This is a genomic window from Spartobacteria bacterium UBA695, assembly GCA_002298145.1.
GTDB lineage: Bacteria > Verrucomicrobiota > Verrucomicrobiia > Chthoniobacterales > Chthoniobacteraceae > UBA695.
Genome location: DBMP01000029.1, coordinates 1 through 111525, shown reverse-complemented (window position 1 = coordinate 111525; position 111525 = coordinate 1). Strand labels below are relative to the sequence as shown.

Here is a 111525-nt window from a genome sequence, read left to right as displayed (position 1 = left end):
CGAGTTAACGGCCGAACGGTAGGCGCTGGAACCCGCGATGCGAATCACAACATCAGCTTGAGCGCTGGAGGCAACCACCGCGAGGGCGAGAGCCCCGGTGGCGAGGATACGTTGAAGTTTCATAATTGGATTGGGATTTTGAACTTGGACTGGTTGAGGTGGAAATTAAGCGCTGCGGCGACGGCGGAACATGCGAAGCATGGCCAAACCGCCAATGCCGATCATGGCGTAAGTTGAGGGTTCGGGAACGGCGGCCAAAGACGTGTAGGTCAGGACGCCGCTATCGCTAAGGGTAAACGTGCCGGCTTCCGTGGCGGTGCCGTCAGTGCTATATTGCCAGAGGGCTAAGACGCTGGTGTCGGCGGAATTCAAAGATTTGGTGATAGTGTAATTTAACGAATCTCCCAAATTGCTTTTAGCTTGGTTGTACCAGCTATATTGGTCGGCTTTTGCGTATTCCACCGCGCCGACGATGTTTGCAGAAGCCCCGTCATTGGTCGTAGCCGTTCCGTTTTGATATTCGGCAATGACATTAGCGAGGCTGTTTTTAGCACCCGAAATGGCTTGATCGTTAGTGGAAAGTGAGCCAGCTGTTAACGTGGTCGATGCCGTGGCCCACAAGTTACTGAGGGTCGCCGAGGCAACGCCCCACGACACCTTAGTGCTGTCATCCCAGCCTGAACCCACAATGGCGGTCAGATCGCTTGTGCTGAGCGTCCAGGTTTTGGTTTGGCCGCTGCTCAGGCTGATCAGGTTGCTGATGCTGCCGAGGTTGAGGTTGTAGGTGTAGGCGAGGGTGGCGGTGCTGCTGGTAATACCAAATAGGACATCACCGGTGCTGAATGTATTGCTTGCGTTGGCAGAGCCAATGCCGACGATGGCCATGATGGCCATGACAAGGATTTGTTTGATTTTCATGTGTTCGAATATTCGGAGTTGATTTGTTTTTCCTTCGGATAACCAAAACGCGACAAATTCCATCGGTTCGCGTGCTTCGGTTTCGTGGCGGAGGCTAGGGGGCTGGTTCATCATCGACAATATTTTAATAGTTACAGTTATGTGAAACTAGGTAAGACATGTCTCTATGTTACATATGTGTTACGAAGTGTTGAGATTGGGTGATTTTTTGGGCGGAAATGGCACTTTCATCGGTGTATGATTGACCTGGGATGGCGGGCGTTGATTATTGCACCGCCATGCCCGAAAAAATTGTCGTTGCTGAAGATGAACCCGATATGCTTTCGCTTATCGCGTCGACTCTTTCGCGCGAAGGGTACAGTGTTATCAAGGTTTCAGACGGTTCCGCGGTGCTTGATGTGATGGATCAGATGCCGCAGTTGATCGTGCTTGATTTGATGATGCCCAGGATGTCGGGGCTGGATGTCTGCCGCGCGCTGAAGGCCAATTCTCAGACGGCCAATATCCCCATTGTGATGCTAACGGCGAAATCGGCGGAGGTGGATCGGATTGTGGGGTTTGAGCTGGGAGCCGATGACTATATTAGCAAACCCTTTAGCCCCAGAGAGTTGGTGCTAAGGGTAAAAGGGATTTTGCGGCGGACGGCGTATTCGGGGGCGGAGAAGAATTTCCTATCGGTAAATGGAGTGGTCTTGGATCGGAGCCGGTTTGAAGTGACCGTGAATAGTAACCCGGTGCACTTGACTGCGACGGAGTTCAAATTGCTGCGCGTATTGCTGGAACGCCGGGGCGTTGTGCAATCGCGCGCCACGTTATTGAACGATGTGTGGGGCTATGAATATGCGATTGATACCAGAACGGTGGATACGCATATCCGGCGGGTGCGCGAGAAACTTGGCGTGGCCGGGGAGTGTATCGAAACGGTGCGCAGTTTCGGTTATCGGATTCCCAAATAGCAGAACAACAGATAAGTGCCGTTGCTGCGCATTGAAATGAACGGGTTGCTAGGAAGGCGGTGGTGTAGGGCGTACGAGGCGACCGCCACGTTTTGCCGGAGATGGGCTTCCCTGCGGTTTCAGGCTTGGGTTGGGCGGAATGACGCCGGGAGGTAGATTTGTTTTTGCGTTCCCTTGCGGGGGCTGGGCGCCTTCGGTGGGAGGCTGCGTGGCGGGCGAGCGGAGATTAGCTTCGTCGAAGGTTATAGTGGCGAATTCGTTGCCGCTTTTGAGGGTAGCCCGGGTCTTTCCCATGGCTTCCGACCAGGCGACGCTGACGAGCGATATGCCGTTGTAAGAGATTCCTGTGCGGAGGGCGAATGACTGGCTCTGGTCACGCGATCCGATGGATATATATTCGCCGCTCTTCAGACGCACGGCACCGGTCAGATAGAGGTTTTTGGCAAAGCCGGAGTTGGGCGCGGTGGTCTGTGCTGCGGGACCCTCTGAAGAAAGCGCGAAGGGTGAACGGTCCAGCATGGATTGGTACCGGGTGAGGGAAAAGCCCGCGGGCCGGGCGTCCTCGGCAAAGATTGCCGCCGGGAAGATGAGAAGCAGGAGAAGAGAGGTTTTAGGGCGCATACCATTTGGAAATTTTCAGTTGGCAGGTCATTTGTTTGGAATTGGCCGTGTCGACTTGGAGGGTCGCGGAGTCAATGACGATGAAGTTTTCTGGGGTTTGGAGGGAATGCAGGAATTTGACTAGCCCGGACCAGGAACTTTTTGCCGTAAGCTGTACGGAAACGGAGCGGCTGGCTTGTCCGTTTTCAACAGTGCCTAGTTCGGGATTTTCCAGACGAATCTGAAGATCCTTGGCGCTGTTTTTGATTTGATCGAGGAGCTGGACTCCAGCTTGTTCGGGGTTGGCTAATTTGGGTTGGGCGGCGGCCAGCCAAGCCTCGCGGGCGGCGTAGGCGGTTTCGTCTTTGACGATGGTTTGCAGCGAACGAAGCTCGGTCCGCTTGGCGGTTAGGTTTGCTTGGATTTGCATGTACTGGCGGGTGATCCAGCCGACAAGTGCCCAGTTGACCAGCAGAAAGAGCACTGCGGCAAGAGCGTAAATGAGGCGGCGTTCGCGGATGGTGAGGCGGTTCATCGTTTTCCAAAAATTCGGAATTGGGCGTGTTCGTTGGGTTGCAGAATGGGGGGAGCGGCTTCGAACCGGAAGTCGGCGAGCTCGGGGCTGGCTTTGAGTTTTTCGGAAAATGCGATGGCTTTTTGGGCGTCCGGCGCTTCGCCTTCCACGACCATTTGATCGCGAGCCAAGTCGAAACGAGTGATACGGGTTTCGGGGGAGGGGAGCGACTGGTAGGTCTGGAAGAGCAATTCGACTAGGTACTGTTGCGGATCGACCGCTGGGGCGAGGGCTTTCCAGCGGGTTTGCCGCTCGATTAGCGCATCGACGCGGGGTTGCAGGGAAGCGGCTTGCTTGCACAGCGTTTCCAGTTGGCTGTTTTCCCATGCCACGCCTAGCAGACTGATGAGCAACACCGTCGCATAGATTGCTCCCGCCCAGGCGATCCGCTGGCGTTGTTTTTTGCGGCTTTTCCGGGCCGCTTGCTTCTTCCTCCATTGGGGCGGAGTGATATCGAATGCATCGTCGGCTGGGAAGAAATGCTTCGGGATCGCGAGCACGGGGGCTTGGAGGATCGCCGTCAGCGCTTCATCCAATCTCCCGGCATCGGAGAGCACGCTGGAAAAATGAATGGGCAGCCCGGCGGCTTCTGCTCTCAAAAGCGTGCGAGGCAGTTCATCGGGGAGGTTCGCGTCCGGCCCCAGATTTTCCACGTACGAGAGTCGGCTGCTTTCAAAGATGGCAAAGACGGAGTCGGTTTCTTCCCGCCAAATACCACAGGCGACGACACCCGCCGGGGCGAGAGCGGCGATGTGGATTCCCCGGAACGTCAGGCGACGGGGAAAGCCTTCGTTTAGGAGCGGGGAGCAGAAGGCTTCGATATTCGCTACATGGATGGCGCAGGCCATGACGGTGGATTCCGAATCGGTTTGCGAAATTATTTGCAGCGCGGTCGCGGTTTCCTCGCTAGGGTAGGGGAGGAGTTTTTCAAATTGTAACTGCATCATGGCGTCCAATTCCGCGGGATCGGTGGCTGGGAAAGTGAAGCGTTCGAAAATCCCGTACCGGGCTGGGAGCGCCACCGTTGTAGCCATTGGAGTACCCACAGTTGCTTGCCGCGCGGCATCGATCGCGTCGGCGAATGTCGGCCATTCCCGAGGCTCTTCGCCGGAGTCCGGGCGAATCACCGTCCAGCAGCACGCGGCTGGTGATATGAGCAAAGAGGATTCAGTCAGTTTTCGATCCATAGCAAAATTTGTGTGTTTCCGTTGGCCTCTTTGTTGACGACGGCCTCGGTGGTTCTTATAACGGCGGCGGATTGACCCACGCTTTGAATTCGGGTCACGGGATCGCGGAATTTCAGAAAGGCTGAGAGCGAGTCGACTTCCGTTTGGCTCATCCCAAGGCAATCGAGGGCATCCGGCAGATCCTTAAAAGGATGGTCATCTTTGTTATCGGAGCCCTTAAGCCGCCCCTCTCGCATTTTAACAAACCGGGCTGCCCGTTGCTCACCGATCCCGGGAACCAATGCCAGAAACCGGGCCGGAACGCTTTCAAGATCCAACGGCCCGGAACTGTAGAGCGTCAGCTCATCCTGCCAGCCTTGTTTTGAAACCAGCGGCCCGCTTCCCGCGATCTGCGCGAGTTCGTCCAAACTTTGCAGCGGCCGGTGGGGAATGGGGTAATCAGGCGACTCCGCCATGCCGCGAATTCGTCTTCCCTCGCGGCGCGGGCCGACCCAGTCGAGCAGGCAATCCACGAGCGTTTTGCGTTCCTGAATATTCAGCCCTTTGAGCGCGAAATATTTGGATAAATAGTCAATTTTTTGAGGGTCCTCGCCTGCCAGCCAATAGTTCAGGTTGATCCGGCCTCCCTCGCTTTCCATGGTGACGCGGTAGGATTGTCCGCGGCCAAAGTGTCCGTGCAAGAACGGGTTTTTTGCGCCGATGCCGGGATGCCGCGCCACGGCGATCCCCGAGTGGGCCAGCGCCCGGGCTTCCAGAGCGCGGTTGGCTTCATTGGCGGCTTCGATTTCCCGGTCAATGCGCATCCCCCAAGCCATCACCACTGCGGAGAGCAAGATCAGAGCCCAGAGCGACAGCATAAGCGTGGAGCCGCCTTTAGTTGCCAGGGAGGTCGGCCGCTTCACGCGCTACCTCCTTTGGGTTGGGCTTTGGTGGGAATCGGCAGGACCCATTCGAAAGCTTCCTCTCCGCGCCATAGGCGGACTCTAATTAGCGAGGGGCGGGCATGGGTGTCGGTCCATTTTTCCATCCAGTCTTTGCGGGACACATCGAAGTAGCGCACCTCGAACCCCTTTACCTGGCGGAACAACGGCAACCAAACGGCATCTCGTTGACGCAGAAGATCCTGCCGCCGCATCCCCAGTTCGTATTCGCCGCCGTCGAGCTGTTTGGTGGTTAGCGTCACCGTCCATTCACCGCTTGCGTTCCGCGTTAAGAGCGCGCTTCCGGCATAAGCGATCCATTGCAACTCATCGCTCGAAACTCCGCCGAAGCGGTGGGCCTCGCCCGTGATCGCCCCGGCCCGCGAGGAAGGTAGATGGAGCATCTGGGCGGATAAATAGTCTGCGAAGGCGGTGACTAGTGCATGATCCTGATCCGCGCGGGCAGACGCCTTGACAGCGGCGATGGTTGAGGCTACGAAACCGTAAATACCAATGCCGATCAGGGCCAGGATGGCGACCGCCAGCATGACTTCCAGCAACGTAAATGCCCCCGCTCTATTATCGCGGATAGACATAAAAAGTGAGCGCTTTGGTTTGCGTTCCGGACCACTCCACCCATGCCGCTTCCAATTGGACTTGTGAAATGCCGGTCAGTTCTTTTCCCGTTTCGTCCTTCATCGGAAGCGGAATGCATTTTTGCCGGAGCGTCATTCCTTCGAACGGTCCGGAGAGCTTTTCCGTGCTTTCCTTATCGCAATTCACCGCGCCCGCCTCGATTTCGGCGGCCCGGTTGGCGAGCGCCACGCGAGCCCGCTCGTCCCAAGCCCTGGCGGCTTCCGTGCCGATGCATTGCTGCACACAGCGCGTCAAGGCCAGCATGCCCAGCGCAAATACCGCCACGCCGATCATCGTTTCCAGCAATAGAAAACCAGCCCGCCGCCTCAGACTAGTCATAGTTAACCTCCGCGCGCGCCGTAAACGGATTGTATAACGCCGTCCACTTTGCGTTGGTCATTTTGTAATGAAGTTCTGCCGGTTCGCAGGCCCCGTTGGGCCAGAAGGTCCAGATAGCGTCCGGTGTTTTTCCCCTTAGCAATGCTGCGGGTAGCCGGAGGGTGACCTCTCCGGCTGTATGCTGGTCCCATTGGCGTATCCCGTTTGCTTCAGCCCGGCTGGCTGGTTCCTCCGGGCGAAGGCGAATTAATTGATCCCGCCCCCAGACGATAACGTAACTGCGGCCTTCCTCATGGCTGCGGCTTCGCGCCTCCTGCACCATGGCATCGAAACTTTCGAATGCAGCTTGCGCGGGCGGCTTTGACAGCGCCGCAGTAATGCTGGGCACGGAGACCGCGATTACGGCGAGCGCAACCAGCAGAGCCAGCATAACTTCTAACAGCGTGAAGCCGATAAATGAACACGGAATGGAACGCGACATACGAGTGAGCCCGAAAGCTACAACTTGCACTCTACGTAAAGAATCGGCGGCGTAGGATGACGGAAATGTTACAATCTTATTACATTATCTTAAAGCCGTTGCCTTGCGGATGGGTCACTCCTAAATAGTCCCGTGCAGTTTATCCGTATCCATTTGATTTTAGTCGTCTTTGCCGTTGCGGCGTGGGCTCAGGAACCGCGCTCCACTCCGGTCCCCATTCCGTCGCGCGTGGTGCGCCATGCGGGGGCCGACACAGAGGAAAGGAAACCGCTGCCTCAGGCCGCGCCCGCGCCCGCCGTGGCTGTTGACGCGTCATCGGAGGACACCATCCCCTTCATCGACTTTCCCAATACGGACATCCAGCAGGTTCTTGAATTTTACGAAACGCTCACGGGAAAAAAGATGCTCTACGATACCACCTTGCAGGGCAAGGTGCGCGTTAGGGTTACCAAACCAGTCGCAAAGGATGAAGCCATCCGAATCTTGGAAACAGCGTTTGCCTTGAACAACATCGTCCTGATCCCCGGGCCCGATGATATCATCAAAGTCATCGGTTCGAATAAAAACGTCCGGCAATTCGATATCCCCATCTATTCGGAAATTGATCAACTTCCCAAAAGCAATCAGATCGTCTCGTTCCTGTTTACCTTGGACTATGCCGATCCTCGGGACGTCAAAGCCGCGCTCGATCAAGTTGTCGCGGCCACCCCATCGATTACCAACATCGTGCCGCTGCAGAAGTCGCAGGCCGTCCTGGTGACCGAGAACGCCAGCATGATCCGCAACATCGCGCCGATTGTCGCAAAGCTCGATTGCAAACCCGCCGATGTGGTTAGCGCGTTCATTTCATTGGAGCGTGCGGACGCCAAGGAGGTCGTGGAAAAGCTGACGAAAATGTTTGAAAAAACGTCGACCAGTCAAGGCTCAACACAGGCGGGCGGCCAGGAGAAAACGCAGAACACGGCCCCCGCTGACGAAGGTGGAATGATCGTGCTTTCCGAGGAGTCGATCATCGCCGGGAAGATCCGGATTCAGGCCGATTTGCGGACCAACCGTGTGCACGTCATCACGCGTCCAGCCAATATGGCGTTCCTGCGTTCGGTGATCGCCGACCTCGACTGCGGCATTCCCCAGGGGGAACCGGTCACGCGGCCCCTGCGGTTCGTGCTGGCGGGGGACGTCCTGGACATCGTTGCCGGAGCCGTGGCGGAGCCCGGCGTCGAGGTTAAGAAACTGGAGACTAGCGAACGCTCCAGCAGTTCGGCGGCCAGCCCCGTCAACAATAGCACGGGCAATCTCTCCAACAATACGTCCTCCGGCTCCAGTAGCCGCGGTAGCTCCCGTTCTGCGACGATCACCTCGGGTTCGTTTGGTGCCAACAACGCCACACTCCAGGCGGACACCGCGCCCGAGGGCCGGGTCATCCGAAATAACAAGATCATTGCCGACAACCGGACGAATGCGATCATCGTCGTGGGCAACGACGAAGTGAAAAGGAAGGTTTTCGATCTGCTGGATAAAATTGATGTCCGCGCGCCACAGGTTTTGCTAACTGCGGTGATCGGCGAATTGACGCTGGATGACGACGATGAATTCGGCGTCGACTATCTCTTTAATAAAGGCAACCTCAGCAAGGCCATCGGCAGCGGCACGCTCCCGTGGAACGTCTCCAGCGCGGGGGTTAACGGTGCAAGCCTGAAAAGCATCATTTCCGCCGCCAGCCTACCGACCATGGGGGGCGGAGTCTCCGGGCTCATCGGCGTAAGCAATTCGCTGGACATCTTTGTCTCCGCGCTCCAGTCGACCGGCCGCTACCGGATCACCTCGCGCCCGATGATCTTTACCAGCAACAATCGTCCCGCCGTCATCAGTTCGGGGGAATCCATTCCCGTGCCGAGTTCCACCACCAGCGGCTACACCAGTGGCACGAGCCTTGTGAGCACCTCCAGCGTGGACTACATCGACGTGGCGTTGCAGTTATCCGTGTTGCCGCTGATCAATTCTGATGGAGAAGTAACCCTTCAGATTACCCAGGATGATAATAACACCAACGGCACCACCACCATCAGCGGCAATGCCATCCCCAACGTGACCACCCGCCGCATCAATACGACCGTCTCGGTGGCCAACGAAGCCACCATTGTCCTGGGCGGCCTGGTGTCGGAAAAAAAAGAGGTCAGCCGGTCGGGGGTGCCGGGGTTAAGCCGAATACCGGTTGTGGGGTCGCTTTTCAGCTACAAGAAGAACACCAAAACGCGGACGGAGCTAATCGTGCTGATCCGCCCGACGGTGACTCGCGGTGCGCTCCAGGCGGTCAAGGCCGGAGAGCGTGCGTCGGCCAAAACGCACTTTCCGCCGGACCTCGACGCCAGCCTCGATCCGCCCGCCGGGAAGCGCAAAGTGGATTTGCTTGATACGACGCCGTTGGGGCTGCCGGAGAAATAAACAGCATGCCGCCGCTTTCTTTGCTCGAGGTGATTCACGACGCCGGGGTGACCGATCCCGGAGCGGCGGAAGCGCTGTCGGCTTTGCGCGCGAATGGCGCCAGCACCTGGACTCATGAAGTTCTCAATACCGGAAAAGTCGACGAAACACGCCTGGCCGAAGCGCTGGGAAAAGCCTTCGACGCGCCCGTTGCGGTGCTGAACCCGGACCGGTTCGACCGTTCGGCGCTTAATGCGCTGCCCAGCCGGTTCGTGTTCAAGCACCACATCCTGCCGCTGGCCGAAACGGACGGCACCGTCAAACTGGCCACCTGCGATCTCTTTAATACAGCGGCTCGGCAACTGGCCGTGCAACTGACCGGCGGGAAAAAAATCGAATGGACGCTCGTGGCCCGCAGCCAGCTGCTGCGCACCATCAAGAGCGCGTATGGCGTGGGAGCGGAAACCTTCGAAGAGCTGCTTCAGAACTCGCGGGCGCTCGACGTGGCCGATCAAGACGGAGCCGCCACGGACCTGAATGCCGATGGGCCCGAGGCGTCGGTGGTCAAGTTCGTCAACCAGATCGTGCGCGAGGCGCTCTTCGAACGGGCCACGGACATCCACGTGGAGCCGCTTGAAAACGACCTGCGCATTCGCTACCGCATCGACGGCATGCTCCACGAAGTGGCCGTGCCACCGCAGTTGCGCCTGCTGCAAAGCGCGATCATTTCCCGCCTGAAAGTGATGGCCCGCATGGACATTGCCGAAAAGCGCCTGCCGCAGGATGGCCGGATCAATCTCGCGCACGCCGGAACCGCCATCGACGTGCGTGTTTCCACGATCCCGACCGTCACCGGCGAGAGCATTTCGTTGCGGCTCCTTAACCGCGACGAAACGCGAGCCTTCGGCTTCGAGCGGCTCGACCTCAGCGCCCATCAGGCGGGGCTCGTGCGGCGGCTCCTCAAGGAACCCAACGGGATCATTTTGGTCACGGGACCCACGGGGTCCGGTAAATCAACAACGCTTTACTCATTCCTATCCAGTATTAACTCCGTCGAACGCCGAATCATTACCATCGAGGAGCCCGTTGAGTACCGGCTCCCCGGCGTTTCGCAAATCGACGTGAAGCCGGAGATCGGCCTGACCTTCGCCAACGGCCTCCGGGCCATTCTGCGGCAGGACCCAAACGTCGTCATGGTCGGCGAAATCCGCGATGTGGAGACGGCCGAGATCGCCATTCGCGCGGCCATGACGGGGCACTTGGTTTTCTCCACACTGCATACCAACGACGCCGTGGGCGGCATTACGCGCCTGCTCGACATGGAGGTGGAGCCGTTTCTGGTGGCCTCGGTGGTGCGGGCGTTTGTGGCGCAGCGGCTCGTGCGCACGGTCTGCCCGGACTGTGCCGAACCGGCCACCTATCCCGCCGAGTATTTGCGCGAAATCGGGTTTCCCGTTGCAGCGGGGCAGACGTTCCGGCGCGGGTGCGGCTGCGAGAGTTGCCGCCAGACGGGCTACCGGGGCCGGACGGCAATCTACGAATTTTGCACCGTGGGCCAGGGCCTGCGCAGCCTTATTATCCAGAAAGCACCCGGCTCCGAACTCAAGGCCCGGGCTGCCCGCGACGGCATGGAAACCTTGCGCAATGACGGCTGGCGACGGGTCCTGGCGGGCCAGACTACCATCGAGGAAGTCGTGCGCGTGACGCAGTCCGACGAAAGCGCCGAGTAGCCATGGCCGCCTTTACCTACACCGCCCGCAAGCTCGATGGCTCCCGTGTTACCGGCACGATCGAGGCCCGGGATCGCGGCGCTGCCATTGTGCGGATCGAGCAGGAAACGGGTGTGCCGATCCAGGTCGCGGAAACGAAAACGGCTGCGGCGGCTGGTGCGGCATTGGACGGCCGGGCCCCGGCGGGCCATGCCGCATTGCGCCTTCCGTTGCCACAGCTCTTTCTATTCACCGAGCAGCTCGCGCACTTGCTTTCAGCCGAGATGACGCTCGACACCGCGCTCGGGATTCTGGAGCAGCGGCTCGAAGCGGCCAGGCTCAAGGTGCTCGTGGGCGCGCTGCACCAGGGGCTCGTCGACGGACGCAGCCTCTCGCAGACGATGCGCGATTTTCCCCGCGTCTTTTCGCCGCTCTACGTCAACATGGTGGCGGCGGGCGAATCCTCCGGGGCGTTGCCGCAAATCCTCCGGCGGCTGGTCTCGCACCTCGCCAATGTGAAATTGCTCCGCGAGCGCGTTCAGCAGGCGCTCCTCTACCCGGCGATGCTGGCGCTGGCAGGCGTGGCGCTCATCATCGTCTTTATGACGTTCATGGTGCCGCAGCTCACCAAGTTCCTCTCCACCACGGGTCAGGCGCTGCCGCCCGCCACCCAGGCGCTGATTGCTGGCAATCATTTTCTGACCCACTACGGGTGGGTGGTTCTTTTGCTCGGCGTCGTGGCGGTGTTCGCTTGCAAAGCCCTCACCCGCGCCCCGGCTTCCCGCCGCGCCTGGCACCGGTTTTTGTGGAATTTCCCCGCCGTGGGCCGCATCCCGCGTTACCGCTTTTACGCCCAGTTCGCCCGCACCCTGGCGACCCTTGGCGAAAACGGCGTGACGCTCCTCAAATCGCTCGAACTCCTCGAAGGCATCTCCGGCAACCTCTGGGTGCAGGCCCGCCTTGAGCAAACCCGCCACGCCGTCATGGACGGCAAGGCCCTTTCTCAATCCCTGCGCGAGGAGGACCTCTTTCCGCCGCTCTTCCTCGACATGATGGCCGTGGGCGAACAGACCGGGCGCTTTTCCGAGACCATGGCGATGATCGCCGACGTCCACGAGCGCGAACTCGACAAACAGGTCCAGTTCGTTTCCACGCTGGTTCCGCTGGTGGTCATCGTGCTCATCGCCGTCGTCGTCGGCCTTATTGTTTTCGCCATTCTTTCCGCCGTCTTTGGCCTCACCTCCGGGCTTCAGGGGCGGCTTCACTAGTTTCTATGAAAATACCGAATAACACCCTGCGTGGCGGCTTCACGCTGCTGGAAATGATCCTCGTGGTATCCATCATCGCGCTCCTCTTGGGCGTGGCGATCAACAAAATGGGCGGTGCGTTTGACTTCGGCAAGGAAGTCCGGGTGAAGGCCGATCTCCAGGCCCTCACCACCGCGCTCAAGATGTACAACGCCCAGAACGGCTTCTACCCGACGACCGAACAGGGGCTCAAGGCCCTCATCGCCGCGCCCACCACCGATCCGCGCCCGCGCCAGTGGCACGCCGCCTTCGACGACGGTAAGCTGCCGCGCGACCCGTGGGACAACGAGTACGGCTACGCCTTCCCCGGCAAGCATAATTCCAAGAGCTTTGACCTCTTCTCCGCCGGACCCGATCGCCAGCCCAATACCCCCGATGATCTTGGCAATTGGGATGCGGCGCCGGACCAAAAATAGCATACAGGGTACCTCTGGAAACCGGGGGCAGGGTCATCCATTTTGCTATCGTGCGGCGTCAGCGAAGCGCCGCATCGTCGTTTTGATGTTCCACGGCGTGCCGGAAGATACCCACCCCTAGGTGCATCCCGATCCGAAGCATTTCGAGGAGTACATGGACTACCAGGCGAGGGAAAAGTACACCGTCATCGCCATGCGGGACTTCGCCCATTACGTCAAATAATCTATCATTCTGGGGTTTACAGGCCGCGGGAAAAGGAAAATTCTACCCGGATGTTCCCCAGAAACGCCTGCTCGCATACCTGCCGTGGCCTTCTGAAGAAAAACAAGTTTCTTCAAAACCAGAACGCCCGGCTCAAGCAGCAGCTTACGCACTTGGACGACGAGTTGCGCCAGCAGCTAGAGGCCGTGCGCAATGAAAAGGAGTGGCTGGCCTCTTTAGTCAACAGCATCAGCGACGAAATCTGGTTCGTCGACGCCGCGAAGAAAGTCGTCCTGGCCAACCCCGCGGCGCTGTGTGGCCTGGGCGTCAAGGTCCGCGAATTCGCCGATATCGAGCAATTCGTCAAGAAACTAGAGGTCTACAACCGGGACGGCAGCCCCCGTCTTCCGCACGAGGCTCCCGTGCTTCGGGCGCTGAACGGCGAGCATATCGAGAATGACGAGGAGTGGCTCCGCGTGGCTCCCTCCGCAGAGCTCAAGTTGCGCCAACTCAGCGCCTCGCCCGTCAAAGACCGGGGCGGCGAGATCATCGGAGCGGTATGCGTCATCCGAGACATCACCGGCCAACGCGTTTTGGAGGAGGGCAAGCGCGCCATCATGGACCTGCTGAGCCTGATCAACTCCAGCGCGTCGAAAGAGGAGTTGCTCGCAAAAGCCGTCCGGTTTTTCCGGGACTGGTTCGGGTGCGAGGCCGTCACCCTCCGGCTAGAGGGAACGCCGCCGACGGTCATGGCGTACCCGGAGTCGGGAGCGAAGCCACGGGGCCTGAAAACCTCCGCCAAGATCCCCTTGCAGGACGGCAACCGCACCCTGGGGTGCCTGGAGCTCAAATCCCGCCTCCGCAATCCCTATGGCGCGGACCAGATCGACCTGCTGGAATACCTGGGCACCAAGCTCTCCACGGCCCTTTCCAGCCTGCGGGCCGAAGAGGAGCTCAAGCGCTCCTATGGCGAAATGGAAAAAATCGTTCAAGAGCGCACCCGCGAACTGGTCGCCATCAACGGAGCGCTGAAACGCGCCAACCGGGGGCTGTCGGCATTGAGGAAATGCGACGATCTCCTCGTGCATTGCAGCAGTGAACCGGAATTACTCCAGGGTGTCTGCAAAATCATACAAGGGGTCAACGGGGCGAAAATGGCCTGGGTAGGCTACAAGGGGGAGGACGGGACGGTAATTCCCGCCGCCAGCGCCGGAGACGATGGGATCTTCATGACCGGGGTGCGAATCGCCTGGGAGGATACCGCCCGGGGGCGAGGCCCCAGCGGTACGGCGATCCGGGCGCAAACCGTCGTCGTATGCAACGATATTGAAAACGACTCCCGCCTGAAACCGTGGCGCAAGGAACTGCTCCGGCACGGCTTCCGGGCGATGATTGCGCTGCCGCTGATCTGCGAAGAGGGGTGCCTCGGCGCGCTTAGCATCTGCTCAGCGGAACCGCATGCGTTTGGCGCCGAGTGCATCGAAATGCTCAAGCTGCTGGCGAGCGACCTCACCTACGGCATCGTGACCCTGCGGGCCCGGGCGGAGCGCGAACAGCTCCAACGCGAGCTCCTTATCATCAGCGAACGGGAAAAGCAGATGATCTCCCAGGAGCTTCACGACGGCTTGTGCCAGAGCCTGGCGGGCACGGCGATGCTTCAGAGCCTGTTGCACAAGCGCCTTGCCGCCATGGACGATCGCCGGGAGGAGGCGCAATCCGCCCGCCAGATCGCGAAAATGCTAGGGAACAACGTCGACGAAGCGCGCAACCTGGCCCACGGCCTGCACCCCGTCGGGCCGGAACCGATGGGGCTCATCGATGCGCTTCAGCAACTGGCCCGGACGGTCGGCAACCTCTTTCACATCCGGTGCGTATTTCTCTGCCCCAAGCCGATCTTGATCCACGACGAAACCGCCTCCACGCATCTCTTCCGCATCGTTCAGGAAGCCATCAACAACGCGAGGAAACACGGCGCGGCCGCTTCCGTTATCATCCGGTTCCACTCCACGCACGCGGGGGTTCTCCTTTCCATTCGGGACAACGGGTGCGGCCTTCCCGAGGTCATCCCCCAGAGCGGCCTCGGGATGCGGATCATGAAGCACCGGGCCCGGGAGATCGGAGCCCGGCTGGTGATTCGCCGCGCTGGGAAGCGAGGCACCGAGGTCCGCTGCCTGCTGCCGCGCAACGGCCTGGCGACCATCGAGGCGGGGACTACTCCTGCGAGGCCGTCTCCGGAAGCGCCTTCGAAGCCTTGACGCCCAGCTCGCGGAGCTGCTCCACCTGCCGGATGAGGTTGCCCTTCCCCGAGCCGAGCTGCCCCTTGGCTTCCGAGAAGGCCCGGCTTGTTTTCTGGAACCCCTCCTCGACGGCCTCCATGGTCTGGTAGAACGTCACGAACTTGTCGTAGAGCCTGCCGCCGCGTTCGGCGATCTCCTCGGCATTGCGGTTCTGCCGGTCCTGCTGCCAGAGGGAGCGCACCAGCTTGAGGGTGGTCAGCAGCGTGGAGGGAGTAATCAAGATGATATTGCGCTCAAACGCATACTGGTAGAGCCCCTCGTCCTGGTTGAGCGCCAGCGAAAGTGCGCCGTCCACGGGCAGAAACAGCAGGACAAACTCCGGCGTCAGCCAGCCCTGGCCGGTCTCGTACTTCTTGCCGGAAAGCCCGCAGATGTGCGCTCGCAGCGAGTCGAGGTGCGCCTTGGCGCTCCGCTGCCGCTCCGGCGGCTCCTCAGCGTTGCTGTAGTCCGTGTAGTCCTTAAGCGAGACTTTCGAATCGACAATGAGGACGCCCTGTTGCCGGGGGTAATAAATAATTGTATCGGGCTGAATGCGCTGACCGTCCTCGTTGCGGTTGGCCGCCTGGCGTTCGTATTCCACGCCCTCGGTCAGGCCGGAATGGGCCAGCACCGTATCGAGGATCATTTCGCCCCAGTTGCCCGCGGTCTTGTTGTTGCCCCGCAGCGCCCGGGCGAGATTGGCGGCCTCTTGCGTGAGCTGATTGTTGAGCAGCCGCAGGTGGTCGAGCTCCTGGAAAAGGCGGCCCCGCGCATCGGCATCGCTGGCCGTGCCCTCCTCGATACGTTTCCGGAACGCCTCGATGTTCTCCTTGAGCGGCTGGAGAATGCCCCCCAGGTTCTCCTTGTTGGCATCGGTGAAGCGCCGCGAGACGGTTTGCAGCACCTCGTTGGCGAGGTTCTGGAACTCGGTCTTCATGCGCTGATTGAGCGTCTCCAATTGCGCGCGCTCCCCGGTCAATTGCTCTTGCAGCCCAGCCCTGCGCGTCTGTTCTGCCGCCAGCTCCGCCTGGAGCCGCCCCAGCTCGCCCCCCTGGTCGCGAGCGGTCGCCTCCAGCCGGTCGCGCGCCGTCAGCACCTCTTCGAGCCGGGCCTGTAGCGCCGCGGCATTCTGCTTCAGCGCATCGAGTTCCCCGGGAGCGCATCCCCGCCGCGCCTGGAAGCGGAAATGCTGAATGAGCCAGGCGCAGAGCGCACCCACAGCCAGCCCGATCCCAAGAAACGCGGCCTCGTTCATCATTTCAAACGCAGGTAAGCCGCGTAGGTCGTGGCCACGCGGTCCTTCAGGGCCCGGCCTGCCAGCGTCTTGATTTGCTTCCAGAGGCCCGGGTATTGGAAGTCCGGCGGGTGAATGCCGATCCGCAGCAGCGGCGTCGAGTGGAGCCGTCGGAAAAGGTAGGCATTCCAGAGCAGGCTCATCCCGCGCCGCCACGCGCTACGCGAGCTCCAGACCAGGGACTGCGAATGATGCTGTGTGCCCGTGGTGTAGTCGAAAAGCCCGCTGATGCGCGTCGTGTAGCAGACCCCAAGGCGTTGCAGCGCGCGGTCGGCCCCCTCGCTCAGGAGCCACGCCGGGGCAACGAACCCCTTCGTGCTAAGGCCGAGCTTGCGGAATTCCTGCCGGGCCTGGCTGACAATGCGCAGCGCGTCGGCTCCGGCGATGTCGTAGAACTCCCCTTCGCCTGCTGTATAGTACTGAGTGGCCACCTTTTGCCGGAACGTCTCGCCTGGCCGTTGGTCGCGGCGGTGGTGGTAGCCGTGCACGACGATTTCGTGCCCCGCCCGGGCCTGCGCCTGCAACCAGAGGCAGAAGTCCGGGTGATCCAGGAAGTGCCCTTTGCAGTGATGATTGGGCACCACCAGGAGCGCCAGCCGGTGCACGCCGATTTCCGCCAGCTCGGCCATGATCTTTGTCGTGACCTCCTGGGTCATTGGCGAAACGTCGTGGATCGAAACCACGAGACTGCGTGAAAAACCAGCATGTGCGCGGTGAGTGGCCTCGGTGGAGTTGGCCACGGCAGAGGAGGGGACCTCGGCGGCAGGGCTCGGTTTCGGCTCCGTCACCGGGGCGATCTTGGGCTGGGGCTTGGCGGAGGGGACGGCACCCGGGGGCAACTGCGGCTCCTGCGGCGCGACCTTTACCTCGGGTTTTACCTCGGGTTTTGGCGGGGCCTGAACCGCTTTCGGCTGGGAGGGCGGCGGTTCCGGGGTAGGCGGCGGTTCCTGGCGCGCCTCCGGGGCCGGATTTACGGAAGGGGGCGCGGCGGGTCCGGCTTGCGGTTCCGCCTGGGCGGTGGGGAAATTGGAGGCGGCGTAGCTAAAGAGATCGGCCTCCGGGGTTTGCTGCTGCTGCGGGCGGCGCTTCATGATTTTCGACGTTGCCGGAGGATGAGGGCGACTCCGGCCAGGCTGATGACGGCGCAGGCTTGCGAGAAGCGTTCGCCGTGGCGGGTATAGAAGGTTTGAGGTGCGGTTTCAGAGGGAACTTGCAAGATATCGCTTAAGACCCCTTCCGCAAACGGATTTCCATCCGGGCGGAAGGCATTGACCACGCGGCCGAGCGGGTTGACGATCGCCGTCACGCCCGTATTTGCCGCGCGAACGAGCGGTCTGCGGTTCTCCACCGCGCGAAAAACGGCATTGGCCAAGTGCTGCTCGGAGCCCTTGCTGCGCAAAAACCAGCCGTCATTGGTCACATTGATGAGCAACTGCGCCCCCCGTTTCACAAAATGCCGCGTGAGATCCCCCAGCGTATCCTCGAAACAAATGAGCGCCCCGGCGCGAATCCGCGGGTTTTCCAGCGTGAGCAGCGTGTACTCCCGCCCCGGCGTGAAATCCCCCGGCACCAAGTCGCCGATGATCCATTCAAAGGGTGGAAACGCCTTCCGGAACGGAATATACTCCCCGAAGGGTACCAAGTGGATCTTCCGGTAAAACTGCAGGCGCTCCCCCTTGCCGGTAAAGAGCGCCGCCACGTTATAGTCATGCTGCTCGGTATCGAAATCGAGCGTGCCGAGGAGGAAATTGACCCCCTCGTGCCGGGCAAAACCGCGCACGAACTCCACCTGCTCCTCGCTCTCGAACATCGGGCCGGGCGTCGCCGCCTCGGGCCACAGGATCAGCTGCGGGCGGGTCGCCAGGGCCATCTCCGTCAGCTTCGCATAGCGCTCCCGGATCATCAGGGCAAATGCGCGGTCGAACTTCTCCTCCTGCGGGATATTCGCCTGCACCGCCGCCACGCGCAGCGGCGTCGTATCCCCCGAGGCGGGCGTGAACACCACGCGAACCCCGTAGGCGAACGCCGCTGCGATCAGCGCCATCGCCGTGCTGAAATCCCAGTGAGGCCGCAGCCGCCGCGCCTGCGTTTCCGCGACAAAGCGCCGGACCGTGATCACCGCGATCAAGTTCGTAAAGGCCACCAGGAAAGAAAGCCCGCCCACGCCCGTGAACTCCGCGATCTGGATCAGCGCCAAGTTCCCGTGCAGCGCTACCCCCAGGCCATTCCAGCCGAAACTCAAATTCCCCACTCCCCGCAGCCACTCCAGAGCCGTCCAGGCCGCCGCCCCGAGCGCCGCCGCCCGGAGATTCGCCCCCGAACGGGAAAAATCCCCCGCCAAACCGCGTGCCAGCCCCAGCACCGCCCCCCACGCCGCCACGAAAAGCGCCAGGTAAAACGGGAGCAAGAACCAGCCCAGCCCCGTCACCGTCGTCAGCCACGAGAAGACCCCCCAGAAAAACGTCAGCCCCGTCACATAGCCCAGCCCCGCAGCCCGGCGCAGATTTTGTTCCCCTCCGCCAAACCAAACGGCGGCAATCAACGGCGTCAGCCCCACCCAGCAGAGCCACGCCTGGTCAAAGCGGGGATAACAGAGCGTTAGAAGCAATCCGCTGGCGGCGGCGGCCACCCAAGGCCATATCCGGGCAAATTTCAAATTCACGGCAGTCAAAAAAAGCAGGCGTTTACTGACGGCGGGCCCGTTTCGGCGGACCCTTTTTCTCCGGTTCCAGCGCCTCCTTGAGCGCCCGGGAATAGCCGCTATTGACCGAAAAACTCACCTTGTCCAGGTCCTCCACCATATCAAGATCAGGCGTTGACGACACATACCCCAAAGCGATCATGGTTTTCAGCGTCTCAGTCAACTCCACTTCCCCCATGGCCCCCACCCGGCTTTTCAGCTCTTTGCCGGATATCGGGACCCCCGAGAGCCCCAGCGCCCGGATGATCGTAATTTCCCCGCCTTCGAGATTGATTTTACTCATGACAAAATGTAGTCCCGCATTTTATGCGCCAAACGGGCCCATCTGCAAGGTGGGTTTGGAGAAACTGTCCGTCGTTTTACAAATGTTGCTTTGCCGTTGATTCTCCAAAAGGTTCCCCCTATTACTAAATCCCATGGAAGATCAACCCAGCAAGCTTTGGAACGTAGCGCTCGTCTTTTCTCTTCTGGCCTTGGCGGTAGCTTGTTACCTCAAGATGGACCCAGTAAGGAGCTTCGTCGACGAGAAATGCCCGTGGATTAAAGACCAACTCGCCACCCATGGAATCCAGCTTCCTGGCATCGCGAGCGCCCAGACCGCGCTCGTGGCAGCCTCTGAAAAGCAGATTTCTTCCGCCAACGTCGCGCCCGTTTCCGCCCCCGCCTCCGCCCCGGCCACCAGTGCCGCCGCCGCTGCTGCCGTGCCAAAAACGGCTTCCGCCGCCGTCAAAGTGCCCCAGGCTCCAGTGGACCTGGCTCGGCTCGCCTCCGACCCATCCCTTTGGCCCAAGAAAATCCGCCTGAAAAAAGACGTCACCTTTCCCGCCGTCATGAACAAGCAGAAAGTCGGCGAACTCCACGTCCCTGCGGGCACCGAAGTCATGCTCGTCCAGATCCGCGCGGACAACAAACTCGGCGTCGCCTACACCCCCAGCGGTTCCATGGAAAACGCCGGAGGCGCCGTTATCGCCCCGGACGACACCGACCTCATCGAGCGCGCCAACGGCGGTCGATAGAAAGAGCGCGACAGGCAAGACGGGGAGACCCGCAGACAAGGAGATCGTGCGGTCACGCCGTCTCCGTGTCTTTCCCTACGCCCGGGCTACCTCCACGCGGGCGCGGGAGGCGATCGAATCCGCCACCGCCTGCGTCACCGCCATATACGCCAGCCCATCTTCAAAATTGGGATGAGGGCGGGGAGCAAGCGGGTTTTTCACCGCGGCAATAAAATCCTTCTCCACCGTCCAGCGGCGTTCCATCTCCGGAGGAAGCTCCACCGTCTGAGCCGCCCGGTCGCCCACCCGCCCGGCAGTAATCGAATCCGCGCTGAAATCGTACCGCAGCGTGCCGCAGTCCCCGTACACCTCCAGGTGGTCCGAAGGGGCGAACGCCGCCACCCCGCTGAACTCCAGCACCCCCTCCGCACCATTGGCGAACTCCGCCAGCACCGTCACCATGTCCGGCACCTTCACCTCATAGTGCTCCCGGACGGGGTGAATCGTCTTGGCATGCGCCGTCACCGCGCGGATCGGTCCCAGCCACCGCTGAAGCACCTCCACGTAAATCCCGAGCGTCAGCACATTGAGCCCGCTTAATTCCGCCCGCTGCCGCCAGTGGGCGGGTGCCTTGGCATCCAGGTAAATCGGGGCAAAACTCTGGAGCCGGACGAGATGCGGCTTCCCGATAAACCCGTCCGCGAGCAGCTTGCGCATAATCAAATCACCTCGGATCCCCTGCGGAGGCGGGCAAAGCATCGTCACCAGCTGAGGGCGCTTCTTGGCCGCAGCGAGCATCTCCCGGGCCTCCTCCAAATCCATCGACATCCGAGCCTGACAAAAAACGTGCCGCCGGGCCTCCAGCGCCGAAATAGAGACCGGCGCATGCATATAAGGCGGCGTGCCGATCCAAACAATATCCAGCTCCTTAAGGGCCACCAGCTCCGCCCAGTTTTTCACCGGCGTCGCATGGGGAAGGTGAGCCTTGCAGAAGCGCTCCGAACTGGCGTAAGTCGAATTAGACACCGCAACAATTTCCACGTCTGGCATCGCCGCGAGGGCTGGCAAATGGCGTTGTTGAACGATGCCCCCCGCGCCGACAATACCAATGCGAAGTTTGGATTGCATGGGCTGCATTGTGTCGAAAGAAACGCCTCCGGGTCAAAGCGTTAATTCGAAATGGCTCGGGATCAGGGAAAAGCACCAAAGGCGAGCGGGGAAGTTTTTTGGTGGTTCCGGCTTGCCAACACCGCCGATAGGCCGTAGAAAAACACCTCCAGCCCCGTGGAGCCAGCCCCTGGCGTCCTGGACCTGGGAAAAGCACTCGTAGCTCAATTGGATAGAGCGTTGGCCTCCGAAGCCAAAGGTTGTGGGTTCGACCCCCGCCGGGTGCACCACTCTAAACTCTCTTGGAAGTGGTGAGGCGTGTATCAGCCAGAAGTCTCCCTCTACGATCAGCGTGCGCTTGTGAAGGAGCGCCGCCAACGGAGAAATGCGGGAATAGCAAAACCCGCAAATGTGCCAATAATGCAAGGCCAGAGGAGATATAAGCCGACGAGTAGTTCGACACTGAAGTTGTTCCCCTTTGAACACGCTGGAACAAGAAGAGGATTCGATGCTAAGAAAAAAAGGAATAAAACGTTGTCAGCGAGCGGCGAACCATGCACGAGGTTTGCGACAAACTCGGCGATAAAAGGCGCGGCGAAATCGAAGGCGGCTACGGCGATAGCCCACGCACTCGAAAAACGGGCGGGTTTACCAGGGGAAACATGGACGCTTTTGTTCATAAGACAAAAGGCGCGATCAATTAGTGGTTAATGAACGACCTTTTTCGCTAAAATAACGTCGACCGGAGCCATTCTTTGACGATTTCCCATTTGTCGTCAAGCGGGGGATTGCACGGACTTCCGCGGTGGTCCTTCCGTCGACCAAAATGTAGGAAATAGAATCCGGTAGGAATTACCTGATCTTATAACGGGTTGATCCTCCTACATTTAGCGTCAAAATAATTTTACACTTGGAAAGGATGCGTGATTCAGTCTTTATTGCGAAGCCGCCCGGGAGTGATTCCCAACCGACGGAACCAATGGCAACAATGGCTATCATGGGCAATCTCCGCCACCCCGCCGTTGATACATTGTGGGCCCCAAGGCATTCCACAGCCCCGGGGTTCAAGGTTGGGGGACCGGCCCCCTCCGGGTGCACCGCCATTCAGGACCATTCGTTCTGAGAATCATCCACCAAAGTCCACACACCATGAAAAGAACCTCGAAAATCCTCGCCGCCGCCCTGGTGGCGCTCACCGGAATATTCCTGTCGCCCGCGCGGTCTGCCGATCCGGCGGATCCCGCCGCGTCCACAGCCGCCATCAAGGTCGCCGCCGCCGCGGATCTCCAGTATGCGCTGGAGGACCTGGTCAAAGAATACAACACCAAGAACCCCACCGCCACGGTGGCAGTTACCTACGGTTCCTCCGGTAAATTCTTCGCACAGCTCCAGAACGGGGCTCCGTTTGACATCTTCCTATCGGCCGACATCGAGTATCCTCAGAAGCTCGAAGCCGCTGGCCTCACAATCGACAAAATCTTCCCCTACGCCGTGGGCCGCGTCGTCCTCTGGGCTCCCAAGACCACCCCGGTGGACGTGCAAAAGCTCGGCATCAAGTCGCTCCTGGAGCCCGCGGTGAAGAAGATCGCCATTGCCAACCCGGAGCACGCCCCCTACGGCCGCGCCTCGGTGGCCGCCCTCAAGTCCCTCGGCATTTACGACCAGGTACAGAGCAAATTTGTCTACGGCGAAAACATTGCCCAGACGGCCCAGTTCGCCCAGAGCGGAGCTGCTGACGTCGGCTTCGTGGCGCTTGCGCTCGCGGTATCACCCAAGATGAGCAACGTCGGGAGCTACTGGGAAGTGCCCTTCGACGCCTACCCCCGGATGGACCAGGCCGGAGTGATCCTCAAGGCCTCCGGGCACCTCGAAGCCGCCCGCGCATTCCGCGATTTCCTCTTTAGCCCGCACGGCATCGAAGTGCTCAAAAAATTCGGCTTCTCGCTGCCGGAGAAATAAAGAATAGTCCTCCGCATGGACTGGCAAGCCATCAGTCTCAGTTTACGCCTCTCGACGATGACCACGGGGATCCTGATCCTCATTGGGCTTCCGCTCGCCTGGTGGCTTGCGTCCACGCGCTGGCGCGTCAAATTCCTCGTGGAGGCCGTTATTGCCCTGCCGTTGGTGCTGCCTCCCACCGTTCTCGGCTTCTACATCCTGGTAGCCATCGGCACCCGGTCGCCGCTGGGGCAGGCCTATGAGGCGATCACCGGCTCGCGGCTGCCGTTCTCCTTCCAGGGGCTCCTGCTCGCCTCGGTACTCTATAGTATGCCCTTTGCCGTCCAGCCCTTCGCCGCCGCGCTTTCCACCGTGGATCGCCGCCTCATGGAGGCCTCCTACTGCCTGGGCGTCGGCAGGCTGGCCACCTTTTTCCGCGTCACGCTGCCCATGGCCTGGCCGGGCATCCTCAGCGGCATCGTCCTGAGCTTCGCCCATACCGTCGGCGAATTTGGCGTCGTCCTCATGATCGGCGGCAACCTCCGTGGCATCACCCGCACCATCTCGGTCTCCATTTACGACCAAGTCGAGGCGCTCGACTACGCCGCCGCCACCAAGACCTCGCTCTTAATGCTCATCTTTTCCTTCATCGTCCTGGCGATCACCTACGCCCTGCAACGCAAACCAGTCCAGGTATGGATGACGCGTTAGCCCTCGGCTTTACCAAAGCCTTCCCCGGCGGTCCGGAGATCAGCGCCGATTTGGAGATCGACACCCGGTCGCCCCGCGTCACCGTCCTTTTCGGCCCCTCCGGCACCGGCAAAACCACCCTCCTGCGCATCATCGCGGGCCTGGAGAGCCCCACCACCGGCTTCGTCCGGTACCGGCAGGAAACCTGGGCCGATATCGCCCGGGGCATCCACATCAGCCCGCAGCAGCGCCGGGTCGGCTTCCTGTTTCAGGATTACGCCCTCTTCCCGCACCTGAGCGTCGAGCGGAATATCGCCTACGGCCTTCACTCATCACCCCGTGCCGAAGCGGCGCGCTGCGTCCAGGGCCTGCTGGAGCGCTTTCAGTTACAAGGTCTGGCCAAACGCTACCCCGCCCAGCTCTCCGGCGGCCAGAAACAGCGCGTGGCCCTCGCCCGTACCCTCGCCCTGGAGCCCCGCGTGCTCCTGCTCGACGAGCCCCTTTCCGCCCTCGACGGCCCCACGCGCGAAGCCGTGCGCGGCGACCTCAGCGGCTGGCTTCACACCCTGGGCATCCCCATCCTGATCGTCACCCACGACCGCACCGAAGCCCTCGCCCTGGGCGACGACATGGCCGTCATGGACGAAGGGCGCATCTTGCAGCACGGCCCCGTGGACGAAATCTTCCGCCAGCCCGCCAACCAGAGCGTCGCACAGGTCGTCGGCGTCGAAACCGTCGTCGCGGGCCACTTGCTGGAGGTCGCCGATGGCATGGCCAAGGTCGTCGTGGGGCAGACCCTCTTAAGCGCCTCCTCCGATAGCCTTCCCCGCGATCAATCGGCCGTCTTCGTCTGCATTCGCGCCGAGGACGTCATCCTCGTCAAAGGCGACGAATTTGCACAAGCCAGCCCCCGCAACCGCATGCCCTCCGTCGTCAAGGCCCTCATCCGCGAAGGCCCCATGTTCCGGATTCACCTCGATTGCGGCTTCCCGCTCTCTGCGCTCCTCACCCGGCAGGCCTGCGACGAACTGGAACTCAAACCCGGGGACTCCATCATCGCCATGGTGAAAGCCCCGAACGTCCACCTCGTCCCCAGAGACGTCCGGCGTTCCGCCAAAGCCGACTCCACCGAAACGTTGGAATAGCTCTGTGCTCTGTTGGCGGGGGGCTTTTTTGCCGTTTTGGCCGCGGATAAATGACAATGTCCCCAATGCGTGACACGGCGGCCCCGAGCTGGAAATAAGGCCATTGCCGAGGCATTTTTGTTCTTACAAAATCAGAGTAAAAACAGCTTGAGCTTTGCAGTTTTTAGAAGCAGATTGCCGCCGTTATGAAAATCAGCGCTCGCAACATCCTGAAGGGCACCGTCAAGTCCATTACTGACGGCGCGATCAACTCGGAAATCGTCATCGACGTGAACGGAACGGAAATCGCCTCGCAGATCTCCAAAGCTTCTGTCGATCATCTCGGCCTCAAGGTGGGCAAGCCCGCCTACGCCGTGATCAAGATCGACAACGTGCTCATCGGCGTGGACTAAGCCGATCACGGAGGTCATTCCGTGTGAAATAAGCTCCCCCGGCTGGCCATGCTTGGCTGAAGGGAACTTCTCTCAAGTCTTGCCTGGGGGCAAAGAAAGTGGCCCCGGGCAATCGGACGGAATCCGGTCCCTGCTTGATCACCTATCGCAGGGCCGGATCGTTCCCTGGCCGGAGGCACCTCGCCTGAACCCGGCCCGCAGCCCCGCGGTTGCGAACCTTTTTTTGGGAAAACCACCCCCCTCCGGCGGCCTACATAAAGGTCATACGCCGGTTTTTCTAGGTCCCGAGGCGTCCTACATTTCGGTAGGACTCAGCCATTCCAGCGCCTACCATTCAGTAGGTATCCCCACCTTTTCGTTCGGGGAACTTTCGCGTCTTCCGATTTCACTACAAGAAATCGTAATTCATAACTCGCTTGTTTCCAAAATGTTGCAAGCAATACGAACTTTTATTTTCAAACGCGTCCCTCCGGTTGGCACGCGGATTGCGTAAGGGGCGTCCAACAACAAATTTGCTCCGGTCACGATAACAGCCGGAGCCCCTATCCAAAACATAACCAGGAGAAAACAAAAAATGCGCAAAGTAGCTATTTATGGAAAAGGTGGTATCGGAAAGTCGACCACCACACAGAACACCGTGGCGGGCCTCGTCGAAGCGGGCCGCAAAGTCATGGTGGTCGGATGCGATCCGAAAGCCGACTCCACTCGTCTGCTCCTGGGCGGCCTCGCTCAGAAGAGCGTGCTCGATACCCTGCGTTCCGAGGGTGAGGACGTCGAACTCGAAGACATCCGCAAGCCCGGCTTCTGTGGGTCCATCTGCGTGGAATCCGGCGGCCCGGAACCCGGAGTTGGCTGCGCTGGCCGCGGTATCATCACCTCCATCAACCTGCTCGAACAGCTCGGCGCCTATGCCGACAGCGAAGCGCTCGACTACGTGTTCTATGACGTTCTGGGCGACGTCGTTTGCGGCGGGTTCGCCATGCCGATCCGCGAAGGCAAAGCCGAGGAAATCTACATCGTTTGTTCCGGCGAAATGATGGCCATGTATGCCGCCAACAACATCAGCAAAGGCATTCTGAAATTCGCCCAGAGCGGCGTCGTCCGTTTGGGCGGCCTCATCTGCAACAGCCGCAAGGTCGACAACGAAGCCGAAATGGTCGAAGCCTTCGCCAAGAAGCTCGGCACGCAAATGATCCACTTCGTGCCCCGCGACAACATGGTGCAACGCGCCGAAATCAACCGCAAGACGGTCATCGAATACGATCCGACCTGCAACCAAGCCAACGAATACCGCACCCTGGCCAAAGCCATCGAAGGCAACACCAACCTCGTCATCCCGACACCGCTCTCCACCGACGAGCTCGAGAAGACCCTCATGGACTACGGTCTCATGGAATAAGGCGGCCAGACTCGCACCACACGGAACCACCAACAACACTTCCACATGGCACCAGAAAATACACCACCTCCTGTGACGGAATTTGACGCCGCCGAGGCCAAGGCCACCATCGACGAGATGATGAAGGCCTACCCGTCCAAGACGGCCAAAAAACGCGCGAAACAAGCGCTCGTTAACGATCCCGAGACCATTCCCGAGATCGGCGCCAACACCCGGACCATCCCGGGCATCCTGACCCAGCGCGGATGTACCTACGCGGGCTGCCGCGGCGTGGTCATCGGCCCCATCAGCGACATCCTCCACATCACCCACGGCCCCATCGGCTGCGGTTACTACTCCTGGCTCACCCGGCGTAACCAGGTCCGCCCGTACAAAGACACCGATACCAACTACATCCAATACTGCATGTCCACGGACATGATGGAGGAGCAGATCATTTTCGGCGGAGAAAAGAAACTTGCCGCGGCCATCCGGGAGGCCTACGAAATCTTCCACCCGAAGGCCATCTCGATCTACTCGACCTGCCCCGTGGGCCTCATCGGTGACGATGTCCACTCCGTCGCCCGTGCAGCCAAGGAGGAGCTCGGCATCAACGTCTTCGCCTTTAGCTGCGAAGGCTACAAAGGCGTCAGCCAATCCGCCGGCCACCACATCGCCAACAACGGCGTCTTCAAGCACATGATCGGCAAGCTCGACGAAGCCGACCAGGGCGAGTTCCGCATCAACCTGCTGGGCGAATACAACATCGGCGGCGACGCCTGGGTTATTGACGAACTGCTGCGCAAGTGCGGCATCACCGTCACGGCCACGCTCTCCGGCGACGTTAAGTACGACCAAGTGTGCAAAGCCCACACGGTTGACCTCAACACCGTCATGTGCCATCGCTCGATCAACTACATGGCCGAGATGATGGAGACCAAGTTCGGCATCCCGTGGATCAAGGTCAACTTCATCGGCGCGGAAGGCACAGCCAAGAGCCTCCGCAAGATCGCCGCCTTCTTCCAAAGCAAGAAGCTCACCGATCGCGTCGAGGAAGTCATCGCCCAGGAAATGGGTGAGCTCAAGCCGGTGCTCGAAGCCGTCAAGGCCCGCGTCAAAGGCAAAACGGCAGCGCTCTTCGTGGGCGGCTCTCGCGCTCACTCCTACCAGCACCTCTTTGCCGACATGGGCATGGAGACCATCGCCGCCGGTTACGAGTTCGCCCACCGCGACGACTACGAAGGCCGCAGCGTCATCCCCACCATCAAGGTCGACGCCGACACCCGGAACATTGAAGAAATCACCGTCGAACAGGACCCCGTCCGCTTCAAGGCGCGCAAGACGCCCGAGCAGCTCAAGGCCCTCGAAGACGGCGGGTTCACCTTCAAAGATTACACCGGCATGATGAGCGAGATGAAGAAGAACACCCTCGTCATCGACGACATCAGCCATCACGAAATCGAGAAGCTCATCGAACTGCGTCACCCCGACATCATCTGCTCGGGCATCAAAGACAAGTTCATCATCGAAAAGATGGGCGTACCCTGCAAGCAACTCCACAGCTACGACTACGGTGGGCCCTACACCGGATTCAAAGGCGCGGCGAACTTCTACCTGGAAATCGACCGCATGCTGCAAACCAATGTGTGGAAATACGCCGTTCCCGCATGGATGAAAGACAAAGCCACCGACGCGGCCTAACCTAACCTAGAAATCTACCTATGCTTAACGGAACAACAGCCGAAATCAAACCGCGCGAGGCGCTGCGCATCAACCCGGCCAAGACCTGTCAGCCCGTCGGGGCCATGTATGCCTCCCTCGGCATCCACGGGTGCATGCCTCACAGCCACGGCTCGCAAGGGTGCTGCGCCTACCACCGTAGCGCGCTGACCCGTCACCTTAAAGAGCCCGTCATCTCCACGACCAGCTCGTTTACGGAAGGCTCCTCAGTATTCGGCGGCTCGGCCAACCTCAATCAGGCCCTGCAAAACATCTTCACCATTTACAACCCCGACATCGTGGCCGTCCACACCACGTGCCTCTCGGAAGTCATCGGTGACGATATTCCCTCCATCGTGAAGAACGCGAGGGAAGCAGGTAAAGTCCCCGAAGGGAAATACGTGATCCACGCGAACACCCCGAGCTTCGTCGGTTCGCACATCACCGGCTTTGCCAACATGACCAAGGCCATGGTCACCTACCTCGCCGAGAAAACCGGTGAGGCCAAGGATCAGGTCAACGTCATCCCGGGCTTCGTCGATCCCACCGACATGCGCGAGATCAAGCGCCTCGCGGGCGAGCTCAAGGCGAACATCGTCCTCTTCCCGGACACCTCCGACGTGCTCGACACGCCGCAGACCGGAGTCTACGAAATGTATCCCAAGGGCGGCACCACCATCGAGCAGCTCAAGAGCACCGGTGACTCCATTGCCACCATCGCCCTGGGCCACTTCGCCTCCCGTCCGGCGGCGGAAAGCCTCGAAGAGAAATTCGGCGTGCCCGCCTCGGTTGGCGAACTGCCCATCGGCGTCACCGCCACGGATGACTTCATCGACGCCCTGCGCAACTACGCCCGGGTCGAAGTCCCCGCCTCCATCGTGCAAGAGCGCGGCCGCCTGCTGGACCTCATCAGCGACATGGGCCAGTACCTCTACGGCAAGCGCGTGGCCATCGCGGGCGATCCCGACCACGTCATCTCGCTTGTCCGGTTCCTGCTTGAGCTGAATATGAAGCCCGTCTTCGTCATCAGCGGCAGCATGGGCAACCACTTCGAAAACCGCGTTAAAGAGCTCCTCAAAGACGCAGTGCCCGAAGCCAAGGTCAAGCAAAACGCCGACCTCTTCGAGCTCCATCAATGGATCAAGAACGAACCGGTCGACCTGCTCATCGGCAACACGCATGCCAAATTCATGGCGCGCGCCGAGAACGACCTGCCCTTCGTCCGGTTCGGCTGGCCGATCACCGACCGCATGGCCCACCGCGTATTCCCCACCGTGGGCTACCGCGGCGCCTCGCGCTTGATCAACGACATCATCAACGCATTCCTGGACAAGAAAGACCGCGAATGCCCCGAAGAAACCTTTGAGTTAGTACAGTAAGTAACTGGTTGCTGTTATCGGGAAACAAGGGAGGCCGTCCGGGCGTTGTGCCGGGCGGCCTCCCAGTTTTTTATAGGCACGAAGCCTCATTCCGGCAGCTCGCGTGGGGGTGGGGGAAAAACAACAATTGCCCTTTAGGTGGCTACAAAATTGTAGCTTATTTTCCAGACCGGCCTACTCATTCGTAGCCAGTTCCCCGCTCATACCGGACCTGTTTTTGGGGTGCCCGGATTTTTTTTGGACAAGCGCCTCTGTAAATCGCGATAGCGGCCTCTTTCGGCGTATGAATTTGCGAACTTGGCACACGGATTGCAATAGGGTGCTGACGTTATGAAACCCGTGCCGCCAAGCCAACCTGAGATCGGCATCCTGCCTGTCCGCGAGGCCTCCATTGTGGAGGTCGGCAAAGCGGAAGGCGGCATTGCCTGTAATAAACACAGCGCCGCCGGATCGGTTAGTCAACGGGCGTGCGTCTTTTGCGGATCGCGTGTGGTCCTTTACCCGATCGCCGATGCACTACACCTCGTTCATGGCCCGATCGGCTGCGCGGCTTACACGTGGGACATCCGGGGCGCTCTCTCCAGCGGCCCGCAAATCCATCGCAATAGCTTCTCCACGGATTTGCAGGAGCTCGACGTCATCTACGGAGGGGAAAAGAAACTTTACCACGCGCTCGTTGAGCTGATCGAAATGTACAAGCCCAACGCCGCGTTTGTCTACTCGACCTGCATCGTCGGAGTCATCGGCGACGACGTCAACGCCGTCTGCAAGCGCGTTGCGGCGGAGAAGGGGATCCCCGTTCTCCCGGTCAACTCCGAAGGCTTCAAGGGCACCAAGAAAGACGGCTACCGCGCCGCCTGCGAGGCCGTCTACAAGCTCGTGGGCACCGGCTCCACCGACGACATCCCGCCGCACAGCATCAACATCCTGGGCGACTTCAACCTCGCCGGGGAAACATGGATTATTAAAGAATACTACAAGCGCATCGGCGTCAACGTCGTGAGCTGTATTACCGGAGACGCGCGCGTGGAGGACATTCGCCACGCCCATGGTGCTCACTTGAACCTCGTGCAATGCTCCGGCTCCATGGCGCACCTGGCGAAAATGATGGAGCGGGATTACCAGATCCCCATCAAGCGCGTCTCCTACTTCGGCATTGAGGATATGTCGGCGGCCCTCTACGAAACCGCGAAATTTTTCAGCGACGACCCGACCATCATGGAACGCGCCCAAGAGCTGGTGCGCGAAGAAGTCGCCACCATCTACCCGCAGCTTCGCGCCTACCGCGAAAAGCTGCAAGGCAAGAAAGCCGCCATCTACGTCGGCGGCGCCTTTAAAGCCTTCTCGCTCGTCCGGGCGCTCAAGATGCTCGGCATGACCACCGCCGTTGTTGGCTCGCAGACCGGCGGCCCCGAGGACTACAAGCAGCTCCAGGAAATGTGCGACCCGGGCACCATCATCGTGGATGACACCAACCCGCTGGAACTCGCCAAGTTCTGCCTGGAGAAAGACGTCGATCTCTTAATCGGCGGCGTCAAAGAACGCCCCATCGCCTACAAAATGGGCATCGGCTTCTGCGACCACAACCACGAGCGCAAAGAACCGCTCGCAGGGTTCATCGGCATGGCCAATTTCGCCCGCGAAGTTTATTCCTCGGTAGCGAGCCCGGTCTGGCAATTTGCCCCGCGCCGTGCCGCCAAACTGAAAGCAGCAGCAGCTCAACTGAACGGAGGCAAGGCATGAAAGTCATCAGCGCCAAAGATCTCGAACTCGACGAGCCGCAGTTCAAACACTGCACCGGCACCCGCAACGCCTGCAAACTCTGCACACCGCTCGGAGCCTGCCTCGCCTTCCGGGGCGTCGAGGGGGCCATTCCCTTCCTGCACGGCTCGCAAGGTTGCAGCACGTATATCCGGCGGTACTTGATCAGCCACTTCCGCGAACCCATCGACATCGCCTCGTCCAACTTTTCCGAGGACTCGGCCGTGTTCGGCGGCGCGTCGAATTTTAAAGCCGGGGTCGCCAACGTCGTCCGGCAGTACAAACCGAAGATGGTCGCCGTGGCCACCACCTGCCTGAGCGAAACCATCGGCGAAGACATGACCCGCCTCTTTCACGACTACATGAAAGAGGAGTGGTTCGAGGGCCACCCGCACATGGTCAAAGTCTCCACGCCGAGCTACAGCGGCACCCATATCGACGGCTTCCACGCCGCCGTGCGCGCGCTTGTCGCCACGCTCGCCGTCCCTGGAGACCGTACCCGGCGCGTCAACCTCTTCTCCGGCATGGTCTCCGCCGCCGACCTGCGCTACCTCAAGGAAGTCCTCGAAGACCACAAAGTCCCCTACACGCTCCTGCCCGACTACTCCGAGTCCATGGACGGCGAGACATGGAGCGAATACGAAAAACTCCAGAGCGGCGGCACCCCGATCGCCGACATCATGGCCTCCGGCTGCGCGCAGACCTCCATCGAATTTGGCCGCACCCTTTCCGAATACCCGAGCGCGGGCAAATTCCTTTCCGAACGCTTCAACGTCCCCAACCGCCAGCTCGGCTTGCCCATCGGCATCCGCGAAACCGACGCCTTCTTCGAAGCCCTTGCTGAAGTCTCGGGCGAGCCCACGCCCGTCAAACACACCCGGGAGCGCGGCCGCCTGGTCGACTCCCTCATCGACGGCCACAAGTACGTCTTTGAAAAGCGCGCCATCGTTTACGGCGAGGAAGACCTCGTTGTCGGCATCGCGTCCTTCCTGTCAGAAATTGGCGTCGTGCCGGTGCTCTGCGCCTCGGGCGGAAAGAGCGGCCGCCTCAAGCGCAGCCTGCACGACGCCATCCCGACTCTCGACGATCGCACCCACATCCACGACGGCATCGACTTCGCGCAGATCGGCGAAATGGCCGACACCCTCCGGGCCGACTTCATCATCGGCAGCAGCAAAGGCTACCAGCTCTCGCGCAAACTGGACGTGCCCCTCATCCGCATCGGCTTCCCCATCCACGACCGCATCGGCGGCCACCGCGTCCTCCACCTCGGCTACCGCGGCGCGCAATCCCTTTACGACACCATCGTAAACGCCCTCATGGACGTTAAACAAACCAATTCACCCATCGGCTACAGCTACCTATGAGCGACATCGACTTTTCCAGCCATCCGTGTTTCAACAAAGAGGCCCATCACAAATACGGGCGCATCCATCTGCCCATCGCCCCACGCTGTAATATTCAGTGCAACTTCTGCAATCGGAAATTCGATTGCATGAACGAGAGCCGCCCGGGCGTCACCAGCAGCGTCCTCAAGCCGAGCCAGGCCGTGGAATACCTCGCCGAAGTCGTCGCCAAGCGGCCCGAGATCAAAGTCGTGGGCATCGCGGGCCCCGGCGATCCCTTCGCCAACCCCGTCGAAACCATGGAAACGCTTCGCCTGGTCCACGAGCGCTTCCCGGACTTAATGCTCTGCCTCGCCAGCAACGGCCTGGGCATTGGGCCCTACATTGACGAAATCGCCGAGCTCAACGTTAGCCACGTTACCATCACCATCACCGCCGTCGATCCCAAGATCGGCGCGAAAATCTACGCATGGATTCGCGACGGCCGCTCGCCCGTGCGCGGCGAAGAAGCCGCCCGCATCCTGATCGAGCGCCAGCTCGACGCCGTGCGCCGCCTCAAGGAAAAAGGCGTCGTCGTCAAAATCAACTCCATCATCGTCCCCGGCATCAACGACGAGCACATCCCCGAGATCGCCAAAGTCGTCGGCCCCATGGGCGTCGACATCATGAACTGCATGCCGCTCGTCCCGGTCGCCGGAGCCTTCTTCGAGGAACTCCCCGCGCCCGATTCGCTCATGACTGCCCGCGTGCGCCTGCAATGCGGCCAGCACGTTGAGCAAATGGTCCACTGCGCCCGCTGCCGCGCCGACGCCGTCGGCTTGATCGACGAAAAGATGACCGAGGACCAAATGACCACGCTCAACCGCTTCGCCCACAGCTCCATCAGCGCGGGCAAAGAGCGGCCCTACGTCGCCGTCGCCTCGCGCGAAGGGGCGCTCGTCAACATGCACCTGGGCGAGGCCGCCAGCATCCTCATTTTCAAAAAAGACGACGAGACCGCCTCGGGCTTCAAGTTCGTCGAGATCCGCAAAACCCCGGCTCCCGGCGGTGCCTCCGCTCGCTGGACCGACTTGGCCGACCTGTTGGCCGACTGCCGTGCCTTCCTCGTCAATGCCGCCGGGCCCAGCCCCAAGGCCGCGCTGGAAGAGCGGGGCATCGAGATCATCGAAATGGAAGGCCTCATCGAAGAGGGGCTCACCGCCGTCTTTGCCAGCCAGCCCATCCCCGCCTCGCTCAAGCGCCGCTTCACCAGCTGCGGCTCGGGCGGCTGCCGCGGCACCGGCACCGGCTGCGCGTAACAGACTTCCAGCCTTTAGAAAGGACCACCATGAATTCCAAATCCAAATCCGAAAAACCGAACTTGCCCAAAGCCAAAGTTCGCCCCGCGTGCATTGGCCGGGGCTGGGCGCCGATTTTCAAACCTACCACCAATCCACCACATCATGATTAAACCCACCCACCATATCTTCGTCTGCGGAAGCTTCCGGCCCACCGGAGCCCAGGGCGTATGCCATAAAAAAGAATCCTCCGCGCTCCTCCAATACTTTGAGCAGGAAGCGGCCGACCGCGGCCTCGACGGCGTCATGGTCTCCAGCACCGGCTGTATGAAACTGTGCGATCACGGTCCCGTAGTCGTCATCTACCCGCAGGGCACCTGGTACGGCAAAGTCGATGAAGACGCCGCCGACGCCATCCTCGACGCCATCGAAAACGACACCGTGGCCGAGGAATTCCTGATTCCGAGCTGATCCAAAAATTTCCTGAGTTGAGTTAAACTACCGAGTAATACCATGCTGCGGAGAGACAGGGGCATAGGGGGAACAGAGGGGAAGGGGGTAAGGGAGCCAACTACGATGCCTCCGTTCAGGCATCCAGCAACTCCAGCCGCTATCTCCTCTTCTATGCCTCTCTCTCTCCGCGGCATGGGGAACCGCTCTCCACTTCTTTTCCCGCTATGATAGACTTCACTTCACGCCCGGTTTGGTTGATCGACACGACCCTTCGCGACGGCGAGCAAGCCGCCGGAGTCTCGTTCTCCCGCGAGGAAAAAATCGGCATCGCCCAGGCGCTTGTCGACCTCGGGGTGGGGGAACTGGAGCTTGGCATCCCCGCCATGGGCCAGTCGGAGATCGATGACATCAACGCCGTCGCCTCGCTCGGCTTCCCGTGCTTTCTTGAAACCTGGTGCCGCGCCTCCGCCGCCGACCTCGATGCCGCCGCCCGCTGCCGCGTCGACGGCGTGCACATTTCCTGGCCCGTATCCGACATCCACCTGCGCGCCTGGAAGCGTGATAAAGAGTGGGTCTTCTCCACCCTGCGCGACCTCGTGGGCGACGCCGTTTGCCGCTTCGGCTACGTCTCCGTCGGAGCCCAGGATGCCAGCCGCGCCGATGCCACTTTTCTTGCCGAATTCGCCGCCGCCGCGCTCGAAGCCGGGGCCTCCCGCCTGCGCTTGGCCGATACCGTCGGCATCCTTACGCCCGGCCAGACCGCCGATATGATCGCCGCCCTGCGCGCCTCGGTTCCCGGCCTGCCGCTCGAATTCCACGGCCACAACGACCTCGGCATGGCCGTGGGTAATACCATTTCCGCCATCGAAGCCGGTGCCCGCTGCGCCAGCGTTACCGTCAACGGCCTGGGCGAACGGGCTGGCAACGCCGCGCTGGAAGAGGTCGTCATGGCCCTGCGCGTCGGCCTCCACAAAGACGCCTGCATCAAGACGCGCGGCCTCTCCGCCATCTCCCGCTGCGTTGCCGACGCCTCGGGCCGCTGGCTGCCTTCCGACAAGCCCGTAACCGGCGAAGCCGCCTTTCTGCACGAATCCGGCATCCACTGCGCCGGGCTCATGCGCGACCGCTCCACCTACGAAGCCTTTTCCAGCCGCGAAGTGGGCCGCAAAACGCCCTCCTTCCTCCTCGGCCGCCACTCCGGCGGCGCCGCGCTGGCCCAGGCCTGCGAAGAAGCCGGGGTGCACCTCGACGCCGCGCAATCCGAGCAGCTCCTCGAACGCATCCGCGCCGAGGCCCGCGGGCGCAAGGGCGCGATCTCAAAGACCCGCTTCCTCGCGCTTCTGCGAGAGTTCAAGGCAAAGAAAGGCTGATCGCCGTGCCTATATTATTCCCCGTTGCCGGACATCCGGGAGAGGAAAAGCTTCGAACACTGCTCCATCTCCTCGCGGTCCACGTCGAAAATTTCGGACACCAAATGCGGTGCGCCCTTTTCGTCGCGAACAATGTAGAGGATCTTGGCATTGCCTTTTCCGGATTGGTCGTCATACCCGGAAAGCGAGGCAACTTCAAAACCCTCGATCAGCAAGTAACGGAGCCTGCCAAGCATTTTCATAACGACACCACCATCGGCGAAAGCCGGATAAAATCAACCTCCAAATTTCACCATGGGCTTTGACATCTACCGCATCAAGTCAGTTGAAGGAAACCGTTTCGCGCTCGGGAGAGTCGGCCCGCTGCCGCTGGGTGGGCCCGGTGGCCTCTTCGCCCAGCACCTGCCCGCCCTCGCCGCCGATGACGAGAACTGGACCCTCTCGCCCGCCACCCTGCTGGAATGGGCTGGTTTTGCCGACCCGGAAGCGTTTGCCATTTTCTTTGACCTGACGGCAAAAGCCTCCGACCAGGTCAACCTCCTGGAGCTCGTGGCCATCAACGGCCGCACCGTCTCGCTCCTCACCGACGTCGTCTTCCATTTCAAAGTCGCCGTCGCCAGCCGCAACGGCAAAGGCGTCGAGCAAAAAGAGGGCGAACTCTACATCCCCAACTGGCGCGAAAGCCCCGAGCGTTTCGAGCACCTCCGGATCACCGGGGGGACCCGGGGGGGCACCTGGGCGTGGGGCGAACCGCCCAATTCCGCCTCAGCCACCGTACTATAGCATTCGCTTATCGTCACGGATCCGGCCATTCGGCACGGTATCTGCTAAAAGATCGGGCGGGGAAAGCGCAAAACGGCCTCTTTATAGAGAGAGGGGCCGTTTTGGGGTTGCCCCATGTTGAAAAAAAATGAGCATATCCGCCGATTCTCGTGTACAGATTTCGCCAGAAAGACCCGTTGACTGCCGGAGCCATTTTTCGCCGTCCATGACCAATTCCCAAACTACTGACGATTGTCCCGAAACCAGCTGTGGCTTGGTGCATTCCTCGCTAGCCTCGGCTGACGCGGGCGCGTGCCGTGTCATTCGGGACCTCACCCTTTTGTTTGAAATATCGCAGACCCTCGAAGGGAGCCTCGATATCCGGCGCGTGCTGCGCCATGCGCTAAAGCAGATGGTCCACGCGCTGGGTCTTCGCCGGGGCGCTGTTACCATCGTCAACCGGGCCACGCAGGAGCTCGCGGTCGAGGAAGTCGGCGACAACGGTTCGACCGACGGCGGCGTCCTGGGCGGGCCCCGCGTCAAGGAACTGCTGCAATGGGTCATCGACAGCGGCAAACCGCTCACCATCGCCAACGTCGCCGCCGACGAGCATTTCGAGGCCGAGGAAGGGCCGCGCACCTTTCCCGCCATATCGTTTTTGTGCGTCCCGGTCCGCTCCGGTCAGCGCATCATCGGCACGCTAAGCGTCGAGCGCGCCAGCTCCCTGGGCGAGAATTTCGACCGCGACCTGCGGATGCTCTCCATCGTCGCCTCAGTCATCGCCCAGGCCGTCAGCCTCCGCCAACAGGCCGAGGAGCGCGTGGCCGAGCTGCGCGACGAGAACGACCGCCTCCAGGAGCAGATCCGCAACCACTTCAAGCCGGGCAACATGGTGGGCAGCTCCAGCTCGATGCAGAGCGTATACAATCATATCGAGCACGTAGCCAACTCCAAAACGACCGTCCTCATCCGGGGCGAAAGCGGCGTCGGCAAGGAACTCGTCGCCCACGCGCTGCACAACGGCAGCCCGCGCCATGGCAAAGCCTTCGTAAAGGTCAACTGCGCGGCCCTGCCGGAGTCGATCGTCGAGAGCGAGCTTTTCGGCCACGAAAAAGGGGCCTTCACCGGGGCCATCGCCATGCGCAAAGGGCGCTTTGAACTGGCCGACGGCGGCACGCTGTTCCTGGACGAAATCGGCGACCTCACGCCGTCCACTCAGGTCAAGCTCCTGCGCGTGCTCCAGGAACATGAATTCGAACGCGTTGGCAGCCAGACCACCCTCAAGTGCGACGTCCGCGTCATCGCCGCCACCAGCCGCGACCTTGAAAAGCTGATGGAGGAGAACCTCTTCCGCTCGGATCTCTACTACCGCCTCAACGTCTTCCCGATCTACGTCCCGCCGCTGCGCGACCGCAAGTCAGACATGCTGCAACTGGCCGACTACTTCGTCGAAAAATACAGCGCCGAGAACGAAAAAAAGATCCAACGCATCTCCACCGCCGCCATCGACCTGATGATGCAATATCACTGGCCGGGCAACGTGCGCGAACTGCAAAACTGCATCGAGCGGGCCGTCCTGCTGTGCCAAGGCGACGCCATCCAGGCCCATCACCTGCCGCCCACGCTGCAAGCCGCGAGCCCGTCGGAGAAACCGGCCAATGGAACGCTGGAAACAGCGGTAGCCGCGCTCGAACACGAAATGATCGTCGCCGCGCTCAAGGAAACCCACGGCAACATGGCCGGGGCCGCCCGGCAGCTCGGCGTCAGCGAGCGGATCATGGGCCTGCGGGTCAAGCGCTACGGCGTCGAGATGGATCGGTTTAAATCCTGACGCCGGGAGGAGTTCCCAATCTCCGATTGGGAACGTCCTCTGTCCGCGAATCTCCGATTCGCAGCGGTGAGGGGACTCTGAAGATTCGTGACGAGACCCCCGCCTCTAGGCGTCCGTTATGGCTCTCCCCTAATACCGCCACTTGCCCGCCGAGGCGTCGGAAAGCACCGGCACCTCATTGGTCATATACTGCGTGCGGCCCACCGCGCCCCACATCCGCTGGCCCGTCCGGCGGCGGAACTTCTGGCTCATGCTTTCGCCCGTGTGGCAGCCCCAGCTCTTCACGTAAGCCTTCGACTCGAACGCCTGCGGAGCGATCTGCCAGAGCTCGTCCTCGTGAATCCAGACCTTCGAGGCGCTGTCGATCTGGTTGGAGTAATCGAACATCCAGCATGCCTTATTCGAGTGGCCGAAGTACTCGAAATCGGCAACCTTGACCCGGTCGCGCGGCTGTCCGGCATTGAGATAATTAAGCACCTCCTCCGCCGAGCGGAACCAGCGCAGCCGAACCCCAAGCGCCTTCGCGCGCGTGCTAATGTCGCCCAGGTAATCCTTGCCGTCCTGCTTGCCGCGGGTCACATAGGAGGGCTGGTAGACGAACCACACAATGTCCTTCGGGCTCGCCCCTTCCGCCTCAAGCTGCGAAATGCGCACCTCGGCGGCCCGGATGAAATTCTGCCACCAGAGGTCGTGCGGCGGATTCTTCCACTTTTCCCAGATCATCAGCGAGGGGCCTCCGCTTAAGATCACGTATTCCCGGGCGGCCGAGGGCCCCTCCGGGGAGCTGGCCAGCAGAGCCGAAGCGCCCAGGAACGATGCGAAAAAGAGTGCGATAAGGGATTTCATAGGGTGCGCCTTTTGCGCCTATTTGCGGTTAAAAACTCGGAAGCGATTCGTTTCGGATGAGGTCATCCGGCGTCTGTCGCGTGCGGATCGTGGCCACTTTATCGCCCTTGACCAGGAGTTCCGGCAGCAGCGGACGCGAGTTATAGTTGCTCGACATCGTAGCCCCGTAGGCCCCCGTGCTCATCAGCGCGATCAAGTCGCCCTGCTCCAGCGGCGGAAGTTCGCGCTCCTCGGCAAAGAAATCGCCGCTCTCGCAGACCGGCCCCACCACATCGACCTTCTCCAGCGCCCCGGCGCGTTGCGTCACCGGCACGATCTCGTGGAAACTCTGGTAAAGCGCCGGGCGAATGAGATCGTTCATGCCCGCGTCAACGATCACAAACTTCTTAATGTCCCCCGCCTTCACATACTGCACGCGCGCGAGGAGCACCCCCGCGTTGCCGACCATGAAGCGGCCCGGCTCGACGAGGATTTTCAGCCCCAGCGCCTTGAGCTTCGGCACCACCGCCTCCGCATAGCCCTCCAGCGTCAGCGGCTTTTCATCCTTCGCCCACCAATCCGTCGTCCCCGAGGCGAGCGACGGGTCGTAGACGATCCCCATGCCGCCGCCGATGGAAAAGTATTCAATGCCGTAGAGCGTCTTGAGCTTGCAGACCAGCGGCTGCATCTTCTCCACCGCCTCGGCGAACGGGCCCGCCTCGGTAATCTGCGAGCCGATGTGCATCTGCACGCCGCGAATCTTCAGGTTCGGCAGCTTGGCCGCGTTGGCGTAGACCGCGAACACCCGCTCAAAGGCGATGCCGAACTTGTTCTCGCTCTTGCCGGTCGAAATATACTTGTGCGTGTGGGCGTCCACATCCGGGTTCACGCGCACCGCAATGGGGGCCTTCACCCCGAGCTGCCCGGCGATCGCGTTAATCCGCTCCAGCTCCGCCTCGCTCTCCACATTGAAGGCGAAAATGCCGCGCTCCAGGGCATCGCGAATCTCCGCCTCCGTCTTGCCGACCCCCGCGAACGTACACTTGGCCGCGTCGCCCCCAGCCTTCACCACGCGAAAGAGCTCCCCGCCCGAGACAATGTCAAACCCGGCGTTTTCCCCCGCCAGCAGGCTCAGGATGCCGATATTGGAGTTGGCCTTCACTGCGTAGCAGATCATGTGAGGCACCTCCGCGAGCACCTCATCAAGGCGGCGATAGTGGCTCAGGATCGTCGATGCGGAATAGACATAGGCGGGCGTGCCGGTCTCGGCGGCGAGCCGGGCCAGGTCCACGTCTTCACAGAAAAGGGTTCCGTTGCGGTACTCGAAAAAGTGCATGGTGGCGCCCAATGTAGAGGCACCGCGGCCTCGGAGGCAACCCCGCATTCCGGCAAAAATACCCCGCTAGCCAAGGGCCACTAGGCGGGGAAAAAAAGGGCCCATCGGCAGGGGCACCCGATTTTGGCCAACATTTTACGCGGATTGGGGAGGGTGGAATTGTATTGACTGACAGTCAGTCATATTGGAATTTAGGCGCATGTATCCGGGCTCTCCTTGTGAACGTGAGGAAGGCGGGCGTATTCTCCCTCTCATTCGATTCGGAGGATGCATTCAAAAAACTGCAAACCCCCTTGTGAAAGTTTTCACAAAGAGCTTGCCTTTCCATGGACCGGCTGTTTGGATTCGCGCCTTCCGCGACCGTTTATTCTGAGATGAACCCTATTTTGACATACCTTCGAGCCGCCCAACGCATTGGGAAGACAGGCCTCCTGGCGCTCTGTGCCCTGCTGTTCATGACCGGCGCAGCCTGGGCCGAAACGCCCGCCGCGGAGCACGCCACCGAGCACCACGAGGAAGCCCTCCCGCAGGGCGCCCCGCTCCTGGTCGATACCGTCATCCATAACGTGCCGCTCATCCACGACCTGCCGATCAAGGTCAACAACTCCATGGTCATCACCTGGGTCGTGATGCTCGCGCTAATCATCTCCGCGCAGGTGGCCATGCGCAAAGTCAAAGACGTGCCGGACGGCGCGCAGAACTTCTGGGAATGGGTCGTCGAGAGCCTCTACAGCTTTCTCGAAGGCATCATCGGCAAGCAGCTCGTCAAGAAGACCTTCTGGTTTTTTGCCACCGTCTTCATCTTCATCCTCGCCCTCAACTGGTTCAGCCTGATTCCCGGCGTCGGCACCATCGGGTGGGGGATTCCCGATCCGTACTCCGGCGTCGTGACGCACATCACCCGGCCCATTCTGCGCGGCCCCAACGCCGACCTGAACATGACCATGGCCATGGCGTTGACGTTCTTCTTCTTCTGGATCGTCTGGGCGCTCCAGGCCAACGGCCCCGGCGGCTTCATCATGCACCTCTTCGGGCCCAAGGGCGATACCAAGGGCTTCATGAAAGTCCTCATGGTCATCGTCTTCATCTGCGTCGGCTTCCTGGAAATCGTCTCCATCCTCTTCCGGCCGATTTCGCTCAGCTTCCGTCTCTACGGCAACATCTTCGCCGGTGAAAACACGCTCGAAACCATGGCCACCCTCGGCGGACCCTGGTTCGGCTGGCTGCTCCCGCTGCCGTTCTACTTCCTGGAAATCCTCGTCGGCCTCGTCCAGGCCATGGTCTTTATGCTTTTGACGGCCGTCTTCACGCTCCTCATCATGCCCGAGGAGGGGCACGGCCACCACTAAACCCTTTATCCCCTTTCGCACGCCGGACCGTGGGCAACCTGCGGAGGCGGGCGAGACAACCCAAAACCAAACAACACTATGCTCCCTATCCTTGCAGAACTGACCGGCAACCTTCACGTGGGTCTCGCGGCCCTCGGCGCGGCGCTTGGCGTCGGCTTCATCGGCATGAAGGCCTCTGAAGCAGTCGGGCGCAACCCCGGCGCGGCCACGCCCATCCTGGTTCAGGCCATCCTGAGCACGGCCTTCGCCGAAGGCATCGTTTTCTTCGCCATTTACCTGGTGGCCAAGTAAAACCCTTCCCGGGTGCGGGGGCTAACGGCCTTCGCACCCACCCCGTTTTCGTAAATTTCTATGTTACCTTTACTCGCAGAAGCAGGCGGCGGCCTTGGGCAATCCATCCGGGAAACCGGAGAGGCATTCGGCTTTAACTGGCCGCTGCTGCTTTCCAACATCGTCAGCTTCCTGATCGTCTGCGGCCTGCTGCACCGCTTCGCCTACAAGCCGATCCTGAAAGTCCTCGAACAGCGCCGCCAGCGCATCGCCGAGAGCCTTGAGAACGCCGAAAGGATCAAGGTCGACCTCGCCCAAGCCGAGAAAAAGCGCTCCGAGATCCTCTCCCGCGCCAACGACGAAGCGCAGAAAATGATCACCGAAGCCCGCGCCTCTGCCAACGCCCTTGCGCAGACCCGCGAACAAGCCGCCATCGCCGAAGCCGAGCGCATCGTCCTCCAGGCGCGCGAAGCCACCAAGCTGGAGCACGACCGGATGCTCTCCGAGCTTCGCAAAGAAGTGGGCCGCCTCGTCGTCGACACCACCGGCAAAGTCACCGGCAAGGTGCTGACCGTCGAAGACCAGAAACGCCTCAGCGAAGAAGCCGCCCGCGAAATCGCCGCCTAGCTAGCCCATGAAAGCCCCCAAGGAAGCCCGCAAACTTTCCCGCTCGCTCTTCCGCGTCAGCTTCGCCAACGGGCGACTGGATCGGGCCCGCGTCGAAACCGTCCTGAAAACCGTCGCCGCCCGCCCCCCGCGCCACGCCTTGAGCGTCATGCGCAACTACGAAGGGCTCGTGCGCATGGAGCTTGCCCGCCGCCACGCCACGATCGAGAGCGCCACCCCGCTGGACCCCGCCGAAGCCGCCCGCATCCTCGGGGACCTGCAAACCCGCTTCGGGGACGACATCACGCACGAATTCAAAGTCACCCCCGCCCTCATCGGCGGCATCCGCGTCCAGCTCGGCAGCGACGTCTGGGACGGCAGCGTCCAGGGTCGCCTCGAACTGCTGCGCAGCAAGCTCTAGCCCCCCCTTTCTCAAACCCCAAAACCACTTTCCCAACCTTCTTCTTTCCCAAATGAGCACCATTCTCCAAGACATCGAATCCCAAATCGCCGGACTCAAGACCGCCACCGTCCAGACCAACACCGGCGTCGTTCGCGAATCGGGCGACGGCGTGGCCAAAATCGAGGGCTTGAGCGACGTGATGCTCAACGAAATGATCGAATTCTCCGGCGGCCTCTATGGCCTCGCCCTCAACCTCGAAGAGAACGAAGTCGGCTGCATTCTCATGGGCGACTCCACCGGGGTCAAAGAAGGCGACATCGTCAAGACCACCGGCCGCCTCCTCTCCGTGCCCGTCGGCAAGGGCCTCCTGGGCCGCGTCGTCGACGCCCTGGGTCGCCCGCTCGACGGCAAAGGCCCTATCCCGTCCGACATCCTCTACCCGGTTGAAAAAATCGCCCCCGGCATCATCAAGCGCAAAGGCGTCAACCAGCCCGTCCAGACCGGCATCATGGCCATCGACGCCATGATCCCCATCGGCCGCGGCCAGCGCGAACTCATCATCGGCGACCGCGCCACCGGCAAGACCACCATCGCCATCGACACGATGATCAACCAGGCCCGCATCAACAAAGCCAACGCGGGCAAAGAAGGCTTCCGGCCCATCTACAGCATCTACGTCGCCATCGGCCAGAAGAACTCCAACATCGCCCGCGTCCTCGGCGTCCTCCAGGAAGCAGGCGCGCTCGAATACACCGTCATCGTCGCCGCCGCCGCCTCCGATAGCGCCACCAACCAGTACATCGCCCCGTTCGCGGGCGCGGCCATCGGCGAGTGGTTCATGGACAACGGCATGGACGCCCTCATCATCTTCGACGACCTCTCCAAACACGCCGTCGCCTACCGCCAGGTTTCCCTCGTTTTGAAGCGCCCCTCCGGCCGCGAAGCCTACCCCGGCGACGTCTTTTACCTCCACAGCCGCCTCCTGGAGCGCGCCGCCCGCGTCGACGAAAAAAACGGCAACGGCTCACTCACCGCGCTCCCCATCATCGAGACCCAGGCGGGCGACGTCTCCGCCTACATCCCCACCAACGTCATCTCGATCACCGACGGCCAGATCTACCTCGAAACCGACCTCTTCTACCAGGGCGTGCGCCCGGCCATCTCCGTCGGCCTCTCGGTGAGCCGCGTCGGCAGCGCCGCACAGATCAAAGCCATCAAACAAGTCGCGGGCAAAGTGAAAGGCGAGCTGGCCCAGTTCCGCGAACTGGCCGCCTTCGCCCAGTTTGGCAGCGACTTGGACGCCGCCACCAAAGCCAAGCTCGACCGCGGTTCCCGCATCGTCGAACTCTTCAAACAGCGCCAGTACAACCCGATGCCCGTCGAGAACCAAGTCGCCGTCCTCTGGGCCATCCAGAACGGCCACATGGACGACGTCCCCGTCGACCGCGTTAAAGAGTGCCAGGCCAAGCTGGAGGAATTCCTTACCACCCGCAAACCGAAGCTGCTGGAAACCATCAAGACCGCCGGTTCCATCAGCAAAGAACTCAACGACGAACTCGCCGACACCCTCGTCGAATTCAAATCGACCTGGCGCTAACCCAACCCCATGGCCGCTAACACCCGAGACATCCGGCGCCGGATCAAATCGATCAAGAACACGGCGCAAATCACCAAGGCGATGCAAATGGTCGCCTCGGCCAAGATGCGCAAAGCCCAGGGCGCGGCCCTTGCCGGACGGCCCTACTCCGAGCTCATCAACAAAGTGCTCGTCTCCGTGCAGCGCCACGCCGACGTCACCCTGCACCCGCTCCTGGAGATCCGGCCCGTCAAACACGAACTGGTCATCGTCATCTCCCCCGACAAAGGCCTCTGCGGCGCGCTCAATACCAACCTCTTCCGCGAAGCCAACACCTTCGACCCCGAGACCACCAGCTTCGTCGCCGCCGGTCGCCGTGGCCAGCAGCACCTTGCCCGGCTTCGGCGCAAACTCGTCGCCGACTTCCCCGTCCCCGACCACCCCACCCTCAAGGACACCAAGATCATCTCCAAATACTGCATCGACCAGTTCCTCGCGGGCAAAGTCGATAAAGTCACCGTCCTCTACACCAAGTTCATCAACACCCTCGTGCAGAAGCCCGTCACCCGCACCCTTCTGCCCATCAGCCCCTTTGAACTTCCCACCGCGCCGAAGCCGGAAGCCACGGCAGAGGTCCCTGCGGAAGGCGAAAAACCGGCCGAGGGCGAAGCCGCCGCACCCGGAGCCGCCTTTGCCGAAGACGCCCAGAGCGACTACCTCTTTGAGCCCAGCCCCATGGAAGTCTTGGGCAGCATCCTGCCGCACTACCTGCACTTCCAGATCTACCAGATGATCCTCGACGCCCGCGCCTCCGAGCACAGCGCCCGAATGGTCGCCATGAAGAGCGCCACCGACAACGCCCAAACGCTCATCAAGGATCTTACCCTGGAATACAACAAGATCCGCCAGAACAGCATCACCACCGAACTCCTCGAAATCTCCACCGCGCAGATCGCGCTCGGCTAGAACCACCTCTCTCCCTTTCCCAAGCATGAACACAGGCACCATCGTCCAAGTCATCGGTCCCGTCGTGGATGTCGATTTCTCCGCCACCGGGCAGCTCCCGTCCATCTACAACGCCCTCGAAGTCGAGTACGAAGTCGGCGGGCAAAAACACCGAGTCGTCCTCGAAGTCCAGCAGCACTTGGGCGAAGGGTGGGTCCGGGCCATCGCCATGTCCACCACCGAGGGTCTCAAGCGCGGCATCACCGTCACCGACACCGGTGCCCCCATCAGCGTCCCCGTTGGCGAAGGCGTCCTCGGGCGCATCTTCAACGTCACCGGCGACGCCGTCGACGAACGCGGCCCCGTCAACTTCACCAAGCGCTACCCCATTCACCGTAAAGCCCCGGCCCTCGTCGACCAGGAGACCAAGGCCAACATCCTCGAAACCGGCATCAAGGTGATCGACCTCATTTGCCCCTTCACCAAGGGCGGCAAAGTCGGCGCTTTTGGTGGCGCGGGCGTCGGCAAGACCGTCGTCATCATGGAGTTGATCAACAACATCGCCAAAGGCCACGGCGGCTATTCCGTATTTGCAGGCGTCGGCGAGCGCACCCGTGAAGGCAACGACCTTTACAACGAAATGAGCGAATCGGGCGTCATCAACCAGAAAAACCTGGCCGAGTCCAAAGTCGCCCTCGTTTACGGCCAGATGAACGAGCCCCCCGGAGCCCGTCTCCGCGTTGCCCTCTCGGCCCTCTCCATGGCCGAGTACTTCCGCGACGAAAAGAACCAGGACGTGCTCCTCTTCATCGACAACATCTTCCGTTTCTCGCAAGCGGGCGCCGAAGTCTCCGCCCTCCTCGGGCGCACCCCGTCCGCCGTCGGCTACCAGCCGACCCTCGCCGCCGAAATGGGTGATTTGCAAGAGCGCATCACCTCCACCAAAGCCGGTTCCGTTACCTCCTTCCAGGCCGTCTACGTTCCCGCCGACGACCTCACCGACCCGGCCCCCGCCAACACCTTCGCCCACCTCGATTCCACGATCGTTTTGGAGCGCTCCATCGCCGAGCTCGGTATCTACCCCGCCGTCGATCCGCTCGCCTCCACCTCCAAGGCCCTCGCGCCCGAGATCGTCGGCGAGGAGCACTACAACGTCGCGCGCGGCGTCCAGCGGGTGCTGCAAAAGTACAAGGATTTGCAGGACATCATCGCCATCTTGGGCATGGACGAGCTTTCGCCCGAAGACAAACTGACCGTCTACCGCGCCCGCAAAATCCAGCGTTTCCTGAGCCAGCCTTTCCACGTCGCCGAAATCTTCACCGGCACCAAGGGCCAGTACGTCTCCATCGCCGAGACGGTGCGCGGCTTTAAGGAAATTCTCGAAGGCAAACACGATGACGTGCCGGAAACGAACTTCTATATGAAGGGCGGCATCGATATGGTGAAGGTGTAACTGCCCGCTAAAAAACCATGGCCAACACACTACGGCTCGAAGTCGTCACCCCGCTGGAAAAGGCCTATTCGGACGATGTCCAAATGGTCGTCCTTCCCGGCGTGGAAGGGGAGATGGGCATCTACCCGATGCACATCCCTGTGATGACCGACATCAAACCGGGCGAACTGAAGATCGTTAAGGACGGCCAGGAGAGCGACTTTGCGGTGGGCGAGGGTTTTGCGGAAATCACGCCGACCCATGTCACGATTCTTACTGACATGGCGATCTCTGTTTCTCTCATCGACGAACACGCTGTTGAAGCGGCCGTCGCGCGAGCCGAGGCGGCCTTGCGCCAGACGGAAGCCTTGAGTGCCGAGGAGATTGCCACCACCGAGGCGAATCTCCAAAAATCGCTCATCCAGCTCAAGCTCAAGCGGCGCGGGAAATCGGTGTAGTAATTCGACCGCGCCCGCCCGTTTCGCGCTAACGTGCTCCATGCGCTCGTGCCCAATCTCCAGATTGGGCACGTCCTCTGTCTGCGAATCTTTGATTCGTCCCGCCCCCGAAAATACGCTGCGCTGTTTTCGGGGGAGCAAGGCGGGGTTACGGATGATTGGATGCGCGGGTTTGGACTGAGTGCGCCGCTTGCAAGGTGGTGTTTTTGCCCGCCTTGCTCTCAGATTGGGAGGCGCTGCCTCCCAAACCCTCTGCCAAGGGGCGTGCCCCTTGGATCCCGTCTCGCCTACGGCGCGATTGCCCGCACGGTCTGTGGGCTGGGCAGTCCCCACGCTGCCCATTTGCGCAGATACTCGGCCCACGGGAGCAGCGCGTAATGGGGCTGCTCTTCCGCACGTAGCCAGCGCATTAGCTCGACGAGGTTCTCGCGCGACATCGTTGTGCAGCCCCACGTCGGCCGGTCCACCCCTCGCCGCGTGTGAAAGAAGATCGCGCTGCCCGCCCCAACCACCGGCGCATCCGCATTGTGCCGGATCTCGATCAGGTACCGGTACGCCTCGTCATTGTGGCGCATCTTCTGGCTCTCGAACCACGGCGGCGGATTGTTCACATTCACCGTCACATGGCGGTTGTAGAGCTTCGGCAGCTCCGGGCTATCCACCCAGGCATCCGCCTCCGTCACCGTGTGGAAGGGGTAGTTGGCCCCCTTGGGAAGCGCGGCATCGTAGGTATAAATCGTCCCGATCTTGAACACCCCCGCGGGCGCGCGGGCATCGCGTTCCACCTTGTGCGCCCCCGGTTCCTCCGACCCCAGCACCCCGAGCCCCCAGATCAGCCCGTTTTTGCCAAAGAGCACCGGCACCGGCCCCAGAGCAGGCTTCCAGGTCCCGTCCGCCTGACGGTCGAGCGCGAGCAAGCGGCCGTGCATCGAATTCCAGCCCGGCGCAATACTCACCACCAGCTGGCGAACATTAACCGGCAACGAATCCGCCGCGCAAAGCGGCAAAACGGGTATCAACAAAAGGGCGAAAAAAGAAACGAGAAAGCGCATGAGAGAGAGACGGCAAATTTTACACCATTCCCCACCGGATCAAGCCTCATTTGCCGGGTTTGACTTGGAAAAACGCCAGGCGTAATCTCCGAAGCCATGGCCCTCCGGAAAATTCAAGGATTCACGCTGACCGAGTTGCTGGTAACGATTGCGGTAATTTTTGTTTTGTTTGTTTTGCTTGGAGGGACTGGTACCCATTGTGGTTCGTCTTTGATAAAAGGCCAATTGATTCAGGCCGTGAACAACGCCCGGCAAATCCACATTGCCACATTGTCGATGGTCAATGATGGTCAAGCCAACGAGAACACGGCATTGGGCTGGCCCGGGGACCTCAAAGCCCACGGCAAAATCCAAAACATCCAGGATTTCGTGGCGATTTTGGTGAAGGAGGATTACCTCAGGCCGAGTGATTTGAAGGTATTTGCCGCCGCCGGAATCCAATATTACACCCCTAGCGATCCCAACGGAACCTACACTCCTCCTTTTGAGGACAAAAACAGCGCATTTAAAGTTTACCTGATCCGGAAAGACGCCCCTGAAAAAGAAGTCTTCCTGGCGACGAAAAACTACACCTACGACACCTCGCTAAACTCAAAAGCCAAGCCCTTTGGCGAAGACGGGTTCGTGATCGCCCGCAAAGCCGGGGATGTTTCCATGTACAAGAAACAGCAAATTCACAACCTAGAGCTCATCGGCTCGCTCCCCGGCGGCGGCACCGTGGAGAGCGCGTCAAACTGCCTTAACCCCTAAATCCCTTTCTGCTTTTTTCCTGAGTTCGTGAGTTCTGATAAAATTTCCTTCTTTCACAGAAAAATTGCGACGGGTGGAAAACCGGTGCTATCTTTTCAGAGTGAATCAGCGGCTCATATCTGAAATTGGCAAAAGCCAGCGCCTGCGCGTCGTCAACCGGCTCAAGCGGAGCCAGGGCATGAGCGTGGGCGAACTCGCCGAAGCCCTCGAAATGAGCTACATGGGCGTCAAACAGCATTGCATCGAGCTGGAACGCCTCGGCTACCTCGACACCTGGCGCAAGCCCAAGCCCGCCACCAAAGTCGGCCGCCCCGAGATGGTCTACCGCCTCACCCGCAAAGCGTCCGACCTCTTCCCCTCCACCAGCAACGCCACCACCCTGGGCCTGCTGGACGCCGCGCAAACCCTCTACGGCACCGCCGCGCCCGAAAAACTCCTCTACCTCCTCTTCCAGAAGAAAACGCAAGACTACCAGGCCCAGATCCGGGGCGAAACGCTCCAGGAACGCGCCGAAGCCTTCGCCGCCCTCCGCGAAGCCGAGGGGTGCATGACCGAAGTCGAGAAAGAGGGTTCCTCCGTGCGCATCATCGAGCACCACAGCCCCGTTGCCGACCTCCTTGCCGCCTATCCCGACCTCCTCTGCCGCTTGGAGCAGGAAATGTTCAGCACCGTCCTGGGCAGCCCCGTTCGGCGCATTCCCATGGAGGTTTCCGGGCTTTATTACTGCGTTTTTCAGGCAGGGTAGGGGGCTCCAGGGTAAATGCTGTGTAAAAAACACTTGCCCAAAGGCCCACAAGTCCCTAATTTTCACGCCCTCATGCCTAAGCCAATCGCACGTCGCAAGACGAAGAAGGCCGTGGCCAAACGGTTCAAAATCACCGGGACGGGCAAAGTGCTCCGCTCGCAGGCTGGCAAACGCCACTTGCTCCAGAGCAAGAGCGCCAAGAGCAAGCGTCAGCTTGCCAAGTCCGCCCTGGTTGACAAAACCGACGTGGCTCGGATTAAAGAGAACATGCCCTTCGCGTAAACCACGCGAAAGGCTTGCCGTCCACCCACCTGGTTTCGAAAAAGAAACCGTATCAGCGAGCGAGGTCGGGGGGACATTTACAACAAATAACAGCACGCTGAAAGAAAGGTAAAACAATGCCAAGAGCAACTAATGCTCCCGCCAGCCGCGAACGGCGCAAGCGGGTGCTAGACAAGGCCAAGGGATTCCGCGGCCGCCGCAGTAAACTGTTCCGCTACGCGAAAAACGCGATCATGAAAGCGGAATACTGGTCGTACCGCGACCGGAAGGCCCGCAAACGTCAATTCCGCGTCCTCTGGATCGCCCGTCTCAACGCCGCCGCCCGCGCGAACGGCATCACCTACAGCCGGTTGATCGAAGGCCTCGTCGCCAGCGGCAACCAGCTCGACCGTAAGGTGCTTGCCCAGATCGCCGTCTCCGACGAACCGACCTTTGTCGCCCTCGTCGAGAAGGCCAAGGCGGCCCTCGAGAGCAAGAGAGCAGCGGCCAAGACCGCGTAAAGCGACCTATCATCATTTCCGGCCAGCGGTGGTAACCCCTCCACCCTGGCCGTTTTTTTTCTTTTCTCCGCGTCCCCCCCCGTCTCTAGCTCTTTCTAAAAATATGGCCGGCCTCATCATTCGTCCCCGTTCGCGCCTCTTTCACGGCCACGAATGGGTCTACTTCTCCGAAGTCCTCAAAACGTTCGGCAACCCCGAGGACGGCTCCGTCGTCTCGCTCAAGGACGGCAAGGACCGGCTCCTGGGCTCGGCCATTTACAACTCCAAATCCCAGATCGTCGCCCGCCGCTTCTCGCGCCAGCGGCAGGACCTCGACGCCGACTTTTTCATCCGCCGCGTCCGGCAGGCCCTCGAATACCGCCAGCGCCGGGGCATCAACCCGCGCCTGGGCCGCATCATCTGGAGCGAAAGCGACGGCCTCCCCGGCGTCATCGTCGACCGCTACGGCGACGACCTCGTCCTCCAGACGCTCACCCTGGCCATGGACCAGCGCAAAGGGCTCATCGTCGACGCCCTCAAGGAAGTCTGCGCCCCCCGCGCCATCGTCGAGCGCAACGACGCCCCCATTCGCCGCGCCGAGGGCCTGGAGCCCACCGTCGGCGTGCTCCTGGGCGAAGTGCCCGGCGCGGTGCCCATCGAAGTCCTCGGCCTGAAATTCGAGGTCGACCTCCTCCACGGCCAGAAAACCGGCTTTTACCTCGACCAGCTCGACAACTACGCGGGCGTGGCCCCGTGGGCTGCCGGGAAACGCGTGCTCGACTGCTTCTCCAACCAGGGCGCCTTCGCCCTCGCCTGCGCCAAAGCCGGGGCCGCCAGCGTCCGGGCCGTCGAAATCAGCGCCGACTGCGTGGATCTCATTCGCCAGAACGCCGCCCGCAACGGCCTGGCCGTCGATGCCATCGCCGCCAACGTCTTCGATGACCTCAAGGAACAGGAGCGCACCGGGGCCCAGTACGACCTCATCGTGCTCGACCCGCCGTCGTTCACCAAATCCAAGGAAAAGCTCGGCGACGCCCTGCGCGGGTACAAAGAAATCCACCTCCGCGCCCTCAAGCTCCTCGCCCCCGGCGGCATGCTGGCCACCTTCTCCTGCTCCCACCACGTCAACGACGAGCTTTTCCGGGACGTCATCGCCGATGCCGCCGTCGATGCGAAGAAAACGCTGCGCCAGCTCGTCCGTTTCGGCCAAGCCGCCGATCACCCCGTCATTTTGAATTTGCCGGAGACCGAGTACCTGCGCGGCTACCTTTTCGAACTGGCTCCGGGTAGATAAAAACTCGCGCCTGGGTGATAATGGGTGTCTAGTGGGTGGAAAATGCAGGTTTTTTCACCAGCTCAGTGTTTTGGATACGTCGCCTTCGTGCTTGGCACGACCGCGTTCCTCCAGAAAAAAGACAAACGCCTTAAATTCTTCAACGGAGTCCAGTCGATCGCCTACGCCATCCATTTTGCCATGCTTGGCGTGCCGCCCGCGTCGACCAGCTCGGCGATTTCCAGCGTCCGTTCGCTTCTGTCGATCAAGTTCCGCTCGCCCTGGCTGGCCGCCTTCTTCATCAGCCTCAATGTGGCCTTTGGCCTGGCCATCGCCAAGCACCCCTCGGGGTGGATCCCCATCGTCGGCACATCGGTCGCCACCTACGCCGTCTTTTGCCTCAAGGGCATCCCGATGCGCGTCGGCTTTTTCATCGGCACCGTCTGCTGGCTCACAAATAACATCCTGAGCGGCTCCATCGGCGGCACCGCCCTGGAGCTGGTCATCGGGAGCGCGAATCTCTCCACCATGGCCCGGCTCATCCTGGACCTGAAAAAACAAAACCGGGAGCGGATCGCTCCGCCCCCGGAAGTTGAACTCGAAGCCTAGCTGCCCAGGCTCCGTTGCCTTAAAGCGTCTTTTTTAGAACGCCCACGTCACGCCCGTGGAGACCACTTGGCGCTCAAAGTTGCGGGTCGTCGGGTTGGTGATGCCGTAGACTTGGTCGTTGGCGTCCTGGTCCCAGACGTAGGCGATTTCACCGGTGAGGTTCTTGGTAAAGGCGTATTTGAACCCGGCCGATGTAGTGTAGAGCCAGTCGTTGCGGTAGGTGGTCGGCTTGTAGTCCGACTGAGACACCCGGAAGCCGAGCTGGAGCTGCAGCTTCTTGGTGAACTGATGGCGGTAGCTGCTGTCGATCTGGCTGTCCATGTAGGCATTCTTGCCCGTGCTCGAAACCCAGTTCCAGCGCTTGTACTTCAACACCAGGACGTCGCTCTTGGTCGGAGTGATCGTCACGCTGCCTTCGGCGTAAACATCCGTCGGGTTCGTGTCGATGAGGCCGTCGGCCTTAATGCCGTTATTATACGGGCGCAGATCGGTGTAGGTGGTGAACTGCGGGCCCACTTGCGCCTCGACCTTCAGCCATTTGACCGGGTTGCCTTCGTAGCCTGCCAGGATGCGCTGGTAGTCGTTGGTGGAGTTTTGGGCGTCCCACGGCAGGGCCTGCTGGTACTGGTGGCCGTAGCGGTAGCCGAGGGTCAGGGCGTTGTTCTTATTGAGGTAGTAGCCCACGTCCGCGCCGCCGTTGATGTCATAGCGGTCGACGTAGTTCATGTAGTTGTACGTCTTGCTGACGTTCAGGAACGTCGTGTCGAGGTTGTAGTATTGCAAGGAGAGCGCGGGGCGCACGAAGACGGTGTCCGAATCGAACTTCACCGTCGCCTTCAAGCGGTCCTGCACCTGGTCGCGGCGTTCGCGCGTCGTGCTGTTGCAGAACGAGCTGTAGCCGCCGGGGTAGATCAGCCCGTCGTGGCTGCCGTCGATGGCCGTGAACGCGTTGTCGATATTCGCCTTCACCGCGCCGTTGTCCGTCTTGAGCACCGTCGTGAAGCGGTGGGCCGTGTAGTCCTCGCTGGACTGGTTGTGGTACTGGACGATGTCGGGCATGTAGCCGAAGGCCAGCGTCTTGATCCAGCCGCCGTCATTCCAGAGCTTCGCGAGATCCACGCCCACCTTGGGCGAAATCGTCGTGACCCAGGAGGGGCGGTTTTTCAGGGCGACGTCCAGGTTCGAGGGCCAGGTGGCCGGGTAGAAGCGGGAGTCGGCTCCGGCGGCGTAGACATTGCTGTCGTAGCTTTCACGGACGCTTACGGAGAGGTCGGTGAGCCAGGCGGGCTTTTCCCAGATGACCGGGGCGGTTTGGACGCTGGTTTTGCTCGCTGCGTCTCCCGCCAATACGGGAGAGGAGAGGGCAATAGCCAGGATGACAGGCAGGTGGCATGCAGGTTTTAGTGGGTCCATTTGTATGGTTGTTGTGTAGAGGGTTTTGGGTTGGAAAACCGACGTTCGGCAATTAGCAGACGCCGTGCCAAACGCCATAATGCATTGCCTGACAGGGAAATCAGTGTTTTTCCTTAGTTGGGCGCGTAAAGTATTTACGACAAAACGTTAAAAATACTACACGAATGTAGCCTTCAGTGTTCCAAAATGTAGGACTTGACGGCCCCGCTTGTCTCCGGCTTCTCTTTACTGGAAATTCTTTGCCGCAAATGCTCTAATCCGCCTTCCCTTTCCCGTATGAACGACCAAATCAAGTATTTGCTGCAAGAATCGGACATCCCGACCACCTGGTACAACCTCGCCGCCGATCTGCGCAATCCCCCCGCTCCCGTCCTTCACCCCGCCACGCACGAGCCAATCACCCCGGCCGACTTGCTCCCGATCTTCCCGGAGAACATCATTGCGCAAGAGGTTTCCACCGAGCGCGAGATCGAGATCCCCGGGCCGGTTCGCGAAATCTACAAGCAATGGCGGCCCTCGCCCCTCTTCCGGGCCCGCCGCCTGGAGAAGGCCCTCGATACCCCTGCGCGCATTTACTACAAATACGAAGGCGTAAGCCCCGCGGGCTCGCACAAGCCGAACTCGGCCATCGCGCAGGCCTATTACAACAAGGTCGCGGGCGTCAAACGGCTCGTCACCGAGACCGGCGCGGGCCAGTGGGGCTCGTCGCTGGCCATGGCGTGTAACTTCTTCGGCCTCGCCTGCGAGGTCTACATGGTGCGCGTCAGCTACAACCAGAAGCCCTACCGCCGCGCCATCATGGAGACCTTCGGCGCGAAAGTCACCGCCAGCCCCAGCCCGACCACCGAGGCGGGCCGCGCGCTGCTGGCGAAGAACCCGGAAAGCTCCGGTTCGCTCGGCATGGCCATTTCCGAGGCCGTCGAAGTCGCCGCCAAGGACCCGGATACCAAGTACGCCCTCGGCAGCGTGCTCAACCACGTGCTCTTGCACCAGACCGTCATCGGCAAAGAGGCGGCCCTCCAGATGAAGCTCGCCGAGGACGAGCCGGATATCGTCATCGCCTGCACCGGCGGCGGCTCCAACTTCGGCGGCATGGCCTTCCCGTTCATTGGCGAAGTCCTGCGCGGCGAACGCCAACCGCTGCGCATCGTCGCCGTCGAGCCCGAGGCCTGCCCGAGCCTCACCCGGGGCCGCTACGCCTACGACTACGGCGACACCGCCCACCTGGCCCCGATCACCAAGATGCACACTCTGGGGAGCACGTTCGTTCCGCCGGGCTTCCATGCGGGCGGCCTGCGTTATCACGGCATGGCCCCGCTGGTCAGCCAGGTCGTCGAGGAAGGGCTGGCCGAGGCCACGACGGTCGCTCAGCTGGAGTCGTTCGCCGCGGGCGTTCAGTTTGCCCGGGCCGAGGGGATCGTCCCCGCGCCCGAGTCCAACCACGCCATCGCCGCGGGCATCCGCGAAGCGCTCAAGTGCAAAGAAGAGGGGATCTCCCGCGCCATCCTGATCAACGTCTCCGGCCACGGCCACTTTGACATGATGGCCTACCTCGACTTCATCGGGGGCAAGCTGCAAAACTACGCCTACCCGGAAGAAGAGATCGCCATGGCCCTCGCCGGGCTCCCCAACGTGGGCGACGTGTAGGAAGCGGACTTTTCACAAGCCCGTGAATAATATTGAGGCTGGGGCGTCTTACTTGAGTTCAATACTCATGAAAACCAGTCTTTTACTTCTATTCATCCTCACCTCCTCCTTGTTTACCGGCTGTATTGTCGTTGCCCGTCCTGCTCGGCCGGAGGTGGTGATTGAGCGGCGTGGCCCGGCTCCCTACCGGACCGCAGTATGGGTTCCCGGCGAGTGGGTATGGCGGCGCCACCATTGGGTGTGGGTGCGCGGCTGCTGGCGGTAAACGCGCAGGCCAATCGGCTTTAACAAAAAAGGCACGAAAGCGAAAATGCTCTCGTGCCTTTTTAAATTTTCGGGTCAGCGCCGCGCTTACATGTGCTTGATGATCTCGGTGCCGAATTCCGAGCACTTGATCTCGGTTGCGCCTTCCATGTTGCGGGCGAAATCGTAGGTCACGCGCTTGGAGGCGATAGCCCCGTTGATCCCCTTGAGGATCAGGTCGGCGGCTTCGTTCCAGCCGAGGTAGCGGAACATCATTTCGCCGGAGAGGACCACTGAGCCGGGGTTCACCATATCGCGGTTGGCATACTTGGGCGCCGTGCCGTGCGTGGCTTCGAACACCGCGTGGCCCGTCACGTAGTTAATGTTACCGCCGGGAGCGATGCCGATGCCCCCCACCTGGGCCGCCAGAGCGTCAGAGAGGTAGTCGCCATTAAGGTTCAAGGTCGCGATCACATCTACATCCTGCGGGCGGATGAGCACGTTTTGCAGCGTGATGTCGGCGATCATATCCTTAAACACCAGCCCCGCGCCGCGTTTGCCCTCGGGGATCTTGCACCACGGGCCGCCGTCGATCTCCTCCGCGCCGTACTCGTTCTTGGCCACCTCGTAGCCCCAGTCGCGGAAGGCCCCTTCCGTGTACTTCATGATGTTGCCCTTGTGGACAAAAGTCAGGCTCTTGCGGCCCTGCTCGATGGCGTATTCAATCGCCGCGCGCACGAGGCGCTCCGTGCCCGGTTTGGAAACCGGCTTCACGCCCACGCCGATCAACTCCGGCGCTTCTTCGCCGAAACGGACCTTCGTGAAGTCCTTCGGACAGCGGTTCTTGAGCCAGGTCAGTAAATCCTTTGCCTCGGACGAACCGGCGGGCCAGTCGATGCCCGCGTAAATGTCTTCGGTGTTTTCGCGGAAAATCACCATATTGACCCGCTCCGGGTGCTTGACCGGCGAGGGGACCCCGGCGAAATACTGCACCGGGCGCAAACAGACGTAGAGATCGAGCATCTGGCGCAGCGCCACATTGAGCGAACGGATGCCGCCGCCGACAGGCGTGGTCAGCGGGCCCTTGATGCCGACCAGGTATTCGCGGAACGCATTGACCGTGTCGTCCGGGAGCCAGTTGTCGAACTTATCCTTGGCCGTCTGCCCGGCGAAGACCTCGAACCAGGCGATCTTCTTCGAGCCGTTGTAGGCCTTGGCCACCGCCGCGTCGAGCACGCGCTCGGCCGCCGCCCAGATGTCCGGGCCCGTGCCGTCGCCGCGGATGAAGGGAACGACGGGATGGTCGGGAACCGTCAGTTTGCCGTTCTGAATCGTGATTTTTTCCCCGGCGGGCGGGGTGACGTCTTGGTATGCCATAGAAAGGTACAAAAGTTAAAAGCCCGGGCGGGATTAGAACAGAAGGCGGGCGGCCAAGTCGAACCCAAATTCTCACCATTCCGCGACATTCCGCGATTGCCAGGGCCCGGCCTCCCTGCCAAAATTGTCTTTTCATCATGCAAGTCCCTCTTCTCGACCTCAAGCAGCAGTACGTGACCCTTCGTGAACAGATCCGCGCCGAAGTGGATCAAATCATGGACTCCCAGTATTTCATCGGGGGGCCGAAGGTCGAGGCGTTCGAGCGGGCCATTTGCGAATACACCGGGGCCAACCACGCCATCGGCGTCACTAGCGGCACCGATGCGCTCCTCATCGCGCTCATGGCCCTGGACGTCAAGGCCGGAGACGCGGTCGTGACCACCCCGTACACCTTCTTCGCCACCGCCGGGAGCATCGCCCGCGTCGGTGCGGACGCCGTTTTCATCGACATCGATCCGAAAACCTACAACCTCTCCGTGCCCGCCCTGCGCGCTTACCTGGAAGGCTGTAAAAAGAACCCCCAAGGCCAGCCGGTCAGCCATGCGGGCAAGACAATCCGGGCCATCATGCCCGTGCACCTCTACGGCCTTTGTGCCGACATGGACGGCATCCTGGAAGTAGCCTCGCAGTACGGCCTCCCGGTGATTGAGGATTCCGCCCAGGCGCTCGGAGCCGAGTTCCCGGGCCGCAACGGCAAGGGAAGCGCCGGAGCCATGGGCGACTTCGGCTGCTACAGCTTCTTCCCGTCGAAGAACCTAGGGGCCTTTGGCGACGGCGGCATGGTCGTCTGCAAAGACGCCGCCCTGGCCGACCGCCTGCGCGCCCTGCGCAACCACGGGGGCGAACGCCGCTACTACCACAAAATGATCGGCGGCAACTTCCGCTTGGACGCCCTGCAAGCCGCCGTGTTGGCCATCAAACTGCCGCACCTCGACGCCTGGTCGGCCCAGCGCCGCCGCAACGCCGCCCTCTACCACGAGGAATTCGCCAAAGCAGGCCTGTGCGAAAAAGTGACGCTCCCCTTCGAGCCGTATGCCGATAGCGGGCTCAAGAACCACCATATTTTCAACCAGTTCATCCTTCGCGTGCCCGACCGCGACGGCCTTTGCGAGCACCTCGCCAAAGCGCAGATCGGCCACGCCATTTACTACCCGCTCTCGCTGCATATGCAGGAGTGCTTCGCGTACCTTGGCTATGAAGAAGGGGATCTCCCCGAAGCCGAGCGCGCCGCTAAGGAAACCATCGCCCTGCCGATCTACCCCGAGCTGACGCCCGAGCAGATCCACGCCGTGGTCGAGGGGATCGCCGGGTTTTATAAGTAAGCGAGGCTCCTCGCCGCCCAGGCCCCTTGAAAAGAAAAGCGGGCCCTTTAAAAACCGTTAAATTGATAGTTGACTCTCAATATCATCGGCCTAAATTTGTCCCCGATGATCTACCTGACACAGCAAAAGCGGGTATTAGCCTCCATCTTTGAGAAAGCGGACCGGCCATTGACTCCGGTGGAGATTTGCGAGCGGGCTCGCACCGATCTTCCCTCGCTCGGCATCGCCACCGTCTACCGGGCCATCAAGCAATTCCTCGAAGACGGGCAGGTTCGCCTAGTCGAGGTCCCCGGGGCTGCGCCGCATTACGAGAGCGCCGCCCGGCATCATCACCACTTCTTCGTCTGCCAGAGCTGCAAGCGCCTCTTCGATCTGATCGGGTGCGTTCGCGGCGTCAAATCGTTGGCCCCCCAGGGCTTTCGCGTCAAACAACACGAAATCGTCCTCTACGGCGAGTGCTCATCCTGCGCCGTTGATTCATCCAAATCCTAAGTTCCAACACTCAATACCGATGAAACGCTTCCCCATTTTCCTTCTCTGCCTCGCGCTCCTGTTCTGCGTCACCGTGACCCGGGCCGCCCAGCCGCCGCTGCGCATCGTCGCCTCCTTCTACCCGATGTACGTCATCACGCTCAACGTCGTCGGCGACGTCCCGAACGTCCAGGTCACGTGCCTCACCGAGCCCGTCACCGGCTGCCTCCACGATTACTCGCTGACGCCGGGCAACCTGAAAACGCTCGCGGGCACCGACATTTTCGTCGCCAACGGCGCGGGCATGGAGAACTTTCTGGCCAAGGCGCTCCTCCAGTCGCCTCGGCTGAAAATCATCGAGGCGGGCAAGAAATTCCCCCTCATTGACAACGGCAATCCGCACATCTGGGTCAGCGTCAGCGGAGCCATAGCCGAGACCCGGGCCGTCGCCGCCGGGCTCGCCGAGGTCGATCCGCTCCACGCCGTCGAATACAAAGCCAACGGCGAAGCCTACGTCCTCAAGCTCGAAGCCCTCCGGCAGAAAATGCACGCTGCGCTCGACGGCCTTAAGGACCGCGATATCATCACCTTCCACGAGGCCTTCCCGTACTTTGCCAGCGAGTTTAAGCTCAACATCGCCGCCGTCATCGAGCGCGAACCAGGCTCCGAGCCGAGCGCCGGGGAACTGGCCGATACCATCAAGACCATCCGCAAGCACCACGTGCGCGCCCTCTTTGCCGAGCCGCAATACCCGGCCAAGAGCGCCGAGGTGATCCACCGCGAAACCGGCATCCCCGTCGGCATTCTAGACCCTGCGGTTACCGGCCCGCGCGATCCCGCCCAGGCCCGCGACTCCTACATCAAAGCCATGGAAGCCAACCTGAAAGTGCTCGCCGGGGCTCTGAAAAAATAATGGAGAACGATCATCACAAGGGCCTGGCCCGGCACCCCTGCGGCGAATGCTGTACCAAACTGGTCAACGTCGGCGTCGCGTTCGGCGGCCAGCGCATTCTGGAGGACGTCTCGCTCCACCTCCACTGCGGTGAGCTGACCACGCTCGTCGGCCCCAACGGCGCGGGGAAATCGACCCTGCTCCGGACCCTCCTGGGCGAGGTGCCCCACACGGGCGAGATCCACTTCCTGCCCGTCTTCGGCCATGGGCGCGAGGACGCCCCGGCCATCGGCTACGTGCCGCAGTTTTTGGAGTTCGACCGCTTCTCGCCCATCAGCGTGCAGGACGCCTTTTCCAGTGTCCTCTCCCGCTGGCCCGTGGTTCTGTGGCACCGCCGCCGGGACCGGGCGACGGCCCGCGAGGCGCTTGAAGCCGTCGAGGCCGGGCACCTGTGCGACCGGAAGCTCGGCGAGCTCTCCGGCGGCGAATTGCAGCGCGTCCTGCTGGCCCTTTCGCTGACCCCGGTGCCGAACCTGCTCCTGCTGGACGAACCGGTCTCCGGCATCGACCTTCCCGGGCGCGAGCTGTTTTACCGGACCGTCTCCGACCTGCGCCGCCGCTTCGACCTCTCCATCCTGATGGTCTCGCACGACCTCGCGGGCGTCGCCGCCGTTTCCGACCGCGTTATTTTCCTCGACCATCGGATCGTCGCCTCGGGCACCCCGGCTGAAGTCATCGCCCATCCCGAGGTGCGCCGTACCTTTGGCCTCGACGTCCCGCCTCCTCCTCCGCAGACCGCCTCATGAACACCTGGCACTGGATCATTTCCAACCTTCCCTTCGAGTGGGCGCAGTTCGGCTTCATGCGCACCGCGCTGCTGGCCGTGCTGATCGTCTCGCCGCTCTTTGCCTTGATGGGCACGCTGGTGGTCAATAACCGCATGGCCTTCTTTTCCGACGCCATCGGCCATGCCTCGCTGACCGGCGTGGGCTTGGGCGTGCTGCTTGGCCTGGCCGATCCGCTCTGGGCGCTGCTGGGCTTCTCGCTCGTGCTGGGCCTCGGCATCATCTCCCTCCAGCGCTTCACCCGCTCCTCCATGGATACGGTGATCTCGCTTTGCATGTCGGTGAGCATCGCCCTTGGCGTCGTGCTCCTCTCTCGCGGGGGGAATTTCAATAAATTCAGCCACTACCTCATTGGCGATATCCTGAGCATCACGCCGGAGGACGTGGCGCAGCTGCTCGTCACCACCGTGATCGTCGGCGGCGGGCTCTTAATTGGCTACAACCGCATATTGCTCATCGGCCTCAACGAGTCGCTGGCCCGCAGCCGGGGGATGAAAACGTGGTGGGCCCAGATGCTTTTCTGCGCCGGGGTGGTGATGGTCGTTACCATGAACCTGACGTGGGTGGGGATCTTGATCGTCAACTCCATGCTGATCGTCCCGGCGGCGGGGGCCCGCAACATCGCCCGCAACGCTCGCCAGTACGTCGGCGTGGCCTTGGGCATCGCGGTCTTTTCCGGCGTGGCCGGGCTGATCGGCTCCTACTATGCCAATACCGCCACCGGCGCGACCATCGTCCTGGTGATGATGGCCTGCTACGTCGTGACGCTGGGGGTTAAAGCCGCCCGGATCGAATTCGGAAGCCGGGCGTAGCGGCTGCCGCCCATCCACGTTCCCTGTGCCGATTCGCACAAGGAAAGTGGGGCCAGGGCCTCAGGACGCAGCTATAGGAGAAGCTGCTGCCGGGGAATAATCATTTGCCAAAGTAAGATTAACACCAAGAAAAAACAAAGCATGCTTGGTCGAGTTAAGCCGACATCTTCCTTACGCTTGGAACCTCATGCCGCGACGGAAGTTGGCTTTAGCTAAAAAATCGAAAATTGCGCTAGCGATAGGCAATCAAATCCGCGTCCAGCGCAAAGCACTCGGCCTATCGCAGGAACGGTTTGCGGAGCTATCCGGCCTGAGCAAAAACTATATCGGCAATTTGGAACGCGGAGAATATGAAGTGAGCGTCTCCACGCTGGATCAAATTGGCCGATCCCTAGGCACCAGCGCTTCTTTGCTACTCAAAAACGCCGGGCTCTAGTTGGGCGAGCGTAAGGGGGGGACGCAACTCGATTGCCGCAATGGAGTTGCGGGTTCAAGTGTGTGCCCAAATGGAGTTTGGGCACAAGAGGGGAGGTAGTAGGGAACGAGTGGAAAAGCGAGCGCCCCCTAAAAGCCTCTGCCTTTTCCTCTGTGTCCTCTGACTCGAAAATAGGTGCCCTATAAAAAAGGCAGAGGACTCACGCAAAGACGCAAAGGCGCAAAGAGTCCTGCCTTTCTTTGCGCCTTTGCGTGAGTATCAATTATTCCCCCTCTTTTTTCATGCCGCGTGGTTCCCCCCCCTGCGGGGCATGGAAATCTGTGGTGAAGACCTAAGCCGTCACGGCCTCATCGCCGGTACGGGATTCCCAGCGGGGCAGCCATTGGGAGATCGACGACCAGGAAACGTAGGCAAAGCCCCCCTGGAAGAGCGCCAGGAACGGGAGCGAGAACCACTGGCCCTCGCGGGCTGCGTTCACCATGAAGTAAGTGAAGTAGACCGCGAAACCAAGCTCGACGAGCGGTAGCAGGCTCTTAATGGACCGGTACTTGGTCGCATTCCAACGCTGCTTTTTGCGCTCGATGCCGTACTTCGGCGTGCGGGTGAACTCGCTTTCGTGACCGAAAACCGCCTCCAGCACCGCCTTGGCATTGCTTACCGACATTCCGATGCCGAGCGCCAGCAGGAGGGGCATGTAAATCAGCTCCTTGTACCAGCGCTTGCCGTCGTTTTCCCGCTGGGCCACGGCGTAGAACACCGCCGCCGACAGGGAGGCCAGCACGAACACCGGCACGTCGAAAAGCACCGCCCGCCAGGGGCCCGCCAGCAGTTCGCTCGACTGGGGCGCTTGCTGGAGCAACACACAGAGGAAAACGAGCAGCAGGTAGGCGAAATTGGAGGTAAGATGGACCGTCGCCTCCAGCTTCACTAGGAGGGGCAACTTGCTGCGCCAGACCGTGCCGAGGATCTTCTTGCAGGTCTGGATGGAGCCCTTCGTCCAGCGGTGCTGCTGGGAGCGGAAGCCGTTCATATCCACGGGAAGCTCCGCCGGGGTGATCAAATCCTTCAGAAAGAGGAACTTCCAGCCACCGAGCTGCGCCCGGTAGCTCAGGTCCAGGTCCTCGGTCAGCGTATCGTGTTGCCAGCCGCCGGAGGCCGCGATGCAGGAGCGCCGCCAGAGGCCGCCCGTGCCGTTGAAATTGATGAACCGCCCGGCCCGGCTGCGCGCTGTCTGCTCCAGGACGAGGTGGCCATCCAGGAACATCGCCTGGATGCGGGTGAGGGGAGAGTAGTCGCGGTTGATGTGCCCCCAGCGGCTCTGGACCATGCCCACCTTCGGGTTGGTGAAGTAGTGGATGGTGTCGAGCAGCAGGTTCGGTTTTGGCACGAAATCGGCGTCGAGGATCAGGATGAACTCGCCTTTGCAGGTGGCCATGCCGTGTTCCAGAGCGCCCGCCTTGAAGCCCGTGCGGTCGACCCGGTGGATGTACGCAACATCGAAACCCTGTTCGCAGAGGGCCTTGACCCCCGATTCCGCCAGCACGCAAGTCTCGTCGGTGGAGTCATCAAGCACCTGAATCTGGAGTAGGTGCCGGGGGTAGTCGAGTTCCGAGACCGCCTTCAGAAGGCGCTCGACGACGTAAAGCTCGTTAAAGATGGGAAGCTGGACGGTGACGCGTGGCAGTTCGTCGAAATGGCCTTGGGGTTTGGGCACGTCATTGCGGTGCTTGAGGTAGAGGTAGAGGATGCAGTAGCGGTGAAAACCGTACAGCGCGAGTACCCCCACGACCAACAAGTAAGAAACAGCCAAAAAAACCGCCCCGGGATTTCCGTGCATAAGTAATAAAGCCCTCACAACTTTGCCGTGAAAGGACCAGAATCATGACAATTTCACCCCCCCCGTCAAGATGTTTCCTTGAAAGCGCCCCGGGCGGCCTCTGTCGGCGTCGGTAATTCTACCGAGGGGCGTACTCGGGATTACCCTGGCTGTTTTGCAAGGAGTTACGCCGCTCCCGTGCGGTATCCTTCCGGGTCGATTTCCACCCCGGCGTACCCGGCGGCGAGCAGTCCGGCCTCGGCTTCACTCTGGCGGCGGTAGAGCTCCGGCAACTCGTCGCGGCCCACCTGGATCCGGGCGCGCGGCGTGCCGCCCCCCTTCGCAAGGTGACGTACCCGCAAGACCCGGAAGCCGAGCGAGCGCAAATGGGCCTCTCCGGCTTCGACCATCGCCAGGGCCTGCCGGGTGACGGGCGTGCCGAAGGGAATGCGGGAGCTCAGGCAGGGCTGCGAGGGGGCCTCGGCTGTGGGGAGCCCCAGTTCGCGGGAAAGCTGGCGCACTTCCGCCTTGGTCAGGCCCGCCTGGCGCAGCGGGGCGAGGACGGCCGCTTCCTTGGCGGCGCGGGAGCCGGGGCGGTCCTCGGGCGGGTCGTCGGCGTTTTCACCGTAGGCGAGCCCGGCGAACTGGCGTTCGGTGGCCAGGAGGTGCATTTTGGCGAAGAGCTCGGCCTTGCAGAAGTAGCAGCGGTTGAAGGGGTTGCTCGCGTACTCCGGGTTCTCCATCTCGTGGCTGGCGATGACCTCTACCTTGGCTCCGAAGCCGCGCGCTACTTCCAGCGCCTCGGCCAGTTGCTGGCGGGGCAGGCTGGGGCTGTCGGCGATGACGCCCAGGACGCTCTCGCCCAGGACTTTGCGGGCGTGGGCGAGCAGGAAGGTGCTATCCACCCCGCCGGAATAGGCGATGAGCAGCGGGGCGTGGGCCTGGAGGATCGAATCCAGGGCAGCCAGTTTGGTGGTGAGAGAATCGGACATGGCTCCAGAAGGTCTCACGCCAAGGTGCCGAGGCGCAAAGGATTTTTATCGCGAAGGAGGCGATGCGGCCCAGGCCCTACTTCTTATTCTTGCAGATGCCGAACTTGCGCAGCTGGTCGCAGCTGGCCTCGATGCGCACGGTCTTGGCGATGGGCGTGAAGCCCTGGCGCTTGGAGATGCAGTCCTCCAGCGTCTCCATGTAGTGATCCTCGAACTCGAACACCTTCTGGCAATCGGTGCAGATGATGTGGTTGTGGTGGGGCCGGTTGACGAAATTCGGGTCGTAGGTCTTATGGTCCTTGCCGATGTCGATTTCCTTGAGCAGCTTGCTCTCGACCAGCAGCGGCAGGGTGCGGTAGACGGTGGCGCGCGAGACGGTCGGCTCGATGCGGCGCGCCATGTCGATCAACTCCTCGGCGGTGAAATGCTGTGCTGTGCTGAACGCAGCCTGGATGATCGCCTCCCGCTGGACGGTTTTACGCAGCCCTTTGGAGTCGATGAAATCGTAGATTTTCTGCCGAAGATCGGAGTCCATGGTTTGAGGGGGCATCCCGCACTATACTCCCTCGTGGAAACGGGAGTCAACTGATGCCTACACGCTCTCTTCCTCGACCGGATTGGTCAGCGCGCCGATGCCGTCGATCTCGATCGTCACGGTGTCGCCCGGCTTCAGGTAGACGCGCGGGCGGCGGGCCATGCCGACGCCGTGGGGCGTGCCGGTGAGGATGACGGTGCCGGGGGCGAGCGTCGTGCTGGCGGAGAGGAACTCGATGAGCGCCGGGACGTCGAAGATCATGTCGTCGGTGTTCCAGTCCTGCATCGCCTGGCCGTTTAAAATCGTGCGAATGGGGAGCGTGTTCGGGTTGGGGATCTCGTCGGCGGTGACGAGGACGGGGCCCAGGGGGGCGAAGGTATCGAAGGTCTTGCCCCGGCACCATTGGCCGCCGCCTTTCCAGATCTGCCAGTCGCGCGCGCTCACATCGTTGGCGCAGGTGTAGCCGTAAACGAAGTCCAGCGCGGTGGCCCGGGTGGCGTTCTTGCACGTCTTGCCGATGACGACGGCCAGCTCGCACTCGTAGTCCACCGATTCGCTCGGCAGGAAGCGCGGCAGTACGATCGGGTCGCCCGGGTTTTGGAGGGCGTTGGGGCCTTTAAAGAAGAGGACGGGGTACTCGGGAATCTGGCCCTTGGTTTCCTCGGCGTGGCGCTTGTAGTTGAGCCCGATGCACCAGAAAGCGGGTGGTTCGACGGGGGCGAGCAGCTTGGCGACCTCTGCCGCCTGGCCCGTGGGGGTGAACCCCTCAAAGAGGCGGCCTTCAAGCCGTTCGCGGGAACCGTCCGGGTGCTCGGCGGCGAATTGTACGCTGCCCTTGGGATCGAGATAACGCAGGATCTTCACGGGGGCCCATCAAAGCGGATTTTCCCTTGGGGCGGAAGATTTTATTCTTAGCCAAGGCGCTTTGTAAAAACTCCGGGAGCCACGCTTCTCTTACCCCCGTGTAGCGGCGGTGTTTCGATTTCAACAGAAAGGCAACCTATGGACTGGTACATCGCGGTTCTCAAAAAATACGCCGTTTTCAGCGGCAGGGCCCGGCGCAAGGAATATTGGTATTTTGTCCTGTTCAACTTCATCATTGGCCTCGTCCTGGCGGCCATTGTTGCCTTGCTCGGGTCGATTTTCCACACGGAGGGTTTTAAGGTGCTCAACGGCCTTTATTCGCTGGCGGTCCTGATCCCGAGCCTTGCCGTTACCGTGCGGCGGCTCCATGACACCGACCGCAGCGGCTGGTGGATTCTTATCGGCCTCGTGCCCCTGGTCGGCGCGATTGTGCTACTGGTTTTCACCGTGCAGGACAGCACGCCTAGCGAAAACCGGTTCGGCCCGAATCCGAAGCAAGTCCTGGTTTAGGCACAAGAGGGCGGGAAAGAATGGGGTTACCCCGCTTCTTCCCCTCAGTGGCCTCTATGCCCTCTGTGGTGAATCTTATTAGTAAGACTTCGCCCAGAGCACGCGTTTGGCGCTCGGGGCTCCGCAGACGACGCACTTGCCCTCTTCTTCCTTCGCGTCGAAGGGGATGCAGCGGATCGTTACGCGGAGGTCCGTCTTGATGGTCTCCTCGCACTTCGGGTTGCCGCACCAGTGGGAGTTGGCAAAACCGCCGTGGATCTCCGGCTTCTCGGCGTTCTTCGGGGTGAAGAAGGCGTAGAAGTCCTCGCGGGTGTCGATCGGCTTCGTGTTTTCGTCGCGGTAGGCGAGCGCGCGGGCGTAAAGGGCATCCTGGATCTCCTGGAGCGTCTGAGGGATTTGCTCCGCCACTCCGGCCGCCGGGACGAACGCTTTTTCCTTCGGGCCCTTGTCGCGGCGAGTGAGCGCCACGGTGCCCTGGGCCAGGTCGCGCGGGCCGATCTCGATGCGAACCGGCGCGCCTTTCTTGATCCATTCCCAGCTCTTCACGCCGCCGCCAAGGTCACGCGTATCGACCTCGACCGTGATCGGCGCGCCGTGGAAGGCCTGGGCGCGGATTTCGGCTGCCAGCTTGTGCGCTGCTTCGAGCACCGCTTCGCGCGTGTCGGGCTTGGGCGTGACGGGGAGGATGACCACCTGGGTCGGGGCCACGCGGGGAGGGAGGATCATGCCGTCGTCGTCGGCGTGCGCCATGATGAGCGTGCCGATCAAGCGCGTACTGACGCCCCAGCTCGTTGTCCAGGCGTGCTCCTGGCGGCCTTCGCGGGACTGGAACTGGATGCCGCTCGCCTTGGCGAAGTTCTGCCCCAGGAAGTGGGACGTACCGGCCTGGATCGCCTTGCGGTCCTGGACCATGGCTTCGATACAGAGCGTTTTTTCCGCGCCGGGGAAGCGTTCGCTTTCGCTCTTCTCGCCGCAGTAAACCGGCACGGCCAGGTGCTCGCGGGCGAATTCGGCATAGACCCCGAGCATTTTCTCGGTCTCTTCGATCGCCTCTTCGCGGGTTTCGTGGGCGGTGTGGCCCTCCTGCCAGAGGAACTCGGCGGTGCGCAGGAAGACGCGCGGGCGCATTTCCCAGCGGACGACATTGGCCCACTGGTTGATCAAGATGGGCAGGTCGCGATAGCTCTGGACCCACTTGGCGTAGGTCGCGCCGATAATGGTCTCCGAAGTCGGGCGGACCACGAGCGGCTCGGTCAGCTCAGCGCCGGGGGCCGGGCGCATCTTGCCGTCGGGGCCGACTTCCAGGCGGTGGTGGGTGACCACGGCGCACTCCTTGGCGAAGCCCTCCACATGGGCGGCTTCCTTTTCGAGATAGCTGATCGGGATGAAGAGGGGAAAGTAGGCGTTCTTGTGGCCGGTGGCCTTGAACTTGGCGTCGAGCTGGTGCTGGATGTTCTCCCAGAGGCCGTAGCCCCACGGTTTAATCACCATGCAGCCCCGCACGTCGGACGCCTCCGCCATGTCGGCGGCGCGAACGACCTGCTGGTACCATTCGGGAAAGTCCTGGTCGCGGCGGGGGGTGATGGCTGTCTTTAGTTCACTCATGGTTTGGCAAAAAAGGAAACACCCAGCTTACGCCGGTTGCCGGGGATATTAAAAGGGTTTTATCAGGAACTGGAGGAACTCAGGAAAAAGACAAGGAGGAACAGAATACGCGGTGTCGCCTGATGTTGATGAAAGAAAAAAGTCCTCGTTACGAATCTCCAGATTCGTGACGCAAGTTGTCCGGGAATCTCCTGATTCCCCCACGGCTGCAAAACAGAGTTTCGCCCCCAATTGCGTTCCCAATCTGGAGATTGGGAACGAGGAAAAAAACTCAAATGCGAGGTATCGCCTCGTGTTCACGGCATCGGGGTTTTGCTAGTTTTGATTTGTTACGAACTTCCGGTTTGTATCGCGAGGCCCTCAGCTCCACGTCTTCCATGCCCCCCCCGGCATGGAGGGCGTGGATGGGCGGCGGCAACAGAACGGCGTCCCCGAAAAACAGGCTTTCCGTCAACCTTGATGCGCCGTAAACCAAAGCCATGAGCGAAACGCCGCAAAACGTCTACGACAACCCGGATTTTTTCGCCGGTTACAAAGAATTGCGCCGGGTGGAGAGTGGCCTTAATTCCGCGTTAGAGATTCCCGCGCTTCTGCGGATGCTGCCTTCGTCCCTGGCTGGGCTACGCATTTTGGATCTCGGGTGCGGCTTTGGCGATTTCGCGCGGCTGGCCCGGAGCCGGGGAGCGGGCCGGGTGACGGCGGTGGATGTTTCCCGGCGAATGCTGGAGGAGGCGCGGCGGCGGACGGCTGATCCGGAGATTCAGTATGTCGAGGCGTCCATCGAGGATTTCGACGCTACGCCGGGTTCCTTCGATTTGGCGGTTTCCTCGCTGGCGTTCCATTACGTTTGCGACTATTCGGCTGCTATCGGGCGGATCTTTCGCTTCCTGGCTCCCGGCGGGCGGCTGGTTTTTTCCGTGGAGCACCCGATTTGTACGGCGAGGCCGGAGCAGGAGTGGTGCTGCTCAAGCGAAGGTGTGCCGCTCCACTGGCCGGTGGACCGCTATCGGGACGAGGGCGTCCGGCGTACAAAGTGGTTTGTGGATAATGTCGTTAAGTACCACCGGACGGTGGAAACGTACGTCAACGGCTTGGTTGCCGCCGGGTTTGTATTGGACCGCCTGGAAGAACCGGAACCCTCGCCGGAATCGATCGCCGCCCGGCCTGATTTGGAAAGGCACCGCCGCCGCCCGCCGTTTTTACTGCTGGCGGCGCACCGAAATTAGAGCGTTTTAAGCCGCTGGAACTCGTCCAGGGAGGACTTGACCACTTCATCCATGTTGTAATAGCGGTACGTGGCCAGACGGCCAATGAAGCTGACATTGGCTTCGCTTTGGGCGCGCTGGGCGTACTGCTCATAGAGGCTGTGGGAGGCCGTCGTGGGGATCGGGTAGTAGGCTTCCCCGCCGGGACCGTAGTCGGCGGGATACTCCCGGACGATGGTGGTCACGGGGAGTTGCTGGCCGGTGGCGTGCTTGATTTCAACAATCCGCGTGAAGTCATGGTCATTGGGGTAGTTGACCTGCATCGCCGGTTGATAGAATTCCTGCTCCAGGGTTTCCCGTTCGAACCGTAGCGAACGGTAGGGCAGCGGGCCGTAGCAAAAGTCGTAGTACTCGTCGATCATTCCTGTGTAGGCGAGTCGGCGGTAGGGCACGGAGTCCCGGATCTCCTTGAAGTCGCATCCGAGCCGCACCGTGATGCGCGGATGGTTGAGCAGCCTCTCGAAAAGCCGGGTATATCCTTCCGCCGGAATGGCCTGGATGCGCTCGGAGAGGTAGCGGTCATCCCGGTTCGTGCGAATGGGGATGCGGCCGCAGACGGAAGCATCCAAGTCCTTCGGGGCGCGCTTCCATTGTTTTTGGGTGTAGTTTTTAAAGAACTTTTCGTAGAGCTTCCAGCCCACCTGCGAGACGATGATCTCCTCGGAGTTTTTCGGGTTGTCGATGGGGACCCGCCATTTTGCGAGAGTCTCGGTCATTTCCTCGCTGCTGCTCGGGCGCCCGATGATCTGCTCGAAGGTGTTCAGATTGATGGGGAACTGCCAGTAGCGCCCGTCGGTCCATGAGAGGATTTTGTATTCCACGGGACGCCATTGCGTGAAGCGGCTGAGGTAGTCGAATACTTCCTGTCGGTTGGTACGGAAATAATGCGGGCCATAGCTATGGAGTAATACTCCGTGGTTGTCTTCGGCGTCGTGGGAATTGCCTCCGATGTGGTTACGCCGGTCAATGACGAGGACGCGGCGATGGGCCTCCTCGGCGAGGCGCTCGGCTAGAACGGCTCCGGCAAATCCGGCTCCGACAATGAGCCAATCGTAGGGTTTCTGATTATTCATGATTGGTGGCGATACGTTTGGAAAAAAATGGCTCATCAGAGTGATGCCAGAAACCGCTTATAAAACTCCACCCCTTGCTGGAGATCCTCCAGCTTGATCCACTCATCCTTAGTGTGGGCCTGGGCAATGGAGCCGGGACCGACCGCCACGGCAGGGATGCCCGAGGCTGCCAGCAGCGCGGCATCGCTGAACCACGGTGCGCCCCCCGGGGGGCCGCCCGCACGCACCAGCGCCTCGACCACCGGGTGCGAGGGATCGGTGTAGAGCGGGCGCTGCTCGGTCCAGCGCGCCTCGATGCCCGGGGCCGCTTTTTTGCAGACCTCGACGATTTCCGCAATGAACCCGGGCCGGTCCTGCTGCGGTACCGAGCGAATGTCGATGCTCGCCTGGCAGAGGTCCGGGACAATGTTGATTTTCGCGCCGCCCTGGAGCAGGCCGATATTGGCCGTCGGGTGCCCCAGCACAGGGTCGTTGATCTCTGCGAACTTTGGGAAAACCTCCGTGCGCAGCGCCCGCAGCGCGTCGAGCATTTGGTCGATGGCGTTTTCCCCCAGCTCTGGCCGGGAGGCGTGGACGGCGTGGCCGCGGGTGGTGAGATGGAGCCAGTTGCAACCCTTGTGGGTGTAAACCACAGTCAACTCTGTTGGCTCGCCGATCACCGCGAAGTCGGCCCGGTGATGGGCTGCGAAATGCCGCGCGCCATGCTGGCCCGCTTCCTCGCCCATCAGGCCCAGAAAGCCGATTTCCCAGCCGAGCGTCGGGATGCGCTCCCGCAGTTCCCAGAGCGCCCAGAGAATCGCCGCCATGGGGCCCTTGGTATCGCTCGCGCCGCGCCCCCAGAGCTTGCCGTCGCGGATTTCCGCAGCGAACGGGTCGATCGTCATGCCTGCCACCGTCACTGTGTCGAGGTGCGGGGCAAAGTAGAGGCGTTTTTTGCCTTCGCCGCCGGGGAAAAGGGCGACGACGTTCGGCCGCCCGTCGAGCACCGGTTCGATCTCCGCCCGGGCTCCGATGCCGCGCAGAAAATCAGCGACGAACTCTGCGCAGGCCGCCTCCCCGGGGTGTTCGATGCCGGGGTTGCCGTCCGGGTTGACGCTAGGGATCCGGACCAGCGCTTGCAGCAGTTCGACGACGTTCGCGTAGCGGTTCATACTACCGCCTATTTTGTGTACGTCTTGAGGTACCAGTCGACGAATTTCGGTATGCCCTCGCAGATTTTCGTCGTGGGGCAGTAGCCGAGGAGATCGCGGGATTTGGAGATGTCCGCGTAGGTTAGGGGTACGTCGCCGGGCTGTTCCGGCAGGCGGTTGATGATCGCTTTTTTGCCCAGCGCTGTTTCGATGGCGGCGATCAGCTCGCTGAGCGTCGTCGTCTGGCTTTCGCCCAGGTTAAAGACGTCGCAGAGCGGGCCCTCGTAGCTGAGGCACGCGAGCACGCCCTGGAGGATGTCGTCGATGTAGGTGTAATCCCGCCGCGTGGAGCCGTCGCCGTATTGGTCGATGGCCCGGCCCTCGTGGATGAATTTGGTGAACTTATGAATCGCCAGGTCGGGTCGCTGCCGGGGGCCGTAAACGGTGAAAAAGCGTACGCTGGTGGTACGCATCCCATAGAGATAAGAGTAGTTGGAGCAGAGTTGCTCGGCTGCCAGCTTCGTCGCCGCGTAGGGGCTGATCGTCTGGTTCAGGCACATATCCTCGCGGAAGGGTACCGTTTTCAGCACGCCGTACACCGAGGAGCTCGAAGCGTTGATAAAGCGCTTGATACCCGCCTGCCGGGCGGCTTCCAGGAGGTTGAAGGTCCCGGTGACGTTGGCATCAATATAGAGCTTGGGATGCTTGATCGACGGGCGCACCCCGGCGCGCGCGGCCAGGTGAATGATCGCGTCAAATTGGCCCAGTCCTACGATATGGCTCAGTGCCTTGGCATCGCGGATATCCACCTCGTGGATCACGATGCGGTCGGCGGCTGCGGCGAGGTTTGCCCGCTTAATTGCCGGATCGTAGTAGTCGTTGAACTCGTCAATGACCGCGACGTCATGTCCCTCCACAAGGAGCCGGTCAACGAGATTCGAACCGATGAAACCGGCTCCGCCGGTGACCAAAATGTTCATGCGCCGCAAGCTAAGGGAAGCGTCTGGTAAAGCGCAAGGCCTAAGATGCCCACGCACTAGGAAGGTTTTTCCGCCTTGCCTTTCCGCCTCTGATTTATTTGAAGCAAAGATTGACACCCTCCGCCCCCGGTGCCATACGTTCTAGACTGTCCTATGGCATCCGAGCCCCCCCGTCCAACAGATCCTACCATTCAGAAAAAGGCGACTGTGAGAATCACGTTGCCGCCCAAGCCGGGTATCCCCGCGCCTTCCCCCGAAGGCAAAAAGGAGACCATTCGCATCACCATTCCTCAGTCTTCGTCCGGCATCCTGAAAAAGGAGACCGACATTATTAAGAAAGAGACCGTCCGTATCGGCGAAGGCAAGAAGGAGACCATCCGCATCAGCCTCCCGTCGCAGCCCGGTCCCAAGCGCGATACCATTCGCATCAACCTGCCCCCGGGGCAGCCGACCGTTGACGAAGACGCCCGCACGACGATGCCGATCCGGCTCCCCGTGAGCGCCGCGCCGAAGCCGCCGGTCCCGCCGGTTGCCCCCGGCATCCCGAAGCTCCCGGTCGTTCCGCCGCCCGTCGCGCCGAGCGCCCCCAGTGCGCCCAGCGCCCCTGGTGCGTCCACTCTGCCCAAGCCTCCGGGAAGCCTCCCGGTGCCGCCCGCTGGCAAACTCCCTCTTCCTCCGAAGCTTCCCACCGCCCCGGTGCTGCCCAAGGTGGGCTCCCCGCTGCCGCCGCCTCCGGTTGGCGCGCCTCCCGTTCTGCCGAAAGCCCCCACGGGCCTGGGAATTCACCCCCCGGTAGCGCCGAGCTCTCCTGTGCCGCCCTCGGCCCCCGTGCCACCCGCCGCGCCCGTCCTGCCGAAGGCCCACGTAGCTCCGGCCGCCGCCGTGCCCGCTCCGGTCAAGCCGGTGACGCCGAAGAAAGAAACCACCCGGATCCCGGTTCCGCCGAGCCCCAAGACGATGCCCAAGGCAACCGTCAAGCTCAACCAGACGGCACCGCTTTCCTCGATGCCCGCCCCGTCCATCAAGACGGCGGACGTCCAGACCTCCACCACCGAGCAACCCTCCGAAGACGATCCCCTTATGCTTCCCTTCAGCATCGCCGCCTTTATCGCCGCCGCGTTCGCCTGTGTCATGGCGTTCCTCTAGGCTCTCCTTTAGGCTCTTTCCATAACCGTAAAAAAACCAGCAAAGGGCGTTGTCAACCAGCGTCCTTTCGCCCATCGTTTACTCATGTCTCATCCCAACGTTCACAACCTGACCGACGCTAATTTCGATCAAGAAGTTCTCAACGCCGCCACCCCCGTGCTGGTGGATTTTTGGGCCACTTGGTGCGGACCGTGCAAAATGATTGCCCCGATCATCGACGAAATCGCGGCGGAGAAAAGCGGCACCTTTAAAATCTGCAAAGTGGATGTGGATGAAAACCAGGCCATCTCGGCCCGTTTCGGCATCCGCGCCATCCCGACCCTCCTCATCTTCAAGAACGGAGACGTGAAGGAGCAGATCGTCGGCGGCGCCGTCACCAAGGGCGACCTGGTGGCCAAGCTCGAAGCTCTGGCCTAAGCGCCAGAACGCCAACTCCGGCCGATCCAAGGTCGGACGGCAAAGTTCCATTTTTCAAACTGCCCAACCTGGGAAATCCGGGTTGGGCAGTTGTTTTTCTAGCGCAGTGAGACCACGAACGTGCGCAGGCCTTGCAGGAACATTTCCACCGCCACGGCGGTCAGGATCAAGCCCATCAAGCGTTCCACGGCCGTCAGCACCCGGCGGCCCACCACCTTGGCGATTTGCCCCGAGGCGGCCAGAATCACCGTCGAAGCCCCCATGGCCACCGCCACCGCGCTGAAGATCATCCAGAAGTCGTCCGGATTGTGCGAAGAGAGGAGCAGCACCGTAGCCAGCGCGGAAGGCCCCGCGATGGTCGGGATGGCCAGCGGAAAGAGAAGCGGTTCGCTGCCAGTCGCGGTCCCGAACATCGGCTCCGAGGTCGGGAAAATCATCCGCAGCGCGATCAGGAAGAGAATAATCCCCCCGGCGATGCCCAGCGACGTTTCCGACAGGTGCAGCGTTTGCAAAAAGAACTGCCCGCAGAGCATGAAGAGCACCAGCGCCAGGAAGCCAATGCCGCATTCGCGCAAAACCACGCGGGTCACACGGTTCTCAGGTACGCCACGCAGCGCGGCCAGAAAGATGGGGATATTGCCGATCGGGTCGATGACCAGGAACAGCAAAATAGTAGTCGAAAGAAAGCTCACCTAATTCTATCGCACATTTCGGCCCCGGTATCCAGCCGGCGCGTGCTTAAGCTCCTAAGGCCGCTCGATGCGCACGGCCACGTAATCGGTCTGCGGTAAGATGAACTTGCGCACCTCCACGGTCAGCTGGCGGATCGGGAAACGGTGCAGCAGCCCCGCCGCAATCTCCTCGGCCAGCGTCTCCACCAGCTTGCGGGGACGCTCCAGAGCGATAGCCTGCACCACGTCGCAAACCGCCGCGTAGTCGATCGTCTCCTCGAAGCGGTCGCCCAGTGTGCGAAAGTCCGTACGCGCCTCCAGCGTGAGCGTCACGGTCAGCCGCTGCGGTTCCGCGCGCTCCTCATCGGGAACACCAATATGAGAACGCACCTCCAGGGCTTCAATGTGGATCAAATCAGGCATGGGGCCAAGCCTAGCCGGGAATAAAACTGAAGACAAGACATGCCCCGGAGCGCAGCTACCCCAGCGCCTGGCGCAGCGAGCGCACCGAGGGGAAGCCGCAGCGCAGCGCCACCTCCTTGAGCGGCACCGCCGGTCGCCGCATCATCTGCTGGGCCGCCGCCACCCGCAGATCGCGCAAATGCCGGGCTGGAGATTTCCCGGTCGCCTCCGTGAACACCCGGGTAAAATGCTCCCGGCTCAGCCCCGTTTGCGCCGCCAGCTCCTTCACCCCGAGCGGCTCGCGGAACCGTGCCGCGCAAAGCGCCAGGGCCACCTGTACCGGGTCGGCCGCCTCCATCGCCGGGCGGCTCAACTGCCGCGTCCATTCCATAATGAACCCATACGCCGCCGCGCTCGATTCATACGGGTCCACCGGCAGACGCGCCCGCGCGACCTCGGCCAGCTTTTGCGCCATCATGCCTGCCGCCGATGCATCCGGCAGGGGAAGCACCGGGCCGAATGCCTCGCGGAGTTCCCGGAATAGCAAAATCGCCAGCGGCCCGTAGAAATTCAGCCACCGGTAGCGCCATGGTTCCCGGCCCTGTTTGGGGTAATAATATTTAGTAGGCTCAGGTGAGATCACAATTAGAGCGTTTCCCGGCGGCACCGGGTGCTCCACGCCTTCCTGCTCGAACATGCCCTCGCCTTCGAGCGTCCATTGGACAATCACAAATTGGTCTTTTCCGCGCTGGGCATTATCCCAGTAATAGCGGGGCGTCTGGGTGGTTTCCAGGGCACAGCCATAGGGGGTGGAAATCAGAATATGATTTTGAGGCGAAAGCATGGTCCTGTTAAAATATCACAAAACGACCTATTAAATCACGCCTTGATTCTTTGGAATTTAGAGAGAATCGTGTAATCCATTCCTCATGAACAAAATCACCCTCGTCGGCGCCGGTAGCGTCGTGTTCGCAAAAAACCTCATCTGCGACATCCTCCAGTATCCCTCCCTTTCCGACAGCACCATCTGCCTCATGGACATTGATCCGGAGCGCCTGGCCACCATCGAAAACCTGGCCCGCCGCGTCGTCGCGCAGCTCGGGGTCAAGGCGCGTATCGAGTCCACGCTCGACCTTCGGACCGCCTGTCAGGGCGCGAAGTTCGTCATCACCACCGTCCAGGTCGGCGGTTACAAACCTTCCACCGTCGCCGATTTTGAAATTCCCGCCAAATACGGCCTCAAGCAGACCATCGCCGACACCCTCGGCGTGGGCGGCGTCTTCCGCGCCCTGCGCTCCATTCCCGCGCTGGCCAAGGTGGCCCGCACCGTCCAGGAAGTCGGCGCGCCCAACCCGCTGCTGCTCAACTACACCAACCCGATGCCCATGAACATGTGGGGTGTCGACCGCCTTACCGGCATCGCCTCGGTCGGCCTCTGCCACAGCGTCCAGGGGACCTCGCAGCAGATCGCCTCCTACTGCGGCCTCGACCCCAAGGACATCAGCTACCTCGTCGCAGGCATCAACCACATGGCCTTCTTCCTCAAGTTCGAATACCGTGGCAAGGACGCCTACCCGCTCCTGTTCAAAGCACTTGAGGAACCGAACGTATTTGCCTGCGACCGCGTCCGTTTCGAAATGATGCGGCGGCTGGGCTACTTCGTCACCGAATCGAGCGAACACCAGAGCGAGTACAACCCGTACTTCATCCATCACGGGCAGGAAATTATCGAGAAATTCGGCATTCCGATCAACGAATACATCCGCCGCTGCGAAGTGCAGATCGCCAAGTGGGGCGACATGGAAAAGGACCTCCTGGATGAAGCAAAGCCGGTCGAGATCCACCGCAGCGTCGAGTACGGCTCCTCCATCATCGAGTCCATCGTGAGCGGCCAGGCGCGCGTGGTCTACGGCAACGTCCCCAACGCGGGGCTCATCGACAATCTGCCTCATGGCTGCTCGGTGGAGGTCCCGTGCCTGGTCGATAAACAGGGCATCCAGCCGACCCACATCGGCGATCTCCCGCCGCAGCTCGCCTCCATCATCCGCACCAACGTCAACGTGCAGGAGCTGACCGTCGAGGCCGCAGTGACCGGCCGCCGGGATTACATTTACCAAGCCGTCATGGCCGACCCGAACACCGCCGCCACGCTCACCCTCGACCAGATCTGGTCGATGTGCGACGAGCTGATCGAGACCCATCAGCGCGACGGCTTCCTCGGGGAATTCCAGCCCGTGGCGCGCAATACCGGCAAGCCTCTGGAGGCCGTTGCCCGCGTCTTCCTTGGCATCGAGCCCGAGAGCATCCCATTCCTCGGCGGCGCGACCGAGGCGGCCTTCCGGCTTGTGGCGAAGAACGAAACCGCCCGCGACTTCCAGGGCGAGGTGCGGCTGGAGGCGAAGGGAGCTTCGCTCAAGATTTCCGAGCCGATCCTACTGAATATTGCCGCTGGCGAGACGGCCTCCGTGCCGTTCTCCGTGGAGCGCGAGGCAAGCTTCGAAGGAGAGGTGGTGCTCTCGATCATCTCCGAATCGATGCAAACCGTGGAGCGCGATCTCGTCATTCCGCAGCGCAAGCAGGTCTGCATCGGCCTGGGCCGCGAGAAGGGCATCGACATTGACGCCCAATGGTCCGGCAACCCCGTGGCCAAGGGCCGCGCGTGGATCGAAGAGGCCGAGCTCCGGTTGGAAGTGGAGATCGACGACACCGACGCCAAGGTAGTCGAGGGGGCCTGGTGGGAAGGCAGCGCGTTGGAAATCGGCCTCAAGGACGCGTTTTCCGATACCCGCTCGCCGCTGCTGGTCATCACCCCGGACGCAGCGAACCCGTCGATGCTCCTCAATGGCCAGCCGCTGAAAAAGGGCACGGTGGCGATCCGGCGCGCCGTGGGCAACTACACGGTTGCGGCGGGCATCCCGTTTGAAGTCGTGGGCATCCGGCCGGGCACTCCGTTCCTTTTCGAGCTGGTATTCCACGTCAACGCCCTGGGAACCGCCCACGGCAAGATCCGCACGGCCTGGCAGGGATCGGCCAACGCGGGGAGCGATGCCTCGCATTTTCTCCTCGTAGTTCCGGAGTAATACCGGATACCTAAGAGCTTAAGCTGGGAAAAAAACGCGGCGTTTGCGGGATCTCGATTCCGCAAACGCTTTTTTTTTCTATCGGATCACGACGCTCTTGGCCTGAATGAGCGGGGTCAGCTTGCGGATGAAGGTCTGGACAAGCTCATCGGTCTGCGGTTCGTCGAGGCCGAATTTATCCACGTTCGCGGTGATCCGGCTCATCACGGAGACATAGGCCCAGCGCTGGTTGGTGCCCATCCAAATGCGGTCCCGGGTGTCCAGCAGGTAGCGCTCTGTGTGGCTCGCCGTGGTTTCCTTTGAGCCGATAAACCAGTAGTAGACCAGGCTGAAATCCTTAAACGGACGCCCGTCGCTGTAGGTGACGGGGCGGCCCTGGGCGTCGTAAATCGGGCGCAAGGTATGCAGCCGGGTGACCGTCAGCGGGTGAGTGGGGTCCAGGGACAGGGGGAGCTTTTCGGTGCGGGAGTCGACCAGCGTAAAGCCCTGGGCAGGGAGGCAGCGCTCCGGGCGGTGAATGCTCGCGCTCATGTCCTCGCCGGAGAAGACGATCGATACAAAGATTGAGGCCCCCCGGCCGTTGGTGTACTGCTTGCGGGCAAAGGTTGTTTCCGCCCCGAGGACCTGGCGTTCCTTTTCCGTCACCGCGGCGTCTTGGCCATACCATTCGTCCACGAAGTCCGGCAGCACGGTCGCGACTCCAGGGGCAGGTGGTTTGGGGGCCGAGGGAAGTGCGTAAATGAGCCCCAGCCCGGCGGACAGAACCACCAGGAGCGTCAGGAGACGACGGGATAGCGAAGCGGTCATCGGGTTTGGGGCAGGGGTGAAGGAGTGCGGGAGAGGCGGCTTTTGCTCACGCCGTAGTTGACGACTTGGCTAAAGAAGAGCATTGCCATAATGGCGATGGGGAAAAAGAGGAACCCGGAATACTCGTGGTAGACCCCTGCGGCCACTTTCGGATCGTAGTAACGGGCCAGCAGTACGATGGAGAAAATGCGCCCGATATTGCCGACAATGGCGAAGCCGAGCGAGCAGCTGAAGATGAGGAGCTTCTTCCAAAGCCGGTCTTGGGTGAGGTGGACGTAAACGGCGGTGAGCATCGTCATGGCCGTGAGGGAGCGGATGCCGCTGCAGCCCTCGGCGATTTCGAAATTGAACGAGCCGTCATTAGCCGTCAGCGTGGTGCCCACGGCCAGGATGGAAATGCCAACCAGGTGGGTCAGCTTGCCCACCGCTCCGGTGATGATGAATTGCAGATTGTTGGTCGCCTGCTCCAGGGCTGATACGGGGATCGCGAAGAACAGGAACATGCAGGGGAAGAGCACCACCCGAGCCGCCGCGCGCCCCCAGGCGAACCGAACGCCGCCGTAAAGCACGAGCGGGATGCTGGCCATGGCCATGCGGGGGTTGAGGCTGCGAATGGCGAGAACGTAGAGCAAGATGCCCGCGCAGACCGAAACGATTCCCAGACCGAACCCGCCTGGCTCCGCTTTCTTAAGCGCCTCGCGGTGAAAATAGAAAAGCCAGATCGCGATGATCGGCACCAGCATTCCATAGCTCTGGTCGCCCTCCGGGTTCCAGGCCTTCCAGGCCCATACCGCTGTGGATTCCACCCCGTACATGAACGGATGCACCAGACCGTAGAAATAAGCGAGCACGGCGGCGATCCCCGCGAGCGCCAGGGCGGGAGCCGGGTTGCGCCATAGCCAAGCCCCTAAAGCGGCCAGTTCTTTCAGGAGGCTCATGGCAAAAGCCAGGGCGTCGTCGAGTATCGACGGGGGCGCTTTCCGCGGCGCAGCGGAATTTTCTTCTCGCGGCGCGCCGGAATTCCCGTTTGATTGGGGATGTGGAGTCTCGGCCATGGACCCGGGACTAATACCCGACAAGCTTCCGCCATGCAAACATCGAATTTAACCGTCGAAACCCGCCGCCTGCTGGGGACGCCCCTGGCCGTGACGGATTATGAACGGGCTGCGTCACTTACGCAGGTTTGGGCACGGGAGCCGGGCGTGCGCGCAGTGGCTGCCGCCAATACCCACATGGTTGCCATGGCCCGGCACGATCCCGCCTTTGCCGCCACGCTTTCCCGGTTTGATTTGATCGTTCCCGATGGAATGCCGCTCATCTGGGCCATGAACCGCCGGGGAGCGGGAATGCTCGACCGGGTGTACGGCCCGACGCTGATGCTCCACGTCCTGGCCCGGCCTGGCCTGCGCCATTTCTTCCTGGGCGGCAGCGAAGCGCTCCTACAGTCCCTGGTTGAGCGGCTTGGGGAACGCTTTCCGGCTTTGGAGGTCGCGGGAACCTATGCGCCCCCATTCGGCGTCTGGAGCGCGGAGGAGAATGCGCGGATCATCGAAAAAATCGCCGCTTCCGGGGCCCGGGTGATCTGGATCGGCTTAGGGTGCCCGAAGCAGGAACGCTGGATTGCCGATCACAAGGCCGAGCTGCCCAAGGGCGTCTACTTTGCCATCGGCGCGGCCTTTGCGTTCCATGCTGGAAAGGTGAGCCAGGCCCCCGCGTGGATGCAAAAGCGTGGCCTGGAGTGGCTCTACCGCCTGGCCGTCGAGCCCCGCCGCCTCTGGAAGCGCTACGTGGTCTACAACACCCTTTTTCTCTGGTACCTGTTCCTGGAGAGCCTTACGGGCGCTTCTCAAAAACCGTGAAGGCCGTGAAGGTCTGGACGGGAGTATAACCGTTGGTCTCCATATAGCCCCTGAGAGCGCCCGTCGCGTCGTAGATTTCTGGTTTAGAGAGAAAAATCCGGTGCGGTGCGGGTAAAGCTGCTGCGGTTTGAGGATCAAGGTTTCTTAAGTTTCTTGCTCCTTTATCCAGGCTGAAGTCGAGGCCATAGTATTCCCCCGTCAATCGGTCAGCTACCCACCAGACGGTTTTGCCTTCGTTGACATTGGCTAAAGCGGTTAGGGCTGCGCCGCGATAGTCTTCGCGTTGGTGACGCTCAGAGAAACGCAACAATCCCGCCGAGGTTGCCCATACGGCTAAGAACAAAACAGGCAATATCTTGCGGCGGGTCTTGAAAAGCTCCTCCAGGGCCAGAGTAATCAGCCAAAGAATCAAAGGAAATCCGGCGATGATATGCCGCCCGAGGACGCGAAAGTGCACAGCGGCTCCCTCCCCGAATACAAATACTAAAGGCAGCAGAGCAAACCCCAACGCTTTCACGGGAATGGATAGCGGGAGTCCTCGACGAAACCGGATGATTCCACCCCAGATCAAAGTGCCAGAGACTACGGCTGCCGCGAGGAGCAGCCCCGGGCCCAGGGTGCCCACTGCGTGCACGCCCAATTGCCTTAGTTCGTTTCGGTTGGGGCCGAGGCCTGCGAGTCCCAGTATTTCATAGGCGCAGTATAGGATTGAGCCCAGGTTCGTCTCTCCACCTGTTGCCCTGGCCCCGCGCAGAAGGGTGCCTAGATAATAGGTCCCCAATAAACCGAGGATGATGACAAAAACCGCCAGCCCCGACCAAGCTGCCGGGGATGGTCTGGGAATGTTTCCACGGTTTTTCCACAGAATCCAAACTGCTGCCAGCACTGCCGCCCCCGCCCAGGGGACTCCGAGGAGACTGGTTCCACAAAGGAGAACAACGCCCGCAAGGCCTATGAAGAGGGTCCGTGGCTCAAATGCCTGCCGGGCTGAGGCGGATATCTCGATGAGGTAAGCCAACACCATGCATGCCGTGCCATATTGCATCACATAACAGCGGGCTTGGTTGAGGTAGAATGCCAGGAAAGGAGAAAGGGCGGCTGCGGTAATGTACAAAACCAATTTCCGCCGCTGCATTCCGGCACGCCCCATGGCCACAAGAAGGGCGCCTTGGCCCAATAAAACCCAGGGTAGGTTGGCCAGCCTCAGGCTGTGTTCCGATGCCCCAAACCCATGTCGCCAAGCCCATAAATAGAAAGTGTAAAAGGGCGTCTGGGCGTCGGAGCCAAGTTCGTGCTTCATGGCCGAGACATACCCGGCAAAGTCTGGCTGATTGGCAAAAAACGCTGAAAAACCTTCGTCAATCCACAAACTGTCGCTGCTTGTAGCCACTGCGCCGAAGAGCAGCGAGAGGCAGAGAAGCCCCAGAATCAGTTGAAGAATCGCGGCTTTCCTCTCTCCTTCTGCGTGGTTGGTGACGGGGATCTCAGTTTCCATTCTTCCTCATTTATCCACGCAAAAGCAGGAGATAATCAATGCCATTCTTTCATCCGCGAGTGGATCGTCCGAACGGAGCCGAACATTTGCAGCGAATCGCGCAGTAGCGACACCTTGCTCCCGGGAATGTCGGTCCAGTCCACGGGGACCTCTTCCACCGCAGTGGCACGGTGATTTAGCGCTGCGAGCAGCTCGACATCGAAGGCGAAGCGCTTCTCTTGCAGCAGCGGTTGGATTTTGCGATACGCCTCCCGCGAGATTAGCTTGAAGCCGCACTGGCTGTCGTAAACATGCGGATCGATCCACGTACCGACCATGGAAGCAAAAATCCGTCCGGTGAAGTGGCGCTTGAGGCTTCGCTCCACTTTCCGCCCGCACATCTGAATGCGCGAGGCGAAGAGCGCCGAATTCGGATGGCGATCCTGCAAGAGTAAATCGGTGACGCGCCGAACTTCGTAAGCCGGGATTGCCCCGTCCGCATCCAAAAAGCCGAGCCAATCCGCGTCGTCGTCGGCCGCTGCCCAGCCGCGCATGATCGCCGCTCCCTTGCCTTGGTTGGTGCCCTGGAAAAGAGCTGCACGTACAAAGGGATAGCGCTTCTGGATGGAACAGACCAACTCATTGAGCCGCGCTTTGTCTTCCTCGGAAGAGCCGTCATCCACCGTCTGGATTGCGACCTCAAGCGCCGAGGATTCCAGCGCCGCGCATAACTCGGGCAGAAAGCGCGCCAGCCGTTCGCTGTCATTGAAACTGGGGATCACCAGCCAAAGGGCCCGGCGGGAGGTTGGAAGTTGCATGTGCTGTCTATTTCTAGAAAAGGCGGGTTGGTCTGTCAATGGAACCTCTTGCAATCGTAGCGGCTTTGATGTCAGACTTATTTTACGCTATTTTCTATGAGCAATTCCAAAGCAGGTCTCAATCAGCTCGAACTTTTGAAGTCTTTCACAACCGTTGTTGCTGATACAGGTGATTTCGAAACGATGCGGCAGTTTCACCCGCAGGATGCCACGACCAACCCGAGCCTGATTTATCAAGCCACCCAGAAACCCGAGTACCGTTACCTCCTCGATAAAGTCATCGCCGACCGCCGTTGCACCGGCCTCTCTGGCAAGGCGCAGATCGACGATGTGATCGACCACGTGCTGGTCGCCTTCGGCCTCGAAATCCTGGCCATCGTACCCGGCCGCGTCTCCACCGAGACCGACGCCCGCCTTTCCTTTGACACTGCGGGGACCATCGACAAGGCCCATCAGCTCATCTCCATTTACGAAAAGAACGGCATCAGCCGCGACCGCGTGCTCATCAAGATTGCCTCCACGTGGGAGGGCATCCGCGCCGCCGAAGTGCTGGAAAAGGAAGGCATCCACTGCAACCTGACGCTGCTTTTCTCACTCACCCAGGCCATCGCCTGCGCCGAGGCTGGCGTGCAGCTTATCTCGCCATTCGTTGGCCGCATTTACGACTGGTTTAAGGCCACCAACAAGCGCGACTACGTGGGGGCCGAGGACCCCGGCGTGCAGTCGGTAACGACGATTTACAATTACTACAAAAAATTCGGTTACCGAACCGAGGTCATGGGTGCGAGCTTCCGCAACACTGGCGAAATCATCGAGCTGGCAGGCTGCGACCTCCTGACCATCAGCCCCGATCTGCTCGGCAAGCTGGATACCTCGTGCGAGCCGCTCGTCCGCAAGCTCGACCCCGAAGTCGCCCGCTCGCTGGCCATCGAAAAAATCTCGCTCGACGAAAAGACCTTCCGCTACTGGATCAACGACGACGCCATGGCCACGGAAAAGACCGCCGAGGGAATCCGCAAATTCGCGGTGGACATTATCAAACTGGAGAAGTTCATCGGCGGGCTGCTTTAAAAAAGCGAAAGCCGTAAAAAGTCGCGAAAAGCGCAAAAAATTTGGGCGGGAGAGGGGATCTCTTCCGCCTTTTTCATGCCCCGGAGCGGATAAATAAAATACTTCCGGCCCGATGGCCCGGCGGGGAAAGGCGCGGTACAAGGCTTGCTGTTTCTTTCCCTTATGAAGTTGTTCCTCCTTTCCCTGATCACCCTTTTCGGGGTTTCCGCCATGGCCTCGGACGACGCGGCAGCCATCCTGATTAGCGTGCGCGACCAAAAGCTGGCCCTATTCGAGAACGGCGTGCAGGTCGCGCAGTACCCCGTCTCCACCTCCCGCTACGGCATCGGCGACCGCTTCGGCAGCTATGCCACCCCCGTGGGGGCGATGGAAGTGGCGCGGAAAATCGGCGACGGACGGCCTCTGGGGAGCGTCTTCCACGACCGCCGCCCGACGGGCGAAATCCTGCGGCCCAATGCTCCCGGGCGCGACCCGATCGTCACGCGGATCATCTGGCTGCGGGGTCTGGAATCCTCCACGCGCAACGCCTTTGCTCGCGGCATCTACATCCACGGGACGCCGGTCGAGCGGCAGATCGGGCGGCCCGCCAGCTACGGCTGCGTGCGGATGCGCTCGCGCGACGTAGCCGAGCTCTACAGCCGGGTGGACGTCGGAACGCACGTGGAGATCACCCCGGGCTCACTGCCGAGGAGCTACGCTGGGCTGTAGAAAATTTAGCGTTGCTTAAGCTGCCAATACGGTTCCCGCTGGAGCGCGATGCCGATTCTCAGCTCCCAAGCGGGTTTGTCTCCCTGCTTTTTAAAAATAATACGGACCTCTCCTGGCTGGTCCTCCATTCGAAGTGGGGAGCCGTTGATGGGATCGCAGAACCCCGCGATCTTTGCGCGCACGGTTTCCGGGTCGTCCAGTTGCGCTTGCAGAGCGGTCTTGAAAACGGCCCATAGCGTCTGGTAGCGGGCGTCGTTAAGCTGGGCGGTTTCCGCGGCGCTCAGAATGTCCGTAAACGGGTTTAGCCACAAGGCAGCAACCAGCTTATTGCGAGTGTAGGGGTCTTTCACGCGTTTGCAAAACGCAGCGATTTGCGGTTGGCGTTGGGCAAACGGGAGTTTCATTAGCTCAAAGAGTTCCATGCTGTGCCGGTCAAAGGCCCGGATTTTCAGATAACAAACCAGCGGGGAAAATCTGACCCATGAGGCGACGAACCGATGACAGGAACTCAGCACATCTTTTTGGGATCGGTCGGGTTTTGGGGAGGGGGATTCCAACTCATCGCTGTAAGTGTTGTGCGAAAACGCGTGTAGGAAGCGGAATTCCCGATCCTCGCCTTCCCAAAGCGACGGAAGCGGGGGCAGTGAGTTGATCCCCTTGGAGAGCATCTGAAGCGATTCCCGGTCCAAGGCGTTTAAATGAAACGCGGCCGTGTGTATGGCAACGGTGTTGCAGGAAAGTGCTTCCGCATTAGCAATCCCTGTCGCGCGGTCTCCCAGGTGGCGGGAGAATCGGAGCACCATGAGGAGGTCGTCTACGGCTTGGGGATTTTCGCCTTTGAGCAAATGCAGTCGGGCGCGCACCGTGGCGACGTTCGCGAGAGGGATTGGTCGCTCCTGAAAAGGGGATCCCCTCCCACTCGCACGACCCCATGGCGGCTCCCTTTGCCAGCAGCCCAAGCGGGGTCTCCCACTTTTGGATCAGGCTTTGCGCGACGTCTTCATCCAACGGTTTGCTTTGGTCGAAAAGCTTCATCTCCTCGCCACTCAGCTCCGGCATTGCGGCGAAAGCCTCTTCATAAAACATCGCCGCGCCGGAGATTGGCTTCGGCGGAGGCACCGGGACGCGCTCCAGCTTGGGGCGGTAGCCGTAGAAAATCGCCGAAACGACGATGAGGATGGCCACGAGGCCTCCCAGCAAGCGGAAGAAAGTCCGAATCAAGCGCTTCATGCGTTAGTGGCGGTCATTCAGCCACAAAACACCGCCCTTGCCCAAGCTTTTGCGTTTCTTGCGCCTTTTCGCGGCTAAAAAATCAGCACCGCTCCGCTTCGAGCCGGGCGAGCACCGCCGGGTAGAGCGCGTGCTCGGCCACCTGGATGCGGGCGTGGAGCGTCTCGGCCGTGTCGCCGGGGAGCACGGGGACTTCGCTTTGGCCCAGGATGGGGCCCGAGTCCGTGCCCGCGTCCACGTAGTGCACCGTGCAGCCAGTCTTGGCCGCTCCGGCGGCGAGCGCCTGCTTCCAGGCTTCCAGACCAGGGAAGTTCGGCAGCAGCGAGGGATGGATGTTGACGATCCGTTGCGGGAAAGCCTCCAGTAGCGGGGCCTTGATGATCCGCATGTAACCGGCCAGCACCACGAGCTCCACTCCGGCTTCGCGCAGGAGATTGACGAGGCGCGCCTCGGCCTCCGGCTCCATCTTCGTGCGGAAGCGGCCCGGGGCGGCGTACTCGGCGCGCAGGCCGCGCTCGCGGGCAAGGGTGAGGATGCCCGCGTCTTCGAAATCAGAGACCACTACGCGCACTTCGGCGTTCAGCGTGCCTGCGTCGATGGCCTCGGCGATGGACTTGAAATTGGAGCCTTTGCCCGACCCGAGAACACCGAGGCGGAGCGGGGGAAGATCAGTTTTGTTTGGCATTTGCGGCGTCGAGAATACGGGTGGTGGAGTGGCCCGGGACAAACGGGATGATGAGGATTTCTGATCCGGCGGCGTCGAGCACGGCGCGTTCGGATTTGTCGAGAGTGTCGGGGGTGTAGTCGCCTCCCTTGGCGTAGATCTGCGGGCGCACTTGCTCCATCAGGCCAACCAGGCGCACTTCCTGGAAAACGACCACGTAATCGACGCAGGCCAGCGCGGCGAGGACTTCGGCGCGTTCGAGTTCGGGGTTGATGGGGCGGTTGGGGCCTTTGAGGGCGCGCACGGAGGCGTCGCCGTTGATCGCTACGGCCAGGGCATCGCCCAGAGCCCGGGCGGCCTGGAGGCAGCGGATGTGGCCCACGTGGAGGATGTCAAAACACCCGTTGGTGAACACGAGCTTCCTCCCCTCGGCGGCGAATTGATCGCGGACGCGGGAGAGCTCTTCGGCGGTAACGATTTTTCCTACGGACATGGAAGGGGGAAAACATGCCCGGTTTTGCCGCAAAGGACAATCCTGGATTTACTCCGGGGCGGGAGTCGGCTATTGGGTGGGGGCGAGATGAAGACCACAGCGGAAAACTCCCGTTCCCAGCGGGTTGTCCTGGGCATTTTCTTTTCCATGTTCCTGCTGGTGGGGAGCGGTTTTTTCTATTTTATGACGCTGAGGCCCATGTTTCAGGGCTACGCGGCGCGGGCCTGGCTGGAAACGCCCTGCCTGGTCATATCCAGCAACGTGGTGAAAAGCAGCAGCGACGGCCCCACCTACCAGGTGGAAATTTCGTATGCCTATGAGGTTCATGGGCGCTCCTACCAGTCGGATCGTTACCAATTCCTACGGTTTTCCAGCAGCGGGCGGAGCGCCAAGGAGCTGGTGGTGCGCCGCTACCCCAAAGGCTCCCGGGCGGTTTGCTATGTGAACCCGAGCAACCCCGGGGAGGCTGTGCTGGATCGAACCCCATTCCCTTCGGGGTTATGGGCGTTCTTCCCGCTGATTTTCGTGGGGGTGGGGGCGGGCGGTGCGGTCTATGCCATTTTTGGGAAAAAAACCGCGTCGGCTTTCACTGATGAGCCTTGGATGCAACGGCAGGACTGGGCCGCGGGCCGCATCGCCTCTGAAAGCAGCGGGATCGGGTTCCTGGGTGTTTTTGCGCTGTTCTGGAACGGGATCTCCTTTCCCCTGACTTGGCAAGTCTTGTGTCAGCAGGTTTCGAAGAAGGGGGATTACGGCCAGCTCATGGTCCTGCTGTTTCCGTTGATCGGCCTGGTGCTCCTGGGCGTGCTGTTGTGGCAGGGGTGGCGGCGGGTGCGTTTTGGTCGGTCCTATTTTGAAATGGATGCGGTGCCGGGTGCCATCGGCGGCCTTTTGCAGGGGGGCATCCGGCTCGAAAAGGCGCTCTATCCCAAGGGCCCGGTGAAGCTGAAGCTTTCTGGCAATGTCCGCATGGCGGGCGATTCGCCTAGCGAGAGGGTTCAGTGGTTGCAGGAGCTGGAGATCCCCGTAGAGCCCGGTTGCCGGGTCCTCCCGGTGGCGTTCCGCATTCCAAGCGACGCCCAGCCGACCACGGTGACCGATGGAGGCCCGGGCGTATTCTGGCGGCTAGAGGCTAGGGCGACCGTTCCGGGCATTGATTACAAGGCCCGGTGGGAGGTGCCGGTTTACGAGGTGGAGCTGCTGCCGGGCGAGGCCGCTGCCCCGGAGGGCGAAGGTTCGCCGACCGGATAACCCAGGCCCTGGGGTTTGGACCCGCAGCCCATGGCTTCCGGTGGCGAAGATCGGTCTGCCCGTTCTCCCCCCCCGCCAAAAGCAATCCGCTCTTACGAAGGCGATATCGGCAGGTAGCGCCCGAACCATTCCGCGGCGTCGTGCGCCACGGTCTCCAGCGCGCCTGGCTCTTCGAAAAGGTGCGTGGCGTCGGGGATGAGCCGCATTTCGGTGACGGCGCTGATGTGCGCCATCGCCTCGCGGTTGAGCCCAATGACCACGTTGTCCAACTCGCCCACCAGGAGCAGCGTCGGGCTTTTCACCTTCGCGAGCCATGCCGAGGCCAGGTCGGGCCGCCCTCCGCGCGATACCACCGCGCCGATGCGTTCGCCCGCCTTCGCCGCAGCCACCAGAGCCGCGCCGCCTCCCGTGCTCGCGCCGAAATAGCCGATCCGCAAGCCCCGGGCCGCGTCCACGGTCTGAATCCAGTTCGTCGCCGCCAGAAGCCGGTCGGCCAGGAGCGGAATATCGAACCGGAGATGGCGCGTAAAGGAATCGATGACCTCCTCTTCGCGCGAAAGCAGATCGAAGAGAAGCGTTCCGAGCCCCGCGTCGTGCAGCACCCGCGCCACGAATTGATTGCGCGGGCTTAAGCGACTACTACCGCTACCGTGGGCGAACAGGACCAGCCCCACGGCATTGGGCGGAATTTGAAGCTCTCCATCGAGCGTGACATCTCCGACAGGAACCAACACCTCGTTCTCGAATTGAACAGCCATAATTTTGGAACCCTCCGAAGCAAAATCGCTCAGATTCGCCAAAAGTCCAACGCGTCCCTACCTTCCCCCTCTCTCCTCCCCCTGTCTTTTTCTTTTAAGCTTCCTCCGGTGCTCCCGGGCCGAGCAGGCGCACGCGGTGGTCGCTGAGCGGCAGGCGGACCGTTAAGGTCAGGCCCACGCCCGCGTTGCTCACCAGGTCGATCTCTCCGCCGTGGGCCCGGATGATGCGCCGCACGATCATGAGGCCCAGGCCGGAGCCGGTCGCCTTCGTGGTGAAGTAGGGCTGGAAGACGCTGGTCATGTTCTCGGGCGGGATGCCCCCGCCGGTGTCGGAAAACGAGATGGAAACCCAGGCGTCGTTCATCTCTGTGCGGATGCGCAGGATGCCCTCGCTTTTCATTGCCTGGAAGGCGTTCTTGATGACGTTGTAGAAGACTTGCTTGAGCTGGTCGCGGTCCACCTCCAGCAGCGGCAAGCCGGGGGCGAGTTCCTGTTCGACGAGGATGTTGCGGTCGGTGATCTCCGGCTCCAGAAAGGCGACGGATTCCTCGACGATGGCGTTGATGTTCTCGGGCCGGGTGGTCAGCGGGGTGGGCCGCAGGGCACGCAGGAACTGGTTGATGATGGAGTCGAGCCGGGTGATCTCCTCTTTGGCGATCTCGATGGAGTCCCGCAGGGGCCCCCGGGCTTCCTCGGGCAGCTTGCGCAGGCGGCGTTCCATCAGTTGCAGGTGGATGTGGAGCGAGTTGAGCGGGTTGCCGATCTCGTGGGCCACACCGGCGGCCAGCAGCGTGAGGGCCGAGAGCCGTTCGCTTTCGATGGTCTCCTCGGTGCTGCGGCGGGATTCCGTAATGTCCCGCAGGATCACCGCGTACCCGGTGATGTCGCTCTCCTTGGCCGGGCGCGCTTTGGCGGGCTCCGCCGCGTCGTTTTTCAACGGGACGACGTAGAAGTTCAGGATCCGGTTCTCCGGGTAAAACACCTCGATGTCGCGGCTGACGACCTGCCCGCCGCCGCCGCCCATGTGGCTCCAGTCGAGGCCGCGCAGCCGATTGGAGATGAGCTGGTCCATGCAGTCCTCGCGGGTGAAGCCAAAGAGGTGGCAGGCCGACTGGTTGACGTAGCGGATGCGGCCGCTCGGACCGGTGACGATGACGCCTTCCTGGATGGCGTTGAAGATCGTTTCCAGGAACCCCTTTTCCCGCGCGAGACGGGCCAGGTAGGTCTGTACGTCCTCGGGGCCGACGCGCCCAATGCGCTCGATTAATTTGTCTACGAATGCGGCTTTCACGGTTTGATTTTGGCGGTGACGCGCTGGAGCGTCTTTTGGTCGTCGATCAGCAGAAATTCCAGGACGCCGTCGCGCCGGATGACGGGTTCGGAGACGAGCGAGGCGGGGCCGTAAACGGGGCTGCCGTCGAGGTGAACGAAGAGCTGCGAGCCCACGTTGACGCGGTAGGTGAGGTGCCGCCCGTCGGGGCTGAAGGCCGGGGTGCCCAGGGTCTCGTATTCCGCCAGGGGCTTGCCGTTGAGGATCACGGCGGTTTTATGGTTCTCCTGCATGGCGCAGTAGGCGTAGGAAGCGCCCTCGGGGGCGAAAATCAGGCTGTCTTTGATGATCTCGGGGTATTCCGGCCCGGGCTTGCCGTCGAAGGCTACGAAGCGGCCTGTTTCGTCCCCGCCGATGTAGGCGTAGTGCTGGCTGTCGGCGCTGAAGGCGAGGTTCTCCATTTTGTCGTAGGCGGTGGCGCCCGCCGTGCCGTCGACCACGGCCACCCATTGGTCGATTTTCCGGGCGATGTAGCCGATGCGGCGGCTGTCGGGGCTGATTTTCAGCGAGCCGCGCGCGATGGCGTCAAAGTCAGGCTGTTCCTTGCCGTCGTAGACGACGAAGCGCCGCGCACCTTTTTCCGCCGCGTAGGCAAAGTGCTGGCTGTCGGGGCTGAATTGCAGGGTTTCGCCATAAACGCCGCCGTAGCCATCGCCCGCCTGGCCGTCGACGACGATGAGTTGCCTCCCGTGCTGCTGTGCGCCGTAGGCTACGCGCTTGCCATCGGGGCTGAAGACGGCCGCGCCCACCGCTTCGTAGGCCGGGCCCGCCTCGCCCTGGTTGACGATGCATTGCTGGTTGCCCTTGCGGATGCCGTAGATCAGGCGGGCTCCGTCGCGGCTCCAGACGGGGAGGTTGGTGATCTCCTCGTAGGGCCCTATTTCTGTGTTGTCGGCCACGATGTACCAGGCCGTGCCGCGCTTGGCCACGTAGGCCAGGTGCTGGCTGTCGGGGCTAAAAGAAAAGCTGGTTTCCAGGATCCGGTCCCAGCGGGCGCACTCGGCTGGTTCCGCATTTTTACCCGCTTCGAAGACGATCCACTGTTCTCCCTTGCGGGCACCGTAGACGACGCGCTTCTGGTCGGGGCTTAAGATGGGGGTGCGCGTCAGGATGCCGTCGAATTCAGGGCCGGGCTTTCCGTCGAGGACGATGCGACTGGTGCCCGGGCTCCCCCCCGCCGTGAGCAGCGCGATGTTGCAGCCCTCCCGCGAGGCGATGCGGATGACCTGGAAAGGGTGATCCATGTCCACGACGCCGAGCGCCTGGCTGGTGAACTCCAGTTTGGGGGGCTCAGCGGTTTCAGAGCGAGCGGCCGCCGGGAGGCAGGCAAGGCAGAGGATCAGGGCAGAAAGGCGGGACCACATGGCGTTGGCAAAGGATGGTCGCGTGCGGGGCCACCGGCGGCAAGCCTAAACCCGCGCGGCTCCGGGGGTTTTGCGGAGCGCGTTTGGCGGAGGGGGCTTTATTTCGGCAGCGAATCGCGGTAGGCGGTCGGCGAGCGGCCGACGATCCGCAGAAAGACGCGGTTAAAGTGCGTTAGCGACTGGAAGCCGACTTCGTAGGCGATTTCGCTTACCCGCAGGTTCGGGTTCAGTAAGAGGTTTTTCGCCTTCTCGATCCGGACCCGTGAGAGGTACTCGGTGAAGTTGATCCCCGTGGCTTTTTTGAAAAGCTTGCAGAAATAGAAGGTGCTGACGTTGAGCGCGCGGGCCACTTCGCTGAGCGAAATCGGGTCGCTCTTGTGTGTTTCGATGAATTCCTTGGCGCGGTGGATGATGGGCGGCTCGGCGTTGGCTTCCTGGAGCGCGATCTGGTTGGAGAGGGTGCTCAGGTGCTGGGCGAAGATTTCCAGCAGCTTGACCATGGAATGGTACTGCGGCGCGGTGAGGACGTGGCTCTGGAAATAGGCCTCCTCCAACTGGTCCACGTCGAGCGTCCCGCCCCATTCGAGAAGCTGTTTGGCGATGCGCTGGAACTGCGCTTTGTTCGGGGCGCGCAGGAGCACCTGGCCGGTTTGCAGGTAGCCGATGGTTTTGAGGCCGAGGTGAACCGGCACGGCTGTATCGGCCAGGCCCGCGAAGCAGGTGACCGTGCGGGGCTTCTCGCCATCGCTAAGCGTTACCTGGTGCTGCACGTCGAGGCAGGCTGCGCAGGAGCGCCCGGATTGCGATACCATCGCGCAGAATGGGTTTTCGTGTTTCTTGCCACGGTGCGCGGCGTTCCATACTTCCACGGGCCGCAAGCTCAAGGGGAGCTGCGTGGCATCGCTAAAGGCCCGCTCGTAATCCTGGTAAATCTTCGAGCGGGAGAGCTGCTGAAGCAGGCGGTCCTCCGGATTCTTGGGCGTGGCCTCATGGATGCCCGGGCTGTTGTTCAACTCCGGTTTCATCCAATAACCATTTTGGGAGAGTTTTGGACAGTTTTTGAAAAGCGCACACCTTAGTTTGCTTCGATTTTACAGAAAAACCAACTCTTTTTTGTCGTAGCCGTGTTTGGCGTTAATCTGGCTATTTTTTGCCTCTGAAGTGGTGATTTTTCACCATCAAGGCCACGAATTGGGCAAATTTCCCGTTTACCAAATATCCCGCAGCGACCAGAGCCGCAGCCCCTCGGAGTAGGGCTGACGTATGTTCATGTTAGCCCCGCGGTGCATGGTTGTTTCCGTATAGGTCACCAGCGAGCGGCCCGAGCCGTAGAGGGCCGGGGCGGCGGGGTTGATCATCTGGGCAGGAGAGGGGGCCGTGGCCACTCGCAGGAGGAGGCCTTCGTAGGTTGGGCCGTTGCCGCGGGTCAGCTCGGCGACGGGGGCCGGGTAGCGCGCCGAGGCCGGGGTCACGGGGACCTGGGTTTGCGCGTAGGCATTGGCGACCGCGACCCCGCACCGCCGGGGGGCCGCCTGGCTCGTCGATACGCCGATGCCGAAGGAAGTTAAAATTAGGACAATCACTAGAGGCTTTTTCATCGTATATCCTTTCGTGAAGGATACGCGCACAATGGAATTGGCGGCTGGGCCTCAATGGGGTATCAAAGGGGACGGCCTATGGGTTATGTTTTCAAAAATTGGGACAACGAAAGATTTGCCCAATAACGGAAGCACGGTAGGTTCTTGCAGCGCCATGTTGGAACGCCAGGTAACCATCCTTAATCGATTGGGATTGCACGCTCGCCCCGCCGCCGAATTTGTGCGGACGGTGCGGTCGTTTCAATCGAGCGTGACGTTGATCAAAAACGGTGACGATTACTCCGGCGCGAGCATCCTGGACGTTTTAAGCGCTAATCTCGACCACGGCAGCACACTGGTCTTCCGCGTCGAGGGCCCCGATGCCGAGGCCGCCATGGAGCGCCTCTGCAAGCTGCTGGAGGACTTTAAGCGGCAGGAAGAGGAAGACGGGTACTAAGAGAGTAAATAGTACCAATAGTACTAGAGATGGCCTAGAGATCGTCCCCGTCGGGCTGGTCCAGCGCGGAGCCTTCCATGGTTTCGTAACCCTCGAGGTGTTCCGGCGAGAGCGGTTCGGAGATGCGGTAGGTCTCGCCCAGCCAGTTGCCCAAGTCGATCTGTTTGCAGCGGGCGGAGCAGAACGGCCCCACGGGGTCGGTGAAGAAATCGGTCTGGCGGCCGCAGATGGGGCAGGGGATCGGCGTGGGCATGGTTTGCGCAGCTTAGCACCGGCCGGGGTCACGAGGCACCTTTTTTTGCGCCTCACCGACGTTGACGCCGCCCTTACAAAACGTCTACGGTTACGCCCATGCTCCCCGAAATTGAAAAACTGCTGGTGTTGCAGGATCGCGACCAACGGATTGCCCATCTCAAAGCCGAGCTGAAACGCGTGCCCATCGAGCACAAGGGCCTCGAAGCCCAGCTCGCGGGGCTCGCCGCCGAAGCCGACAAGGCCCGCACAGGGGTGCGCGCGCTGGAGGTGGAGAAAAAGCGCCTCGAAAATGAGGCCGCGGGCAAGCGCGAGCAGATCGCCCGCTTTAAGACCCAGCAGATGCAGACCCGCAAGAACGAGGAGTTCCAGGCCTTTGGGGTGCAGATCAAGCACTTCGAGGCGGAGATTTCCAAGATCGAGGATCGCGAACTGGAGATCATGGAGGCCATGGAGGCCGCCAAACCGGCCCTGGCGCAAGCTGATCGGGCCGCCGCCGACGCCAAGGATCGCGTCGCCGGGCAGATCGCCAACCTCGAAGAAAAAGCCAAGACGATCGAAGAACAGCTCAAAACAGCCGAAGCCGCGCGCGGGAAGTTCACCGAAGGCATCTCCGAGGACGTCCTCTACGAATATACCGGCCTCTTTAAGACCAAAGGCGGCCTCGCTGTCGTCGCCCTGGAGCACGAAGTCTGCACCGGCTGCCACATGAAAGTGACCACCCAGACCATCGTCAACGCCAAGTCCTCGCCCCGCATTACCAACTGCGAGCAATGCGGCCGGATCGTCTACTGGCAGCCGTAGCTAATACGATTTACACAGATAAAAGGCATTAAGTCTCACGCAAAGACGCAAAGGCGCAAAGAAGGCAGATGCGTTTCTTCTTTGCGCCTTTGCGGCTTTGCGTGAAATATTTTTTATAGAGTGGCCGTTTAGTGGCGTTTGACTATGCAAGTCGTATAAGCCCTCGTCCGGGCCGCCATGAAGAAAACCGGGAAGCGGCCCGTGGCGCCGTTGGCGACGGGCTTTTCGATCACGTGCGCGGTCTCGATCCGCACGTCGCGGCAACCCGCCTCCCAGAGCTGGTTGAGCAGCCATTCGCGGCGAAAGCCCTGGTGCTCAACGCCCGTGGCGTCGTCGTGAAAAGAGCCATCCTCCTGGTACGATTTACACAGATAAAAGGCATTAAGTCTCACGCAAAGGCGCAAAGGCGCAAAGAAGGCAGATGCGTTTCTTCTTTGCGCCTTTGCGTCTTTGCGTGAAATATTTTTTATAGAGTGGCCGTTTAGTGGCGTTTGACTATGCAAGTCGTATAAGCCCTCGTCCGGGCCGTCATGAAGAAAACCGGGAAGCGGCCCGTGGCGCCGTTGGCGACGGGCTTTTCGATCACGTGCGCGGTCTCGATCCGCACGTCGCGGCAACCCGCCTCCCAGAGCTGGTTGAGCAGCCATTCGCGGCGAAAGCCCTGGTGCTCAACGCCCGTGGCGTCGTCGTGAAAAGAGCCATCCTCCTGGTCCAGATCGGCCAGCAGGAGCACGCCGCCCGGAGCCAGAAGACCCCTCAGCGCCGTGATGAGCCGCGGCACCTCGCGCACATGGTGCAGCGCCATGGCCGAGAGGATCACATCGAAGCCTTGCGCCTCCGGTAGCGGGCGCTGGGATAAATCGTGGCAAAGCGTGCAGACGTTGCCCAGCGAGTGCTCGGCTGCCTTTGCGCGGAGCTTTTCCAGCATCCCGGGCGATACGTCCACCGCCGTCACGCTCTCGCAGAGCCGGGCCAGGGGCAGCGAACACATCCCCGTGCCGCAGCCGTAGTCCATCAGCCGGGGCGGCTTGGGGAGGGCGGCGATTTCCCGTTCCGCCAGCCCCACGATAGCCCGCGACAAGGCCCCACGGACCGGGTTTTCGTCCCACAAACCGGCCTCCCGGTCAAACCGCGCAACGTTCGAATTCATGCGGAAACCTTTTGACCATGCTCCCGCCCGCGTCCACCAAAATTTGCACTTAACCAAAAATTGCACTCTGATTGAACATTTCTTGGCCTACGAGACTCCAACCCTCCGGCGGCGCGGCTCAAAGCTCTCCGCCCACCTATTACCTATAACCAACCTATGAAAATCAGAATCCTGGGTCTTTTTGTTGCATTGGGAGCCCTTTCCCTGGGCGCATCCCTCTGCCGTGCGCAGGAAAAAGCCGCCGTGGGGCAGCCCGCGCCCGGTTTTACCCTGCCTGGAAGCGATGGCAAAACGCATTCGCTGGCCGATTACAAAGGGAAAACGATCGTTGTGGAATGGACCAACCCCGGCTGCCCGTTTGTAAAGAAATGGTATGGCGGCGGGGCCATGCAGAAGCTGCAAAAGGAAGCCACCGCCAAGGGAACCGTCTGGATCCGCATCAACTCCAGCGCCCCAGGCAAGGAGGGGTATGAAACGCCGGAGCAGGCGGCCGCCACAGACCGCGAGCAGAAGACCGCCGCCACCGCCACGCTGCTCGATCCCGAGGGGAAAGTGGGCCGCCTCTATGGAGCCAAGACCACGCCCCACATGTTCGTCATCGACCCGAAGGGGACGCTGGTTTACGAAGGGGCCATCGACAGCATTCGCAGCACCGACACCGCCGACATCCCCAAGGCCACCAACTACGTCACCGCCGCGCTCGCCGACCTGGCCGCCGGGAAAGCCGTCGCCACGCCGAGCACCCAGTCCTACGGATGCAGCGTGAAATACGCGGGTAAATAGCCCGTCTGCTTGACTCATGCCTCGCGGTGAAAGATGATCGCGGGGCATGAGCCGACAGGGTTTAATGGTCATATGTGTATTGATGCTTGCCGTTTCGGTTTGGTTCTACAAACCGCCCGGGTCATCATCTGACGCATCGTCCCAACCGGCTCCCGAGTCCACGGCTCCGGTGGCCACGCCCGCGTCCGCGCTTCGCCCGAGCGCGACCCCCTTGTCTCTGAACCGGCCCGCAGTGCCGCAAGTCCCGTATTTCAAGGGGCGGATCCTGGCCGGGGTGAATTCCGCGAAGTCCGGCGAGCATGTCGTCATGCGGCTCGATAGCGCCTTTAGCCTATCGCAGATCGAGGCGGCCAAGGCCAAAGCCATTCGCGAGCACAAGCCGCTTGGGTTCCTCATGGTTTGGGGGCAGTTTTTCGACCCCAAGGCGGTTGACAGCCGGGCCCAGGGCGGCGGGGAGGGGCTGGCCCATTTTTACCGCGCTTTCAGAAACACGCTCGTACTTGTCTACGTGCGGCACGAAACCGAGCTTGGCCTAGTGCCTGAGGCCGTCAAAAAAGGTTTCAACGGCCCCGACGAAGGCGGTTTCGCCCCCAACATGGCCGTCGTGGACGCCACCGCAAGCGAGCTCATCGTGGAAATCCCCTACGGAGGGGCCAAGTCCAACGGCACGGTGCGCGACGGCGTTTTCACCGCCGGTGCGCAGAAGATCGAGCAATGGCTCTCCACGCACCCGGACGCACTCTCGCAAAACCCGGCCAAGAGGTAAGGAAAACACCTATCGAGGGGTTGAATTCCGAGGGAAAAGCATTCAAACTGTTTAGAGCGGGACGGCCCCGGGGCTGAAAACGGTTTTTGAAGCTCCACAACCCTCCGTTTCCCCCGAAATTTTCCCTATGGCACAAGCGATCATGAATCCCGAAGAGGTGCGGCGCTTCGCGGCGGAACTGAAGCGCTTTAACGACGACCTTCTGGCCAAGGCCACCTCCCTCCAAGCCCGTTTCAACGCCCTTGGAGCCACCTGGCAGGACCAGGAACAGCAGAAATTCGCCGAGGAATTTCTGAACACCATGAAGGTGCTCAAAAAGTTCGTCGAAATTTCCGAAAAACAGACTCCCTACCTGCTCCGCAAAGCGCAGCGGATCGAAGAATACCTCGACCAGCGGTAGACTCCCTTTTCCCTCCCTTTGCGCCCATGGCCAACCAGGCAAAAGTCACCTCGCTTGAAGCGCTCGACGCCTTTCGCTCCAGCCTCATCGTCTTTATCGCCAAGGCCAAGCGCGCCCTCGACGAGACCTCCGAGGAGGGCCACCGAATGCGCCAGTACCTCCAGAACGACCAGCGCCAGCATTGGGAACTCCAGCGGCGCATGAGGGTGAAAAAACTGGAGCAGGCGGCAGCGGAACTCTTGAGCGCCCGCCTTGCCGGTCACCGCGAGGCCCAGCAGATGCGCCAGGCCGCCGTCAGCCATTGGAAAGCGGCCGTGGAGGAGGCCGAGGCCAAGCTGGCCACCGTCAAACAGTGGGCCATCCATTACGACAACACCGCCGACCCGATCTTCCGGCGGCTGGAGGACTTCCGCCAATACATCGAGGCCGACCTGCCCAAAGCCGTCGCGCTCTTGGTCAACGTCCAAAAAGCCCTCGAAGGCTACTCCGAGCCGGGGACGGGTCCGGCTCCCGGTCCCGAGGCAACCGCGCCCCAAACGCCCCCCGCGTCCCCTCAATCATGAGCACCAAAGCCAGCGCCGCCGCTCTCGTCCAAGCCGCCAAGGACCTGTCCGTTTCCTGGCAGGAAACCAAAGCGCACTGGCGCGATGTCAAGGCCATCGAATTCGAGGCCGCCTACATCGAAGAACTTCCCAACCGCCTCAACCGCACGCTCTCGGTAATGGCCGAAATCGACAACCTCTTTGCAAAAATCCGCCACGACTGTGAATAAACTCGCCGGTCTGCGCGCCAGCCTCGCGCTCGACCTTCTCGCCCAGATCAAGAAAACCGCCGCGCTTTACGCACAGCGCGAAGCCCAGCTCACCCGCGAACTTGGCGAGCGGCGCATTGCGCTCAACCGCTCCTGGCGCGAAGCCCGGGCCCTGGCCGAATCCCAATCTGCCGCCGCCATCGGGTCTGCCGAGGCCGCCTTCAGCGCCAGGACGCGCCAGGCCCAGAGCGTTGGCTCGGCGCGGGAGGACCGCATCCGCGAGTTTGAAAACCGCACCCTCGTCAACCTGCCCGAGCGGGCCCGCAGGGAAAAGGAAGCCTGGATGGGCGCGCTGCAAATGCGCGATTTCGAGGCCAAGAGCCACCGCACCGGCGCGCTGGACGCCGCCGCCGCCGAGCACCGCGCCGCCGCCAAGGAGCTGGGCATCGAACGGGCCGAGCTCAACGCCCTCACCAGGCGCGTCCGGCGAGCTTTTGCGGGCTACCCGTGGCTGCAAAAATCGCTCGATACCGTGGTTGACGAAAGCGTGGAACTGGTCGAGGGCGCGGATTTGGCGGAGCCGCTTCAAGAGATTCGTGCAGAGCGCACCGCACTTCGCAGGCATTGGTTGCAGCAGGCTTTTGGCTCGGCTGCGGTTTATGCCTGGCTCCCCGTGCTGTTGATTGCCCTATTCTTTGTTCCCGGGCGAGCGTTTTGGGTTTTTGGAATCGCCGTGACGGTCGTGTCGTATTTCATTGCCGCGCGCCAGGCGAAGCCTTATGCCCAGCGCCTCGCCCCGTTGCTCGCGCGCGCCCGGCAAATCGACGCCGCCGCCGAGACGCTCCTCGCGGATCGCCACCGGGCCCGCCAGGCCGAGATCGAAGCCGCCTACCAGGCTGGGTTTGAAGAGCTCTCCGCACAGTGGAATCGCTCCGACAGCATTGAGGAAGATTACACCCAAAACACCCGGGAGCGCCTCGCTTCCCACGTTCCGCGTGCGCTGGCCCGCAACCAAGCCATGACCCAGCAGCGCCTGGCGGCCATCGAGGCCCAGCGCGAGACCCAGATCGGTACGTTGCAGGCCGAGGAGGCGACCGTCCTCTCCCATCTCGACCACGCCCACGACGCCGAGATGGAGCAGTGGGAAGCCAGCCAGCGTGATGGCTGGGCCGAGCTGCAAACCGGCTGGAACGGCGAGCTCGCCCCCCGCATCGAGAGCCTCGGAAACCTCAACGCCCTTGCCCGCGAACATTTCCCTGAGTGGACCCCGGCGAGCGTCGAGGCCTGGCAGCCGCCGAAGACCTTCCCCGTCGCCGTCCCCTTTGGCCGCATCGAGAGCGATATTTCCTCCAGCCTGCCCAAGGACGCCCGGCTCGCGCTGCCGTGCAGCCCCGTTTTAAGCGCGCCGCTCGCCCTGGAGTTCCCCTCCGAGGGCTCCCTGCTGCTGGAGACCACCGAGTCGGCGGGCGAGGCGGCCTCGGGCGTGTTTAATGAAATCATCCTGCGGCTCCTCTCCGTCACGCCGCCGGGCAAAGTCAGCTTCACCATTTTCGACCCCGTCGGCCTCGGCGAGAACTTCGCGGGCCTCATGCAGCTGGCCGATTTCGAGGAGACGCTCATCAACCGCCGCATCTGGACCCAGCGCGACCAGATCGACGAGCGCCTGGGCGAAATCTGCGAGCACCTGGAAAAAGTGATCCAGATGTACCTGCGTAACCAGTATGACACGATAGCAGATTACAACGAGCAGGCCGGGACCGTCGCGGAGAAATACCACTTCGTCGTCATCGCCGATTTCCCCGCCGCCTTTAGCGAAACCGCCGCCGCCCGGCTGGAGAGCATCGTCACCAGCGGCGCGCGCTGCGGCGTCTTTACCCTGCTCCATTGGGACAAGCGCCTGCCGCTGCCGGAGGACATCGCCCCCGAGGAACTCCGCTCCAATGCCCTTACACTCCGGCGCGAGGCCGATCGCTTCGTCGTCGGCGCGGCCCCAGCCGACAACTCCACGCGCGTGCTGCTGAAAGCCCCGCCCGCCTCCGAACTCGCCCAGGCCATTACGCAAAAGATCGGCAAGGCGAGCGTCGATTCCAACCGCGTCGAAGTCCCCTTCTCGCTCATCGCGCCGCCCGAGGCGGAGTTCTGGAAAGGCGACACCACCCAGGAACTGCGCATCGCCATCGGCCGCACCGGCGCGACCAAGCAGCAGTACCTCGCCATTGGCAAGGGAACCCGCCAGCACGCCCTTTTCGCGGGCAAGACCGGGTCGGGCAAATCGACCCTCTTCCACGTCATCATCACCAACCTGGCCCTCACGTGCAGCCCGAGTGAGGTGGAGTTTTACCTGATCGACTTCAAGAAAGGCGTCGAGTTCAAGTGCTACGCCGAAAAGCGCCTTCCTCACGCGCGCGTCATCGCGATTGAGAGCGACCGCGAGTTTGCCTTAAGCGTCCTCCAGCGCGTGGACGAGGAGCTTAAGCGCCGGGGCGATCTCTTCCGCGCCCTTGGCGTGCAGGACGTCCCCGGCTACAAACGGGCGGGCGGAAAAGAGCCGCTCCCGCGTACCCTGCTCATCATCGACGAGTTCCAGGAATTCTTCGTCGAGGACGACGCCATCGCGCAGACGGCCTCGCTCCTCTTCGACCGCATCGTGCGCCAGGGCCGAGCCTTCGGCATCCATGTGTTACTTGGGACGCAGACCCTCGGCGGCTCCTACTCGCTGGCCCGCGCCACGCTGGGGCAGATGGTCATCCGCGTGGCCCTGCAATGCAACGAGGCCGACGCCTACCTGATCATGGACGAGAGCAACGCCGCCCCGCGCCTCCTTTCGCGCCCCGGCGAGGGCATCTACAACGACGCCGCCGGTGCGTTGGAGGGCAACAGCCCCTTCCAGGTCGTCTGGCTCTCCGACGAAGAGCGCGACGGTTGGCTCGACAAAGTGCACGAACTGGCCGCACACGGCCCGCGCTCATTATTCCCCGCGCCGATTGTTTTCGAAGGCAACGCCCCGGCGGCCGTCACCGACAACGAGCCGCTCGAAGCGCTCCTCGCGGCCCGCAAGGCCGGGGAGCCGGTCGCGCCGCCCGCCGTGGGCCGCGCCTGGCTCGGCGCGCCGAACTCGATCAAGGGCCCCACCGAGGCGCTCTTCCAAAGCCAGAGCGGCAGCAACCTGCTCATCGTCGGTCAGCGCGAGGAGGTGGCCCTCAACCTGCTCGGCCTCGCCCTCCTGGCCCTCGCCGCGCAGTACCCGGCAGGAGCGGCCCGGTTCGTCTTTTTGCACGCCGCCACGCCCGGTACCCCGGATGGCGAAGCGGTCGAGCAACTGCAAGCGGTCCTGCCGTTCGTGGAATTTGTCCGACCCTCCGAGGTGGGCGACGCGATCAACCGCCTGACGCAGCGGCTCCACTCGGGCGACGATCATGAGCCGGTCTTTTGCTTCATCCATGGCCTGCACAAGTTCAAGAAGCTGCGGCACGAAGACGATTTCTCCTTCTCGATGAGCTCCGAGGCCGATGCCGCGCCCGACCCGAGCGCGCAGTTCGCCGACCTCATTTCCGAAGGGGCCAGCCACGGCATCCATTTGCTGGCGACCTTCGACACGCTCAACAACGTCAACCGCTTCCTTACCCGCAAGGCCCTGAGCGAATTCGAGATGCGCGTGATCTTCCAAATGAGCGCCAACGATTCCGCGAGCCTCGTTGATTCGCCCAAAGCGAGCACGCTGGGCCTCCACCGCGCGCTCTTCTACAACGAGCACGAGGGGACGCTGGAGACCTTCCGGCCCTACGCCGCGCCGAGCCCGGAGTGGTTTCGTGCGATGGGAGCGGCTTTGGTGCAACGGAACTCATAAAATTCAAGGGAAAGGATTCTGTACCGCCTTGCCATGAGGCGCGATCCGGTTATTAATCGCGATTCTATGATTTCTCCCAATGATATCGTTCTGTTCCAGGGCGACTCGATTACCGATTGCGGCCGGAACCGTGAAGTTGCCGACCCCAACAACAGCGGCGCGCTCGGCCTCGGTTACGCCCATTTGATCGCCGCAGAACTGCTGGCTCAAAAGCCCAATCTCTCCATTTATAACCGTGGCATCAGCGGCAACCGGGTGGTGGATCTCTACGCCCGCATCAAGTCCGACCTGATCAACCTGAAGCCGAACCTGGTGAGCATTTTGATCGGCGTTAACGACACCTGGCACGAGTTTGGTACCCAAAACGGCGTGGCGGTGCCGAAGTACGAGCGCGTTTACCGCGATCTGCTCACCGAAACCCGCGAGGCGCTTCCCGAGGTGCGCTTTGTTTTGTGCGAACCGTTCGTGCTGCGCTGCGGCGTGGTGACGGAGGATTGGGTGGCCGAGATGGATCAGCGCCGCGCCGTCACGGCGAAGCTGGCCAAGGAATTCAATGCGATTTTTGTGCCCTTCCAGTCGGCTTTTGACGAAGCGCTCCGCATCGCGGGCCCGCTCCACTGGACCTGCGAAGGCGTCCACCCGACTCCGGCTGGACACCACGTTATGGCGCGCACGTGGCTCAAGCACGTGGTGGGCTGCTAGTTTTAACACAAAAAAAGGCGGCACGGGGGATTCCCGCGCCGCCTTTTGAATGTTCAGCCGGATCAGCCTTACGGCGAGACGGCCAGGCGTTGGGGCTTGGCTTCGCGGTGAAGGTAGATGCCGTTTTCCTTGTAGGCTTTGAGCCGGAAGTGCGTCGCGGTCGACAGGACGCCCTTGGTCGTGCTCAGCTTTTCGGCAATGAACCGCCCGATGGCTTGCAGGTTCTTCCCCTGCACGATGACGAGCAGGTCGTAACCGCCGCTCATCAGGTAGCAGCTTTGCACTTCCTCAAACTTTGAGATGCGCGCCGCGAGCCGGTCGAATCCGCCCCCGCGTTCGGGGGTGATCCGGACTTCGATCACCGCTTCCACGGCTCCGTTGCCCGTTTTCTCGGGGTCAAAGAGCGCTTGGTAGCCGACGATCGTGCCGTCAGCCTCGAAGGCTTCCAGGCGCGAGGCGACTTCCTCTTCGCTGACGCTCAAGACGCGGGCCAGGTCGGCGGCGGAGGTGCGTCCGTTGGTTTTTAAAAGTTCAAGCAGCCGGTCCATAGTTCTTTGTTAATCGCCGAAGGAGATGCCGACGGCCCGGGCCATTTGTACCATCTGGCTGTCGGGCTTGACGAGGCGCAGGCGGTGGACGGCTTCGGAGATGGAGACGTCGGTGACTTCGAAGTTTTGGTAGCTGACCATGTGGCCGAATTTCTCCTGCTGGATCAATTCGACGGCTTTGACGCCGAACTGGGTGCCGAGGATGCGGTCTTTCACGGTCGGTGCGCCGCCGCGCTGGATGTGGCCCAGCACGCAGGTGCGGGTTTCTTTGCCGGTGCGTTTGGCGATTTCCCGGGCGACTTGTTCGCCCATGCCGCCGAGCTTGTATTCGCCCGAGCCGGTGACGTGCAGCATTTGCTTGCCGTCCTTGGGCCGTGCGCCTTCGGCGACGACGACTTGGGTGCTCAGGAGCCCCGCGGCTTCGCGCTTGAGGAGGGCTTCGGCCACTTTGTCGAGGTCGAAGGGGATCTCGGGGATGAGGATGATGCGCGCTCCGCCTGCGAGGCCGCCGTGGAGGGCGATCCAGCCCGCGTGACGCCCCATGACTTCGCTGACCATCACCCGTTTGTGACTTTCAGCGGTGGTGTGGAGGCGGTCGAGGCAGTCGGAGACACAGGCCACGGCGGAGTCGAATCCGAACGTGGTGGCGGTGGCTTCGAGGTCGTTGTCGATGGATTTCGGTACGCCGATGGTTTTGAAGCCGGCTTCGAAGAGTTGGAGCGACGTGGTCAGAGAGCCGTCGCCGCCAACGCAGATGAGGCCTTCAACGCCGATCCGGGCCAGGGTGGCGCGGGATTCGTCGATGACGGCGGGCGGGACAGCCATTTTTTCGCCCGCGCCAACCTTGGCCACGAAGTGACCTTTGTTGGTGGTGCCCAGGATCGTGCCACCCTTGGCCATGATGCCCGTGGTGTTTTTGCGATCGAGGACGATGTAATCCCCACCGCCGAGGAGGCCTTCGTAGCCGTCTTTGAAGCCGATGACTTCCCAGCCGAGGGAGGTGGCGGCGCGTACGGCGCCGAACAGGACTGCGTTAAGTCCGGGACAGTCGCCGCCGCTAGTTAAAATGCCAATGCGTTTCATTTGTTATTTTGGAAGGGGCCGGCCTTGGGCCGCCCATTCGTCGTAGAGGTTCCAGCCGTTGTTGAGCAGTTGCATCGCATCGTTGAACCGGTTCTCTGACCCTAGGACGACGACGATGAGCCTGCGAGGGGTCACCGTGAAGGATCCGTCGGGGTTTTGAACGGCTTCGGGCGATTTCGCCGCCGAGATGACGACGCATTCGCCCGCACGAGCGCTTTGACCGGTTTTCACGCCGTCGATGGCGTGGGAGCCGAGAAGCTGGTTGGTGTTCGTCAGCGCGCGTTCGGATTGCCCGGCGACGCTACGGATGGTGATCCGGCGCTCACGCTGCGATACGATAAAGCGGAAGGAGGAGCGGCTCATGGCTTCCATGGAGAGAAGGACCAGGTCGCGCGCGGTGGAGTAGGGCTTTTCCATCGAATCGATGCCGATGGGGTTGAGGAACTTGGTGTTCTCCATCTTGAGCTTGCGGGCCAGGGCGTTCATCTGGGCGACGAAGAGTTCGACGGGTTTGCCGTCGCTCTGGAAGCCGCGCTGGAGGTCGCGCCCGACGTAGTCGGCCAGGGTGTAGGCGGCGAGGTTGTTGCTCTGGATGAGCATCGCGTACATGAGGTCGCGGATGGAGATCTGGTCGCCCGGCTGGAAGCCGAGGGCGTTGGCGGGGTCGAAGGCGAGGGCCCCCGGCGGGATGGCGACCAAGGTGTTCTGGTCGCGCTTGCTCAGCTCTATCCAGTCGAGCACCACGAGTGCGGTGGCGATTTTGGTGAGGCTGGCGATTTGGACTTTTTTGTTGGGACGGCGGCTGTCAAGGAGATAGCCAGTGGACGCATCGGCGACGGCGTAAGCGGTCGGTTCCTGGGCGGTTGCGGTCGTTCTGAAACCGAGCGCCCCGATACAAGCGAACAGTAGGACTGCGTAAAAACGGTGATTCATGCCTTAGTTGAAGCTTTCCAAGATGGACAAGCCTCCGTTCCTTGGCAATCCCGGAGTTCGTAAAAGATCAGTCTGATTTTGCTGATTCTTTGATCGAAACTGATCGTGGCGGCGGCTGCCCCCTTTTTGGAAGCTTGGAAACCGGGCCTAGTCCGCCCCGGGGCGGGAGATCCACCGGATGTCCAGCGAGAAGATGAGGAACACGGCGGCCAGGAAGTCTGTGGCTGAGAGCAGCAGGACGATCAACATTCCGCCGTCCCGGAAATCGGGGTAGCGCAAGAGCACATTCGGTAGGTAGACGAGCTGGAGTGCGACGAAGGCGAGCAGGAAAATGGCCAGCGCTACGCGGGCCCAGCCTTGCCGGTACCAGATGGCCGCCAGGAGCACGATGGTCCAGATGGTCGCGATGAAAAGGGCTCCCTGGTAGGCTGTTGCGTACTGCCCGATGTAGGGTAGGACGAAGGTGCCTGCGTAGTTCATCGCGGTGATCGCGACGAAGAGTACGGCGAGCCATATTTTGCCGACCACACGATTTCCTCGCCGGCGGTGCCGTCGCTCAGGTTGGCTGAATATTGTGAATGACATGCGTGTGGAACCGGGATTGGAGTATCCTGTGCGCTTGGTTTTTTGGCAAGCCTGAGGTGCTTCTTTAGTCCCTGCTAGGTAAATTTTTCCACTTTTGGGCCAGTCTTTGCATTCCGGAACTCATGGGCAGGGCCAGCATTTCTGCCAAGGTGAACCAGCGCAGCTCGACGCTTTCCTCGCTGACGGCGAAGCGGGCCCCGGGGGGGGCTTCGAGTAGGAAGCGGACGTCAAAGTGGTAGTGGGCCGGTTCTCCCTGGGCGGGGCGGGCGGGGATTTCGTGGATGTCGAGGTCGAACGGTGTTTCGGAAATCACCCGGAGGCCTTCGATGCCGCTTTCCTCCCAGGCTTCGCGCCGGGCGACGCGCAGGATGTCTTCGTCGCCGTCGCAGTGGCCGCCGAACTGCATCCAGCGGTCGAGTTTCCGGTGGTGGTTGAGGAGTGCCAGGCAGCCGTCGGAGCTCAAGACCAGGGCGCTGCCGGTGAAGTGCGCCGGGAAGGAGCTGCGAAAGAAGCAGTCTGGTGTGGAATCCGCCAGGGCCAGCATTCGCTCGCGCAGCGGGGCTTCTTCCGGGCGGCTTGAAAGGTTCAGCCCGGCCAGTAAGGTGCGAAATTCGGTTCGATCCATTCGTTTAGCGCTCTACTCTGCTAGGGTGACTTGGAGTTTGCGACCCTTAAATGAAATTCCCTGGAGCTTCTCGAGCACGTGGGCGGCTTGCTGCTTGCGCACATCGACATAGGAGGCCTTGGCCAGCAACCGGATGGCTCCGATGTCGCTTTTCTGGATTTTGGCGGCTCCTGCGATGACTCCGACGATGTCTCCCGGGGTGATGTTGCGGTCGCGGCCTGCGTTGAAGTTCAGCCTTACCATGTCGGGCTCGTGGGAGAAGGGCGTGACGTCATCGTTGTGGCGTTTGGCGTTTTTTTTTGGCTTTTCGTCGAAAACGCGCTTTTCCCGCTTCTTTTTCTGGAACTCGATGGCCTCCGGGCGTGCTTCGTCTGAGTAGCGGGGCTCCGGGCGTTCGAACCGGGGGGCATAATCCTCGCGGCGGGATTCGCGGCGGGGGATCTCGATGGAGTGCGCGGCCGTGGCCGGGGCGCCGCCGTTGTGGCGGGGTTTATCGGCGTCGCCCGCCAGGTGGATGAGCGCGGAGGCGATGTCGGTGGAGGAACGGCCCTGGTCGAGGAGTTCTTCGATGAATTCGTCGTGGCGCTTGTATTCGCCCGCGTCGAGGGTCTCGCGCAGGAGGTCGTAGAAGGCGTCGGTGCGCTTTTGCTCCACTTGCTCGGCGGACGGGATGCGGCCCCGGGCGACTTTGCCCCCGATGGCGCGCAGCATGTACTGAAATTTGCGGAATTCGCGGCTGCTGACGAAGGTGATGGCCTTGCCGTGGCGGCCTGCGCGGCCGGTGCGGCCGATCCGGTGGACGTAGTCTTCGTTGTCCTGCGGCAGGTCGTAGTTGACCACGACTTCGATGTCATCCACATCGACGCCGCGGGCGGCAACGTCGGTGGCGACGAGGAATTCCACCGCGTGCTTGCGGAAGCGGGCCATGACGCGCTCGCGCATGGCTTGGGACATGTCGCCGTGGAGTTTATCGGCGGCGTAGCCACGGGCCGAGAGGTGTTCGGTGAGTTCGTCGACCATCATCTTGGTGGCGCAGAAGATCAGGCCAAACTTGAAGTCCTCCAGGTCGATCAGGCGACAGAGGACCTCCACTTTGGCCCGGCGGTCGACTTCGTAGTAGAGCTGCTCGATGTCCGGCACGGTGAGCGCCTGGTCTTCGATGCGGATATGCACGGGCTCGTGGGTGAAGTCCTCCACGAGGTTGCGGATGGCGGCCGGGAGCGTGGCCGAGAACATGACGGTCTGGCGCTCGGGCGGGGTTTTGGAAAGGACGGTGCGGATGTCGTCTACGAAGCCCATGTCGAGCATCCGGTCGGCTTCGTCGAGGATGACCATTTTGAGCTTATCGAGCCGCAGGGAGCCGCGCTCCAGGTGGTCCATGACGCGGCCTGGTGTGCCGATGATGATCTGGCTGCCTGCTTCGAGGCCGCGGTATTGGCGCTCGTAGGATTGGCCGCCGTAGATGGGCAGCTCGCGCACGCCGCGTTTAAAAAAGGCGAGCTTGGCGACTTCCTCGGCGACCTGGACGGCGAGTTCGCGGGTGGGGCAGAGGATCAAGACCTGGGGGGCGCGCACGGCGGGGTCGACGCTCTGGATCGCGGGGAGCGCAAACGCGGCGGTTTTACCCGAACCGGTCTGGGATTGTCCGAACACGTCAGCGCCACCGAGGAGTACGGGAATCGCCTGGGACTGGATGGGCGAAGCCTCCTCGTAACCGACGCGGGCCACCGCTTTGAGCAATTCCGGCGCGAGGCCCAGTTCGGAGAAAAGTTTCTTTTGCATCCGGGCTTGTACGCCGGGATACGGTCGCGGACGAGGAAAATTTTACCTGGGGTGCAATTCCGCTATTTTGCGGACTGGGAAATAATTGACCCTCCGAGGGTTTCCTGAGAGCATTCGGGTGTTTAAATAATTGATAACGCGTCGAAGAAACGGCGTGGTTCCGTTTGGAGGCGGTATGCGGGCTTCTTTGGGAGAGGCCGTTTGCCGTAGCCTGGCCGAGCCGCGCTCCCTTTTTTTTAACCAAGGAAGCAATGAAGTTGATATGTGGATGGTGCGGGAAGGTCATGGAAGCTGGCGATGGGCCGGTTGCCTATGGCATTTGTCCCGAGTGTGACCGTAAATACCCGCAGCCGAAACGGAGCCCGGGAATCAGGCTCTTTTTCACCTGGTTCTGGCGGGGCGCGGCGGCTTTGGCTAGTGCAGCGGCCATCGTCAAGCTGGTCCTGGCGGTGTTACGGATCTGAAAAAAGCGGTTTTTTTGCGGGGTCCCGGAACAAATCTTCCTATCGCTTTGCGCGCTCTCGTGGTAATAACGTAGACGCTATGGCTTATCAAATTACCGACAAATGCGCCGCTTGCGGCACGTGTAAAGACGAATGTCCTCAGGGAGCGATCTCCGAAGGGAGCCCGATCTACAAGATTGATCCTGACCTCTGCATTGATTGCGGAGCCTGCCAGTCTGCCTGCCCGACCGACGCGATCGTTGCTGGCTAGAGCGCGCTTTTTTTAAAGAGCATTCTCTTTTCATTTTAACCCGCCGGTTCTCCGGCGGGTTTTTTTTATCAGGAACTCAGGAACTCAGGAAAAGAAAAGAGTTTCTGTCTTTTTCCTGAGTTCATGATTCCGCGCTTATCGAGACATCTCCCCCGACCACAATATCTTGTAGGGCACCTCTGGAAGCCGGGGCATGGCAGCCCTTTCCCCTATGGCGTTTCCGACGTTCGCAACCATTCTAACTTTTGCCGCCCGAACCTCAGAAATCCCCCGAGAATCAGAGTGTTGCCGGGACGCCTGCTATCTGGCAGACTTCCCGGATGAAAGCAGCCAATTCTGGCACGGCCTTCTCGGCACCACTGATTTAATCGTATGAGAGCTTTTTTAAATGCTATCGGAGCATTTCTCGGTAGTTTCGGCCTTTGGACGCTGGCTGGCGCACTTGGCGGTTGGGTATGCGGAGCGCTCATCCTATCGTTCGGGGCGCTGATTGGTCGAAGCGGAAATACGGGGTGCGAATACTTAGGTTATTGGAGCCCGGCATACCTGGGTCTGAGTGTTTTTTATGGAGTTCCGCTTGGCATGTTTTCCTTGATGCTTATGCGTTTAGTCTTTTTCAAGCTGCCTCATGATTTTCCGTATAATAATGCGCTCATGTTGGGCGCTTTGACGATGGCGGGTGGGATGTTAGGCGCGTTGGTCGGTCCTCCGCTAGCTGCTCTTTTCGGGGAGATATCCTTCGTGATTTGCTTTGTTTTTCTATCGAGTCGTTGGCATTGCGGCAACCGGTAGCCTCTTTGATCGTAGGGATTCACCACGAAGTCAGGATAGCCTCACCGCCTAACGGGCCGTTAGTCCTCGTTATGAATCTCCAGACTCCCACACCGCTACGAATCGGAGATTCGCCCCCAATTGTGTTCCCAATCTGGAGCAACGGTGTTAGTGAGCGAGGGGGCAATCACGGGGGTAATTGCGTTAACGAGGGTAGAGGTGAATTCGCCTTTACTTTAAAAACCGGGAAGCGCATTTTTCCCACTAGCTAGCGCAAGCCAGCCGGGACTTAACAACCCCGTAACAAACGGCTGGCAATAGCCGAAAATCTATTGCCGTTTCCGGGCTATA

At 61.3% G+C, this 111525-nt stretch carries 117 protein-coding genes, 1 tRNA gene and 2 pseudogenes (1 of these 120 only partly in view); 66 read left to right on the top strand and 54 right to left on the bottom strand.

The window, feature by feature from the left end; all coding sequences use genetic code 11:
* Both B2828_RS16755 and B2828_RS16750 read right to left on the bottom strand, forming a co-directional pair.
* A protein-coding gene (locus B2828_RS16755) for a hypothetical protein (protein WP_479634921.1) crosses the window boundary here: on the bottom strand, positions 1-123 show its 5' portion. Its footprint begins 1212 nt before the window's first position; the window shows 123 of its 1335 coding nt (coding positions 1-123); the start codon lies at positions 121-123; its stop codon lies off the left edge, out of view.
* A 42-nt stretch (positions 124-165) separates the two neighbouring features.
* Positions 166-1032: a PEP-CTERM sorting domain-containing protein gene (locus B2828_RS16750; RefSeq protein ID WP_479634920.1), complete on the bottom strand. Its 867-nt coding sequence runs from the start codon at positions 1030-1032 to the stop codon at positions 166-168.
* 137 nt (positions 1033-1169) lie between these two features.
* Here B2828_RS16750 and B2828_RS16745 point away from each other — a divergent pair, with 137 nt between their 5' ends.
* Positions 1170-1874: a response regulator transcription factor gene (locus B2828_RS16745; RefSeq protein WP_479634919.1), complete on the top strand. Its 705-nt coding sequence runs from the start codon at positions 1170-1172 to the stop codon at positions 1872-1874.
* 48 nt (positions 1875-1922) lie between these two features.
* Here the strand turns inward: B2828_RS16745 and B2828_RS16740 are convergent, their stop codons facing one another.
* The 7 genes from B2828_RS16740 to B2828_RS16710 are packed head-to-tail and all read right to left on the bottom strand — an operon-like array spanning position 1923 to position 6611.
* Positions 1923-2495: a hypothetical protein gene (locus B2828_RS16740; RefSeq protein ID WP_479634918.1), complete on the bottom strand. Its 573-nt coding sequence runs from the start codon at positions 2493-2495 to the stop codon at positions 1923-1925.
* Positions 2485-3009 carry a GspMb/PilO family protein gene (locus B2828_RS16735; RefSeq protein ID WP_479634917.1) on the bottom strand — a complete coding sequence of 175 codons (525 nt, stop codon included), beginning with the start codon at positions 3007-3009 and terminating at the stop codon, positions 2485-2487. Before B2828_RS16735 ends, B2828_RS16740 begins: the two co-directional genes overlap by 11 nt.
* Entirely contained in the window at positions 3006-4208 is a 1203-nt protein-coding gene (locus B2828_RS16730; protein ID WP_479634916.1) for a hypothetical protein, read from the bottom strand. Before B2828_RS16730 ends, B2828_RS16735 begins: the two co-directional genes overlap by 4 nt.
* Before the next feature lie 11 nt (positions 4209-4219).
* Positions 4220-5137 carry a hypothetical protein gene (locus B2828_RS16725; protein WP_479634915.1) on the bottom strand — a complete coding sequence of 306 codons (918 nt, stop codon included), beginning with the start codon at positions 5135-5137 and terminating at the stop codon, positions 4220-4222.
* Positions 5134-5751, bottom strand: a complete 618-nt coding sequence (locus tag B2828_RS16720) for a PulJ/GspJ family protein (RefSeq protein ID WP_479634914.1) — start codon at positions 5749-5751, stop codon at positions 5134-5136. The genes B2828_RS16725 and B2828_RS16720 overlap by 4 nt, the downstream gene beginning before the upstream one ends.
* Positions 5735-6130, bottom strand: a complete 396-nt coding sequence (locus B2828_RS16715) for a hypothetical protein (RefSeq protein ID WP_479634913.1) — start codon at positions 6128-6130, stop codon at positions 5735-5737. Before B2828_RS16715 ends, B2828_RS16720 begins: the two co-directional genes overlap by 17 nt.
* Positions 6123-6611, bottom strand: coding sequence for a hypothetical protein (locus B2828_RS16710; RefSeq protein WP_479634912.1), 489 nt, complete (start codon positions 6609-6611; stop codon positions 6123-6125). Before B2828_RS16710 ends, B2828_RS16715 begins: the two co-directional genes overlap by 8 nt.
* 132 nt (positions 6612-6743) lie before the next feature.
* Between B2828_RS16710 and B2828_RS16705 the strand changes: the two genes are divergently transcribed.
* From B2828_RS16705 to B2828_RS16685, 5 genes are all read left to right on the top strand, one after another.
* Positions 6744-9056 (top strand): secretin N-terminal domain-containing protein, encoded by a 2313-nt coding sequence (locus B2828_RS16705; RefSeq protein ID WP_479634911.1) that lies wholly within the window; start codon positions 6744-6746, stop codon positions 9054-9056.
* 5 nt (positions 9057-9061) lie between these two features.
* A complete protein-coding gene (locus B2828_RS16700; RefSeq protein WP_479634910.1) occupies positions 9062-10765 on the top strand; it encodes a GspE/PulE family protein in 1704 nt (567 codons plus the stop codon).
* 2 nt (positions 10766-10767) lie between these two features.
* Positions 10768-12012 (top strand): type II secretion system F family protein, encoded by a 1245-nt coding sequence (locus tag B2828_RS16695; RefSeq protein ID WP_479634909.1) that lies wholly within the window; start codon positions 10768-10770, stop codon positions 12010-12012.
* A gap of 5 nt (positions 12013-12017) precedes the next feature.
* Entirely contained in the window at positions 12018-12467 is a 450-nt protein-coding gene (gene gspG / locus B2828_RS16690; protein ID WP_479634908.1) for a type II secretion system major pseudopilin GspG, read from the top strand.
* Positions 12468-12740: 273 nt separating this feature from the next.
* Positions 12741-14924 carry a GAF domain-containing protein gene (locus B2828_RS16685; protein ID WP_479634907.1) on the top strand — a complete coding sequence of 728 codons (2184 nt, stop codon included), beginning with the start codon at positions 12741-12743 and terminating at the stop codon, positions 14922-14924.
* On the opposite strand, the gene B2828_RS16680 is transcribed toward B2828_RS16685, so the two are convergent.
* Genes B2828_RS16680 through B2828_RS16665 form a run of 4 tightly spaced genes read right to left on the bottom strand, consistent with a single transcriptional unit; the run spans position 14881 to position 19223 of the window.
* Entirely contained in the window at positions 14881-16203 is a 1323-nt protein-coding gene (locus B2828_RS16680; RefSeq protein WP_479634906.1) for a DNA recombination protein RmuC, read from the bottom strand. The genes B2828_RS16685 and B2828_RS16680 overlap by 44 nt on opposite strands.
* Positions 16200-17330: a DUF2334 domain-containing protein gene (locus tag B2828_RS16675; protein ID WP_479634905.1), complete on the bottom strand. Its 1131-nt coding sequence runs from the start codon at positions 17328-17330 to the stop codon at positions 16200-16202. Before B2828_RS16675 ends, B2828_RS16680 begins: the two co-directional genes overlap by 4 nt.
* Complete coding sequence (lnt, locus tag B2828_RS16670; RefSeq protein ID WP_479634904.1) at positions 17327-18901, bottom strand: apolipoprotein N-acyltransferase; 1575 nt, start codon at positions 18899-18901, stop codon at positions 17327-17329. Before lnt ends, B2828_RS16675 begins: the two co-directional genes overlap by 4 nt.
* Positions 18902-18923: 22 nt before the next feature.
* A complete protein-coding gene (locus B2828_RS16665; RefSeq protein ID WP_479634903.1) occupies positions 18924-19223 on the bottom strand; it encodes a hypothetical protein in 300 nt (99 codons plus the stop codon).
* A gap of 133 nt (positions 19224-19356) precedes the next feature.
* Here B2828_RS16665 and B2828_RS16660 point away from each other — a divergent pair, with 133 nt between their 5' ends.
* Positions 19357-19956 carry a hypothetical protein gene (locus B2828_RS16660; RefSeq protein ID WP_479634902.1) on the top strand — a complete coding sequence of 200 codons (600 nt, stop codon included), beginning with the start codon at positions 19357-19359 and terminating at the stop codon, positions 19954-19956.
* Between the two features lie 75 nt (positions 19957-20031).
* Here B2828_RS16660 and B2828_RS16655 read toward each other — a convergent pair whose 3' ends face one another.
* The gene (locus tag B2828_RS16655) at positions 20032-21063 is read right to left on the bottom strand and encodes a Gfo/Idh/MocA family protein (RefSeq protein ID WP_479634901.1); all 1032 of its coding nucleotides are present in this window, start codon (positions 21061-21063) and stop codon (positions 20032-20034) included.
* A gap of 192 nt (positions 21064-21255) precedes the next feature.
* On the opposite strand from B2828_RS16655, the gene B2828_RS16650 reads away from it, so the two are divergent.
* A tRNA-Arg gene (locus B2828_RS16650) sits at positions 21256-21332 on the top strand.
* Between the two features lie 57 nt (positions 21333-21389).
* Here the strand turns inward: B2828_RS16650 and B2828_RS16645 are convergent.
* Positions 21390-21722 carry a hypothetical protein gene (locus tag B2828_RS16645; protein WP_479634900.1) on the bottom strand — a complete coding sequence of 111 codons (333 nt, stop codon included), beginning with the start codon at positions 21720-21722 and terminating at the stop codon, positions 21390-21392.
* Positions 21723-22191: 469 nt separating this feature from the next.
* Here B2828_RS16645 and modA point away from each other — a divergent pair, with 469 nt between their 5' ends.
* The 12 genes from modA to B2828_RS16585 all read left to right on the top strand — a co-directional run bounded on the left by modA (position 22192) and on the right by B2828_RS16585 (position 35890).
* On the top strand, positions 22192-23001 hold the full coding sequence (gene modA, locus B2828_RS16640; protein ID WP_479634899.1) for a molybdate ABC transporter substrate-binding protein: 810 nt from the start codon (positions 22192-22194) through the stop codon (positions 22999-23001).
* Positions 23002-23016: 15 nt separating this feature from the next.
* The gene (gene modB, locus B2828_RS16635) at positions 23017-23691 is read left to right on the top strand and encodes a molybdate ABC transporter permease subunit (RefSeq protein ID WP_479634898.1); all 675 of its coding nucleotides are present in this window, start codon (positions 23017-23019) and stop codon (positions 23689-23691) included.
* On the top strand, positions 23676-24815 hold the full coding sequence (locus B2828_RS16630; RefSeq protein WP_479634897.1) for an ABC transporter ATP-binding protein: 1140 nt from the start codon (positions 23676-23678) through the stop codon (positions 24813-24815). Before modB ends, B2828_RS16630 begins: the two co-directional genes overlap by 16 nt.
* Positions 24816-25000: 185 nt before the next feature.
* Positions 25001-25207, top strand: coding sequence for a TOBE domain-containing protein (locus B2828_RS16625; protein WP_479634896.1), 207 nt, complete (start codon positions 25001-25003; stop codon positions 25205-25207).
* 553 nt (positions 25208-25760) lie between these two features.
* On the top strand, positions 25761-26606 hold the full coding sequence (gene nifH / locus B2828_RS16620) for a nitrogenase iron protein (protein ID WP_479635082.1): 846 nt from the start codon (positions 25761-25763) through the stop codon (positions 26604-26606).
* A gap of 45 nt (positions 26607-26651) precedes the next feature.
* Positions 26652-28286 carry a nitrogenase molybdenum-iron protein alpha chain gene (gene nifD / locus B2828_RS16615; protein ID WP_479634895.1) on the top strand — a complete coding sequence of 545 codons (1635 nt, stop codon included), beginning with the start codon at positions 26652-26654 and terminating at the stop codon, positions 28284-28286.
* A 20-nt stretch (positions 28287-28306) separates the two neighbouring features.
* Positions 28307-29683, top strand: coding sequence for a nitrogenase molybdenum-iron protein subunit beta (nifK, locus tag B2828_RS16610; protein ID WP_479634894.1), 1377 nt, complete (start codon positions 28307-28309; stop codon positions 29681-29683).
* A 330-nt stretch (positions 29684-30013) separates the two neighbouring features.
* On the top strand, positions 30014-31426 hold the full coding sequence (gene nifE, locus B2828_RS16605) for a nitrogenase iron-molybdenum cofactor biosynthesis protein NifE (protein ID WP_479634893.1): 1413 nt from the start codon (positions 30014-30016) through the stop codon (positions 31424-31426).
* Positions 31423-32811, top strand: coding sequence for a nitrogenase component 1 (locus B2828_RS16600; RefSeq protein ID WP_479634892.1), 1389 nt, complete (start codon positions 31423-31425; stop codon positions 32809-32811). The genes nifE and B2828_RS16600 overlap by 4 nt, the downstream gene beginning before the upstream one ends.
* The gene (gene nifB, locus B2828_RS16595; RefSeq protein WP_479634891.1) at positions 32808-34088 is read left to right on the top strand and encodes a nitrogenase cofactor biosynthesis protein NifB; all 1281 of its coding nucleotides are present in this window, start codon (positions 32808-32810) and stop codon (positions 34086-34088) included. Before B2828_RS16600 ends, nifB begins: the two co-directional genes overlap by 4 nt.
* A 144-nt stretch (positions 34089-34232) precedes the next feature.
* Complete coding sequence (locus B2828_RS16590; RefSeq protein ID WP_479634890.1) at positions 34233-34538, top strand: (2Fe-2S) ferredoxin domain-containing protein; 306 nt, start codon at positions 34233-34235, stop codon at positions 34536-34538.
* A gap of 206 nt (positions 34539-34744) precedes the next feature.
* Positions 34745-35890, top strand: a complete 1146-nt coding sequence (locus B2828_RS16585) for a homocitrate synthase/isopropylmalate synthase family protein (protein ID WP_479634889.1) — start codon at positions 34745-34747, stop codon at positions 35888-35890.
* A gap of 14 nt (positions 35891-35904) precedes the next feature.
* Here the strand turns inward: B2828_RS16585 and B2828_RS16580 are convergent, their stop codons facing one another.
* Positions 35905-36126: a hypothetical protein gene (locus B2828_RS16580; protein WP_479634888.1), complete on the bottom strand. Its 222-nt coding sequence runs from the start codon at positions 36124-36126 to the stop codon at positions 35905-35907.
* 58 nt (positions 36127-36184) lie between these two features.
* On the opposite strand from B2828_RS16580, the gene B2828_RS16575 reads away from it, so the two are divergent.
* Both B2828_RS16575 and B2828_RS16570 read left to right on the top strand, forming a co-directional pair.
* Complete coding sequence (locus B2828_RS16575) at positions 36185-36673, top strand: hypothetical protein (protein WP_479634887.1); 489 nt, start codon at positions 36185-36187, stop codon at positions 36671-36673.
* Positions 36674-36878: 205 nt separating this feature from the next.
* On the top strand, positions 36879-38483 hold the full coding sequence (locus B2828_RS16570; RefSeq protein ID WP_479634886.1) for a sigma 54-interacting transcriptional regulator: 1605 nt from the start codon (positions 36879-36881) through the stop codon (positions 38481-38483).
* A 129-nt stretch (positions 38484-38612) separates the two neighbouring features.
* On the opposite strand, the gene B2828_RS16565 is transcribed toward B2828_RS16570, so the two are convergent.
* Together B2828_RS16565 and lysA are read right to left on the bottom strand one after the other, a co-directional pair.
* Positions 38613-39329 carry a hypothetical protein gene (locus tag B2828_RS16565; protein WP_479634885.1) on the bottom strand — a complete coding sequence of 239 codons (717 nt, stop codon included), beginning with the start codon at positions 39327-39329 and terminating at the stop codon, positions 38613-38615.
* 28 nt (positions 39330-39357) lie between these two features.
* On the bottom strand, positions 39358-40644 hold the full coding sequence (lysA, locus tag B2828_RS16560) for a diaminopimelate decarboxylase (protein ID WP_479634884.1): 1287 nt from the start codon (positions 40642-40644) through the stop codon (positions 39358-39360).
* Between the two features lie 386 nt (positions 40645-41030).
* Between lysA and atpB the strand changes: the two genes are divergently transcribed.
* The 8 genes from atpB to atpC all read left to right on the top strand — a co-directional run bounded on the left by atpB (position 41031) and on the right by atpC (position 47683).
* On the top strand, positions 41031-41993 hold the full coding sequence (gene atpB, locus B2828_RS16555) for a F0F1 ATP synthase subunit A (protein ID WP_479634883.1): 963 nt from the start codon (positions 41031-41033) through the stop codon (positions 41991-41993).
* A 78-nt stretch (positions 41994-42071) separates the two neighbouring features.
* A complete protein-coding gene (locus tag B2828_RS16550; RefSeq protein WP_479634882.1) occupies positions 42072-42284 on the top strand; it encodes an ATPase in 213 nt (70 codons plus the stop codon).
* A 60-nt stretch (positions 42285-42344) separates the two neighbouring features.
* The gene (gene atpF, locus B2828_RS16545) at positions 42345-42890 is read left to right on the top strand and encodes a F0F1 ATP synthase subunit B (protein WP_479634881.1); all 546 of its coding nucleotides are present in this window, start codon (positions 42345-42347) and stop codon (positions 42888-42890) included.
* Positions 42891-42897: 7 nt separating this feature from the next.
* The gene (locus B2828_RS16540) at positions 42898-43290 is read left to right on the top strand and encodes a F0F1 ATP synthase subunit delta (protein WP_479634880.1); all 393 of its coding nucleotides are present in this window, start codon (positions 42898-42900) and stop codon (positions 43288-43290) included.
* Positions 43291-43342: 52 nt separating this feature from the next.
* The gene (atpA, locus tag B2828_RS16535; protein ID WP_479634879.1) at positions 43343-44869 is read left to right on the top strand and encodes a F0F1 ATP synthase subunit alpha; all 1527 of its coding nucleotides are present in this window, start codon (positions 43343-43345) and stop codon (positions 44867-44869) included.
* A gap of 9 nt (positions 44870-44878) precedes the next feature.
* Positions 44879-45814, top strand: coding sequence for an ATP synthase F1 subunit gamma (gene atpG, locus B2828_RS16530; protein ID WP_479634878.1), 936 nt, complete (start codon positions 44879-44881; stop codon positions 45812-45814).
* Between the two features lie 25 nt (positions 45815-45839).
* A complete protein-coding gene (atpD, locus tag B2828_RS16525; RefSeq protein ID WP_479634877.1) occupies positions 45840-47246 on the top strand; it encodes a F0F1 ATP synthase subunit beta in 1407 nt (468 codons plus the stop codon).
* A gap of 17 nt (positions 47247-47263) precedes the next feature.
* Positions 47264-47683: an ATP synthase F1 subunit epsilon gene (gene atpC / locus B2828_RS16520; RefSeq protein ID WP_479634876.1), complete on the top strand. Its 420-nt coding sequence runs from the start codon at positions 47264-47266 to the stop codon at positions 47681-47683.
* A 287-nt stretch (positions 47684-47970) separates the two neighbouring features.
* Here atpC and B2828_RS16515 read toward each other — a convergent pair whose 3' ends face one another.
* Positions 47971-48705: a L,D-transpeptidase family protein gene (locus tag B2828_RS16515; RefSeq protein ID WP_479634875.1), complete on the bottom strand. Its 735-nt coding sequence runs from the start codon at positions 48703-48705 to the stop codon at positions 47971-47973.
* A gap of 126 nt (positions 48706-48831) precedes the next feature.
* Here B2828_RS16515 and B2828_RS16510 point away from each other — a divergent pair.
* From B2828_RS16510 to B2828_RS16480, 7 genes and pseudogenes are all read left to right on the top strand, one after another.
* Positions 48832-48906, top strand: a pseudogene (locus B2828_RS16510) (prepilin-type N-terminal cleavage/methylation domain-containing protein); the annotation flags it as partial.
* Between the two features lie 66 nt (positions 48907-48972).
* Positions 48973-49485: a hypothetical protein gene (locus B2828_RS16505; RefSeq protein WP_479635085.1), complete on the top strand. Its 513-nt coding sequence runs from the start codon at positions 48973-48975 to the stop codon at positions 49483-49485.
* Between the two features lie 100 nt (positions 49486-49585).
* The gene (locus B2828_RS16500; RefSeq protein ID WP_479634874.1) at positions 49586-50230 is read left to right on the top strand and encodes a helix-turn-helix transcriptional regulator; all 645 of its coding nucleotides are present in this window, start codon (positions 49586-49588) and stop codon (positions 50228-50230) included.
* Positions 50231-50302: 72 nt separating this feature from the next.
* Entirely contained in the window at positions 50303-50512 is a 210-nt protein-coding gene (gene rpmI / locus B2828_RS16495) for a 50S ribosomal protein L35 (RefSeq protein ID WP_479634873.1), read from the top strand.
* 116 nt (positions 50513-50628) lie between these two features.
* Positions 50629-51012: a 50S ribosomal protein L20 gene (gene rplT / locus B2828_RS16490; RefSeq protein ID WP_479634872.1), complete on the top strand. Its 384-nt coding sequence runs from the start codon at positions 50629-50631 to the stop codon at positions 51010-51012.
* A gap of 103 nt (positions 51013-51115) precedes the next feature.
* Positions 51116-52285, top strand: coding sequence for a class I SAM-dependent rRNA methyltransferase (locus B2828_RS16485; RefSeq protein WP_479634871.1), 1170 nt, complete (start codon positions 51116-51118; stop codon positions 52283-52285).
* A gap of 42 nt (positions 52286-52327) precedes the next feature.
* Positions 52328-52873 (top strand): YgjV family protein, encoded by a 546-nt coding sequence (locus tag B2828_RS16480; RefSeq protein WP_479634870.1) that lies wholly within the window; start codon positions 52328-52330, stop codon positions 52871-52873.
* Between the two features lie 33 nt (positions 52874-52906).
* Here the strand turns inward: B2828_RS16480 and B2828_RS16475 are convergent, their stop codons facing one another.
* A complete protein-coding gene (locus tag B2828_RS16475) occupies positions 52907-54286 on the bottom strand; it encodes a hypothetical protein (RefSeq protein ID WP_479634869.1) in 1380 nt (459 codons plus the stop codon).
* A 276-nt stretch (positions 54287-54562) separates the two neighbouring features.
* Between B2828_RS16475 and B2828_RS16470 the strand changes: the two genes are divergently transcribed.
* Both B2828_RS16470 and B2828_RS16465 read left to right on the top strand, forming a co-directional pair.
* Entirely contained in the window at positions 54563-55933 is a 1371-nt protein-coding gene (locus B2828_RS16470) for a TrpB-like pyridoxal phosphate-dependent enzyme (RefSeq protein WP_479634868.1), read from the top strand.
* A 67-nt stretch (positions 55934-56000) separates the two neighbouring features.
* Positions 56001-56198 carry a YXWGXW repeat-containing protein gene (locus tag B2828_RS16465; protein WP_479634867.1) on the top strand — a complete coding sequence of 66 codons (198 nt, stop codon included), beginning with the start codon at positions 56001-56003 and terminating at the stop codon, positions 56196-56198.
* An 86-nt stretch (positions 56199-56284) separates the two neighbouring features.
* On the opposite strand, the gene icd is transcribed toward B2828_RS16465, so the two are convergent.
* Entirely contained in the window at positions 56285-57553 is a 1269-nt protein-coding gene (gene icd / locus B2828_RS16460) for an NADP-dependent isocitrate dehydrogenase (protein ID WP_479634866.1), read from the bottom strand.
* A 137-nt stretch (positions 57554-57690) separates the two neighbouring features.
* On the opposite strand from icd, the gene B2828_RS16455 reads away from it, so the two are divergent.
* The 6 genes from B2828_RS16455 (at position 57691) to B2828_RS16430 (ending at position 62331) form a co-directional block, all read left to right on the top strand.
* Positions 57691-58875 (top strand): DegT/DnrJ/EryC1/StrS family aminotransferase, encoded by a 1185-nt coding sequence (locus B2828_RS16455; RefSeq protein ID WP_479634865.1) that lies wholly within the window; start codon positions 57691-57693, stop codon positions 58873-58875.
* A gap of 105 nt (positions 58876-58980) precedes the next feature.
* On the top strand, positions 58981-59367 hold the full coding sequence (locus B2828_RS16450; RefSeq protein ID WP_479634864.1) for a Fur family transcriptional regulator: 387 nt from the start codon (positions 58981-58983) through the stop codon (positions 59365-59367).
* A 19-nt stretch (positions 59368-59386) separates the two neighbouring features.
* On the top strand, positions 59387-60259 hold the full coding sequence (locus tag B2828_RS16445; protein ID WP_479634863.1) for a metal ABC transporter substrate-binding protein: 873 nt from the start codon (positions 59387-59389) through the stop codon (positions 60257-60259).
* Positions 60259-61044, top strand: a complete 786-nt coding sequence (locus B2828_RS16440) for a metal ABC transporter ATP-binding protein (RefSeq protein WP_479634862.1) — start codon at positions 60259-60261, stop codon at positions 61042-61044. The genes B2828_RS16445 and B2828_RS16440 overlap by 1 nt, the downstream gene beginning before the upstream one ends.
* The gene (locus tag B2828_RS16435; protein ID WP_479634861.1) at positions 61041-61895 is read left to right on the top strand and encodes a metal ABC transporter permease; all 855 of its coding nucleotides are present in this window, start codon (positions 61041-61043) and stop codon (positions 61893-61895) included. Before B2828_RS16440 ends, B2828_RS16435 begins: the two co-directional genes overlap by 4 nt.
* A 187-nt stretch (positions 61896-62082) precedes the next feature.
* Positions 62083-62331 (top strand): helix-turn-helix domain-containing protein, encoded by a 249-nt coding sequence (locus B2828_RS16430; protein WP_479634860.1) that lies wholly within the window; start codon positions 62083-62085, stop codon positions 62329-62331.
* Positions 62332-62662: 331 nt separating this feature from the next.
* Here the strand turns inward: B2828_RS16430 and B2828_RS16425 are convergent, their stop codons facing one another.
* From B2828_RS16425 to B2828_RS16410, 4 genes are all read right to left on the bottom strand, one after another.
* Positions 62663-64141 (bottom strand): cellulose synthase family protein, encoded by a 1479-nt coding sequence (locus B2828_RS16425; RefSeq protein ID WP_479634859.1) that lies wholly within the window; start codon positions 64139-64141, stop codon positions 62663-62665.
* Positions 64142-64332: 191 nt separating this feature from the next.
* The gene (gene larE / locus B2828_RS16420) at positions 64333-65139 is read right to left on the bottom strand and encodes an ATP-dependent sacrificial sulfur transferase LarE (RefSeq protein WP_479634858.1); all 807 of its coding nucleotides are present in this window, start codon (positions 65137-65139) and stop codon (positions 64333-64335) included.
* A 76-nt stretch (positions 65140-65215) separates the two neighbouring features.
* The gene (locus B2828_RS16415; protein ID WP_479634857.1) at positions 65216-65674 is read right to left on the bottom strand and encodes a Fur family transcriptional regulator; all 459 of its coding nucleotides are present in this window, start codon (positions 65672-65674) and stop codon (positions 65216-65218) included.
* A 57-nt stretch (positions 65675-65731) separates the two neighbouring features.
* Positions 65732-66538, bottom strand: coding sequence for a fumarylacetoacetate hydrolase family protein (locus B2828_RS16410; RefSeq protein WP_479634856.1), 807 nt, complete (start codon positions 66536-66538; stop codon positions 65732-65734).
* Between the two features lie 138 nt (positions 66539-66676).
* Here B2828_RS16410 and B2828_RS16405 point away from each other — a divergent pair, with 138 nt between their 5' ends.
* Positions 66677-67048 (top strand): DUF805 domain-containing protein, encoded by a 372-nt coding sequence (locus B2828_RS16405; RefSeq protein ID WP_479634855.1) that lies wholly within the window; start codon positions 66677-66679, stop codon positions 67046-67048.
* Positions 67049-67126: 78 nt separating this feature from the next.
* Here the strand turns inward: B2828_RS16405 and proS are convergent, their stop codons facing one another.
* Positions 67127-68653, bottom strand: a complete 1527-nt coding sequence (proS, locus tag B2828_RS16400; protein WP_479634854.1) for a proline--tRNA ligase — start codon at positions 68651-68653, stop codon at positions 67127-67129.
* A 479-nt stretch (positions 68654-69132) separates the two neighbouring features.
* On the opposite strand from proS, the gene B2828_RS16395 reads away from it, so the two are divergent.
* Entirely contained in the window at positions 69133-69879 is a 747-nt protein-coding gene (locus B2828_RS16395) for a class I SAM-dependent methyltransferase (protein ID WP_479634853.1), read from the top strand.
* Here B2828_RS16395 and glf read toward each other — a convergent pair.
* From glf to B2828_RS16380, 3 genes are read right to left on the bottom strand one after another with little or no spacing between them, the layout of a single operon-like run.
* A complete protein-coding gene (glf, locus tag B2828_RS16390) occupies positions 69876-70991 on the bottom strand; it encodes a UDP-galactopyranose mutase (protein WP_479634852.1) in 1116 nt (371 codons plus the stop codon). The two genes, B2828_RS16395 and glf, sit on opposite strands and share 4 nt — an antisense overlap.
* 35 nt (positions 70992-71026) lie before the next feature.
* Positions 71027-72142 carry a M20 family metallopeptidase gene (locus tag B2828_RS16385; protein WP_479634851.1) on the bottom strand — a complete coding sequence of 372 codons (1116 nt, stop codon included), beginning with the start codon at positions 72140-72142 and terminating at the stop codon, positions 71027-71029.
* 8 nt (positions 72143-72150) lie between these two features.
* The gene (locus B2828_RS16380; RefSeq protein ID WP_479634850.1) at positions 72151-73101 is read right to left on the bottom strand and encodes an SDR family NAD(P)-dependent oxidoreductase; all 951 of its coding nucleotides are present in this window, start codon (positions 73099-73101) and stop codon (positions 72151-72153) included.
* Positions 73102-73308: 207 nt separating this feature from the next.
* On the opposite strand from B2828_RS16380, the gene B2828_RS16375 reads away from it, so the two are divergent.
* Together B2828_RS16375 and trxA are read left to right on the top strand one after the other, a co-directional pair.
* On the top strand, positions 73309-74247 hold the full coding sequence (locus B2828_RS16375; protein ID WP_479634849.1) for a hypothetical protein: 939 nt from the start codon (positions 73309-73311) through the stop codon (positions 74245-74247).
* 84 nt (positions 74248-74331) lie between these two features.
* The gene (gene trxA, locus B2828_RS16370) at positions 74332-74664 is read left to right on the top strand and encodes a thioredoxin (RefSeq protein WP_479634848.1); all 333 of its coding nucleotides are present in this window, start codon (positions 74332-74334) and stop codon (positions 74662-74664) included.
* A gap of 98 nt (positions 74665-74762) precedes the next feature.
* Here the strand turns inward: trxA and B2828_RS16365 are convergent, their stop codons facing one another.
* The 3 genes from B2828_RS16365 to B2828_RS16355 are packed head-to-tail and all read right to left on the bottom strand — an operon-like array spanning position 74763 to position 76581.
* Positions 74763-75356, bottom strand: coding sequence for a MarC family protein (locus tag B2828_RS16365; RefSeq protein ID WP_479634847.1), 594 nt, complete (start codon positions 75354-75356; stop codon positions 74763-74765).
* 54 nt (positions 75357-75410) lie between these two features.
* Positions 75411-75758, bottom strand: coding sequence for a dihydroneopterin aldolase (gene folB, locus B2828_RS16360; RefSeq protein ID WP_479634846.1), 348 nt, complete (start codon positions 75756-75758; stop codon positions 75411-75413).
* A gap of 55 nt (positions 75759-75813) precedes the next feature.
* Positions 75814-76581 (bottom strand): helix-turn-helix domain-containing protein, encoded by a 768-nt coding sequence (locus tag B2828_RS16355; RefSeq protein ID WP_479634845.1) that lies wholly within the window; start codon positions 76579-76581, stop codon positions 75814-75816.
* Positions 76582-76666: 85 nt separating this feature from the next.
* Here B2828_RS16355 and melA point away from each other — a divergent pair.
* Positions 76667-78007 (top strand): annotated as a pseudogene (gene melA / locus B2828_RS16350) (alpha-galactosidase); the annotation flags it as partial.
* A gap of 888 nt (positions 78008-78895) precedes the next feature.
* Here melA and B2828_RS16345 read toward each other — a convergent pair.
* Positions 78896-79624 (bottom strand): exosortase C-terminal domain/associated protein EpsI, encoded by a 729-nt coding sequence (locus tag B2828_RS16345; RefSeq protein WP_479634844.1) that lies wholly within the window; start codon positions 79622-79624, stop codon positions 78896-78898.
* Complete coding sequence (locus B2828_RS16340; protein ID WP_479634843.1) at positions 79621-80562, bottom strand: exosortase/archaeosortase family protein; 942 nt, start codon at positions 80560-80562, stop codon at positions 79621-79623. Before B2828_RS16340 ends, B2828_RS16345 begins: the two co-directional genes overlap by 4 nt.
* 150 nt (positions 80563-80712) lie before the next feature.
* On the opposite strand from B2828_RS16340, the gene B2828_RS16335 reads away from it, so the two are divergent.
* Complete coding sequence (locus tag B2828_RS16335; protein WP_479634842.1) at positions 80713-81483, top strand: WecB/TagA/CpsF family glycosyltransferase; 771 nt, start codon at positions 80713-80715, stop codon at positions 81481-81483.
* On the opposite strand, the gene B2828_RS16330 is transcribed toward B2828_RS16335, so the two are convergent.
* Positions 81458-82978, bottom strand: coding sequence for a hypothetical protein (locus tag B2828_RS16330; RefSeq protein WP_479634841.1), 1521 nt, complete (start codon positions 82976-82978; stop codon positions 81458-81460). The two genes, B2828_RS16335 and B2828_RS16330, sit on opposite strands and share 26 nt — an antisense overlap.
* Before the next feature lie 35 nt (positions 82979-83013).
* Positions 83014-83775 (bottom strand): glycosyltransferase, encoded by a 762-nt coding sequence (locus tag B2828_RS16325; RefSeq protein ID WP_479634840.1) that lies wholly within the window; start codon positions 83773-83775, stop codon positions 83014-83016.
* A 96-nt stretch (positions 83776-83871) separates the two neighbouring features.
* On the opposite strand from B2828_RS16325, the gene tal reads away from it, so the two are divergent.
* Together tal and B2828_RS16315 are read left to right on the top strand one after the other, a co-directional pair.
* Complete coding sequence (tal, locus tag B2828_RS16320) at positions 83872-84846, top strand: transaldolase (protein ID WP_479634839.1); 975 nt, start codon at positions 83872-83874, stop codon at positions 84844-84846.
* A gap of 162 nt (positions 84847-85008) precedes the next feature.
* Positions 85009-85554 carry a L,D-transpeptidase gene (locus tag B2828_RS16315; RefSeq protein ID WP_479634838.1) on the top strand — a complete coding sequence of 182 codons (546 nt, stop codon included), beginning with the start codon at positions 85009-85011 and terminating at the stop codon, positions 85552-85554.
* Between the two features lie 5 nt (positions 85555-85559).
* Here B2828_RS16315 and B2828_RS16310 read toward each other — a convergent pair whose 3' ends face one another.
* The 4 genes from B2828_RS16310 to B2828_RS16295 all read right to left on the bottom strand — a co-directional run bounded on the left by B2828_RS16310 (position 85560) and on the right by B2828_RS16295 (position 87941).
* Positions 85560-86069, bottom strand: a complete 510-nt coding sequence (locus B2828_RS16310; protein WP_479634837.1) for a hypothetical protein — start codon at positions 86067-86069, stop codon at positions 85560-85562.
* A 235-nt stretch (positions 86070-86304) separates the two neighbouring features.
* Positions 86305-86784, bottom strand: coding sequence for a hypothetical protein (locus tag B2828_RS16305; RefSeq protein WP_479634836.1), 480 nt, complete (start codon positions 86782-86784; stop codon positions 86305-86307).
* 82 nt (positions 86785-86866) lie between these two features.
* Entirely contained in the window at positions 86867-87469 is a 603-nt protein-coding gene (purN, locus tag B2828_RS16300; protein ID WP_479634835.1) for a phosphoribosylglycinamide formyltransferase, read from the bottom strand.
* Positions 87453-87941, bottom strand: a complete 489-nt coding sequence (locus tag B2828_RS16295; protein ID WP_479634834.1) for an adenylyltransferase/cytidyltransferase family protein — start codon at positions 87939-87941, stop codon at positions 87453-87455. The genes purN and B2828_RS16295 overlap by 17 nt, the downstream gene beginning before the upstream one ends.
* An 87-nt stretch (positions 87942-88028) precedes the next feature.
* Between B2828_RS16295 and B2828_RS16290 the strand changes: the two genes are divergently transcribed.
* On the top strand, positions 88029-89192 hold the full coding sequence (locus B2828_RS16290) for a DUF3592 domain-containing protein (protein WP_479634833.1): 1164 nt from the start codon (positions 88029-88031) through the stop codon (positions 89190-89192).
* A 92-nt stretch (positions 89193-89284) separates the two neighbouring features.
* On the opposite strand, the gene B2828_RS16285 is transcribed toward B2828_RS16290, so the two are convergent.
* The 5 genes from B2828_RS16285 to B2828_RS16265 form a co-directional block, all read right to left on the bottom strand.
* Positions 89285-89950, bottom strand: coding sequence for a dienelactone hydrolase family protein (locus B2828_RS16285; RefSeq protein ID WP_479634832.1), 666 nt, complete (start codon positions 89948-89950; stop codon positions 89285-89287).
* A 94-nt stretch (positions 89951-90044) separates the two neighbouring features.
* A complete protein-coding gene (locus tag B2828_RS16280) occupies positions 90045-91241 on the bottom strand; it encodes a two-component system sensor histidine kinase NtrB (protein ID WP_479634831.1) in 1197 nt (398 codons plus the stop codon).
* Positions 91238-92644, bottom strand: a complete 1407-nt coding sequence (locus B2828_RS16275) for a hypothetical protein (RefSeq protein ID WP_479634830.1) — start codon at positions 92642-92644, stop codon at positions 91238-91240. Before B2828_RS16275 ends, B2828_RS16280 begins: the two co-directional genes overlap by 4 nt.
* Positions 92645-92742: 98 nt before the next feature.
* Positions 92743-93669, bottom strand: a complete 927-nt coding sequence (locus B2828_RS16270; protein WP_479634829.1) for a helix-turn-helix domain-containing protein — start codon at positions 93667-93669, stop codon at positions 92743-92745.
* A gap of 183 nt (positions 93670-93852) precedes the next feature.
* A complete protein-coding gene (locus B2828_RS16265; RefSeq protein WP_479634828.1) occupies positions 93853-94242 on the bottom strand; it encodes a hypothetical protein in 390 nt (129 codons plus the stop codon).
* 154 nt (positions 94243-94396) lie between these two features.
* Between B2828_RS16265 and B2828_RS16260 the strand changes: the two genes are divergently transcribed.
* The gene (locus B2828_RS16260; protein ID WP_479634827.1) at positions 94397-94678 is read left to right on the top strand and encodes an HPr family phosphocarrier protein; all 282 of its coding nucleotides are present in this window, start codon (positions 94397-94399) and stop codon (positions 94676-94678) included.
* A gap of 34 nt (positions 94679-94712) precedes the next feature.
* Here the strand turns inward: B2828_RS16260 and B2828_RS16255 are convergent, their stop codons facing one another.
* A complete protein-coding gene (locus B2828_RS16255; protein WP_479634826.1) occupies positions 94713-94931 on the bottom strand; it encodes a DNA gyrase inhibitor YacG in 219 nt (72 codons plus the stop codon).
* 98 nt (positions 94932-95029) lie between these two features.
* On the opposite strand from B2828_RS16255, the gene B2828_RS16250 reads away from it, so the two are divergent.
* On the top strand, positions 95030-95734 hold the full coding sequence (locus B2828_RS16250) for a zinc ribbon domain-containing protein (protein WP_479634825.1): 705 nt from the start codon (positions 95030-95032) through the stop codon (positions 95732-95734).
* 128 nt (positions 95735-95862) lie between these two features.
* Here B2828_RS16250 and B2828_RS16245 read toward each other — a convergent pair whose 3' ends face one another.
* Together B2828_RS16245 and B2828_RS16240 are read right to left on the bottom strand one after the other, a co-directional pair.
* A complete protein-coding gene (locus B2828_RS16245; RefSeq protein ID WP_479634824.1) occupies positions 95863-96126 on the bottom strand; it encodes a hypothetical protein in 264 nt (87 codons plus the stop codon).
* Between the two features lie 89 nt (positions 96127-96215).
* The gene (locus B2828_RS16240; protein WP_479634823.1) at positions 96216-96884 is read right to left on the bottom strand and encodes a class I SAM-dependent DNA methyltransferase; all 669 of its coding nucleotides are present in this window, start codon (positions 96882-96884) and stop codon (positions 96216-96218) included.
* 156 nt (positions 96885-97040) lie between these two features.
* Between B2828_RS16240 and B2828_RS16235 the strand changes: the two genes are divergently transcribed.
* The 7 genes from B2828_RS16235 (at position 97041) to B2828_RS16205 (ending at position 104133) form a co-directional block, all read left to right on the top strand.
* Positions 97041-97667, top strand: coding sequence for a thioredoxin family protein (locus B2828_RS16235; RefSeq protein ID WP_479634822.1), 627 nt, complete (start codon positions 97041-97043; stop codon positions 97665-97667).
* Between the two features lie 82 nt (positions 97668-97749).
* A complete protein-coding gene (locus tag B2828_RS16230; protein WP_479634821.1) occupies positions 97750-98433 on the top strand; it encodes a hypothetical protein in 684 nt (227 codons plus the stop codon).
* Positions 98434-98560: 127 nt separating this feature from the next.
* Positions 98561-98833, top strand: coding sequence for a WXG100 family type VII secretion target (locus tag B2828_RS16225; RefSeq protein ID WP_479634820.1), 273 nt, complete (start codon positions 98561-98563; stop codon positions 98831-98833).
* 26 nt (positions 98834-98859) lie between these two features.
* Entirely contained in the window at positions 98860-99396 is a 537-nt protein-coding gene (locus B2828_RS16220; protein WP_479634819.1) for a hypothetical protein, read from the top strand.
* Positions 99393-99605, top strand: a complete 213-nt coding sequence (locus tag B2828_RS16215; RefSeq protein WP_479634818.1) for a hypothetical protein — start codon at positions 99393-99395, stop codon at positions 99603-99605. The genes B2828_RS16220 and B2828_RS16215 overlap by 4 nt, the downstream gene beginning before the upstream one ends.
* Entirely contained in the window at positions 99598-103431 is a 3834-nt protein-coding gene (locus B2828_RS16210; RefSeq protein WP_479634817.1) for an FtsK/SpoIIIE domain-containing protein, read from the top strand. Before B2828_RS16215 ends, B2828_RS16210 begins: the two co-directional genes overlap by 8 nt.
* A 66-nt stretch (positions 103432-103497) precedes the next feature.
* The gene (locus B2828_RS16205; RefSeq protein WP_479634816.1) at positions 103498-104133 is read left to right on the top strand and encodes an SGNH/GDSL hydrolase family protein; all 636 of its coding nucleotides are present in this window, start codon (positions 103498-103500) and stop codon (positions 104131-104133) included.
* 68 nt (positions 104134-104201) lie between these two features.
* On the opposite strand, the gene B2828_RS16200 is transcribed toward B2828_RS16205, so the two are convergent.
* From B2828_RS16200 to B2828_RS16175, 6 genes are all read right to left on the bottom strand, one after another.
* Positions 104202-104681: an Lrp/AsnC family transcriptional regulator gene (locus tag B2828_RS16200; protein WP_479634815.1), complete on the bottom strand. Its 480-nt coding sequence runs from the start codon at positions 104679-104681 to the stop codon at positions 104202-104204.
* 9 nt (positions 104682-104690) lie between these two features.
* Positions 104691-105764: a 6-phosphofructokinase gene (locus B2828_RS16195; RefSeq protein ID WP_479634814.1), complete on the bottom strand. Its 1074-nt coding sequence runs from the start codon at positions 105762-105764 to the stop codon at positions 104691-104693.
* A 3-nt stretch (positions 105765-105767) separates the two neighbouring features.
* Positions 105768-106697 carry a D-alanyl-D-alanine carboxypeptidase family protein gene (locus tag B2828_RS16190; protein WP_479634813.1) on the bottom strand — a complete coding sequence of 310 codons (930 nt, stop codon included), beginning with the start codon at positions 106695-106697 and terminating at the stop codon, positions 105768-105770.
* Positions 106698-106844: 147 nt separating this feature from the next.
* Positions 106845-107225: a hypothetical protein gene (locus B2828_RS16185; RefSeq protein ID WP_479634812.1), complete on the bottom strand. Its 381-nt coding sequence runs from the start codon at positions 107223-107225 to the stop codon at positions 106845-106847.
* 121 nt (positions 107226-107346) lie between these two features.
* Positions 107347-107907: an NUDIX hydrolase gene (locus tag B2828_RS16180; RefSeq protein ID WP_479634811.1), complete on the bottom strand. Its 561-nt coding sequence runs from the start codon at positions 107905-107907 to the stop codon at positions 107347-107349.
* A 12-nt stretch (positions 107908-107919) separates the two neighbouring features.
* A complete protein-coding gene (locus tag B2828_RS16175) occupies positions 107920-109689 on the bottom strand; it encodes a DEAD/DEAH box helicase (RefSeq protein ID WP_479634810.1) in 1770 nt (589 codons plus the stop codon).
* A gap of 251 nt (positions 109690-109940) precedes the next feature.
* Between B2828_RS16175 and B2828_RS16170 the strand changes: the two genes are divergently transcribed.
* The 3 genes from B2828_RS16170 to B2828_RS16160 all read left to right on the top strand — a co-directional run bounded on the left by B2828_RS16170 (position 109941) and on the right by B2828_RS16160 (position 111195).
* Complete coding sequence (locus B2828_RS16170; RefSeq protein WP_479634809.1) at positions 109941-110153, top strand: hypothetical protein; 213 nt, start codon at positions 109941-109943, stop codon at positions 110151-110153.
* A gap of 79 nt (positions 110154-110232) precedes the next feature.
* Positions 110233-110403, top strand: a complete 171-nt coding sequence (locus B2828_RS16165; protein WP_479634808.1) for a DUF362 domain-containing protein — start codon at positions 110233-110235, stop codon at positions 110401-110403.
* A 372-nt stretch (positions 110404-110775) separates the two neighbouring features.
* Entirely contained in the window at positions 110776-111195 is a 420-nt protein-coding gene (locus B2828_RS16160) for a hypothetical protein (protein WP_479634807.1), read from the top strand.
* Positions 111196-111525: the final 330 nt, after the last annotated feature.

Bases quoted from the DNA above. Each gene is read 5' to 3' on its own strand.
- B2828_RS16750 (WP_479634920.1), bottom strand. From the start codon at position 1,032: ATGATGAACCAGCCCCCTAGCCTCCGCCACGAAACCGAAGCACGCGAA.
- B2828_RS16745 (WP_479634919.1), top strand. From the start codon at position 1,170: ATGGCGGGCGTTGATTATTGCACCGCCATGCCCGAAAAAATTGTCGTT.
- B2828_RS16740 (WP_479634918.1), bottom strand. From the start codon at position 2,495: ATGCGCCCTAAAACCTCTCTTCTCCTGCTTCTCATCTTCCCGGCGGCA.
- B2828_RS16735 (WP_479634917.1), bottom strand. From the start codon at position 3,009: ATGAACCGCCTCACCATCCGCGAACGCCGCCTCATTTACGCTCTTGCC.
- B2828_RS16720 (WP_479634914.1), bottom strand. From the start codon at position 5,751: ATGTCTATCCGCGATAATAGAGCGGGGGCATTTACGTTGCTGGAAGTC.
- B2828_RS16715 (WP_479634913.1), bottom strand. From the start codon at position 6,130: ATGACTAGTCTGAGGCGGCGGGCTGGTTTTCTATTGCTGGAAACGATG.
- B2828_RS16710 (WP_479634912.1), bottom strand. From the start codon at position 6,611: ATGTCGCGTTCCATTCCGTGTTCATTTATCGGCTTCACGCTGTTAGAA.
- B2828_RS16700 (WP_479634910.1), top strand. From the start codon at position 9,062: ATGCCGCCGCTTTCTTTGCTCGAGGTGATTCACGACGCCGGGGTGACC.
- B2828_RS16695 (WP_479634909.1), top strand. From the start codon at position 10,768: ATGGCCGCCTTTACCTACACCGCCCGCAAGCTCGATGGCTCCCGTGTT.
- gspG (WP_479634908.1), top strand. From the start codon at position 12,018: ATGAAAATACCGAATAACACCCTGCGTGGCGGCTTCACGCTGCTGGAA.
- B2828_RS16685 (WP_479634907.1), top strand. From the start codon at position 12,741: ATGTTCCCCAGAAACGCCTGCTCGCATACCTGCCGTGGCCTTCTGAAG.
- B2828_RS16680 (WP_479634906.1), bottom strand. From the start codon at position 16,203: ATGATGAACGAGGCCGCGTTTCTTGGGATCGGGCTGGCTGTGGGTGCG.
- B2828_RS16675 (WP_479634905.1), bottom strand. From the start codon at position 17,330: ATGAAGCGCCGCCCGCAGCAGCAGCAAACCCCGGAGGCCGATCTCTTT.
- B2828_RS16665 (WP_479634903.1), bottom strand. From the start codon at position 19,223: ATGAGTAAAATCAATCTCGAAGGCGGGGAAATTACGATCATCCGGGCG.
- B2828_RS16660 (WP_479634902.1), top strand. From the start codon at position 19,357: ATGGAAGATCAACCCAGCAAGCTTTGGAACGTAGCGCTCGTCTTTTCT.
- B2828_RS16655 (WP_479634901.1), bottom strand. From the start codon at position 21,063: ATGCAATCCAAACTTCGCATTGGTATTGTCGGCGCGGGGGGCATCGTT.
- B2828_RS16645 (WP_479634900.1), bottom strand. From the start codon at position 21,722: ATGAACAAAAGCGTCCATGTTTCCCCTGGTAAACCCGCCCGTTTTTCG.
- modA (WP_479634899.1), top strand. From the start codon at position 22,192: ATGAAAAGAACCTCGAAAATCCTCGCCGCCGCCCTGGTGGCGCTCACC.
- modB (WP_479634898.1), top strand. From the start codon at position 23,017: ATGGACTGGCAAGCCATCAGTCTCAGTTTACGCCTCTCGACGATGACC.
- B2828_RS16630 (WP_479634897.1), top strand. From the start codon at position 23,676: ATGGATGACGCGTTAGCCCTCGGCTTTACCAAAGCCTTCCCCGGCGGT.
- B2828_RS16625 (WP_479634896.1), top strand. From the start codon at position 25,001: ATGAAAATCAGCGCTCGCAACATCCTGAAGGGCACCGTCAAGTCCATT.
- nifD (WP_479634895.1), top strand. From the start codon at position 26,652: ATGGCACCAGAAAATACACCACCTCCTGTGACGGAATTTGACGCCGCC.
- nifK (WP_479634894.1), top strand. From the start codon at position 28,307: ATGCTTAACGGAACAACAGCCGAAATCAAACCGCGCGAGGCGCTGCGC.
- nifE (WP_479634893.1), top strand. From the start codon at position 30,014: ATGAAACCCGTGCCGCCAAGCCAACCTGAGATCGGCATCCTGCCTGTC.
- B2828_RS16600 (WP_479634892.1), top strand. From the start codon at position 31,423: ATGAAAGTCATCAGCGCCAAAGATCTCGAACTCGACGAGCCGCAGTTC.
- nifB (WP_479634891.1), top strand. From the start codon at position 32,808: ATGAGCGACATCGACTTTTCCAGCCATCCGTGTTTCAACAAAGAGGCC.
- B2828_RS16590 (WP_479634890.1), top strand. From the start codon at position 34,233: ATGATTAAACCCACCCACCATATCTTCGTCTGCGGAAGCTTCCGGCCC.
- B2828_RS16585 (WP_479634889.1), top strand. From the start codon at position 34,745: ATGATAGACTTCACTTCACGCCCGGTTTGGTTGATCGACACGACCCTT.
- B2828_RS16580 (WP_479634888.1), bottom strand. From the start codon at position 36,126: ATGCTTGGCAGGCTCCGTTACTTGCTGATCGAGGGTTTTGAAGTTGCC.
- B2828_RS16575 (WP_479634887.1), top strand. From the start codon at position 36,185: ATGGGCTTTGACATCTACCGCATCAAGTCAGTTGAAGGAAACCGTTTC.
- B2828_RS16570 (WP_479634886.1), top strand. From the start codon at position 36,879: ATGACCAATTCCCAAACTACTGACGATTGTCCCGAAACCAGCTGTGGC.
- B2828_RS16565 (WP_479634885.1), bottom strand. From the start codon at position 39,329: ATGAAATCCCTTATCGCACTCTTTTTCGCATCGTTCCTGGGCGCTTCG.
- lysA (WP_479634884.1), bottom strand. From the start codon at position 40,644: ATGCACTTTTTCGAGTACCGCAACGGAACCCTTTTCTGTGAAGACGTG.
- B2828_RS16550 (WP_479634882.1), top strand. From the start codon at position 42,072: ATGCTCCCTATCCTTGCAGAACTGACCGGCAACCTTCACGTGGGTCTC.
- atpF (WP_479634881.1), top strand. From the start codon at position 42,345: ATGTTACCTTTACTCGCAGAAGCAGGCGGCGGCCTTGGGCAATCCATC.
- B2828_RS16540 (WP_479634880.1), top strand. From the start codon at position 42,898: ATGAAAGCCCCCAAGGAAGCCCGCAAACTTTCCCGCTCGCTCTTCCGC.
- atpA (WP_479634879.1), top strand. From the start codon at position 43,343: ATGAGCACCATTCTCCAAGACATCGAATCCCAAATCGCCGGACTCAAG.
- atpG (WP_479634878.1), top strand. From the start codon at position 44,879: ATGGCCGCTAACACCCGAGACATCCGGCGCCGGATCAAATCGATCAAG.
- atpD (WP_479634877.1), top strand. From the start codon at position 45,840: ATGAACACAGGCACCATCGTCCAAGTCATCGGTCCCGTCGTGGATGTC.
- atpC (WP_479634876.1), top strand. From the start codon at position 47,264: ATGGCCAACACACTACGGCTCGAAGTCGTCACCCCGCTGGAAAAGGCC.
- rpmI (WP_479634873.1), top strand. From the start codon at position 50,303: ATGCCTAAGCCAATCGCACGTCGCAAGACGAAGAAGGCCGTGGCCAAA.
- rplT (WP_479634872.1), top strand. From the start codon at position 50,629: ATGCCAAGAGCAACTAATGCTCCCGCCAGCCGCGAACGGCGCAAGCGG.
- B2828_RS16485 (WP_479634871.1), top strand. From the start codon at position 51,116: ATGGCCGGCCTCATCATTCGTCCCCGTTCGCGCCTCTTTCACGGCCAC.
- B2828_RS16480 (WP_479634870.1), top strand. From the start codon at position 52,328: ATGCAGGTTTTTTCACCAGCTCAGTGTTTTGGATACGTCGCCTTCGTG.
- B2828_RS16475 (WP_479634869.1), bottom strand. From the start codon at position 54,286: ATGGACCCACTAAAACCTGCATGCCACCTGCCTGTCATCCTGGCTATT.
- B2828_RS16470 (WP_479634868.1), top strand. From the start codon at position 54,563: ATGAACGACCAAATCAAGTATTTGCTGCAAGAATCGGACATCCCGACC.
- B2828_RS16465 (WP_479634867.1), top strand. From the start codon at position 56,001: ATGAAAACCAGTCTTTTACTTCTATTCATCCTCACCTCCTCCTTGTTT.
- icd (WP_479634866.1), bottom strand. From the start codon at position 57,553: ATGGCATACCAAGACGTCACCCCGCCCGCCGGGGAAAAAATCACGATT.
- B2828_RS16455 (WP_479634865.1), top strand. From the start codon at position 57,691: ATGCAAGTCCCTCTTCTCGACCTCAAGCAGCAGTACGTGACCCTTCGT.
- B2828_RS16450 (WP_479634864.1), top strand. From the start codon at position 58,981: ATGATCTACCTGACACAGCAAAAGCGGGTATTAGCCTCCATCTTTGAG.
- B2828_RS16445 (WP_479634863.1), top strand. From the start codon at position 59,387: ATGAAACGCTTCCCCATTTTCCTTCTCTGCCTCGCGCTCCTGTTCTGC.
- B2828_RS16440 (WP_479634862.1), top strand. From the start codon at position 60,259: ATGGAGAACGATCATCACAAGGGCCTGGCCCGGCACCCCTGCGGCGAA.
- B2828_RS16435 (WP_479634861.1), top strand. From the start codon at position 61,041: ATGAACACCTGGCACTGGATCATTTCCAACCTTCCCTTCGAGTGGGCG.
- B2828_RS16430 (WP_479634860.1), top strand. From the start codon at position 62,083: ATGCCGCGACGGAAGTTGGCTTTAGCTAAAAAATCGAAAATTGCGCTA.
- larE (WP_479634858.1), bottom strand. From the start codon at position 65,139: ATGTCCGATTCTCTCACCACCAAACTGGCTGCCCTGGATTCGATCCTC.
- B2828_RS16415 (WP_479634857.1), bottom strand. From the start codon at position 65,674: ATGGACTCCGATCTTCGGCAGAAAATCTACGATTTCATCGACTCCAAA.
- B2828_RS16405 (WP_479634855.1), top strand. From the start codon at position 66,677: ATGGACTGGTACATCGCGGTTCTCAAAAAATACGCCGTTTTCAGCGGC.
- proS (WP_479634854.1), bottom strand. From the start codon at position 68,653: ATGAGTGAACTAAAGACAGCCATCACCCCCCGCCGCGACCAGGACTTT.
- B2828_RS16395 (WP_479634853.1), top strand. From the start codon at position 69,133: ATGAGCGAAACGCCGCAAAACGTCTACGACAACCCGGATTTTTTCGCC.
- glf (WP_479634852.1), bottom strand. From the start codon at position 70,991: ATGAATAATCAGAAACCCTACGATTGGCTCATTGTCGGAGCCGGATTT.
- B2828_RS16385 (WP_479634851.1), bottom strand. From the start codon at position 72,142: ATGAACCGCTACGCGAACGTCGTCGAACTGCTGCAAGCGCTGGTCCGG.
- B2828_RS16380 (WP_479634850.1), bottom strand. From the start codon at position 73,101: ATGAACATTTTGGTCACCGGCGGAGCCGGTTTCATCGGTTCGAATCTC.
- trxA (WP_479634848.1), top strand. From the start codon at position 74,332: ATGTCTCATCCCAACGTTCACAACCTGACCGACGCTAATTTCGATCAA.
- folB (WP_479634846.1), bottom strand. From the start codon at position 75,758: ATGCCTGATTTGATCCACATTGAAGCCCTGGAGGTGCGTTCTCATATT.
- B2828_RS16355 (WP_479634845.1), bottom strand. From the start codon at position 76,581: ATGCTTTCGCCTCAAAATCATATTCTGATTTCCACCCCCTATGGCTGT.
- B2828_RS16345 (WP_479634844.1), bottom strand. From the start codon at position 79,624: ATGACCGCTTCGCTATCCCGTCGTCTCCTGACGCTCCTGGTGGTTCTG.
- B2828_RS16340 (WP_479634843.1), bottom strand. From the start codon at position 80,562: ATGAGCCTCCTGAAAGAACTGGCCGCTTTAGGGGCTTGGCTATGGCGC.
- B2828_RS16335 (WP_479634842.1), top strand. From the start codon at position 80,713: ATGCAAACATCGAATTTAACCGTCGAAACCCGCCGCCTGCTGGGGACG.
- B2828_RS16330 (WP_479634841.1), bottom strand. From the start codon at position 82,978: ATGGAAACTGAGATCCCCGTCACCAACCACGCAGAAGGAGAGAGGAAA.
- B2828_RS16325 (WP_479634840.1), bottom strand. From the start codon at position 83,775: ATGCAACTTCCAACCTCCCGCCGGGCCCTTTGGCTGGTGATCCCCAGT.
- tal (WP_479634839.1), top strand. From the start codon at position 83,872: ATGAGCAATTCCAAAGCAGGTCTCAATCAGCTCGAACTTTTGAAGTCT.
- B2828_RS16315 (WP_479634838.1), top strand. From the start codon at position 85,009: ATGAAGTTGTTCCTCCTTTCCCTGATCACCCTTTTCGGGGTTTCCGCC.
- B2828_RS16305 (WP_479634836.1), bottom strand. From the start codon at position 86,784: ATGAAGCGCTTGATTCGGACTTTCTTCCGCTTGCTGGGAGGCCTCGTG.
- purN (WP_479634835.1), bottom strand. From the start codon at position 87,469: ATGCCAAACAAAACTGATCTTCCCCCGCTCCGCCTCGGTGTTCTCGGG.
- B2828_RS16295 (WP_479634834.1), bottom strand. From the start codon at position 87,941: ATGTCCGTAGGAAAAATCGTTACCGCCGAAGAGCTCTCCCGCGTCCGC.
- B2828_RS16290 (WP_479634833.1), top strand. From the start codon at position 88,029: ATGAAGACCACAGCGGAAAACTCCCGTTCCCAGCGGGTTGTCCTGGGC.
- B2828_RS16285 (WP_479634832.1), bottom strand. From the start codon at position 89,950: ATGGCTGTTCAATTCGAGAACGAGGTGTTGGTTCCTGTCGGAGATGTC.
- B2828_RS16275 (WP_479634830.1), bottom strand. From the start codon at position 92,644: ATGTGGTCCCGCCTTTCTGCCCTGATCCTCTGCCTTGCCTGCCTCCCG.
- B2828_RS16270 (WP_479634829.1), bottom strand. From the start codon at position 93,669: ATGAAACCGGAGTTGAACAACAGCCCGGGCATCCATGAGGCCACGCCC.
- B2828_RS16265 (WP_479634828.1), bottom strand. From the start codon at position 94,242: ATGAAAAAGCCTCTAGTGATTGTCCTAATTTTAACTTCCTTCGGCATC.
- B2828_RS16260 (WP_479634827.1), top strand. From the start codon at position 94,397: ATGTTGGAACGCCAGGTAACCATCCTTAATCGATTGGGATTGCACGCT.
- B2828_RS16255 (WP_479634826.1), bottom strand. From the start codon at position 94,931: ATGCCCACGCCGATCCCCTGCCCCATCTGCGGCCGCCAGACCGATTTC.
- B2828_RS16250 (WP_479634825.1), top strand. From the start codon at position 95,030: ATGCTCCCCGAAATTGAAAAACTGCTGGTGTTGCAGGATCGCGACCAA.
- B2828_RS16240 (WP_479634823.1), bottom strand. From the start codon at position 96,884: ATGAATTCGAACGTTGCGCGGTTTGACCGGGAGGCCGGTTTGTGGGAC.
- B2828_RS16235 (WP_479634822.1), top strand. From the start codon at position 97,041: ATGAAAATCAGAATCCTGGGTCTTTTTGTTGCATTGGGAGCCCTTTCC.
- B2828_RS16230 (WP_479634821.1), top strand. From the start codon at position 97,750: ATGCTTGCCGTTTCGGTTTGGTTCTACAAACCGCCCGGGTCATCATCT.
- B2828_RS16225 (WP_479634820.1), top strand. From the start codon at position 98,561: ATGGCACAAGCGATCATGAATCCCGAAGAGGTGCGGCGCTTCGCGGCG.
- B2828_RS16220 (WP_479634819.1), top strand. From the start codon at position 98,860: ATGGCCAACCAGGCAAAAGTCACCTCGCTTGAAGCGCTCGACGCCTTT.
- B2828_RS16215 (WP_479634818.1), top strand. From the start codon at position 99,393: ATGAGCACCAAAGCCAGCGCCGCCGCTCTCGTCCAAGCCGCCAAGGAC.
- B2828_RS16205 (WP_479634816.1), top strand. From the start codon at position 103,498: ATGATTTCTCCCAATGATATCGTTCTGTTCCAGGGCGACTCGATTACC.
- B2828_RS16200 (WP_479634815.1), bottom strand. From the start codon at position 104,681: ATGGACCGGCTGCTTGAACTTTTAAAAACCAACGGACGCACCTCCGCC.
- B2828_RS16195 (WP_479634814.1), bottom strand. From the start codon at position 105,764: ATGAAACGCATTGGCATTTTAACTAGCGGCGGCGACTGTCCCGGACTT.
- B2828_RS16190 (WP_479634813.1), bottom strand. From the start codon at position 106,697: ATGAATCACCGTTTTTACGCAGTCCTACTGTTCGCTTGTATCGGGGCG.
- B2828_RS16180 (WP_479634811.1), bottom strand. From the start codon at position 107,907: ATGGATCGAACCGAATTTCGCACCTTACTGGCCGGGCTGAACCTTTCA.
- B2828_RS16175 (WP_479634810.1), bottom strand. From the start codon at position 109,689: ATGCAAAAGAAACTTTTCTCCGAACTGGGCCTCGCGCCGGAATTGCTC.
- B2828_RS16170 (WP_479634809.1), top strand. From the start codon at position 109,941: ATGAAGTTGATATGTGGATGGTGCGGGAAGGTCATGGAAGCTGGCGAT.
- B2828_RS16165 (WP_479634808.1), top strand. From the start codon at position 110,233: ATGGCTTATCAAATTACCGACAAATGCGCCGCTTGCGGCACGTGTAAA.
- B2828_RS16160 (WP_479634807.1), top strand. From the start codon at position 110,776: ATGAGAGCTTTTTTAAATGCTATCGGAGCATTTCTCGGTAGTTTCGGC.